This is a genomic window from Massilia jejuensis (assembly GCF_042656795.1).
In the GTDB taxonomy this organism is placed as follows: Bacteria; Pseudomonadota; Gammaproteobacteria; order Burkholderiales; family Burkholderiaceae_D; genus Telluria; species Telluria jejuensis.
This window is the reverse complement of the sequence record NZ_JBHSMS010000003.1, coordinates 1-112,512: the sequence shown is the minus strand read 5'-3', so window position 1 is coordinate 112,512 and position 112,512 is coordinate 1. Positions and strand designations below refer to the sequence as shown.

The window sequence follows — 112,512 nt, the reverse complement described above, 5'->3', positions numbered from 1 at the left end:
CGGTCGACCACCGGCGCCGGCTGGGCCGGGGTGATGGTCTTGACCACGGCTTCCTGGCGCGGCTTGGCTTCTTCCTTCTGGCGCTTGCTGTAGGCCATGTCGGTTTCGGCCGATTCGGCCAGCGTGTAGCTGGCGGCCGCTTCTTCCAGGCGCGGATCGTCGTGCTTGATGCGCTCGAGCTTGTAGTGCGGGGTGTCGAGGTGCTTGTTCGGCACCAGGATCACGGTGATGCGGTGGCGGTTTTCAATCTTGAGGACTTCGCCGCGCTTTTCGTTGAGCAGGAAAGCGGCAACGTCGACCGGCACTTGCACATGGATCGTGGCCGAGTTTTCCTTCATCGCCTCTTCCTGGATGATGCGCAGGACTTGCAGGGCCGACGATTCGGTGTCGCGGATGTGGCCGGTGCCCGAGCAGCGCGGGCAGGTCACGTGCGAGCCTTCGGACAGCGATGGACGCAGGCGCTGGCGCGACAGTTCCATCAGGCCGAAGCGCGAAATCTTGCCCATTTGCACGCGGGCACGGTCATGGTGCAGGGCGTCTTTCAGGCGGGTTTCGACCTCGCGCTGGTTTTTCGCCACTTCCATGTCGATGAAGTCGATGACGATCAGGCCGCCCAGGTCGCGCAGACGCAGCTGGCGCGCCACTTCGTCGGCCGCTTCGCAGTTGGTGTTGAAGGCGGTGGTCTCGATGTCCGAGCCGCGCGTGGCGCGTGCCGAGTTGACGTCGATCGAGACCAGCGCTTCGGTATGGTCGATGACGATCGCGCCGCCCGAGGGCAGCGGCACGGTGCGCGCGTAGGCCGTTTCGATCTGGTGTTCGATCTGGAAGCGCGAGAACAGCGGCACGTCGTCGCTGTAGCGCTTGACGCGGTGCGCCATGTCCGGCATCACGTGGCTCATGAACTGCTGGGCCTGCTCGTAGATGTCGTCGGTGTCGATCAGGACTTCGCCGATGTCGGGCTGGAAATAATCGCGGATGGCGCGGATGACCAGCGACGATTCCTGGTAAATCAGGAAGGCGCCCGACGCCGACTTGCCGGCGCCTTCGATCGCGCGCCAGAGTTGCATCAGGTAATTCAGGTCCCACTGCAGTTCTTCGACGTTGCGGCCGATGCCGGCGGTACGGGCAATCACCGACATGCCTTGCGGCAGGTCCAGCTTGTCCATCGTCTCGCGCAGTTCCTGGCGCTCTTCGCCTTCGACGCGACGCGACACGCCGCCGCCGCGCGGGTTGTTCGGCATCAATACCAGGTAGCGGCCGGCCAGCGAGATGAACGAGGTCAGGGCGGCGCCCTTGTTGCCGCGTTCTTCCTTTTCGACTTGCACCATGATTTCCTGGCCTTCGCGCAGCGCTTCCTTGATGGAGGCATTGCGCACGTCGACGCCGTCACGGAAATAAGTGCGGGCAACTTCCTTGAAGGGGAGGAAGCCGTGGCGGTCTTCGCCATAGCTGACGAAGCAAGCTTCGAGGGAGGGTTCGATGCGGGTGATGACACCCTTGTAGATATTCGACTTGCGCTGTTCGCGTCCGGCCGTTTCGATATCGATGTCGATCAGTTTCTGGCCATCGACGATAGCAACGCGCAATTCTTCCTGCTGCGTTGCGTTAAACAACATACGTTTCATTATTGACTCCGCGGCCCATGGGCCGTTCCAAAGCCGCCTTGCCAGGGCGGCAATACTATAGGGACATACGCGGGAGGGGAGAGCTGGAGGGGGGTATGCCCGGGCGTGCGGCAGAGCGACGCAAGGGGCTCGCTGCCGCAACGGGGCGCAAATGGAATCGATCGTCATGCCGAGGGCACGCCGCACCCGGGGCGCTCATCGAGCGGCACGACAGGGGGGGCGGTGCGCGCAACTACCAGCCTGACCGTTTACAGCGAACACACAAAACTTCGACGACAGGCGAATTAATCAGCCTTGTCTTTCAAGCCTTGAGCAGGAGGCTTGCAACGGGTCGGGCGAAACGACAAGCGTTATCGACACCATCAACCAGCGAGCTTGCCGGGGCAAGCTTGCCGGTACTTATCCTTACAGTTCCAAACAATCCAATCCGGCACTCCTGCACGCGATCCGATTACAACTGCGGTGCAACCCTGATCGACGCAGGAATGTGCGTACACGTTTTTTCCATCGAATTTGCATGCCTGCGGGGCCGATGGAGCGCGCCCCTGTGTAAAATATCGTTTTAATTCTTACACCTGCAGAGGTTTGACCGCCGCCTGTCGATTATATATTCAAAATGAAGGACTTAGAGAGAATTTCTGGGAAGACAGTCCACATGAAGATGCAAAACGGCGTGGTTCCCCCTTCATCACAGGCGTTAGCTGCAACTTTCGTCACGATCACCGAAGAAGAAGCTGGACAGCGCATCGATAACTACCTGCTGCGCGTCTGTAAGGGCGTACCGAAAAGCCACATTTACCGCATCCTGCGTTCCGGCGAAGTGCGCGTCAACAAGGGCCGTATCGACCAGTTGTACCGCCTCGTCGAAGGCGACCTGGTGCGCATTCCGCCGATCCGCCTGGCGGAAAAGACACATGCCGCACCGGTGCCGGGCGCCGAATTTCGCGTCGTCCACGAAGACGCGCATCTACTCGTGATCGACAAGCCGGCCGGCGTGGCCGTGCATGGTGGCTCGGGCGTGTCGTATGGCGTGATCGAACAGCTGCGCGCCGCGCGCCCGGACGCCAAGTTCCTCGAACTGGTGCACCGGCTCGACCGCGAAACCTCGGGATTGCTGCTGCTGGCGAAAAAACGCTCGGCGCTGACCAATTTGCACGAGCAGATGCGCGATGGACTGACCGACAAGCGTTACCTGGCCGCCGTGGCCGGCGACTGGATCAACAAGCGCCAGCACGTGAAACTGCCGCTGCATAAATTTTCGACGCCCGACGGCGAGCGCCGCGTCGTGGTCCAGGCCGGCGGCATGGAATCGCATACGATCTTCAATTTGCTGCGCAAATGGGAAAATGTCGCCTTGCTCGAAGCGGAACTGAAAACCGGGCGCACCCACCAGATTCGCGTGCACCTGGCCTCGTCCGGTTTTCCCATCCTCGGCGACGAGAAATACGGCGACTTCACCTTGAACAAGCAATTCCAAAAGGCCGACGCGCGGCGCGGCGCCTTGCGTCGAATGTTTCTGCACGCCTATAAAATCACGTTCGCGCATCCGGAATCCGGCAAGCCGATGACCTTGCAAGCACCCTTGCCTGCGGAATGTGACCGTTTCTTGTTAAGCTTAGGGCAAGCAATGAATTGAACCGTCGGTTGACGAGGTAAATAAGAGGAGCCGGCATCAGGCCGGAAGAAATGCCAAGAAAGCAATTTGATCTGATCGTCTTCGATTGGGACGGCACGCTGATGGACAGCACGGTCGCCATCGTCAAGTGCATCCAGGCGGCCGCGCGCGACCTCGGCCTGCCGGTGCCCAGCGACGAAGCCGCCTCGCATGTCATCGGCCTGGCCCTGCCCGAGGCGATGCAGGCCGCCGTGCCCGACATGCCGGCGGCGATGTACCCTCGCATGGTCGAGCGCTACCGCTACCATTTCCTGACGAAAGACCACGAACTGGTGTTGTTCAAGGGCGTTCGAGAAATGTTGAACGAACTTTCCCAGCAAGGCTATTTCCTGGCTGTGGCGACGGGCAAGAGCCGTGTCGGCTTGAACCGGGCGCTGAACGCGGCCGGACTGCTGTCGCTGTTCGACGCCACGCGCTGTGCCGACGAAACGTTTTCCAAGCCCCATCCGGCCATGCTGCAGGAGCTGACGCGCGAATTGGGCCAGGACATGCGGCGCACGGTGATGATCGGCGACACCACGCACGATTTATTGATGGCGAAAAACGCCGGCGCCGCCGCCATCGCCGTCGAGTACGGCGCGCATCCGGTCGACCAGCTGCAAGCCTGCCGTCCGCTGTATTCGGCCCGCTCCGCGGTCGAGCTGCACGCCTGGCTGGCCGAGTACGCGTGACGTCGATGTCCCAGGCGATGCCCGAAGTGCCGATCTGCGATTCGCACCTGCTGGTCGACGGCGGGGAGGGCGTGCGCTTTCCGGTGGCCGTCTTCGGCGAGGCGACCACCGGCTTCGTCGTGCGCTTCCGGGGCGCGCCGTATGCCTACCTGAACCGCTGCGCGCATGTGCCGATGGAACTGGACTGGGTGCAAGGCCAGTTTTTCGAGTCGAGCGGTGAATTCCTCATGTGCGCGACACATGGCGCCGTCTACCAGCCCGACACCGGCGCCTGCGCGGGCGGTCCCTGCCGCGGCGGCAAGCTGCGCCCGATCGCGGTGCGCGAGCATGACGGCAAGGTGTACTGGCTGCCGGACGGGCAGGTCGGCCTGGCGGCCGGCACCTGATATCAAGCTGTATTCATTCAACTCACGGGGCCTCGAGAAACCTTAATGAGCGAACATATCAAGAACGACGGCGAGGAGCATTTCACCGCTAACCCGACGGCGGGCAACTGGGAACGCGACACGCTTGAAAAACTCGTGTTCGCCACGATCAAGGAGCGGCGCTCGGCGCGGCGCTGGAGCATTTTCTTCCGGCTCGCCTTCCTCGCCGTCGTCGTGGTCGGCCTCTGGACCTACCTCGACCTGAGCTTCGGCAGCGACGACGAAAACCTGGGCCGCCACACCGCCTTGATCGAAATTAACGGCGAGATCGAAGCGGAAGGCAGCGGCGCGGCCGACAATGTCATCCCTTCGCTGAACAAGGCATTTGCCGACGCCGGCTCGGCGGCCGTGGTGCTGCGCATCGACAGCCCCGGCGGTAGTCCGGTACAGGCCGGCATCATCGTCGACGAGATCCTGCGCTTGAAGCGCGGCTATCCGGACAAGCCGCTGTATGTCGTGGTCGACGAAATTTGCGCCTCGGGCGGCTACTATATTGCCGCCGCGGCCGATCGCATCTACGTCAACAAGGCCAGCATCGTCGGCTCGGTCGGCGTGCTGATGGACAGTTTCGGCTTTACCGGCACGATGGACAAGCTCGGCGTCGAACGGCGCCTGATGACGGCGGGCACGAACAAGGGGTTTCTCGATCCGTTCAGCCCGCAGTCCGACAAGCACCGCGCGCACGCCCAGGAAATGCTCAACGAGATCCACCAGCAATTCATCACGGTGGTGCGCACGGGCCGCGGTACGCGCCTGAAGGAAACCCCGGAAATGTTCTCGGGCCTGTACTGGACTGGCGTGAAAGCGGTCGACATGGGCCTGGCCGACGGTTTCGGCACAGTCGACACGGTCGCGCGCGATATCGTGAAAGCCGAAGACATCGTCGACTATACGGCGCACGAAGGTTTGCCGGAGCGGGTCTTGAAGAAGTTCGGTGCCTCGGTGGGCGAGGGGGCGCTGAAGGCAATGTCGCGCTCGACACTTCCTAAACTTAACTGATTGTGCTCAATGATTGTGCTCAATATATCCTTGAATGTTCCGCAATATGGACTATAGTGAACCTTGTAGTTCTTTCCAGGAGGGCGATCAACAACACGTGCCAACCTGTTCGCAATCGTTTAAATCTGGTGACGCTACTACCCGCATGCGTGCGGTTTCGAGTGAATTCATTTCCTCAGAGTAACAGCCCTTCCCGGGAGCGAAAACGACGGCGCAAGCCGTCGTTTTCATTTGTGCGTCCGCATGTAATCGGCGCGATTTGTCCGCGCCGCACACAATCGGCGGGGAGATCCGGCGCGCACGGGCAGCGCGGCTGAAATTACGGGTGGCGCAGGCCAGCCTGCATGGTTGGCGCGGCGCCGTCTTCGGCTGCCGGCTCTTCATGCTGGACGAACCCGCCCTTTTCGAGCCAGGCCTGGAAATCGCGCTGCGCCCGTGCAAACCAGGCGGCGCGCAGCGGCGGATTGCTATGTCCATGCACATGCGGCGCATTGCCGCCGCTGGTCCAGCGCGCCAGCGCCAGGCGGGTAGGAAAGTTGGCGCACTGAGCGCGCGCCAGCGACAGGCGCGCAGCCCGGACCGAGGCCGAGGCGACGGTGGGGGTGGCGGCATCGTAGGGCACTAGTTTCGCTGCTTGCATGTCGTCCTCTGTGTGTTGAGTAATTAGTCCTAGCGGTTCCTCATCCAATGCGGACGCGCTGTAGGTCGATTCCTAATGGAGTTGAAGTCTATCAACGGATCACCCAATACGATTGATTTATCGCAAACGGGTGCCTAGTTCCAATCTTCATGGAAACAGAAGAGCAGGAAGAGCGCCGCCTTTGCCGCCCCTGGCCCTTCTGTTAAAGTCTCGCCCATGAGTAAATTATCCTTGGACCGTATCTTGCAATCGCAGGGATTCGGCACCCGCAAGTACTGCCGCGCCCTGATCGAGGATGGCGACGTCGCCGTCAATGGCGCGATCGCCGACAACTACAAGGCGGCGGTCGACACGACTGGCCTGGTGCTGACCGTGTTCGACGAAGAATGGGTCTACCGCGAGCGCGTCTACATCGCGCTCTACAAGCCGGCCAGTTTCGAATGCTCGCGCAAGCCGAGCCACCATCCGGGCGTGCTGACGCTGCTGCCGGAACAGTTTTCCTGGCGTGAGGTGCAGCCGGTTGGCCGCCTCGACCACGACACCACCGGCCTGCTGCTGATGTCGGACGACGGCCCCTTCATCCACGCCCAGTCGTCGCCCAAGCGCCATGTGCCGAAGGTCTACCAGGCCACGACGGCCGAGCCGGTGACTCCTGCACTGGTGGCGCAGCTCCTGGCGGGCGTGCAATTGCACGACGAGCCGGCGCCCCTGCGCGCGCTGTCTTGCGTGGCGCGCGGCGAGAACGGCATCGAGATCGTGCTCGAACAGGGCAAATACCACCAGGTCAAGCGCATGCTGGCCGCGGCCGGCAACCATTGCGAGGCGCTGCATCGGTCGGCCATCGGCCAGCTGACGCTGGATGCGTTGGGCCTGAAAGAAGGGGAATGGTGTTACCTGGAGCAGGAGCAACTCGATTTGCTGGTACCTGTCACCTGAGCTTATCTGTGCGACGGGAATAGGCGTTTTCATGCAAAATACGTATTGACCCGCGTCAGCTCGTGTCGATACGCTGCTGCGGTCGGATGCGACGGCGTATTTTCGCAACTGCTTACCGTCCACGATGCCGCTTCCCTACCGTACCCTCCTGATTTCCCTCCCTCTGCTGGCCAGCGCCAACGCCCTTGCGCAAGAAGCGCCGAAACTGCTGTCCGATTGCGCCAATATCGGAGATGGCGCATTGCGCCTGGCCTGTTTCGACAAGCTCGCCGCCGTTCCCGCGCCGCGTACCGAAGCGGCCGTCGTCGTCAATCCAGCCACCACCGACGGTACGGCGCCCGCCACGGCCACCGTTGCGGTCGTGACGGCGCAACCGTCGGCCGAAAGCAGCGCCAGGTTCAGCCAGCTCGATCACTGGGAGCTCGACCAGCCTTACCGCCGCGGCGTCTTCAAGTTCCGCCCGCACCATACCAACTACCTGATCGTGAACCGCTCGTATCGCCAGAACGAGGCGCCCTACCAGGTGTTCCGCGAGCTCAACGGCGATGACATCCGCCTGTCGAAGAGCGAATTGGCTTACCAGCTCAGCTTCAAGCTCAAGATGATGGAAGGCGCATTCGGGAAACCGGTCGACCTGTGGTTCGGCTATACCCAGAACAGTTTCTGGCAGGCCGCCAACAGCAAGGCCTCGAGCCCCTTCCGCGAAACCAATTACCAGCCGGAAGTGATGGCGATCGTGCCGCTGGCGATCGGGCTCGGCGGTGTCAAGCTGACCCACGCGGGCCTGGGCGTGAACCACCAGTCGAATGGCCAGTCAGGCACGCTCTCGCGCAGCTGGAATCGGGTGTATGGCCAGCTCGGCATCGAAAAGGGCGGCTTCTCGGCCACCGGCCGCGTCTGGAAACGCTTGAGCGAAGACGACGACGACAACCCGGACATCGTCGACTACATGGGGCGCGGCGACCTGGCGCTGGCTTACCGCCGCGAGGGCCATGTCTATTCGTCGACGCTGCGCTATAACTTCCATACCGAACGCGGCGCAATCCAGGCCGGCTGGGCCTTTCCGCTGGCCGGCAACCTGAAAGGCTATGCCCAGGCCTTCGCCGGCTATGGCCAGAGCCTGGTCGACTACAACTATTTCCAGCGTTCGCTGGGCATCGGCATGCTCGGCACTTTCTGACCGTACAATGGCGGGCTTGACCCTTCGTCTTCCCGCCAATGAAACTTGCAACGCTCAAGGACGGCAGCCGCGACGGCCAGCTTGCCGTCGTCGCGCGCGACCTGAAAACCGCGCACATGGCCGACGCCATTGCCCCGACGATGCAGGCCGCGCTCGACGACTGGGCCTTCATCGCGCCCCAGCTCGAGCACCTGTATGCCCAGCTGAACCACGGCCAGGCACGGCGCGCCTTCGACTTCGACCCCGCCAACTGCATGGCGCCGCTGCCGCGTGCCTACGGCTGGACCACGGGCGCGGCCTGGACCAACCATCTCCTGCTCCGGCAGCGCGCACGCGGCGACGGCACGCCGGCGCGACCGTCCGACGAACCGCCCATGGTCCAGGGCGCCGCCGAGGCGCTGTTCGGACCCTGCGACGATCTCGTCCTGGCGTTCGAGGCCTGGGGCATCGATTTCGGCGCGGGCCTGGCGGCGATCCTGGACGACGTGCCGACCGCGGCCACGCCGGACGAGGCGCACGGCCGCATCCGGCTGCTGGCGCTGGTCAACGACGTGTCGCTGCGCGCCCTGGCGCCCGACGAGTCCGCGCCGGGCGGCGGCTTCCTGCAGTCGAAGCCGGCCACCGCCTTTTCCCCGGTGGCGGTAACGCCCGACGAGCTGGGCGAGGCCTGGCGCGGCGGCAAGGTCCACTTGCGGCTGCGCACCACCTGGAACGGCCACCTCGTCGGCCAGCCCGATGCCGGCGCCGACATGGCCTTCAATTTCCCGCAACTGGTGGCGCACCTGTGCAAGACGCGACCGGTGCGCGCCGGCAGCATCGTCGGCGCGGGCCCGGTGTCGAACAAGGACGGCGCGCGCAAGGGGGCGGTGGCGCCGGGGTATGCGTGCATTGCCGAGCAGCGTTACCTGGAAACGATCGCGCACGGGGCGCCGAGTACGCCGTTCATGCGCTTCGGCGATACGATCCGGATCGAGATGCTCGAGGAGCAGGGAAGGTCGGTGTTCGGGGCGATCGCGCAGACGCTCGTGAAGCCCTGATGCGGGCTGGATGCCGGCGTGTCAGAATTGCCAGAACCCGCCCGCGACGGGCCCGCCACGCAAGTCCACTTCCACCGGTTCCGCCATCCTGCGCGCCGTGCGCGCCAGCCGCAAGCTCCCGTCCGCCCCGTGCACCCGGTACCACAGCAGCGCGATCGCCGACAGGCGCAGCTTTTGCCCGCTGAACAGCTTGTCCTGGACGATGCTCATTCCCTCCAGGCGCAGGTCGAAGTCGAGCACCGGCGCGCCCTCGGTACGCTGGGCGTAGCCGAGGTAGCGTGCGGCATTCGTGAGCGCACTCCCGTCGCCCGTCTCGCCGGCGCGCAGCGCGTCGGTGAAGGCGTCGACTGCCTTCAGCACCGCCCCTGCGGCCGCGGCCACCGCCGCCATGTCGCGCTTCTCGTCGCCCTTGGCGGCGTCGAGCAGCCGTTGCAGCGTCCCGATCCGGTTCGCGTAGTCGGCGCGGTGCGCGGCGAGCGCGCGCAGCTTGCCGAGCAAGCGCTCGTGCTGGACGGTGTCGAGTTCGCCCAGATAGCCGCCGCCCAGGCCCGCGATCCGCTGCGGACACGCTTCGGCCAGCGCGCTGACGAACAGCGCGCGCGCGCCTTCGCCGTAGGCCATGCCGGACGCCGTGACGTCGCTCTTGAACAGGGCGGCGGTATCGGCCGAGGCGCGCAGCATCGCCGGCACCACCGTCAACGCGACGGCCAGGGTGCCGGAGACCGCCCCGGGGGGCGTGCGGGCCTCGATATAGCGCTGCATTTCCTTGTTGCGGCGTGCCAGCTCGTCAGCCAAACGCACGAGTGCATCGTTAACGCTGCGGGCGGCCAGGATGCCGGCGCTCGTCGCCGAGTCGTAGACCGCGGTGCGCGCATCGTGCGGCAAGGCAGCGCAGACGTCGGCGGCCAGCGCATGGGCCAGGTCGAAGGCGCGCACCAAGCCGGCGGCGCCGAACTGGCGCGTGTCGAGCCGGCCTTCGAGCGGGCGGGTCGCCGCCGGCGGCAGGCGTGCCAGCAGGGCGGTGCGCTCGGCCTGGCGGGCGGCGTGGCGGGTTTCGGCATCGCGCTGGCTTGCCAGCGAATCGGCGTGCGCTTCGAGGATGCGTAATGCGAGCGCGCCCCTGGCGGCATCGAGATCCTGCCCGGTCATTGCCTGCGCACGCGCGGAAACCGATAAGAGCAACAAAATGAATATTATCAGGCAACGATATTGAACGAAAGGAAAGAACTTCATTCGCCACTCCAAGATAAGGTGTAACTGGATGTAAATATTCGCCTGTGAAACGTCGCGGAAATACGTCATAAACTGTAAAAAAATGTCTCAAAATATTATGAAGAACCGTTCCAATATTTATTGCCATTACTCAATTCAGATAAAGATTCGCGAAAACGCCACATATAATCAGCCACTTACCTAATGTGCATCGAAGCGCTGCCGGCTCTGCCTGGAATAGACGCGTTCACACACACCCTTTGGCAGCTTGATGCTTTCTTCAGAGAAATGCGTTAGAATTCGGCGGCTAATCAAGTCTCATTTATGGATCCAACAGAAACCAACATCTTTGTTTTTGAACTCGGCCTGGCGGTGACGCTGGTGTGTTCCCTGTTGCTGGTCGCGACGACGCGCTGGCACGGCAGGTTCACGCTGGACGCCACCGCCGGCGTTCAAAAATTCCATAGCGTGCCCACTCCCCGCATCGGCGGGCTGGCCATCATGCTTGGGCTCATCGCGGCCTGCGCCTTCTCGTCCGAGTCGCAGCAGCGCCTGCTCGCGCCGCTGCTCAGCGCAGCCGCGCCCGCTTTTCTGTTCGGCATCGCCGAAGACTTGACGCGCCGCGTCTCGATCGGCGCGCGCCTGGTCGCGACCATGGCCAGCGGCGTGGCCTGCTGGGCCCTGACTGGCGTGAGCATCGTGCATACCGGCGTCGACCTGCTCGACGCGGTCCTGACCTGGCTGCCGCTGTCGGTCCTGTTTACCGCGTTCGCCGTGGGCGGCATGGCCAATGCAGTCAATATCATCGACGGTTTCAATGGCCTGGCCAGCGGCACGGTCGTGATCGGCCTGGCCGCCGTCGGCCTGATCGCCCTCGACTGCGGCGACGCCGAGCTGGCGCGCACCTGCTTCATCGTCTGCGCCGTCACGATGGGTTTCTTCCTCGTCAATTTCCCGTTCGGTAAGCTGTTCCTGGGCGACGGCGGCGCCTACCTGCTCGGCTTCCTGCTGGCCTGGCTGTCGGTGACGCTGGTGTACCGCAATCCGCAAGTGTCTTCCTGGGCGCCGCTGCTGGCCTGCGCCTACCCGTGCTTCGAAACCGTGTTTACCATCGTGCGCCGCCTGTGGTGCCGGCGCCATCCGGGCCAGCCCGACAGCTGCCACCTGCATAGCCTGGTCAAGATCGCCGTCGCCGGCCGTTATTTCCGCAAGTTCCGCGCCCCGCTGCGCAATGCCTGCGTGTCGCCGTTTTCCTGGGTCCTGGCCGCCGTGCCGGCCTGGTTCGCGGTGCGCTTCCCGCAGGATTCCAACTTGCTGGTGCAGGGCACCCTGGTCAGCTTCGGCCTGTACCTGGCTTTCTACTGGTACTTGGCGTCCGCATCGCGTGCGCGCCGGCGCCGCGCGACGCGGCCGCAGCCGACGCGCGCTTCCATGCCTTCGATGGACTCCGAGCCGGTCTCCGCACAATCCTGATACGGCGCGACACAAGCAACCACAGTCATTCTCGAATGCTGTGGTTTTTGGCGCTGTCACCGTTACGTGTCGACGAGTCCCATTGCCGCTCGCAGGAAGCGCTCCGGTGACGCAATGCGCTCGCCATCGAGCGCCCGGCGCCAGCCCAGGTAATTCGGCAAGTAGCGTGAGGCAACGCCATGGAAGCGTGCTAAGTACTCGACCGGAAATAAATGTGAATTTTGGCAAACAGAACCGGATGCGGTGCAAGGCGGCGAGTGCGCCGCAGCCCGAGCACTGCAAGCACCGCAAGCGGACAGGGCCAACGCAGCAACGCGCCGGTTCTGGCAGTCAAAAGCACATTTATTTTTGGGCGAGTACTTAGCCACTGCCTGAATCCGGTGGTCGAACAGCAGTTCGACCTCGGCAGAGGCCAGCAGTTCAATTTCTACACGCAGCGGTGACAGCGCCTGGTTTTTTGGCATCCGTCTGCCCGATGCGGGAATGGCATCGTCGCGTCGCCTTGCCGGCCGGCCTGTCCCGAACCGGACGAATTGGCGGCGCTTTCGCATCCTGTTTCAAGTATGGACGTAGAGCAACATCAGCGATAATCCCGTCTTGCATGGATGAACGGCGACCGGGGAAGGGCTCATGGCAGGCGACAGCGACGCGGAAAAGACAGAAGACGCATCTCCCAGGAGACTGGAGAAGGCGCGCGAGGACGGCGACGTTCCCCGCTCGCGCGAGCTGGCCACCTTCGCTGTCCTGATGACCGCCGGCGCCGGCCTGTGGATTACCGGCGACAGCCTGGCCGGCCGCCTGTCCGCCGCCCTGGCCTCGGGCCTTACGCTCGACCGCGAACAGGTCTACAACCCGGCCGTCCTGCTCGAGCGCATCGGCAACGACGTCGGCGGCGTGCTGCTGGCCTGCCTGCCGCTGGCGCTGGCGATCATGCTCGTCGCGCTCGCCGCGCCGCTCTTGATCGGCGGCTTCAACTTCAGTTCCAAGGCCTTCATGCCGAACTTCATGAAGCTCAATCCGATCAGCGGCCTGGGCAACATGTTCAGCACCAACGCCCTGATCGAACTGCTCAAGGCCATCGCCAAGACGGTACTGGTCGGCTGCGTCGCCTGGATCGTCGTCATGAGCCAGAAGGACGCCGTGCTGGGTCTGGCCGTCGAGCCGCTCGGCGCCGGCACCGGCCACGTGGCCGACCTGATGGCGCGCGCCTTCCTCTTCATCGTCGGCTCGCTCGGCGTGGTGGCCCTGATCGACGCTCCCTGGCAGGTCTGGCACTACAACAACAAGCTGAAGATGACACGCCAGGAAGTGATCCAGGAATCGAAGGAATCGGACGGCAATCCCCAGATCAAGGGCAAGATTCGCCAGATGCAGCGGCAAATGGCGCGCAACCGCATGATGCAGAATGTACCTGGCGCCGATGTCGTGGTGACCAACCCGACCCACTACGCGGTGGCGCTGAAGTACACCGACGGGCAGGGCGGGGCGCCGCGCGTCGTCGCCAAGGGCGCCGATGAAGTCGCGGCCAAGATCCGCGAACTGGCGCGCGCCAACAATGTCGCGCTGCTCGAAGCGCCGGCGCTGGCCCGCGCCCTGTACAAGCACACCGAGATCGACGACGAGATTCCCGAGAAGCTGTACTCGGCGGTGGCCGAAGTGCTGGCCTATGTCTTCCAGCTGCGTCATTACAGCAAGGTCGGCGGCCATTATCCGGATCGCCCGACGGCATTGCCGGTGCCGCCCGAGATGGACCCGCTGAACCCGGCATCGCGCGCCCAGCCCGATCCCGCACCCGATACGAATAACGGAGCCGCACGATGAATCGTTTGAGAATGCCTGGCTGGATGGCCGGTATCGGCGCCAGGGGCAATGCCCTGGCCGCGCCGATCCTGATCATCCTGCTGCTGGCGATGATGATCCTGCCGCTGCCGGCCTTCGTCCTCGACCTGTTCTTCAGCTTTAATATCGCGCTGTCGGTGATCGTGCTCCTGACCGCGCTCTACACGGTCAAGCCGCTCGACTTCATGGCCTTCCCGGCGATCCTGCTGGTGTCGACCATGCTGCGCCTGTCGCTGAACGTGGCCTCCACCCGCATCGTGCTGACCGAAGGGCATACCGGCGGCGCGGCGGCCGGCAAGGTGATCGAAGCCTTCGGCCACTTCCTGATCGGCGGTAACTACACGGTCGGTATCGTCGTCTTCGTGATTCTCACCATCATCAACTTCACCGTCGTCACCAAGGGCGCGGGCCGTATCGCCGAAGTCGGCGCGCGCTTCGCCCTGGATGCGATGCCGGGCAAGCAGATGGCGATCGACGCCGACCTGAACGCCGGCATGATCACCGAGCCCGAAGCGCGCAAGCGGCGCACGGAAGTGGCGCAGGAAGCCGAGTTCTACGGCGCCATGGACGGCGCCTCGAAATACGTCAAGGGCGATGCCGTGGCCGGCATCATGGTCACGCTGATCAACGTCATCGGCGGCCTGATCGTCGGCGTGGTGCAGCACGACATGGCCGTCGGCGACGCCGCCAAGACCTATACGCTGCTGGCCATCGGCGACGGCCTGGTGGCGCAGATTCCTTCCCTGATCATCTCGATCGCGGCCGGCATGGTCGTCTCGCGCGTGGCCAACGACCAGGACATCGGCGGCCAGATGATCGGCCAGCTGTTCGCCAAGCCCGAAGTGCTGTACATCACCGGCGGCATCATCGCCGGCATGGGCCTGATCCCGGGCATGCCGAACCTGGTCTTCCTGCTGCTGGGCGCGGTGCTGGGCGGCAGCGGCTACCTGCTGGCCAAGCGGGCCCGCAACGCCCCGGAGCGCGAGGCCCAGGCCGCCGCCGGCGAGGCGGCCGCCGGCGCCGAACGCGCGGGCGGCGGCGAGACCGAGGAAGCGAGCTGGCAAGACATCATGCCGGTCGATACGCTGGGCCTGGAAGTGGGCTACCGCCTGATTCCGCTGGTCGACAAGACCCAGGGCGGCGAGCTGCTCAAGCGCATCAAGGGCATCCGCAAGAAATTCGCCCAGGAAGTCGGCTTCCTGGCGCCGCCCGTGCACATCCGCGACAACCTGGAACTGAAGCCGTCGGCCTACCGGATCACCCTGAAAGGGGTGGAAGTGGGCGCCGGCGAGGCGATCAACGGCCAGTTCCTGGCGATCAATCCGGGCATGGCGAGCGGCACGCTGCCGGGCCAGGCGACCACCGATCCGGCCTTCGGCCTGCCGGCCGTGTGGATCGAGTCCGGCATGCGCGACGAAGCGCAGAACCTGGGCTATACCGTGGTCGATGCCGGCACCGTCGTCGCGACCCACCTGAACCACCTGATCACGACGCACGCCTCGGAACTGCTGGGCCGCATGGAAGTCCAGGCCCTGCTCGATCACCTGGGCAAGGAAACGCCGAAGCTGGTCGAAGACCTGGTGCCGAAGGCGGTGTCGCTGGCGACGCTGCAAAAAGTACTGCAGAACCTCCTGGTCGAAGGCGTGCACATCCGCGACATGCGCACCATCATCGAAACCTTGTCCGAGCACGCCGGCGTCCAGGACCCGGGCGAGCTGACGGCGCTGGTGCGCATCGCGCTGGGCCGGGCGATCGTGCAGCAGCTGTTCCCCGGCACCAACGAACTGAACGTGATGACGCTGGACAACCGCCTCGAGCGCCTGCTGATGCAAGCCCTGGGCGCGGGCGGCGACGGCACCGGCATCGAGCCGGGCCTGGCCGACACCATCGCCCAGCAAGCGCACAACGCGGCCCAGCAGCAGGAAGCGATGGGACATACGCCGGTGCTGCTGGTACCGGGTCCGCTGCGCGTGCTGCTGTCGCGCTTCCTGCGCCGCGCGCTGCCGCAACTGAAGGTCTTGTCGCATTCGGAAATTCCGGAGACCAAGACGATCCGCGTGACCAGCCTGGTGGGCGCAGGTTAGCCCTCCTTGGCGCGCGCGCACCGCGCTGCCGTATACTCCGGGTTTTGCGCCGTGCCCGAGATCGAACGACCATGCGACTGACCGTAACGCCGACCGCCATTCCCGAGGTGCTGATCCTGGTGCCGCACGCCTTCGAGGACGCGCGCGGCAGCTTCGTCGAAACCTTCAACGCGCGCGACTTCGCCGCGGCGACCGGCATCGACACCCCGTTCGTGCAGGACAACGAAAGCCTGTCGCTGGGGGGCGTCGTGCGCGGCCTGCATTACCAGATCCGGCACGCGCAGGGCAAACTGGTGCGCGTGACCGAGGGCAGCGTGTTCGACGTCGCCGTCGACCTGCGCCGCTCCGCACCGACCTTCGGCCGCTGGGTGGGCGAAGTCCTGAGCGCCGAGAACCGGCGCCAGATGTGGATCCCGCCCGGCTTCGCGCATGGCTTCGCCGTCCTCGGCGAACGCGCGCAATGCCTGTACAAGACGACCGACTACTGGCATCCCGCATGCGAGCGCACGCTGCGCTGGAACGATCCGGCCATCGGCATCGACTGGCCGATCGCGTTCGCGCCGCATTTGGCGGACAAGGACGCGCACGCGCCGCTGCTGGGCGCGGCCGAGACCTTCGCGTAGGCAATGCGCGTGCCGGGGCGCCGCATGCCCCGCGCGACACCCGTACCGCCGCGGCCTGGCGCCGCCCACGCCTGATTTCCCCCGCTACATCGAATTAGACCGCTTTCCCCATCCTTTTCGCCGGATGCTTGCTCCACGGCATCGTTAATAATCACTGCCATAGACCGGCTGCATGCGTGCCGGTATCAATCGAACGAGCAGTGCGGAGAATAAGATGAATGTGAAGAAATTTACAGCGGCAACATCCCGGGAAGCCTTGCGCAAGGTGCGCGATGCGCTCGGCCCCGATGCCGTCATCCTGTCGAACCGTCCCGTCGACGGCGTCGTCGAAATCCTTGCGCTCGACAACGACGATGTCGCCTCGCTGGCCGCGCCGGCGCCCGGCACCGACATGGCCCAGCCGCAGCCGCGCCTGGACCTGAACGCCTTCGAGCCGGAGCCGCAAGGCTTCGTGAACCGCCGCCGCGCCGCGCCCGCCGCCACGCCGGAACAGATCTATGCAAGCCGCCGCGCCGCCGCGCCGCAGGACACCGACTTCGCTATCGAGCACAGCCACGCCCAGCGCCGCGCGCCCCAGGCCCGGCCGGCCTTCGACATGGACGCGATGAGCTCGATGATGTCGGCCGCGCTCGCCCAGGCAAAGGAAGCGGCCGCCGCCGACATGAGCGGGATGATGAACGAACTGCGCGCCATGCGCGGCATGATGGAGTCCCAGCTGGCCGAACTGTCCTGGGGCGGCACCCAGGCGCGCGAGCCGCAAAAGGCGGTCGTGCTGCGCGAGATGCTGGCCGCCGGCTTTTCGGCCTCGCTGTCGCGCTACCTGATCGACAAGATGCCGGCCAACAAGGACGCCGCCGAGGCGATGCGCTGGATCAAGACCGTGCTGGCGCGCAACCTCACCACGATGGCAGACGAGGATACGCTGCTCGACCAGGGCGGCGTGTTCGCCCTGGTCGGCCCGACCGGCGTCGGCAAGACCACTACCACCGCCAAGCTGGCCGCGCGCTGCGTGATGCGCCACGGTCCGGAAAAGCTGGCCCTGATCACCACCGACGCCTACCGTATCGGCGGCCACGAGCAGCTGCGTATCTACGGCAAGATCCTGGGCGTGATGGTGCATTCGGTGAAGGACGAGGCCGACCTGCGCATCGCCCTGAAAGAGCTGCGCAACAAGCACACGGTGCTGATCGACACCATCGGCATGTCGCAGCGCGACCAGATGGTGACGGAGCAGGTGGCCATGCTCGCCGGCGCCGGCGCGGACGTGAAACGCCTGCTGTGCCTGAACGCCACCTCCACCAACGAAACCCTGGCCGAAGTCGTGCGCGCCTACCAGGGCAGCGGCTTGCATGGCTGCATCATGACCAAGCTCGACGAAGCCGCTTCGATCGGCAACGTGCTCGACGTGGTAATCCGGCAGAAATTGAACCTGCATTACATCTCGAACGGCCAGCGCGTGCCGGAAGACCTGCACCTGGCCGACCGCGCGATGCTGGTCGACCGCGCCTTCCGCAGCCGCCGCGATGCGGCCAACAATGTCGAGGACGCCGACCTGCCGCTGATGATGGCGAACACGGGCAACCTGCACAAGGACGAGAGCCTGCGCGAGGTGCGCGTTGGCTAGTTTCGACTTTGACCAGGCCGAAGGCCTGCGCCGGATGCTGGCCGGCCCCAAGCCGCGCATCGTCACCTTTCTTTCCGCCACGCCTGCCGACGACAAGGGCGCGATGCTGGTCAACCTGGGCGCCTCGCTGGCCCAGGCCGGCAACGAGGTGCTGATCGTCGACGCCTGCCGCCGCGATGACGGCGCTGCCCGCCGCCTCGGGCTGGAGCGCCATGCGGGCCTGCTGCAGGTGGCGCGCCAGGAATGCGCGCTGAGCCAGGTGGTGCAGCTGGCCCCCCAGGGTTTCAACGTGGCGCTGCTGGCGCGCGACGGCCAGGTGCCTGCGGCGGGCAGCGACGAGGCGCGCCGCCTGTCGACCGCCTTCGGCGTGCTGGTGAAGAAGCAGGGCGGCATCGTCATCGTCGATGGCGAACTGGACCGCGATGGCGGCTTCCCCGTGCCGCTGCTGGCCGATTCCGAAATCGTGATCCAGGTCTCGACCAGCGCGACCTCGATCACCAACGCCTACGGGCTGGTCAAGCGCCTGGCGCAGGCGCTCGGACGCCGTCCCTTCGGCATCCTCGTCACGGGCGCTTCCGAGGCCGAGGCGAAGGTGGTTTACGATAATATGTCGGCGGCAGCAAGTCGTTACCTTGCGGTAACATTGACCTCGATGGGTTCGGTGCCGGCGGACGAATACCTGCACCGCGCGGCGCGCCTGGGGCGCTCGGTGGTCGATGCCTTTCCGCTGGCGGGGGCGTCGGTCGCTTTCCGCGCGCTGGCGGGGCGCTTTGCGCTGCCTCCCCTGACCCGGTTGGAGCGCCAGAGCGGCGGCGCGCATTTTGGTTCCTGAGAAAAAAAGCACAAGCATGTATACCGTCAAAGGGAAAGCGGACAAGAACCATATGCTCACCGAGCATGCCGCGCTCGTGAAGCGCCTGGCGCACCAGATGAAGGCCAAGTTGCCTCCCTCGGTCGAGGTGGACGACCTGATCCAGGCCGGCATGATGGGCCTGCTCGATGCCATCAACCGCTATGAAGACAACCACGGCGCCCAGTTCGAGACCTATGCCGTGCTGCGCATCCGCGGCGCCATGGTCGACGAGCTGCGCAGCAACGACTGGCTGCCGCGTAGCACCCGTTCGAGCATGAAGAAGGTCGAGACGGCCATGACCAAGCTGCAGCAGCAGCTGGGCCGTCCGCCGAGCGAGCTCGAGGTGGCCAAGTCGCTCGGCGTCTCGCTCCCGGAGTACCAGGAAATGCTGTTCGAAGGCGGCGGCCACCAGCTCGTCTATTACGAGGATTTCCACGACGAAGACGGCAACGACAGTTTCCTGGACCGCTATGCGGTCGACGACGACGACCCGCTGCGCGCGCTGCTCGACACCGACTTCCGCTCGGCCGTGATCGAGGCCATCGATTCCTTGCCGCCGCGCGAGAAGATCCTGATGGGCCTGTATTACGAAGAAGAATTGAACCTGAAGGAAATCGGCGCGGTGCTCGGGGTGTCCGAGTCGCGCGTCTCGCAACTGCATACGCAAGCGGTGGCCCGCCTGCGCGCCTCGCTCAAGGAAAAGCTGTGGACTTCGCCAGCCTGATCGGCCTGGCGCTGGCCGTGGCCGGCCTGGTCGTCGGGCATACGCTCGACGGCGGGCGCTTCGCGTCGCTGGTCCAGCCGGCGGCGTTCGCGATCGTCGTGGTCGGCACCTTCGGCGCGGTCTTGCTGCAATCGGAAGCGCGCACCTTCGCGCGCGGCATGCACATGCTGCGCTGGGTGTTCTTTCCGCCGAAGAGCCGGCGCCAGCCGCTCTCGCGCGAGATCGCGCTGTGGAGCCATACGGCACGGCGCGACGGCCTGCTGGCGCTGGAGCAGTACATGGGCGCCAAGGATCTGTTCATCCAGAAAGGCTTGCGCCTGATCGTCGACGGCATCGCGCCCGAAAAAATCCGCAACCTGCTGGAAACGGAAGTAACCGCCATCGAATTCGCCGAGCGCCAGGCCGCGCGCGTGTGGGAAGCGGCGGCCGGCTATTCGCCGACGATCGGCATCGTGGGCGCGGTGCTGGGCCTGATCCACGTGATGGAAAACCTGTCCGATCCGGCGCGCCTGGGCTCGGGCATCGCGGTGGCTTTCGTCTCGACCGTGTACGGCGTCGGGCTGGCGAACCTGTTCTTCCTGCCGGTCGGGAACAAGCTCAAGGCGATCGTGTCGGACCAGGTCGCGCAGTACGAAATCCTGATCGACGTGTTCCACGACATCGCCAGCGGCAACCACACGCGCGTGGTCGAGGAGCGCGTGGCCAGCCTGCTGGCGAAGCGCTGACATGGCCAGGAAGCGCTACGACGAGACGAGCGAACACCACGATCGCTGGCTGATTTCCTATGCCGATTTCATCACGCTGCTGTTTGCCTTCTTCGTCGTGATGTACGCCATTTCGGTCGTTAACATCGGCAAGTACAAGGTGCTGTCCGATGCCCTGGGCGATGCCTTCGGCGGCCGGCCCGCGGTGCCGCAGGCCAGCAGCAATATCGAACAGCTTCCCCTGGCGAACCTGATCGCCCGCAAGCATGCCGAAGCCCAGCGGCGCGAGCGCGAACGGCTCACTCGCCTGGCGCGCGCCCTCGATGCGTCGCTGGCGCCCCTGGTCAAGAATGGACAGGTGCGCGTGACCCAGAGCGCGCGCGGGGTGACGGTCGAGATCAATGCCAGGATCCTGTTCGCGGAAGGCCAGGCGGCGCTCGCCGCCGAGGCGCGCGCGACGCTGGGAACGGTCGCCGCGCTGCTGAAGAACGATCCGCATGCGATCCAGGTCGAAGGGCATACCGATCAGCTGCCGATCGCCAATCCGCTGTTTGCCTCGAACTGGGAATTGTCGAGCGTGCGCGCGAGCAGCGTGGTGCGGCTGTTCATCGACAGCGGGGTGGCGGCGCAGCGCCTGACGGCGGTGGGGCACGCGGCAAACCAGCCGGTGGCGTCCAACGGCGACGAAGCGGGCAGGGCGCGCAACCGGCGGGTGGCGGTGACGATCCTGGCGGCCGCGCCGGAAGCTGTGAAATAAAATTTCACTTTAGTTAGTGATTTGAAATAATATTTCACACCGGCGCGCCTCCCTTGGTTTTTTCGCGCCTCGCCCGCACAATGGGCGACACAACCATATGGAGCTGCCAATGCTGCGCAGATCTTTCTTGCTTGCCGTCCTGGGCGCGGCGAGCTGCCTGCCCCTGCCTGCGGGCGCCGCCGGAGAACCGAGCGTGAGCGTCAAACACAGCATCGATATGGAAACGCCGCCCGGCAGGGTGCTGGTGGAACTGAGCTTCATCAACCAGGGCAGGACGACGGTCTGGATCCCGCGCGAACTGGCGGCGGGCGACGCATTAACCGGCGCCCGTTTCGACGTGCGCGATGCCGGCGGCAAACCGGTGCGCTACACCGGCAGGATGGTCAAGCGCGCCGCGCCCACGGGCGCCGACTACCAGCCGCTCGAACCCGGCAAGACGCTGACGAATACGATCGACATCACGAACGCCTACGCCTTCGCCGCCGGCCGCCACAACTACCACCTCGGCTATGCCGGCCCGGTCCTGGCCGACCTCCAGCAGCTCGACAAGCCGCTGGAGTTTCCGGCACGGCCTGTTTCCTTCATCGCCAACCTCCAATAAACCGTCCCGGCAGCAACGACGCATTCCTGCCGGGCTGGCTTGTCGGTTCAGCGCCGGCGTGTTCTCGGCGACGTACCCGTGCGGGTCGGCGTTCTGCACGGCCTTGTCCGGATCACTGATCGCCAGGCTGGCCATTTCCGGTCGATACGGGGTATCGAGGATCGACGATGGCGGTCAGTCCAGCGCTGGCGAATTTTCGCCGAAGTATTCGTGCGAATCGGCGTTGTTGACGGCCCGCTCGGGTGCCGTGCGCGCCATCTCGGCCGCGCCTTGCTGGCCATAGACATGGTCGTCGGTGCCGGCGACGATCTCGAAGTGGCTCAACTCGTGCAGCAGGGTGCCGCCCATCGAGTCGGTGCCGGTCATGGGCGCGCTCCAGAAAGCCTTGCAGACCCAGATCGTGTAAGGCTGCATCGGGTAGACATAGGCGAAGTAATCCTCGTCGCAGCCGCAATCGACCTTGACCGGCTTGGTCTCGAACGCGTCCTTGATGGCCGTGAAATGCTTGTTGACGGTCGCCTGGCGCGCCGCGTCGAGGGCGCCGAACCAGTTGGTGTAGCGCTGCGCCTGCTCCTTGCCGCTCGTCAGGTAAGCCAGGCCGCTGGCGGCCATCGCGCTGCCGGCGGCCATGGCATGGGCGATCGTGTCCTGCTGGGCGTTCGAGCACTGGGCGTAGGCGAGGCCCGGTCCGGCCGGCGCGGCCAGCAGCGGCACGCTGCTGCCGCGCGGCAGGCGGCCCTCGATGAAGATGGCGGCCGTGTTCGATACGATGGCGCCGGCCGCGACGCCCGGGGCCGCCGCCGCGCCGCGGTAGCGTACCGCATAGGCGCCGGTGACGGCCATGTCGTAGGCGGCGGAGAGCTCGACGCGTGCGCTGCGGCGCTCGCCCGGGGCCAGCAGCAGGTAGTCGGCCTCGGTCGGCGTCCTGCGCTTTACCTCGCGGCCGAGGTAGCGCACCGGTTGGCCGTCGCGCGTGATGTCGAACAGGGCGAATTCGGCCGGGCCGAAGGGGGTGCGCGCTGTCAGGATGCGTTCCGGCACGGTGCCGGTATTGGTGAGCGTGACGGTGACCACGACCTCGTCGCGCTTGCCGAGCGTGGCGCGCTCCGGCGTGATGGTCACGAGAATGGCGGCGTGGGCGGGCAGGGCGGCGAGCAGCAGGGTGGCAAGGGCGGTGCGGTGCATGGATTCCTCCGTCAGGTAGTGACAACAGGAATACTTTCCGCTTGTGGAGCAGGGAGGGCTTGCGATGTGGCAATGTTTTGTGGGGTGGGCGCCATGCCAGCCCTGCAAACGGCAACGGCCGCAGCGGCGGCCGTCATGCGCTATGCAGGGAACCCTGGGACTCAGCCAAGCACGAAGCGCCGCGACGGCGCGCTGCCGAAGGTCTGTCCCTTGGCGCCATACAGCGTCGAATCGGCCGCGCCCGCCGTCGGCGTGCGCAAGGCCGTGAGTACCGTCTGGTTATGCGCCATCTGCCGGTTGATCAGCATGCCGTTGACCCGGTTCAATTCTTTCGCCTCCGCCGTGCGCGCCAGCAGCCGGTCCCACTCCCCGCGCGCGGCGTCGTCGCCCTGCGCCGCCAGCCATGGCGCCATGCCGGCTTCCGCGGCAGCGAACCCGGCCCGGCCCAGGGCGGCGTGGCGCTCGCGCGACAATTGTGCCAGCTCCTGCACCAGTACCACCTTGCGCGGGGTGAGTTCGCCCAGGCCGTCCGCATCCGCCGCCACCAGCAACCGCTGCTCCTGCTTCATCAATTCGACCAGTGCGCCGATGCGCTCGTGTTCGGCAGGGAGGGTGGCGCTTGGCTGGGTCATGGGGCGTTATCGGTTGCGTGAGTGGAGCAGGTCGCGCACGGTATCGAGCAGGCCGTCCGCGATCCTTTCGGAATTGACTTGGAACTGCCCATCGGCAATTGCCAGTTTAATACGTTCAACTTTCTTGGCATCGAACACCTGGGCCGAGCCCGCGGTGCCGCTCGCCGCCTGTGCCTGCGACGACAAGCGCACGCTGTCGGTCTGCGCCGGCGTGGCCGTGGCCGCGGCCTTTTCCGCCTGCCTGGCATTGGCTGCGGTCGTATTCGGTTGCTGAAGGCCTTGCGGGCCTTTGAGGTTATCGTTAATTTTCACGGCATCATCCTTCCTTGTTCGGAGCAGGAACTCCGGGATCTGCAGTGTGTAACGGCTGTCTGCCCATAAACTTTAGCGCAGAACGTCAAACAAGGAAGTTTTTTCAAAAAAACAAGTGTGGCGCGGGAAGTACGCCGGCGCCGACCCGCCTGACACGCCGCTGCGGCGTCGCTCCCCCTACAAGGCCACTTCGACAATGCCGCCATGGCGCGCGGTGCCGCTGACGATCGCCCCGCGCGGCGTGCGCACCTGCACTACCTGGCCCTCGCTCGCGTTGCCGATCGCCTTGCCTTCGCCCGAGACCGAGAAATTCTCGCCGCGCGAAATGATCCGCACCGCCTGGTTCTGCTGCACCACCGGCTTGCTCTTGAGCGAATCGCTTCGCAGGGGCGTGCCGGCCGGCAGCGAGACGGTCGGCGTGCGGCCGACCGCCTGTGCCCTGTCGGTGATGATCCCGTTCGGCATGGCCGCGATATCGCCCTGCATGGTCGCCAGCTGGCCGGCCTCGATCGCCTGGCCCTGGGCCAGCGGCACGGCGGCGGTCACGTAGTCGGCCACCACGCTCACCTGCGCCTGCACGAACATCGTCCAGGCCGGCGCCGTGCAGCGCAGGCCGACCGTGGTCTTGCCCCAGGGGCGGGCGCCCGGCTGCTGGAAGGCTTCGGGCGCCGGACAGGCCGCCAGAGACAGGCGCGGATCGACCGCGCCGACCTTGACCGTCACCTTGCCGGGCAGGCCGGCGCTTTGCGCCTGCAAATAGGTTTCGGCCAGCGCGCGCAGCGCGGCGCCGTCCTGGCGCGCGCCGGTCTGCGCCATCGCAGCGGGGACGGCCAGGCATAACAGGGACAACAGCTTCGGATTCTTGAACATGGCAGGAGAGCCCTTCTGTGATGCTGGTCATCTTAGGTGTGTTGATGCCGTAGTGAAACTTTGAATAGCCGGGTCTTGGGGGTGCTTATCCTTCGATGGACTATTGTTGCTCAAACGTATGATTCATGCTGTCCCAACCAGAAATCAGCCCGGAGGCGGCATGATCGGCAAACTCGACAATTATTTACGCTTCAACGAATCGGCGCTGTCCCTGCGGGCCCAGCGCCAGGAACTGATCGCGTCCAACATCGCCAACGCCGACACGCCGCACTTCAAGGCGCGCGACATCGATTTCGCCAGCGCCATGCAGGGCGCCCTGGCGAAAGCCACTCCGGCCGCCGCCACGCCGCTGGCGGCCACCAGCAAGGGTCACCTCCAGCCTGCGCTCGACGGCAAGGCGCTGCCCGGCGGCACCCCGTTGCTCTACCGCGGCGTGGTGCAGGGGGCGGTCGACGGCAATACGGTCGACATGGATGTCGAGCGCAACCAGTTCGCCGACAACGCGCTGCGCTACGAAGCCGGCATCACGATGATCAACCACCAGATCCGCGGCCTGATGGCGGCGATCCAGAACGGTCAATAACAGGGTGAACCAGCATGTCGCTATTTAATATCTTCAACGTCTCCGGCTCGGCCATGAGCGCCCAGGCCCAGCGCCTGAACACCGTCGCCAGCAACCTGGCCAACGTCGACAGCGCCACGTCCTCGACCGGCGAAGCCTACCGCGCCAAGCAGGTCGTCTTCGAAGCCGTGCCGATGGCCACCGGCGGCACCGGCGTCAAGGTCCGGGAAGTCGTCAACGATCCTTCGCCCCTGAAGCAGGTCTACGACCCCAAGCATCCGATGGCCGACGACAAGGGCTATGTCGCGATGCCGAACGTGAACCCGGTGGACGAGATGGTCAACATGCTGTCGGCCTCGCGTTCCTACCAGAACAACGTCGAGACGATGAATGCGGCCAAGAGCATGCTGCTCAAGACCCTGACCCTGGGTCAGTAATGCACCGATAACCGAGCAATCACCGAGCCGAGCCCCGACCCATGCCTACCGTAAATTCCGCCACATCGACCACCTCGATCACCGACCTGATGTCGACCATGAACGCCAAGAAGGCCGACACCGGCGACAGCGTCCAGGCCGACACCGACAAGTTCATGACCCTGCTGGTGACCCAGCTGAAGAACCAGGATCCGCTCAATCCCCTCGATAACGCCCAGGTGACGAGCCAGTTGGCCCAGCTCCAGACGGTGACCGGCGTGAACAAGCTCAACGAGACGCTTGAGACGCTCAAGGCGAGCTACCAGTCGACCGAGGCGATGTCGGCCACCAACCTGATCGGCCATGGCGTGCTGGTCGAGGGCAGCAGCCTGAACCTCAGCGGCGGCAAGTCCGTCTTTGGCGTCGAACTGGCCACCGCCGCCGACAACGTGCAGGTGATCGTCACCGATCCGCGCAGCGGCAAGGACGTGGCCACGATCGACCTCGGCGCGGCCGCGGCCGGCGCCATGCCGCTGGCCTGGGACGGCAGCGGCGACGCCGCCGACGCCGGCCTGCTCGCCGACGGCCGCTATGCCTTCCGCGTCGTCGCCACCCTCGGCGGCCAGCCGCTGACGGACGTCAAAGCACTGACCCTCGACACGGTCGCCAGCGTCAGCACGAATTCGAAGGACGGCGTCAAGCTCAACCTCGCCGGCAAGGGCGCCATCACCCTCGCCGACATCAAACAAGTGCTCTAAAGCCATGAGCGACTGAGAAAAAACCCAGGGCGGCGCTGCGTCGTCTCGCCCTGGGACTTTTCCGAGGCGCTCACAACGAATAATTTGAGGAGAATCATATGTCTTTCCAACAGGGCCTGAGCGGCTTGAACGGCGCAGCCAAATCGCTGGACGTCATCGGTAACAACATCGCCAACGCCAGCACGGTCGGCTTCAAGGGCGCCCAGGCGCAGTTCGCCGACGTCTACGCCAGCTCGCTCAACGGCGCCGGCGGCGTGACGGCCGGTATCGGCACCAAGGTCTCGACGATCGCCCAGCAGTTCACCCAGGGCAACATCGAATCCTCGAACAACTCGCTCGACGTCGCCATCAACGGCCAGGGCTTCTTCCGCACCGTCTCCTCGGGCATTGTCCAGTACAGCCGCAACGGCCAGTTCGCGCTCGACAAGGATGGCTTCATGACGAATGCGCAGGGCGCCAAGCTGACCGGCTACCAGACCGGCCCCAGCGGCGAGATCCTGGCCGGCGCCCCGACGCCGGTGCAGATCAGAACCACCGACCTGAAGCCGGTCGCGACCACCAAGGTCGGCATCGAGATGAACCTCGATTCGCGCGTGGCGGCCCCGGTCGTCAGCCCCTTCGACGCCAGCGATCCGAACAGCTACAACAAGCAGTCGCCGGTGGACGTCTACGACACGCTGGGCAACCCGCACGTGCTCTCGACCTTCTACGTGAAGAACGGTTCCGGCACCTGGGACATCTATGCGGCCAACGACGGCGTCGAAGTGACGAACCTGGCCGTGGCGCAAGCCGCGCAGGGCGACGCGACGGTCAGCGCGGCGCGCGCGGCCTGGGACGCGGCAACCAAGGCGGTGCCGCCGGTGCCCTCGACGATTTCGGCGGCGCTGGCCGACTATGCTTCCGCCGCCGCCAGCGTGGTCGCCGATGCCGCCGCGACGGCCGGCGCCGATGCGGCCGCCCAGGCGGCCATCGTTGCCGCCGGCGACGAAGCGGCGGTTGTCGCCGGCAACACGCCGGACCTGGTCGACAAGGCCATCATGGCCTCCGTGAAAGTGCCTGCCGTGCCGGTCGGCACCCTGCGCTTCGACGAGAACGGCGCCCTGAACGCGGCGACGACCGCCAACGGCGGCAAGTTCACCGTCGACCTGCCGATCTTCCCGCCCACCGGTTCCGAACCGACCCAGTCGATGGAAATCGCCTTCACCGGCACCACGCAGTACGGCACCGCGACCAGCGACAAGAAACTGGTCCAGGACGGGTACACGGCCGGCCACCTGCAGCGCTTCTCGATCGGCAAGGAAGGCATCATCCTCGGCCAGTACAGCAACGGCCAGAGCAAACCGCTGGGCCAGGTGGTGCTGGCGAACTTCGCCAACGCCAATGGCCTCGAACCCCTCGGCAACAATGCCTGGGCCGAATCGGCCAACTCGGGCACGCCGCTGATCGGCACCCCGAATTCCGGCAGTTTCGGCGTCATGCAGTCGTCGGCGGTCGAGACCTCGAACGTCGACCTGACGGCCGAGCTGGTCAACATGATCACCGCGCAGCGCGTGTACCAGGCCAATGCGCAGACGATCAAGACGCAGGATTCGGTACTGCAAACCCTGGTCAATCTCCGTTGATCGATTGATTGATTGATTGATCGAGCCGGCGGCGCCGGTTGCGGGCGCCGCAGCCCAGCATAGCCGGCACCCACACCAAGGAACGAACATGGATCGCCTGATCTACACCGCCGCCTCCGGCGCCAAGCACATCCTCGAGCAGCAGGCCACGGCCTCGAACAACATGGCCAACCTGAACACCACGGGTTTCCGGGCCCAGCTCGACACCTTCCGGGCCGTGCCGGTGCAAAGCGAGGGCTTGCCGACCCGCGCCTTTGTCGTCAACAACACCGTCGGCGCCGATTTTTCGGCCGGCCCGCTGCAACTGACCGGGCGCGACCTCGACGTCGCCGTCAAGGGCCCGGGCTGGATCGCGGTGCAGAATGCCGACGGCAGCGAAGCCTATACCCGCAACGGCGCCCTGCAGATGAGCCCGAACGGCGTGCTGACCACCACGAGCGGCGCGACGATCGCGGGCGAGGGCGGTCCGATCACGATTCCGCCGGACGTCACCGTCACCGTCGGCGGCGACGGCACCATTTCCACGATCTCGACCGCCGAGCGCCCGGCCGCGCCCGTGATCCTGGGCCGCCTCAAGCTGGTCAATCCCGCCGAACGGGACCTGGTGCGCGGCGACGACGGGCTGTTTCGCCTGAAGGACGGCGCCACCGCCCCGCAAGACCCGGCCGTGCGCGTGGCCGGCGGAGCGCTCGAGGGCAGCAACGTCAACGCCGTCGATGCCATGGTGTCCATGATCGGCCTGGCGCGCTCCTTCGAGACGCAAATGAGCCTGATGAAGAACGCCGAGAATAACGCCGCGAAAGCCAGTCAGATCCTTGCTTTGAATTAAGTGTTTCTCCAGCATAATTCTATTGTGCAGTGGCGGCGCCTGAGTTGCCAGCCCTCGCCGCCAATAGGAGAAACCCATGATTCGTTCGCTGTACATTGCCAAGACCGGCCTCGAGGCACAGCAAACCAACCTCGACGTCATCACCAACAATCTCGCCAACGTCAGCACCAACGGCTTCAAGCGTTCGCGTGCGGTATTCGAGGACTTGCTGTACCAGACCGTGCGCCAGCCCGGCGCCCAATCCTCGCAGCAGACCAATCTGCCTTCCGGCCTGCAGCTCGGCACCGGCGTGCGCGCCGTCTCGACCGAACGCATCTTCACCCAGGGTAACCCCCAGCAGACGGGCAACTCGAAGGACGTGATGGTCAACGGCTCGGGTTTCTTCCCCGTCCTCCTGCCCGACGGCACCCAGGCCTATACCCGCGACGGCTCCTTCCAGACCGACGCCAACGGCACCCTCGTCACCTCCAGCGGCTACCCGGTCCAGCCGCCGATCACGATTCCGGCGAACGCCGAGTCGATCACGGTCGGCCGCGACGGCACCGTCTCGATCAAGGTGGCGGGCACGACCGCCACGACCCAGGTCGGCACCTTGCAGCTGATGACCTTCATCAATCCGGCCGGGCTGGAGTCGAAGGGCGAGAACCTGTACCTGGAAACGACCGCCTCGGGCAACCCGAACGCGAACACCCCGGGCACCAACGGCGCCGGCGTCCTGATGCAGGGTTTCGTCGAAACCTCGAATGTCAACGTGGTCGAGGAAATGGTCAACATGATCCAGACCCAGCGCGCCTACGAGATCAACAGCAAGGCGATCACGACCTCAGACCAGATGCTTGCCAAGCTGGCCCAGTTATGAAACCACTGATTGCCACGATCCTGCTGGCGGCCCTGGCCGGCTGCGCTGTTACCCCAAGCACCATCGTGCAGGAAACGCGCAGCGCGCGTCCGGCGCTGGCCGAACTGGCGCCGCCAACGGACGGCGCCATCTACAACGCCCGGAGCTACCGGCCGATGTTCGAGGACCGCCGCGCGCGCCAGATCGGCGACCTCCTGACGATCAACATCGTCGAGAAGACCTCGGCCAACAAGGCCGGCACCAGCTCGGGCAACAAGACGGGCAGCGCCAGCTTCGGGTTGCCGGGCCCGCTGCAATCGAGGCTCGGCGCGAATGTCGCGACCGAAGGCGCGATCAAGTTCGCCGACGGCGACAACCAGAGCGCCAGCAATGCCTTCACCGGCACCATCGGCGTGACCGTCACCGAGGTGCTCTCGAACGGCAACCTGGTCGTGGCCGGCGAGAAGCAGGTCGCGATGAACAAGGGCATCGAATTCATCCGCTTCTCGGGCCTCGTCAGCCCCGACACGATCCAGAACGGCAATGTCGTGTCCTCGACCCTGGTGGCCGATGCGCGCGTCGAATACCGCACCAACAGCCGTGTCGACCGCGCCGAGATGAATTCGATGATGTCGCGTTTCTTCCTGTCGCTGCTGCCGTTCTGATCCGGAGTTGATGATGCATGTGACTTTCCCGCTGCTGGCGCTCGCCGCCATCGTCGCCGCCCTCGCCGCACCGCTCGCCCAGGCCGAGCGCCTGAAGGACATGGCCAGCATCGCCGGCGTGCGCCAGAACCAGTTGTCGGGCTACGGCCTCGTGGTCGGCCTCGACGGCACGGGCGACCAGACCAGCCAGACGCCGTTCACGGTGCAGTCGATCATCGCCATGCTGCAACAGAAGGGCGTGAACCTGCCGCCGGCCGGCCAGTTGCAGCTGAAAAACGTCGCCGCCGTGATGGTCACGGCGGCGCTGCCGGCCTTCGCCCAGCCGGGCCAGAACATCGACATCACGGTGTCCTCGATCGGCAACGCCAAGAGCCTGCGCGGCGGCACCTTGCTGATGACGCCGCTGCACGGCGCCGACGGCCAGGTATATGCCATGGCCCAGGGTAACGTGCTGGTGGGCGGCGTCGGGGCGTCGGCCGGCGGCGCGCAGGTGCAGGTCAACCACCTGGCGGTCGGCAAGATCTCGGACGGCGCCACCGTCGAGAAAGCGGTCGCCTCGACCCTGGGCGAAAACAACCAGATCCGCCTGGAACTGAAACAAACCGATTTCGCCACCGCCAGCCGCGTCGTCACCGCCCTGAACGACCAGTTCGGCGTCGGCACCGCCACCGCCCTGGACGGGCGCGTGATCCGCGTGCGCACCCCGGCGTCGTCGGATGCGCGCGTGAGCTTCATCGGCATGATGGAAAACATCGACGTCAAGCCGGCCGCGGCCGCCGCCAAGGTCATCCTGAATGCCCGCACCGGATCGGTGGTGATGAACCAGGCCGTCACCCTCGATACCTGCGCCATTTCGCACGGCAACCTGTCGGTGACGGTCGGCGCCGACACGCAGGTGAGCCAGCCGGCGCCGGGTTCGCTCGGGCGCACCGCGGTCACCACCACGCCGAGCGTGGAAATCAAGAAGGACCCGGGCAAGGTCTTGCTCGTCAAGGGCGGCGCCTCGCTGGCCGAAGTGGTGAAGGCGATGAACTCGATCGGCGCCTCGCCGCAAGACTTGCTCGCCATCCTGCAGGCTTTGAAGGCCGCCGGTTCGCTGCGCGCCGAACTCGAAATCATCTAAGGACGCGGCAATGATTCCTTCCAAAAGCAACGCGACCGGCGGCTTCGCGCTCGATACCCAGGGTCTCGGCGACCTGAAGCGTTCGGCCAAGGCCGGCTCGTCCGAGGCGACCCGCGGCGCGGCCCAGCAGTTCGAGGCGCTCTTCATCAACCAGATGATGAAGAGCATGCGCGAGGCGACGCCGTCCGAAGGCGTGATGGACAACCAGCAGACCAAGATGTTTACCTCGATGCTCGACCAGCAGCTGAGCCAGAACATGTCCAAGCGCGGCATGGGCCTGGCCGACGTGCTGGTGCGCCAGTTGTCGGCCCAGACCGACGCCAGGGCGCTGGCCATCGGCGGCGCGGACGGCGCGGCCGCGACCGGCAATGCCAGCGGCGCGGCCGGCATGCTCGACATCCCGCTGCTGCCGGCGCAGCCCGGTCCGCTGAAGGGCCTGGAAGCGGCGCCGCAAACGAACGGCCTGAGCGCGAGCGGCCGCACCCAGGCGCCGCACGTGCGCGCCTTCCAGGAAAAGCTCGGCGCCCACGCGGCCCAGGCCGAAGCCGTCACCGGCGTGCCGGCCAAGTTCATGCTCGGCCAGGCGGCGCTGGAGACGGGTTGGGGCAAGCGCATGATCCGCAATGCCGACGGCAGCAACGCCAACAACCTGTTCGGCATCAAGGCCGGGCCCGGCTGGAAGGGCAAGGTCGCCACCGCCGTGACGACCGAATACGTGAATGGCCAGCCGCGCCAGAAGGTGGAAAAGTTCCGCGCCTACGACACCCCGGCCGATTCGTTCAAGGATTACGCGCGCATGCTGGCCAACAACCCGCGCTACGAAAAGGTGCTGGACCATGCCGGCGACGCCTCGGCCTTCGCCCACGGCCTGCAGCGCGCCGGCTATGCGACCGACCCGCAATACGGCGCCAAGCTGTCGAAGATCATCAAGAACTCCTTAGCTTGAGCATAACAGGCAGTCGTCGGCGCTCAAGTTCCCGGGCCTGCTGCCGTAGAAGAATCGTCAACCAGAGAAAAGCACATGGCCGGAAACCTCCTCAGCATCGGTAAAAGCGGATTGTTCGCGGCGCAGGCCGCGCTGACGACGACCGGCCATAACATCACCAACGCCAACGTCGAAGGCTACAGCCGCCAGGGCGTCGTGCAGGCCACCTCGACGACGATGGAGACCGGCGTCGGTTTCGTCGGCACCGGCACCAGGGTCGCCGAGATCAAGCGCTACAGCGACGAATTCCTGAACCAGCAGGTGCGCACCGCCACCGCCTCGACTTCCTCGCTCGACGCCTACTATGCCCAGATCAGCCAGATCGACAACCTGCTGGCCGATACCACCTCCGGCCTGTCGCCGGCGATCCAGAACTTCTTCTCCAGCGTCCAGGACGTGACCGGCAACGGCGCTTCGGTGCCGTCGCGCCAGGCCCTGCTGTCGTCCTCGGAAACGCTGGCCGGCAGCTTCCAGCAGATCGATGCGCGCCTCGAGGAAATCGGCGAGGGCGTCAACAGCCAGATCGACACCAACGTCAACCTGATCAACACCTACGGCAAGCAGATCGCCGAGATCAACGCGAAGATCGGCTCCTACGGCTCGACCGAGCAGCGCCAGCCGAACGACCTGCTCGACCAGCGCGACCAGCTCGTCGTGGAGCTCAACAAGTACGTGAAGGCCACCGTCACCGCCGGCAGCAACAATGCACTGAACATATCGATCGGCAACGGCCAGCCGCTGGTCGTGGGCCAGCAAGCCTTCCAGCTGGCGACGATGAAGACGCCGACCGACCTCACGCGCCTGACGGTCGGCTATGTCACGGGCGACAAGGTCACCCAGCTGCCGGAAAACGCGCTCGCGGGCGGCGAACTGGGCGGCCTGCTCGAATTTCGCACCGGCACCCTCGACCGCGTGCAGAATGCGATCGGACGCCTGGCCATCGGCCTGGCCTTCACCTTCAACGCCCAGCACAAGCTCGGCATCGACGGCGCCGGCCAGCAGGGCAAGGACTTCTTCGTGCAGGCCCCGGCCTATGTCGCCGCGGCGGTCGACAACACGAAAACCAGCACGGCGAAAGTCGGGGCGGTCGTCAGCGACCCGACCCAGCTCACCGACAGCGACTACAAGATCGAGTCCGACGGCGCCAGCTTCTTCATCACGCGCCTGTCCGACAACAAGCGCACCAAGGTCGACCCGTATGACGCGGCCGGCACCACCCGCAGCATCGACGGCGTCGACTTCACCCTATCCGGCACGGCCGCCTCGGGCGACAACTACCTGGTGCGCCCGAGCGCGAACGGCGCCTCGGGCTTCCAGCTGGCGCTGTCCGACGTCGGCCAGATCGCCGCCGGCACGCCGGTGGCCACGAATGCGCCGATCTCCAACAAGGGTAGCGGCCTGATCAGCGCCGGCAGCGTCGGCGCGGCCTATTTCACGGCGCCGCCTGCGCTGCCGGTGACGCTCGCCTTCGACAGCGGCGCCGGCGGCCAGCTGACCGGTTTCCCGGGCGGCGCCACGGTCTCGATGACGTTCAACGGCACGACCAGCACCCATACCGGGGGCAGCGCGCCCTTCAAGGCCGGCGCCAGCTACAGCTTTTCCGGCGTGAACGTGACGATCTCTGGCGCGCCGCAAAACGGCGACACGTTCGGCATCCATGCCAATACCGCGGGCACCGCCGACACGCGCAACATCGCCGCGCTGGGCGCCCTGCAGACCACGAACATCTTCAACGGCGCCAGCGCAACCTACCAGTCCGCTTTTGCCCAGACCGTCAGCGCGGTCGGCAACAAGACGCGCGAAGTGCAGGTCAACGCCAGCGCCGGCGAAGCCCTGCTCAGGCAGGTCACGGGCGCGGCCTCGGATGTATCGGGCGTGAACCTGGACGAGGAAGCGACCAATCTGCTGAAATACCAGCAGGCCTACCAGGCCGCCGGCAAGGTCATGCAGATTGCCAATACCATCTTCGACACGCTGCTGTCGATCGGACGCTAACGCGGGCCAAGCGGAGTACACCACCATGCGCATCAGCACCAAGAGCATCTACGAGAACGCGACGACCCAGCTCAACAAGCTGCAGTCGAACATGGCGCGCACCCAGAACCAGCTGTCCACCAACCGGCGCATGCTGAGCGCGGCCGACGACCCGATCGCCTCGGCGCGCGCGCTCGAAGTGACCCAGTCGAAATCGCTCAACGAGCAGTACGCGACCAACCGCTCGAACGCGAACAGCTCGCTGGCGCTGGTCGAGGGCGCGCTCAACGATGGCGGCAATCTGCTGATGGACGTCCAGACCCTGGTGGTCCAGGCCGGCAACGGCACCTTGTCGAAGGCCGACCGCCTCATGATCGCCACCGAGATCGAAGGGCGCATGCAGGACCTGATCGGGGTAGCCAACACCTCCGACGGCGCGGGCGGTTATCTGTTCTCGGGCTACCGCGGCACCACGATCCCCTTCATCCAGACCGACAGCGGCGCCACCTACCAGGGCGACCAGGGCCAGCGCAAGCTGCAGGTCGGCTCCTCGCGCTCGCTCGCGATCAGCGATTCGGGCAGCGCGATCTTCGAGAACAACCGCACCGGCAATGGCAGCTACCAGACCGTGATGGTCGACGGTAACCAGGGCGGGGCGATCGCGGTCACCGGCTCGGTGTCGGACGCCACCAAACTCACGGGCCACAACTACACGCTCGAATTCAAGGTCGCGGGCAGCCCGGCCGTGACCACCTACAGCGTGCTCGATACCAGCACCTCGCCCGCCAGCAGCGTGCTGGCGGACGAACCGTATGTGAGCGGCAAGCAGATCACCTTCGACGGCACCTCGTTCTCGATCACCGGCCAGCCTGCCGACGGCGACAAGTTCGAAGTCAAGCCGAGCGAAAAGGAATCGATCTTCACCACCATGACCAACCTGGTCAATGCGTTGCGCGACTCCGGCGAAGGCACGAATGCCAACGCCACGCTGTCGAACAAGCTCAACACCGCCAGCGAGGGCCTGAAATCCTCGCTCGACAACCTGCTGACCGTACGCGCCTCGGTCGGCTCGCGCATGAAGGAACTCGACTATCTCGAGAGCTCGGGTTCCGACCTCGGCATCCAGTACGCCGCCACGCTCTCGAAACTGCAGGACCTCGACCTCGCGAAGGCGATCTCGCAGTACGCGACCGAGCAGACGACGCTGGAAGCGGCGCAGAAATCGTTCAAGACGATGTCGTCGCTGTCGCTGTTCAATTACATCGGGTAATCAGCGTCCAGCCCGGCCTGCGGCCGCAATGACGACGCCGGCAAGGCGTCGTTCGGGCGCGCGAGCAGCAGCGCGATCGCATCCGGGCCGGCCGGGCGTCCCAGGAAGGCGCCCTGCGCGGTGTCGCAGCCCATTGCCCGCAGCTCGGCCAGTTGCGCCGCCGTCTCGACCCCTTCGGCGGCCACGCTCAATTGCAGGCGGTGGGCCATGTGGATGACCGATTCGGCCAGGGCCCAGGCAGCCTGGTCCGGCACCGGCTGCCCCAGCCGCGCCACGAAGCTGTGGTCCAGCTTCAGGAGAGCGAGCGGTAGCCGCGCCAGGGCATGCAGGCTGGCGCCGCCGGTGCCGAAACCGGCAAGCGCGATGCGCACGCCGGCGCGCCGCAGGCGGCCCAGCGCTGCCTGGATCAGCAGGTTCTTCTCCGCCAGTGCATCCCCGGCGATTTCCAGCTCCAGGCAGCGCGGCTCGATACCAGTGGCGCCGATGGTGGCCAGCATGCGCTCGACCATGCCGGGGTGGGCCAGTTCGCCGGCCGCCAGCTGCAGCGTGGTCGCGGGCGCGGGCAGGCCGGCCGCGCGCCAGGCGGCGTTCTGCAGGCAGGCAGCGCGCAATGCCCATTCGCCGATCGGCGCGGCCAGGCCGGCTTGCGCGGCCAGCGGCATGAACTGCGCCGCCTCCAGGCGTCCATGGCGCGGATGGGCCCAGCAGACCATGGCCTGGACGCCGGCCAGGCGGCCGCTGGCGAGGTCGATCCGCGGCTGGTAGGCCAGCAGCAGCTCGCCGGCGGCAAGCGCCTGGCGCAGGTCGTTCTGCATGGCCGCTGCCTGGTCCGGCACGGGAGCGGTCGCGGACGCGTATACCTCGACCCCGTTGCCGCCCCGGTTCTTGGCGCGCGCCATGGCGGCGTCGGCGCGCTCGAGCAGCGCGTCCATGTCGCATCCGGGCGCCGGGAAGATAGCGATGCCGATCGCGAGGCTGACGCTGCATTCGCGCTCGCCGACGATCAGGGGCAAAGCCAGGCGGTCGAGGATCTTGTGCGCGGCGGCGCGCGGCGCCTCGGTGCCGGCCAGGTCTTCGAGGATGACGATGAAGCGGTCGCCGTCCAGGCGGACAATCGTGTCCGCTACGTGCAGGCAGGCGCGCAGTTCGCTGGCGATATGCGCGAGGACGGCGTCGCCGCCCGCGATGCCGAAGGCGTCGTTGATGTCCTTGAACTTGTTCACGTCCAGCAGCATCAGCCCGACCTGGCGTTCGTTGCGCAGGGCGCGCGCCATGGCGTGCCCAAGGCGGTCGCGCAGCACGCGCCGGCTCAGGACGCCCGTCAAGGGATCGATCCGGGTGCTGTCGGACAGGGCGGAGGCCGCCGGGGCGTTGCCGGGCAGGCCGGGCACGGGCGCCTGTCCGCGGGCGGCCACGCGCGTGCGCCCGCCCAGGCTGGCCTGGTACAGCGATTCGTCGGCGTGCGCCAGGGTCTGGCCGACCGGCTCGTCGCGGCTGCCTTGCGCGACGCCGACCGAGACCGTCACCGCCAGCCCGGGCGCGACGCCCGGAAAGCGCAGCCGGCGCACGTCCTGGCGCATGCATTCGGCCAGCACGCGCGCCTCTTGCTGCGTGGTGGCCGGCAGCAGCACGAGCAATTGCGCTCCGCCGTAGCGGCCGAACGCGTCGCGTGCGCGCAGGTGGCGCTCGACGCACAGCGCGACCTCGCGCAGCACCAGGTCGCCGGCCTGCGCCCCGTAATCGGCGTTGATGCGCTTGAAATCCCCGATGTCGAGCAGGCACAGGCTGAAGATGGCGTCGGCCCCGGCGGCGCCGGCTCCCGCCTCCCGATTGCGTTCGTCCTCGATCAGGCGGCGCATGTGGCGGCGGTTGTAGCCGCCGGTCAGCGCGTCGCCCACCGCCCGCTCGCGGATGAAGTCGAGCGCGTGCTGGAGCTTGACGAACCCCTGGGTCCTGGTCAGCTCGAACAGCAGCACGAACAGGACGATGACGACGTACAGGCCGATGTCGCACAGCAGGTACAGCAGCGCCATGTCCTCGATCGGATGCGCGGGCAGCGGAATACCGAAGTAGGGCAGGGCGTGGATGAAGACGATGGTGGCGCAGGTCAGGGCGAGCCAGAACATGGCGGTGGCGAAGCCGCCCAGGAACAGGGCGACCATCGGCGGTATCACCATCCAGCCGGCCGTCGGCGCCGAGACGCCGCCCATGGCATAGGTCAGCCAGCTGAAATTGAAGAAGACTGCGCACAGGAAGGCTTCGCGCGCCACCACGATGCTTTTCGTGTAGCGCAGCAGGAAGGGGGCGACGAACATGCCGGCGCAGCAGGTCAGGATCACGCGGGCCGCGGCGCTGTAGCCGAGCGCGTGGTAAGTGAAGGCATAGAAGGGGCCCGAGAGGGCGGCCATGACGACGGCGTTGATCACGTTGCGCGCGCGCGTCAGGGTCGCGGCATCCTCCCTCGCTTCGAGAGGAATGAACCAGCCGATGGCGGCGATATAACGGTCGATCAAGCGGGGGCCGAAATTCATGGAGTCCGTGGTTGCTGCGATGTCGCGCGCTTGGTCCGCGCAGGCGGTGCGGGATCGTAACATGGCGCCCGTCGTTTTTGCAGCCGCGATCGCCACGGCGCAAGGATGGACGGGCGGACGGTTGCCGGCCGCCGGCTGCCAGGGCCGGCGCGAAATGCACATGTATTTTCAGCCAGGCAGCCGCGTATCGCTGCAGACCATCTCTTCGAGCGACTTCTGCGACAGCGCCGGGCTAAAGTAATGACCCTGCATCTGGTCGCAATGGTGGGTGCGCAGGAAGGTCAGTTGTTCCAGCGTTTCCACGCCTTCGGCGATGACCTTCAGTTTCAGGTTGTGGCCGAGCGCGATGATGGCGCGCGTGATGACGGCATGGGCGTCGAGGTTGACCTCGCCCAGGAAAGAGCGGTCGATCTTGATGAAGTCGACGGGGAATTTCTGCAGGTGCGACAGGCTCGAATAGCCGGTGCCGAAGTCGTCGATCGACAGGCGCACGCCCAGCGCCTTGAGTTCGGCCAGCGCTTCCATCGCTTCGTCCGGATGGTCCATCAGCTGGCTTTCCGTCACTTCGAGCTCGAGATTGGCCGGGTTCACCCCCAGGCGCCCGAGCGTGCGCGCGAGCTGCGCGGCAAACTGGCGCTGGCGCAGCTGGCGTGCCGACAGGTTCACCGAGATCACGAAGTCGTGGACGCCGAGCCTGGCGAGCGCCTTCAGGGCGCCGCAGGCTTCGATGATCACCCATTCGCCCAGCGGCACGATGAGACCCGTTTCCTCGGCCACCGGAATGAATTTGTCCGGCAGCACGATGCCGTTTTCCGGATGATTCCAGCGCACCAGCGCTTCGGCGCCGACGACTTTGCCGGTGCGCAGGTCGACCTTCGGCTGGTAGCCGAGCACCATTTCCCGGTTGCCGATGGCCTTCGACAGGCTCGCTTCGAGCATCAGGTGCTCGTGCACGATCTGATTCAGTTCGCTCGAATAGAACTGGGAATTGTTCTTGCCCAGGGCCTTGGCGTGGTACATCGCCGCATCGGCCGCGCGCATCACGCGGTCGACCGTGTCGCCGTCATGCGGAAAGCGCGAGACGCCGATGCTGGTGCCGGGCAGGATGTCGCGTCCGGCCACCGTGATCGGGACGTTCACGCGCTGGCGGATACGTTCGATCAGGTCGGCCAGCTGTTCGTGGCTAGGCTGGTTGTTGATCACGAGGACGAACTCGTCGCCGCCGACGCGCGCCACCGTGTCGTTGTCGCGCACGCTCATCTTGAGGCGATTCGCGATCTCGCGCAGCACCTCGTCACCGGCGTCATGGCCGAAGTTGTCGTTGATGTGCTTGAAGTTGTCGAGGTCGAGGAAGGCCAGCGCCCCCAGCACCTTGTTGCGCACCGCGAAATCGATCGAGAATTTCAATTCGTCCTGCAGCAGCGTGCGGTTGGCCAGGCCCGTGAGCGGGTCGTGGTGGGCCAGGTGGTGCAGGCGGCGCTCGTAATGGCGGGCCTCGGTGATGTCGCTGATCACGCCCACGAAATGGGTCACTTCGCCGTCGACATTGCTGACCGGATCGATGCGCAGGTCGTTCCAGAACACTTCGCCGTTCTTGCGCACGTTGCGCAGGATGGCCTGCACGCTTTCCCTTTTCTTCAGCGCTTCGTGGATGCGCTTGTGTTCGTGCACGTCGCAGCCCTCGATGCGCATGAAGCGCGGGTCGTGGCCCTTGATCTCGGCGAGCGTGTAGCCGGTCATCTGCTCGAACGCCGGGTTCACGTACTCGACCAGGTTCTTGCCGTTCTCGCAGCAGGTGATGACGATCGCGTTCACGCTCGAATAGATGGCGCGCTCGCGCACCCGCAAGCCTTGCTCGGTCTGCTTGCGCGCGCTGATGTCCAGGCCCGTGCCGAAGATGACGGGCAGGTCGCCCAGGCTGGTGCGGGCGCAGTGGAACAGCAGGCTGCTGCGTTTTCCATGCTTGCCCACCAGCTCCGCCTCGTGCGAGGATTGGCCGGTCTCGAAGGCCTCGACGATCTTTGCCACGATATCGGGGCGGTCATTCTCGTCGAAGAAATGCTGCACGTCGCAGGTCGGCAATTCCTCGGCCGTCATCTCGAGCGCGTTCTCGAGCAGGTGGTTCCACAGCAGCAGGCGGCCGCTCTGGTCGATCACGTAGAAGACGCAGGGCAGGCCTTCGATGATGTCGGCGGTGGGCAAGTCCTGGATCAGCGCATAGCGCGGCGGCGCCAGGCCGGCACGCGGGATGACGATCACGCTGTAAGTCCCTGGCTGGTCCGGATCGAAGGATTGCGGGGCAATCGTGACGCGCACGGGCAGGCGGCGGCTATCGGCGCAGCGCAGCTGGCCGGTCGAATCGACGTCGACCCGTGCGGCAATCGGGCGCGCGCACCCGTCGGCGAGGTCGAACTCGATGATTTGTTCAAGCGTTTTGTTGCGGATATCGGCGGCGCTGTAGCCGGTAAGCTTCTCGCATGCCTTGTTCCAGCTGGCGATGGCGCCGCCGGCATCGACGACAAAGACGGCCAGTGGTAACGGTGAAGGATTCAACGCGTTCTCCCGCAGTGGCGTGCCGTGCGTTGCGTGGTGGGCAAATCTGGCATGCACGCCTCATGATAGTCCAGTGAACGCAGGCGAGCGAGCGATTTTCGCTTGGAGATATGGAACTGGAAACCTTGGTTTGCCGCACGCCGCGTGCGTTGCGCCAGGCTGGAATCAGGGTGCGGCGGGTGCGGCGGGCGCGGGCGCGGGCGCGGGCACGGGTAGCTGCGGTGCCAGGGCCGGCGGCACGCGTTCGGCCGCCGCGCGCGGAATCCGGCGTCCGGCCTCGATCCCCTCGTTGAACAGGTTCTGGATCGGCGTGTTCAGGTAGGGCATGGCCACGCTCAGGGTCAGCATGCCGACCCCGAGCGTGATCGGAAACCCGATGCCGAAGATGTTCAGCTGGGGCGCGGCGCGCGTCAGGATGCCGAGCGCGACGTTGGTGATCAGCAGGGCGGCGATGATCGGCAGCGCAATCTGCAGGCCGGCCGAGAAGATGCGGCTGCCCAGGCGCGCCAGCTCGAGCGGCGCCGCCGAGGACAGGGGCGTGGCCGATATCGGCAGGCTGACAAAGCTTTCCGACAGCGCCGCCAGCAGCACCAGGTGGGCGTTGACGGCGAGAAAAGCCATGGTCGCCACCATCGACAGGAACTGGCTGATCGCGGCCGAGCGGCCCTGCGTGGTCGGGTCGAAAAAGGAAGCGAAGGAAAAGCCCATGGTCGAGCTGGCCAGTTCGCCGGCATACTCGATGGCGGCAAACACGAGGCGCATGGCGAAACCCATCGCCAGGCCGACCAGCAGTTCCTGCACCAGGATCAGCAGGCCCGCATACGACATCGGGTCGAGCGCGGGAATGGCCGGCACGGTGGGGGCGATGATCAGGGCCAGCAGCACCCCGAGGATGAGTTTCACCTGGTTCGGCACGCTGGCGTGGCCGAACAGCGGGGCCGAGGCGATCATGCCTAGGATGCGCGTGAGCGGCCACAGGAGGCCCGCGATCCAGGCGTTGATCTCGACCGAGGTGAGCGTCAGCACGGCGCGGACAAACTCAGCTGACCATGCCGGGAATGCCGCTGAACACCTGGCGCATGTAGTCGAGCATGACGGACAGCATCCAGGGCCCGGCGACGACCAGGGCGATGAAGACGCCGACCAGTTTCGGGATGAAGGAGAGGGTCGCCTCGTTGATCTGGGTAGCGGCCTGGAAGATGCTGACCACGAGGCCGATGATGAGGGCGATGAGCAGCAGCGGCGCCGATACCAGCAGCGTGATTTCCATGGCCGTGCGGCCCATCGTCATGACGGTTTCCGGAGTCATCGGGCGTCCCTAGTTGAAACTCTGGGACAGCGAGCCCAGCAGCAGTTGCCAGCCGTCGACCAGCACGAACAGCATCATCTTGAACGGCAGCGAGATCACGGCCGGCGACATCATCATCATCCCCATCGCCATCAGCACCGAGGCGACCACCATGTCGATGATCAGGAACGGTATGAAGATGGCGAAGCCGATCTGGAACGCGGTCTTCAATTCGCTGGTGACGAACGCCGGGATCAGGACGCGCAGCGGAATGTCCGCCGGACCCTGCAGCGCCGGCGTGCGCGAGATCTTGACGAACATGGCGAGGTCGGACTGGCGCGTCTGCCTGACCATGAAGTCCTTCAGCGGCTGGACGCCGCGGCTCATCGCCTCGGTCATCTGGATCCGGTTTTCCTGCAAGGGCAGGTAGGCTTCGGTATAGATCTTGTCGAAGGTCGGGCCCATCACGAACAGGGTCAGGAACAGGGCCAGGCCCACCATCACCTGGTTCGGCGGCGCGGTCTGGGTGCCGATCGCCTGGCGCAGCAGCGAGAGCACGATGATGATGCGGGTAAAACTCGTCATCATCAGCAGCGCGGCCGGCAGGAAGGTGAACGCCGTCATCAGGAGCAGCGTCTGCACCGGCAGAGTATAGGTGGTGCCGCCGCCGGGACTCGGCGCGGTGGTGAAGGCCGGCACGCCGGGCGCGGCCAGCACCGCCAGCGGCGCCAGCGACAGCAAGGTCAGGCCGGCCGCCAGCAGGAGTTTCTTCTTACTTTGCATTGCGTTTGTCGATCGTCTGTTTGAGCCAGTCGGCGAAATTCGAGGCCGAGGGGGTAGGGCCGGCGAGGGCGGCGGACGCCGAAGCATCGCCTTTCGGCATGGTCGCGAGCGCGTTCACGCGGCCCGGGGAGGCACCCACCACGATCCACTGGTCGCCCACTTCGACGACCAGGATGCGTTCGCGCCCGCCGAGGTTCAGGGCGCCCACCATGCGCAGGTGGGCCGAGCTGCCCGTCACGCGCGGGCCGTAGCGCTTGGCGGCCCAGGCCAGCGCCGCCAGCAGGGCCAGCACCAGCACGAGGGCGAAGATGGTCTGCAGCAGGCTGCCGGTGGAAGGGCCGGGCGCCGCCTGCGGCATGGGGACCGGAGGAGCGGGCGCGGCCGAAGGAGCGGGCGGGGCGGGAGGGGCGGAAATCGCGGCCGGGGCCGTGGGCGTGCCCGCGGCCTCCGATGCTGGCGCGGCGGGCGCGCCGGCCGTGGCCGGCGCCGCGCCGGCGGTGGTGGCGCGTTCGGCGACCGCGGTGTCCGCGGCTGTGGCCGGGGCGGCGCCTTGCGCAGCAGCCGTGGTGCCGGCCGGCGGAGCCTGGACAGGCGCCGGCGTGCTTGCCGGGCCGCTTGCAGAAGCGCCCATCGGCAGCAAGAACATCGATGCCAGCAGCGCGCTCGCGGCGTACATCGTTGCTGGAGGGCAGGCGGTAGCGCGCGTCGACATCATTTATTCAGTTTTCTGATCCGTTCCGAAGGCGTGATGATATCAGTCAGGCGGATACCGAACTTGTCGTTCACGACCACGACCTCGCCCTGGGCGATCAGGCAGCCGTTGACCAGGACGTCCATCGGCTCGCCGGCCAGGCCGTCGAGCTCGACGACCGAGCCCTGGGCCAGCTGCAGCAGGTTCTTGATCGCGATCTTGGTACGGCCCAGTTCCACCGTCAGCTGGACCGGGATGTCGAGGATGAAGTCGATGTCGTTCGGGGTGTCCGGACGCACGTTCTTGGTGCCGAAGTCCTGGAACACGGCGGCGCTGGCGGTCTGCTGCTTTTGCAGTGCGGCGGCCTCGGCGGCGGCCTGCTCGGCGATCGCGGCGCCCCAGTCGTCGTCGAGGAATTGGTCGTCTTGGTTGTCGGACATGGTGGTTCTCCTGAATTACTTGAAGCTGTCGCTATTGGCCAGCAATTTCTCGACCTTCAGCGCGTACTGGCCGTTGAAGACGCCATAAGAGCATTCCATCACCGGCACGCCGTCCACCGTCGCCTGGATCGCTTCCGGGACCGTGATCGGAATCACGTCGCCGACTTTCATGTTGAGGATCTCGTCGAAGTTCGCTTTGCCGTGGCCGAGTTCGGCCACGAGTTCCACTTCGGCGACCTGGATCTGCTGCGTCATCAGGCGGATCCAGCGTTTGTCCACTTCCAGCGCCTCGCCCTGCAGGCTGGAGGTCAGCGTATCGCGGATCGGCTCGATCATCGAATACGGCATGCAGAAGTGGATCTGGCCCGATACCGGACCGAGCTCGATCGTGAAGGTGGACGATACCACGACTTCATTCGGCGTCGCGATGTTGGCGAACTGGGTGTTCATTTCGGAACGCACATATTCGAACTCGATCGGATACACCGGTTCCCACGATTTTCCGTAGGCTTCGAAGACGACATCGAGGATGCGCATGATGATGCGCTGCTCGGTCTGGGTAAAGTCGCGGCCCTCGACGCGGGTGTGGAAGCGCCCGTCGCCGCCAAACAGGTTGTCGACCAGCAGGAACACCAGGCCCGGATCGAAGACCATCAGCGCGGTGCCGCGCAAGGGCTTCATGTGGATCAGGTTGAGGTTGGTCGGGACCACCAGGTTGCGGATGAATTCGCTGTACTTGGAGACCCGGACCGAACCGACCGAGACTTCGGCGCTGCGCCGCAGGAAATTGAACAGGCCGATGCGCAGCAAGCGCGCGAAGCGCTCGTTGATGATCTCGAGCGTCGGCATCCGGCCGCGCACGATCCGCTCCTGGGTCGCCAGGTTATAGGTGCGCACTCCCGAGGTGTCTTCAGGCGCGGAAATATCGTCCTGATCGCCGTTGACCCCCTTGAGGAGGGCATCGACTTCTTCCTGTGAGAGGAAATTATCGGCCATGTCGGTTCTTTACTGGATGCTTATTGGATATTCATTACTTACTGGATAATGAACGAGGTGAACAACACGTCCGACACATCCTGCTCGTCGCCATCCTCGTCGAAAGGCACCTGGACCACGGCCTTGATCTCGGCCGCCAGCTGCTGCTTGCCTTCCACCGTATTGATTTCCGATGCCTTCTTGCCAGAGAGCAGGAGCAGCACGCGGCTGCGTATCTTGGCCATGTTGTCCTTGACCAGGGTGACCTGTTCCGGGCCGCCGACCTGCAGCGTGAACTGCACTTGCAGGTACTGGTCGCCGTTCTCGGGCTGCAGGTTCACGGTAAACGCTTCGACAGGCACATACTCGGCCTTCACCGCTTCCTTGTCCTTTTTTTTCTTCTTCTTCGGCGTCTCTTGCGCCTGCGCCGCCTCGGCATCGCCGCCGCCTTGCAGGAAGTACCAGCCCGCACCGGCGCCACCGCCGAGCACGAGCACGCCGGCGATCGCCATGATCATCAGTTTCTTCTTCGAGCCTGATGCCGGTGCTGCCTCTGCCTTCGGGTCCGCCTTCATTTTCGGATTCGCTTTCAAGTTGCCTCTGGTGCCTGATGGGGTTGCATGATGATGTCATTATCGAGAAAAAGTGCGCTGCGGCAAGCTTCGAAAAGAGAGGGGAAGCCGGGTTAGCTCGGCCTATGTGCGGCGGCCGGACCCGGAACACCCGCTGCCGGTTCAAGCGAAGGTATCGACCGCCCCGGCCCCGCCCAGCATGCCCGTGCGCCGGCGCGGCGCGGCGTCGGCCAGGGCGCTGTCGCCGCCATGTCCATTGGCGCCATTGCCACCATTGCCGCGTCCCGGACGTCCCGACGGCTGTCCATCCTGGCCCTGGCGGCTCGCGGCGCCGTCATCCACGGTCGCGTTGCCGAGCGCAATGCCGCTCTCGTTCATCATTTCACGCAGGCGCGGCAGGGCGTTTTCCAGGGCCTGGCGCACCTCCAGCTGCTGCGAGGAGAAAGTCACGCTGGCCAGGTCGTTCGACACGTTGAGCACCACCTGCACGGGGCCGAGGTCGGGCGGATTGAGCTCCAGCGTCGCGCTCTGGTCTTCGCCGCCAACCATCCAGATCACTTTCTGGCCGACCTGGTTGTCCCAGGCCGGGGTGCCGACGCGCGCGCTCAGGCGATCCGTCGGGACGCTGCCGGCCGCTTGCGCGCTCTGCAGGGCGGTGGCCTGGGCAGCGAGGCTGGTCAAGGCTTCGCTGCCGGGCGCCGTTTCCGTCATGCCGGCAGCGCGCGTCGTGCTCTCGTGCAGGGCGGCGGCGAAATCGGCGTCCTGCGCCGGCAGCCTTGCCGCTTCGGCGGCGCTGCCCGTGTCGAGCGCGCGCAGGTCGATGCCCGCTTGCGCCTTGTCCTGCGGCGCCCCGGTGACCGGGGTGACCGAGGCGAGGGTGGCGGCGCCCTCGCCTCGGACGAGCGGCTCGGCGCCCCCGGCGGGCTTGTCCTGCATGCCGGCCAGCAGCGCGTCTGGCTGCACGGCGGGCGCCCGGGCCGCCGGCGCGGCCGGCGCGGCCGGCGCCGCGGCCTGCTGGACCTGGTGGAAGCTGGCCACCAGCGCCAGCATGTCGACCACGGCATCGGCGGCCCTGGCATCGGCCGAGGCGGGCGCGTCCTCGCCGCCGTCGCCGGTCGCGAGCGTCGTCCCGGCGTCGGCCGGCGCGGCCTGGTCGGCCGCGGTTTCTTCCTTGCCGGCGGGACGCCCGGGTTCCCTGGCGGCCTGGCCGGCCATCTCGCGCGGCGCCGCTTTCGCTTCGTTCGCGGGTGCCCTGGCGGCGGCCTGCTTCGGCGCGGGGGTGCTCTGCTGCGCCGTGGCCGCCTGCGGCTGCGGCGCGACCGGCGACTGGCGCTGTTCGAGCTGGCGCTGCTCGACCTGGCGCTGGGCGATCTGTTGCGCGAGCGCCGTGCTGAAGTTCACGCCGTCGGTATTGCCCGGCGCGTTGTTGCGCGCGCCCGGGACCGGGGCGGCGGGGCCGGTCAGCTGGATCGGGAGGGAATTGGTCTGCATCGTCATGGTGGCCTGGGCGGTTGGTCAGCTATTGGTGCGGCGGACGGTACGCGCCGCGTGGTCGTCCATCATCTTCTGGTCGCGCTTGTTCTCGATCTTCAAGGCTTCGGCGGCGGCGCGTTCGTTCAGGGTGCGGTAGGACAGGCGCTTGCGCTCGCTATCCTGCCACGCCGTCTTTTCCAGTTCGCTCTTGTATGTCGCGTGCTTCAGTACTTCTTGCTGGCCATTGATTGCGTTATCGAGCTTGCCGACGAAGGCGACGAAATTGGCGTAGGCGAAGGGCGTGATGCCCGCCATCTGCGCCTGGTCGAGCCGGTTCGCGTAATCGGCGCGGTAGCCCAGCAGCATCTGCAATTTCTGCTGCGCTTCCTCGACCCCCTTCAAGGCCGCGCCGAGCCGCTTGGCGGCGTCGTCGGAATCGCGCTGGGCCAGCTCGATCAGGGTGTCAAGTGCGGATGTATTTGCCATGGGTAATTAAGCTTGGTTGAGTAAAGTATACCCGCGGCAATATTTACCCGATCAGCTGAACAGAGAGGTCAATTGCCCCAAGCTCTGGCCCATATTCGTGTTTTCGTGGATTTCCTGGCACAGGAATTCTTCGATCTGCGTATTCAGGGCAATCGCCTGGTCCAGCACCGGGTCGCTGCCCGGCGCATAGGCGCCCACGCTGATCAGGTCGCGCGAACGCTGGTAGCGCGAATACAGCTGCTTGAGCTTGCGCGCCGAGAGCTGGTGCGCATGCGAGGTAATCCCGTGCATGGCGCGGCTGATCGACTGTTCGATATCGATCGCCGGATAGTGGCCGGCTTCGGCCAGGTGCCGGTTCAGGACGATGTGGCCGTCGAGGATACCGCGTGCGGCGTCGGCAATCGGATCCTGCTGGTCGTCGCCTTCCGACAACACGGTATAGAAGGCGGTGATCGAACCGCCGCCTTCGAGCCCGTTGCCGGCGCGCTCGACCAGCACCGGCAGCTTGGCAAACACCGAGGGCGGGTAGCCCTTGGTCGCCGGCGGCTCGCCGATCGCCAGCGCGATTTCGCGCTGGGCCATCGCGTAACGGGTCAGCGAATCCATGATCAGGAGCACGCTCTTGCCCTGGTCGCGGAAATGCTCGGCGATCGCGGTCGCATAGGCCGCCCCTTGCAGCCGCATCAGGGGCGGGCTGTCGGCCGGCGCGGCCACCACCGCCGAACGCGCCATGCCTTCCGGCCCCAGGATCTGCTCGATGAATTCCTTGACTTCGCGGCCGCGCTCGCCGATCAGGCCGACGACGATCACGTCCGCCGTCGTGTAGCGCGCGATCATCCCGAGCAGGACCGACTTGCCGACGCCGGTGCCGGCGAACAGGCCCAGGCGCTGGCCGCGGCCGACGGTCAGCATGGCGTTAATCGCCCGCACGCCCACGTCCAGCGTGTCCTTGATCGGCGCGCGGTCCAGCGGATTGACAGGGCGCGCGTTGATCGGCGCGACTTCATCGGTGCCGAGCGGCCCCTTGCCGTCGAGCGGACGGCCGGCGCCGTCGACCACGCGGCCCAGCAGGGCCATGCCGACCGGCAGGTGGCGCGCGCGGTCGCTCGGGCGCCGCCGCGGGTGCGTCACCGTGCCCGGACGCGGCACCGGGGTTTCGACCGGATACACGCGCGAGCCGGGCACCACGCCTTCGACGTCCGATTGCGGCATCAGAAACAGGCGCTCGCCCTCGAAGCCGACGACTTCGGCCTCGATCTTCGCGCCGTTCGGCAGCGGAATGGTGCAGGCGCTGCCCACGGCCAGGCGCAGGCCGACGCATTCCATCACCAGGCCGGCCACGCGCGTGACCCGGCCCGACACCTGCATCGGTTCGACGAAGCCGATCAGCGCATCGCAGTCGGCCAGGTAGGACTTCCAGCGCGCCGTGTGGCGGTCGAGGATGGCGTCCGACGGGGAGCGCACTATGCGAGCCACTCGACGTTCTTGCCCAGCGCATGCGCCAGTCGCGTCCAGCGCGCGCTGGCCTGGGCGTCGATCTGGTTGCTGGCGGTATCGACCTTGCAGCCGCCGCGGCCTACTTGCGGATCGGCGACGACGCGCCAGCCGCCCTTGTCGAGTTCTTCGGCCAGGGCGGCGCGCACGATCTCGATATCGTCAGGGTTCAGCGCCAGGGTGGCCGGCTGCTGCAGCACCGGCAGGTAGTCGATGGCTTCGCGCACGATCGGGATGATCAGTTCCGGACGCACCGTGAAGGCCGTGCGCACCATCGAGCGCGCCAGGTGCAAGGCGAGCTCGAGCACATCGGAGGCGATGGTTTCGTCGGCGGCCGCGACGGCGCCGCTGAAGGTGGCGGCCACCGCGCGCAGGGTCGCCATCTCGGCGGCCACTTCCTGGCGGCCCGCTTCCAGGGCTTCGGCGTGGCCGGCCGCGCGGCCTTCCTGCAGGCCTTCGGCATGGCCCTCGGCGCGCGCGTCCTCGCGCAGCGCCTCGAGTTCGGCGGCGGTCGGCAATTGCATCGCGGGCGCGGCCGGGACGGCGCTGGCCTGGGCGGCCGCCGCTGCCGAGGCGGCGATCGCGGCCGCCCGTTCCTCGGCCTGGATGCGCGCGGCCAGCGAGCTGGGGCGCTCGTCGCCGAAGGAGGTCATTTCCCAGCGCTTGAAGGCGCCCTGCGTGTCTTTGCTCATCTCGATCCGAAGTTACCTGTCAGACGAAGGAATCTTCGCCCTTGCCACCCAACACGATCTGCCCTTCGTCCGCCAGGCGGCGCACGATCTGCAGGATCTGCTTTTGCTGCGCTTCCACTTCCGACAGGCGAACCGGACCTTTCGATTCCAGGTCCTCGCGCATCATTTCGCTGGCGCGCTGGCTCATGTTCTTGAAAATCTTCTCGCGCAAGTCCTGCGAAGCGCCTTTCAGGGCGATGATCAGCATGTCGGACTGCACTTCGCGCAGCAGCAGCTGGATGCCGCGGTCGTCGATGTCGATGATGTTGTCGAACACAAACATCTCGTCCATGATCTTCTGCGCCATGTCGTTGTCGTAGTTCTTGATGTTTTCCATCACCGCGCTTTCCTGCTCGCCGGCCATGAAGTTCAGGATCTCGGCCGCGGTGCGCACGCCGCCGAGCGAGGACTTCTTGATGTGCTCGTTACCCGACAAGAGCTTGGTCAGCACGTCGTTCAGTTCGCGCAATGCCGCCGGCTGCACGCCGTCCAGGGTGGCGATGCGCAGCACGACGTCGTTGCGCAAACGGTCGGTGAAGTGGGACAGGATCTCGCAGGCCTGGTCGCGCTCGAGGTGGACCAGGATGGTGGCGATGATCTGCGGATGCTCGTTGCGGATCAGTTCCGACACCGATTGCGAATCCATCCATTTCAGGCTCTCGATGCCGGAGGCGTCCTTGCCGCCCAAGATGCGGTTGAGCAGCACGGCGGCCTTGTCGTCCCCGAGCGCTTTCGTCAGCACTTCGCGGATGTATTCGTCCGAGTCCAGGCCGACGGTGGAGTGGGCGTCGGCTTCATCCCGGAACGATTCGAGCACGCTCACCACCTGTTCATGCTGCACCGACTTCATGGCGGCCATTGCGCCGCCCAGTTTCAGCACTTCGCGCGGGCCGAGGAATTTCATGACCTCGGCCGCCTCCGATTCGCCCAGCGCCAGCATCAGGATCGCTGCCTTGGTAACGCCGTCCTTGTCCTTGTCGCTCATTCCGCGCCCACCCATGCCTTGATTACGTTTGCCACGATGCGCGGATCCTTTTGCGCCATCTCCTTTGCCATCGCCAGGTTGGCGCGATAACTGCGTTCCCGCGGTGCTTCGTCTTCCCCGAGCGGCATGCCGTCCGGTCCCAGTACCGGCTTGCCGTCCGGTCCCAGTACCGGCTTGCCGTCGATGTCGACGATCGCGTCCTCGCCCTCGCGTTCCTGCGGCGCTTCCTCGTCCGGCATCGCGGTCGCTTCGTCGAACTTGCGCACCACCGGGCGCAGCAGCGGACGCAGGATGCGGAAGTAGAGGAAGGCCAGGACGGCGACGATCAGGAGATATTTGCCGGCTTCCATCGCCAGCGGCAGGTTGGCCGGGTCCTTGTACCAGTCCGGGCCGTTTTCGTCCGGGCGGTCGACACCGTCGAAGGGGGCGTTCGCCACGTTCAGCGTGTCGCCCCGGGCCTGTGAATAACCCATGGCCTGCTTGACCAGCTCATTGATCTGGGCCACGTCGGCCGCGGCCAGCGGTTTCACGCTGATCTTGCCGGTGGCCGGGTCGACGGTGCGGCGGTAATTCACCACCACCCCCACCGTCAGGCGCTTGATGCCGCCCATCGGGCGCTGCTCGTAGCGGATGGTCTTGTCGAGCTCGTAATTCGTGGTGGCGGTCTTGGCGCCCGGACCCGTGGTGGCCGGCACGGCGCCGTCCGGAGCGCCGCCTTCGAGCGGCGCGCTGGCCACCCCTGGCGGCTGGTTCGACAGCGCACCCGGAATGCCGTTGGCCGCGCCGGTCGTCGCGCCCGTCTGCTCCGAGGTCTGCTGGCTGCGGATCGCCTGCGGCTCGGGCGGCGAGTTCGGCTTGTACATTTCGGCGGCCGTGTCGACCTGGGCGAAATCGATCTCGGCGGTCGCTTCGGCGCGCACATTGCCCTTGCCGACGATCGGGGTGATCAGGGACTCGACCTGCTTGATGATGTTCTGCTGGACCTGCTCGACATATTTGAGCTGCGTGGCGTCCAGCTGCTTGCCGAGCGCATTGGCCTTCGGCTGCTCGGACAGCAGGTTGCCGTTCTGGTCGACGACGGTGACGTTGCCGGTGGTCAGTTCCGGAATGCTCGAGGCCACCAGGTGCACGATGGCGCTGACCTGGCCTGGATCGAGCGCGCGCCCCGATTGCAGGTTGAGCAGCACCGAAGCGGTGGGCTTTTGCTGGTCGCGCACGAAGACCGACGGTTTCGGCAGCGCCAGGTGGACGCGCGCGCCGGCCACCGAGCCGAGCGACTGGATCGAACGCGCCAGTTCGCCTTCGAGCGAGCGCTGGTAGTTCACCTGTTCGAGAAACTGGGATACGCCCAGCTTCTGGTTTTCCATCAGCTCGAAGCCGACGTTGCCGCCTTTCGGCAAGCCCTGCGCGGCCAGCTTCAGGCGCAGCTCGGGCACTTGCTCGGCCGGCACCAGGATGGCCGTGCCGCCTTCGGAAAACTTGTACTTGACCCCCATCTGGTCGAGCGCGGCCGTCAGTGCGCCGCCGTCCTTGTCGCTGTAATTGGCATACAGGACCCGGTAGTCCGGGGTGCTGCTCCACATCCAGATGGCCAGCATGGCCGCCAGCACGGCCGCCACGCCACCGCCGATCAAGACGTTGCGGCCCATGGCCGTTTGCAGGAACGGTTGTGGAGCAGCAGGAGTGTCGAGCAATTCGTCGGCGGTGACGGCCATGTTATTTTCCAGAGGGAAAGAAGATCAGGGTCAAATTATGAAGCCATGGAGCAACATTCAAACGCGGGAACAGGGGGGGCTTTCCCCTCCTGATCGGCATAGCCGCTTGCATGCACGCAGGTAAGCTGTAAGCCTGAGATCGCTCCCATACCGCCTGGTATGGCGGCGGCATGCAATACCACAGGAGAACCCATGAACGTAGGCGGAATCGACAGCAACCGGATCGAGGCGATGATGGCCCAGCTCAAGGCCGCGGCCACGAAGCCGGCCGCGCCGTCGCTGGCCCCCGGCGGCCCCGGCGCCCTGGGCGGGCCCGGCGGCGCGGGTGCCGTCAGCGAGGGTGCGTCGAAAGTCAGCTTTTCCGACGCCCTCAAGCAGTCGCTCGCACAGGTCAGCGGTGCGCAGAAGCACGCCGAGGAACTGAGCCAGCGCTTCGCCATGGGCGACGACAGCGTCAGCCTGTCGGACACCATGATCGCCATGCAGAAATCGAGCATTTCCTTCCAGGCCACCGTGCAAGTGCGCAACAAGCTGGTGTCGGCCTACCAGGAAATCATGAATATGCAGGTCTAAGGCTGCCAGCGTCCGCGCATCGATCGCGCATCGTCGCACATTGGTCTTGTCGTCTTCAGGCTTGACCAGCCTTCCCACCGGCAACCTGGCGCGTAGCGCCGCCATTCTTCATCACCAGCCACGAAACGTGTCGTTGAAATGACATGCACGTTCTCGCGCGCATCCACGCATCCGATCCGCTTGGTCTGCCCGGCGTCCGTGCCGAACAGGTAGCCGCGCGCGCCTGACGATCATCAAATGCCGAGTTTGCACGGTGGGTACCGTCGAATCTGTCCGTCCCCGTCGCGCCCGACCGCCATTCGAAGCCGTGAGGCATTTTTTGCCGTGGTGTTACGTCGCAGACGATTCCCTGAATTATTCATTTTTTCTGGAGGATCTGATGACAGTGCAAGCATCGAAACGGCGCCGTTTTCTCGGGCATGCGGCCCTCGCGCTCGCCGCGCCGGCCATTCCGACTGGGGCGTGGGCGCAAACCGTGCTGCAAAGGCGCCTCGAGTGGCAGTCCTTCAAGAGCACGCCGCAATACGCCTCCCTGCTGACGGGGATACGCCGCATGAAAGCCAATACCAATCCGGCCGATGCGAGAAGCTGGACGTATTGGACGAATATCCACCTCAATGCCTGCCCGCATAGCATCCCGTACTTCCTGGCCTGGCACCGCGGTTACCTGTATTATTTCGAGCGCCAGCTGCGTGCGGCTTCCGGAGACACGAGGCTGGTCCTGCCCTATTGGGATTATTATTCCTACGCGACCCTGCCCGCCGAATTTACCAATGCGAGCAGCACGAATCCTCTCTACGTGGCAAGGCGCAATACGAACGTGCGCCAGGCACTGACGCTCGCGCCTTTTTCTTCGACACTGATCAATTTCGAACGCGGGCAGGCAAACGCCTTCGAGCCCAGCCTGGAAAGCGCTCCGCATAATCCGGTGCACGACATCATCGGCGGTGTCATGGCCACCATGCAGTCGCCCGTGGACCCGATTTTCTGGCTCCATCATGCCAATGTGGACCGGCTCTGGGTTGCCTGGGTCGGCGCCGGCGGCGGCCGGCGCATGCCCGCCAAAACCAGCCTGTACTGGTCGGGCATCCATACCTACACCGGCGCGCTGGCGATGCAAAGGCGATCAACCTACGACACCCGCACCAACCTGCTCTATTTCTATCAAAACGAGACGATGCCCACGACGGTGCCGCTTGCACGGAAGTCGACCGGCGAGGTATTCCGGGTACAGGCCAGGCCGAACGACACGCCGGCCTCCAGCGCGCCGTTCGGCGCCTTCCGCGGAACCGGGCCGAGGTCGACAGGCGACAGCACATTCTCGATCGGCGGCGCATTGGCGATCGGACTGGACCAGCGTTCCATCAGCGCGCACCTGCCTGTCTCATCGGAACACTGGTCCGCGGTGCAGGAGATCATGCGCGGCAACCCGGCGTCCATTCCCGGCAGTGCGAAGAAATTCAAGTCGGTACAACTGGTACTCGACGAGGTGGAACTGGCGGAAGAGGGCAGGCAAGGCGGCTATTTTTATCGGGTCTATCTGAACTTCCCGTCCCAGGATGGCGCCCCGGGACAGCAGAACTCCCTGCTGCTGGGAACCCTGGGCGCCTTCCAGATCCATGGCGCCTCGCATCATGGCAGCAAGGCGCGACTGCGCTACCCGATACCAGGCGCGCTGCTGCGCAATCCAGCGCTGCGGCTCGGCATGGCGTCGGTCTCCTTCGTGCGCGTGGACGGCGATAACAGTCCCCGTGGCGCAACCCTGGGCATCGGCGAGGCTCGACTCGAACTGTCCACCGAAGACAAGGGGTCCTGACCAAACGCTGCTGGCGGTTCAGCCCAATCCCGCCAGCCTGGCATTGCGTTCACGCTCGAGCCTGGTAATGTAGCGCTGCACCGCCGCCATGTTTCCGCGCGAAATATCGATGAACATGCATCCGATCCGCCGGCTCGTCTTGTTGTTCAACATCGTCACATCCAGCGCATTGCGCACCTGCAGCGAGGTCGTTACCTGGCCGATTTCCGGCAAGTCGATGCGGCAATTGGCAAAGGTCTGGCCGATCGTTGAATTGAGCATCATCCGGTTGTCGAGCAGGGCGACACCGCCGCAGCTGATGTCGGCCAGCGGGAAGGTGGCGTTGCCGCCGCCGAGCTCGAGGGGCATGGGCACCAGGGCCGGCACCGGATTGGTGACCGGCGTCGGCATGCGGTAGAACTCGCGCCGCTGCAGGCGGATGAGCGAGGGGGGCAGGGCGGCGGCGAGGGCGCCGGAGCCGTGGAACTCGGCATCGTAGACGCCGCTGACGCTGAACAGGATGCGGATCTTGTCGAGATAGGTCTCGCAGATCACGCTGTTGGCCTGCACGATGCGCTCGTTCTGTTCGCGGTTGATCGAGCGGTCGAGGACCAGTACGCCCTCGTCGGCGTCGACTTCGAGGATCGAGGTGACGCAGACGTCGGCCTCGCCCTTGATCTTCATCCGGATCAACTGCTTCTTTTCGCCAATCTGGCGCAGCAGCGCCACGATTTCGCGGCGCGATTGAACCTCGTAGTCGTGCCAGTTTTCCAGTTCTGCGTCATGCATTGCTTGCATCTTGTTCCGCCGATAGTGCAGGTGAGTCGATAAGGAGGGCAGTGTCAGGCGGGTCCGAGTGCAGCGCTTGATGCGGCCGGCCGAGTTGTTGTGCTGACTCAATATGATATAGCCATGCTAACAGTTCCGCAATTGCGCGGTACAGCGCCGGCGGAATCTGTCCGTCGAGGTCGATGTCCATGAGCAGCGCGACCAGTTCTTTCGATTCGTGGACGAACACGCCGGCGTCCTGCGCGCGCGCGATGATCTGCTCGGCCACCAGGCCGCGGCCCTTGGCGACCACCGTGGGCGCCTGTGCACCGGCGGCGTAGGCCAGGGCCACCGCGCTTTGCCGGCGCCCGGGTGCCGGCTCGCTCACGCGCCGTCCCGCTCGCGCACGCGCAAAGCCGCCAGCTCGCTGCCGGCCGCGTCCAGCGCTTGCTGCAGGCGCGGAGTGCCGGCGCGCAGCACGCCGGCCGCGCCGGCGTCGGCCAGCAATTCGATGTGCAGGCGCGTGCCGCGCAGGCTGACGCTGGCCTCGACCTCGCCCAGCAGGGCAAAGCGCAGCCGCAGGCCGCTGTGCCAGCCGGGAGCGGCGTCGTCGCGTTCGGGGCCGGTGCCATCCTCGTCCTCGCGGCGCACCTCCCAGCGCAGCGGCTGTTCCGGTCCGAACCGGCCTTGCCAGACCAGCTGGCCGGATTCGTGCGTGGCCAGCTGCTGGTTGATGAGCTGGGCGGTGGCCGGTTCGGTCGGCGGCGTGCCGGGCGCCTTGCGCGCCTGCGGCTCGCCCATCAGCTCGGCCAGCGGACGCTTGCCCTCGGCCCATTCGGCCAGGTGCGATTCGTAGAACAGGCCGCTTTTGGCGACGGCCTGCTGCAACTGCTGCGCCAGCCGCGCCGCGTCGGGCGCGCCTGCGGGCAATAGCGGAGCCGCCGGATGCAGGCTGGCCAGGGGCGGCGCACCGGCCGCGCTCTGCAAGACCTGGCCCAGCAGGCGTGCGGCCGGACTGAGGTCGGCGCCTTGCGCCTGGCCGCTTGCTTGCGGCAAAGGCGTGCTGGCGGCGGTGATGCTGGCGGCCAGCGAGGCCGCGTTCGCGGACAGGGGAAGCGGCGTGCCGTGCAGGGTGGCCTCGCCCAGGCCGAAGGCCGGCTGCGGCGAAGCGGCGAGGACGGTCATCGTCAATTGCGACCCCGGCTGCGTGCCGGGCGGCAGGGCCATGCGCACCGGGGTATCGGCCACGCGCACCATGAAGCTGCCGTCGCCCAGGCGCGCCAGCACCGACACCGGAACCTGGCTGCCGAGCATGGTGGCGAGCGTGCGCTGGAAGGCATCGAGGCGGGGGTCGCCCGCGCGTTCGAGCGGGGCCGCGGGCAGGACCGGCAGCGGGGCGGCGAGGCCGGGACTGGGGATGCGCGCGACCATGCGAGACTAGGTATTCACCCAAAAATAAACGTGTTCGTGGCAGCCGGCAGCCGAGCGTTGCCGCGTTGCTTCGCGCCTGCAGTGCGCGCAATCCGGCGCACCCGCCGCCTTGCGCCGCTTCCCGTTCTGTTTGCCAAGATTCACGTTTATTTTCCGGTACCGGGCGTGTCAGACGCTGCCGTAGGCGCTGGCGAGGCGGCGCTGGGTGCCGGAGTTGTTGATCAGGGCCGACAGCCGGGCCATCCAGGGCATGGTCAGGTCGCGGATCTTGCGGTCGTCGGCCAAAATGCGCCGGATGCAGTCGATTTTCGCCTGGCGCCCCGACGGATCGAGTTCGACCGCCGCTTCCACGCGTTTCAGGGTGGCAACGTGCGCGGTGCACGCCCGCTCCAGCACCACCAGGTGGTCCCAGTCGCCGGCTTCAGCGGCGGCCAGCATCTGGCCGGTCAGGTCGGCGACCGCGGCGTACTCGAGCAGTACTTCCTGGTCCGTCATCATCAGGCGCTCGCCAGCACCGGATAGTGCGCCACCGACGTCGGCTCGGCCGGCTTTTCGCCGATCTGCAGCCAGGCGTCGCGCAGGTCGGCCAGCAGGGTTTGCACTTCGTCCAGCAGCGCGCTCTTGTTCTGCAGGTTGGCCGTCAGCAGGCGTTCGGTCATGTACACGTACAGCGAATCGAGGTTGCTGGCGATTTCGCCGCCCGCTTTCTTGTCGAGGCTGGCGCGTAGGCCGTTGTCGATGATGTCGAGGGCTTTCGAAATCGCGGCGCCTTTTTCGACGATGTTTCCGGCGGCCATGTGCTTGGCCGCGTTCCGGATCGCCGCCAGGGCGCCGTCGTACAGCAAGACGATCAGTTTATGCGGGGAGGCCGAAATCACCGAGGTTTCCATTCCTACTTTGGCGTAAGCGTTGACGCCGCGCTGCATCGATCCGAACATCGTGAACCTCCATTGCTTCATATCGGCAGGGAAAGCGCACGCAGCGGTTTCCCGGAATTCGTGCTGGAGCTGGTCAGGACGGGATCTGGGCCTGCCTGCCATTCTTCAGCGTGGGTAGTTTACTTGCTTAACGGCAGGTTCTAACCGGACTTGAGAGGCAGGATTACCCGGCTTTTTCGGGTTTGTCGTCCCGATAAGGGAGTGAGCGGGCCGGTGCCCGTTGCAAGAGGGGGAAGGAGGCGCGTGTGCGCCGGCCGAGCGGCCGGGGCGGCTTGGGCGCAGTCAGTCGTTGCGTGGGCGCTGGCGGCGCTCGTGGTGGCGCCGCGAATCGGGCGACTGCAGCGCGCGCTGCAGGATCGAGCGCGAGACATTGCACATGTCGAGATAAGTCAGTGCGAACTCGACCCCGCGAATGTCCACCAGGTAGAGAGCATATTCGGCAGTCAGCGCCGTTTGCTCGTCGGTTCTTCGTTGCATCATAACGCTCACCATCAACCGTCGACAGCCGGCCGGACGCAGCATACGTCCCCCGTGTCGCGTTAGCACAATGATATCCACATGCGAGGCGCACACCCATGTTCAATTGTGAGAAATTGTTTCTGTTGTAAGGGCACCTCAGCCGTATCAGCGAACGGAACCCGCTGGCGCGGCCTGCAGCGCCGGGCCGGATGCCCGATAGGCGATGGCAGCGGCGGCGTCGAGCGGGCGCGCATAGAAATACCCCTGCGCCTGGTCGCAGCCGGTTTCGCGCAGGGCCATGGCCTGGGCTGCCGACTCGACCCCCTCGGCCACCACGCGCAACTGCATGTGGTGCGCCATGGCGACGATGGCCTGCACGATGGCGTTCGCGTCCGTACTGTGCACCATGTCGTGGATAAACGATTTATCGATTTTCAGCTTGTCGATCGGCAGGCGCTTGAGGTAGCCGAAGCTCGAGTAGCCGGTGCCGAAGTCGTCGATGCTGAGGGTGACGCCGAGCGCGCGCAGGCGGTGCATGATCGCCAGGCTGCGTTCCGGGTCGGCCATCGACAGGCTTTCGGTCAGCTCCAGTTCCAGCAAGTGCGGCGCCACGTCCGCCTGCGCCAGCAACTCTTCGACCAGCAGCACCACATCGCCTTGCAAGAACTGGCGCGCCGACAAGTTGACGGAGACGGGAATCGAAGGGAGCCCGGCCGCCCGCCAGGCCGCGATCTGCGCCACCGCCGTGCGCGCGATCCAGTCGCCGATCGGCACGATCAGGCCGGTCTCCTCGGCGATCGGCACGAATTCTTCGGGCGCAATGATGCCGTGCTCCGGATGGCGCCAGCGCAGCAGCGCCTCGAAGCCGGCCAGGGTGCCGCTTTGCAAATCGATCTTCGGTTGGTATTGCACGAACAATTCTTCGCGTTCGAGCGCGCGGTGCAGCTGGTGTTCGAGCGCCAGGCGCCGTCCCGGCGCGCTGCGCTGGTCGGGCGCGAAGTGCACGATGCGCGCGCCGCCGGTACTCTTGGCATGGCGCATCGCGCTGACGGCATTGCTGAGCAGGGTATCGGCATCCTCGCCGTCCTGCGGGAAACAGGCGAAACCGATGCTGCAGCCGATGGAAATTTCATTGCCGGCATAGAACACGCTGCGGTTGACCTCTTCCACCAGCTGGCGCAGGCGCAGCGCCGGCGCCACGCTAGCGTCGAGCAGCAGGACGAATTCGTCGCCGCCGGTGCGCGCCAGCATTTCGGACTCGCCCAGTCCCGCCTGCAGGCTGCGGGTAATGGCCACCAGCGCCTCGTCGCCGGCCGCATGGCCGAAAGCATCGTTGATGTGCTTGAAGCGGTCGACGTTCAGGCAGGCGACCACGGCGGCCGTGCCGCGGCGGCGCCAGGCGGCGGCGTTGTCGCGGATCGCGTCCATGAGCGCATGGCGGTTGGACAGCCCGGTGAGCGTGTCGTGGGTCAGCAGGAACTGGACCTGGCCGGCGGCCGCGGCCAGTTGCGAGCCGGACGCATTTTGCTGCAGCTGGGCATGGAGTTGCTGGGCAGCGAGGGCGAGCTGGCGGTGATAGATGAGTTCCTCGACCATGCGCGCCAGGTCGTGCAGTTCGTCGAGCTCGGCGGCATCGAGTTGGCGCGGTTTCTGGTCGAGGATGCACAGGGTGCCCAGCTTGGCGCGCTCGACCGAATACAGCTGGACCCCGGCATAGAAACGGATGTAGGGCGCGCCGGTGACGATCGGGTTGTCGGCAAAGCGCGGGTCGCTGGCCGCGTCCGCGATCACCATGGGCTCGTCGGTGAGGATGGCATGGCCGCAAAAGGAGATCTCGCGCGACGTGTACTGGGCAGGGAAGCCGCAGCGCGACTTGAACCATTGCATTTCGCTGCCGACGAGCGAAATGAGGGCGGTCGGCACCTTCAGCAGCTTGGCCGTCATGCGCGTGATGCGGTCGAACGCCTCCTCGGGGCCGGTACCGAACAGGCTGGTCGCGTGCAGGGCCGCGAGACGCCTGGCTTCATCTGCCGGAATGGGTGGAGTCATCATATGCGGGTGGATCGTAACACGGTCGCCACGATCGGATTGGTGATCCAGCCTTCATTACGCCAGAACGCCCGTGATTTTGCAATTGCTACGCAATTGTGAAATCGGCGGGCGAAGCGGCGCCGATCAGGCGCGCGCCAGGGCCTCGAGTTCGCTGCGCACGGCGTCGATCACGCCGTTCCAGTCGGCCTTCGCCGGCTGGCGGAACAGGCGCGCCGTGGCATACCAGGGCGAGTCGTCGCGCACGGTGAGCCAGCGCCAGTCGGCCACCTGCGGCAACAGCAGCCAGAGCGGCTTGCCCAGCGCCCCGGCCAGGTGGGCGACGCTGGTGTCGACCGCGATGACCAGGTCCATCTGCCGGCACAGGGCGGCGGTGTCGGCGAAATCGTTCAGGTACGTGTCCATCCGCAGTACCGGCGAGGCGTCGAGGAGCGCGCGGTCGGCGTCGCGGTATTCCTTCTGCAGCGAAACGAACTGGCAGTCGAGATCGAACAGGCGCGCCAGCTGCGCGAACGGCAGGCTGCGGTTGTGGTCGTTCGCGTGCTGGGCATTGCCGCTCCAGACCAGGCCGACCCGTGGCCGCACGCGCGCACCGAGGCGCGCTTCCCATTGCGCCAGGCGCGTGTCGTCGGACGCGAGGTAGGCATGCGGCGCGGGAATCGAGTGCAGTTCGGTGCCGAAGGCCAGCGGCAGCGACATCAGCGGACACTGGTAGTCGACGGCGGGCAGCGGTTCGCCCTTGGCCACGACCAGGTCGGCGCCTTCGAGCTTCGCCAGCAGGGCGCGCAGCGGCGCCTGCACTTCGAGCACCACGCGCGCGCCGCGCGCCTTCACCAGAGCGGCGTAGCGGCAGAACTGCAGCGTGTCGCCCAGTCCCTGCTCGGCATACAGGAGGATGGTCTTGCCCTCGAGGGCATCGCGTCCATCCCAGACCGGTTCGGGCGTTGTGCGCTTTTCCGCATAGCAGCTGAGCACCTCGTTATTCCAGCGCCATTCGTAGCCGCGCCAGCCGTCGCGCAGGTTTCCGTGTTGCAGGTTGAGCAAGGCGCGGTTCCAGTGCGGCGGCGCGTAGCCGGGCTGGATGGCGATGGCCTTGTCGAAGCAGGCGAGGGCGTCTTCGTAGCGCAGCATCGCCTCGTACACGTTGCCGCGGTTGTTCCAGGTGGCCGCGCTGTCGCCCGTCTGGGCCAGCACGGCGTCATAGGCGGCCAGCGCCTCCTCGCTGCGGCCGAGGTCCTGCAGCACGTTGGCGCGGTTGAGCAGGCTGTCGGTGAAGTCGGGATCGATGTCGACGGCGCGTTCGAAACAGGCCATCGCTTCGTCCAGCCGGCGCAGGCGCTGCAGGACGATGCCGCGCCCGTTCAGGGCCGAGGGCAGGGCGGCGTCGAGGGCGAGGGCGATATCGAAGCATTTCAGTGCGCCATCGAGCTTGCCCAGCTCGATCAGCAAGTGCCCCAGGCTGACGCGCAGGACCGGCGCCTGCGCGTCGAGCACGACGGCCTGCTGGTAATTCCCGAGCGCCTCGGCCCGGCGCCGCAGGTGGCGCAAGACGTTGGCGCGGCCATGCCAGGCCTCGGCGGCATCGGGCGCCGCTGCCAGGATCGTGTCGTAGGCGGCCAGGGCGTCGTCGAAGCGGCTCAGCATGCGCAGGGCCTTGGCGTGGTTGATGCGCGCTTCGAGATGGCCCGGATGGCGCGTGCGGGCCCGGTCATAGGCGGCCAGCGCTTCCTCATGCCTGCCTTGGGCGACAAGGATATTGCCGAGGTTGACCATGGCTTGCGCATGGGCCGGCGCCAGCGCCAGCGCGCGTTCGCAACTGGCGAGCGCCTCGTCGTGGCGCTCCAGGCGCAGCAGGACGGCGGCGAGGTTGGTCCAGGCGGCGACGTCGCGCGGCGCCAGTTCGAGTGCGCGCCGGTAGCTGGCCAGGGCTTCATCGTAGCGCCTCAAGTGTTCGAGTACATTGCCACGGTTATATAGAGCATCGACATTGCCGGGCGACAGCGCCAGCGCCTGGCCGTAGCTCTGCAGGGCCGAGGCATGCTCGCCGATCGCCTTGAAGATATTGCCGAGGTTGCTGTACACGGACGCGACCCCGGGGTTCACGCTGATCGCCTCGCTGATGAACTGCAGCGCCAGTTCATGGTCGCCGTTCTGGTAGCCGAGGATGCCGATGTGGTGCAGGGTATCGAAGTGGCGCGCATCGCGCTGCAAGGCTGCTTCGTACTGTGCGAAGGCGGCGGCGAGCTGGCCCTTCCGGTGCGCGGCCAGGCCGGCGGCGAACAGGCGATCGGCGGGGGTTTGCTTGTTTTTCATTGTCGGGCGCTGCTTTCGCGAATAGGGCGGGGACGAACGGTTGCCCGCTTGCCAAGATTCCGATGGATTTCCGGTCAAGTAACTAATATAGCTGGATCATTCTCGGAAGCAAGCAACAAACAAAAGGGGAAACAACCGCTAAATATTTCGCTCGCGCTGCCGTTGACCTTGCTGTTGCGGTCGGGGAGGTAGTAATGAACGCGGTCCCGATGCAAAGTTGCTCGAAAACATTTTTTTTAAAAAAGTCCTCAAGCTTTTCGAGAGGCCTCCGTTAAAGAATACAAGCGAGCGGACAACGCGGCGCAAGAAACCAACCGAACCCTGATAGCAGCACAAACCGAACTGCCCACTGGAGAATGACCATGTCGATCATCAATACCAACCTGTCCTCGCTGAACGCACAGCGCAACCTCACCAAGTCGGCGGGCGAACTGTCGACCTCGATGCAGCGCCTCTCCTCCGGCCTGCGCGTCAACAGCGCCAAGGACGACGCGGCCGGCATGTCGATCGCCACCAAGATGGATTCGCAGATCCGCGGCATGAGCCAGGCTTCCCGTAATGCCAACGACGGCATCTCGATGATCCAGACCGCCGACGGCGCGCTGTCGAACATCTCGGACGCACTGCAGCGTATGCGTGAACTGGCAGTCCAGGGCGCCAACGCCACCAACGGCACGTCGGAATGGTCGAACATCGACACCGAGATGAAGGCGCTGAACACGGAAATCGGCCGTATCGCTTCGGACACGAAGTTCAACGGCACCGCGCTGCTGACCGCAACGCCCGTCTCGAAGGACATCCAGGTGGGCGCCGATTCGGGCCAGAAGATCACCGTCAGCTTCGGCGCCAACACCGCCTACGCCGGCCTGGCCGCGAGCGCGGTCGTGGTCTCCGACGTGAGCAGCGCATCGGCCGCGATCACCGCCATCGATGACGCGCTGAAGGCCCTGAACACCGAACGTTCGTCGCTCGGTACCGCGCAGAACCGCATGGGCTACGCCATCAGCAACCTGGCAACCAACATCGAAAACCAGTCGGCAGCAAAGAGCCGCATCACCGACACCGACTACGCTGCTGAAACCAGCAAGCTGAGCCGCTCGCAGATCCTGCAGCAGGCCGGTACCGCGATGCTGGCCCAGGCCAACTCGGCACCGAACAGCGTGATGTCGCTGCTGCGCGGCTAATCGAACGGTATAACGAACGGTATAATCGATCGATTCGATGGATCAAGACACTGTGCGGGGCTGAGCCCCGCACAGTCGTTCCCAGGGAGGTGTTCCGATGTTGCAACCGTTATCCGCTGGAAGCCCCATGGCCGTCGCCGGCAACGGCGCACGGCCCTCTGTCGATGGGGCCGCCAAGCCCGCGGCGTCCGCCCCTGCGGCGACGCCGCTTCCCGCCGCAGTGGCGAAAAAATCCGACCAGGCCGAGTTGAACAACGCCGTCGCCGACCTCAACAAGGTGGCCCAGGCCGCGTCCCAGGGCGTGCGTTTTTCGGTCGACGAAGATACCGGCCGCACCGTCGTCAAGGTGGTGGACACCCAGACCGACAAGGTCCTGCGCCAGATTCCGACGGTCGAGGCGCTCAAGCTGTGGCGCTCGATCGAGCAGATGCAGGGCGTGATGTTGCGCGATACGGCGTGAGGGACGTGCACGTCCCGGATGTCATTTAACTTGATGGGAGAAACCTATGGCGGCCATTAGCGGCGCAGGCATGCTGTCCGGACTGCCGGTGGACGATCTCGTATCGTCCTTGATGAAGATCGAGCAGCAGCCCCTGGCCAACCTGCAATCGAAGCAGGCCAGCTTCAATGCCAAGCTGTCGGCCTTCGGCACCCTGAAAAGCGCGGTGTCCGCCTTCCAGGCCGCAGTCAAGAACGTCTCGGGCGATGCCCTGTCGGCCCTGACCGCCACCTCCAGCAAGACCGACACGATCGGCGTGTCCGTTGCCAAGGGCAGCGGCGCCACGGCCGGCAGCTATGCCATCGAAGTGAGCAAGCTGGCCCAGAGCGACAAGCTGGTATCGGGCGGCGTCGCCGCCAACACCAGCTTTACCGCGGCCGGCAGCACGATGGACATCACGGTCGGCGGCAAGACCACCAGCGTGACCCTGACCGACGGTTCGCTCTCCACCCTGGCCGGCAATATCAACAAGGCCAATGCCGGCGTTACCGCCACCATCCTGAACGACGGCACCAGCGACCGCCTCGTCATCACCGGCAACAACACCGGCAGCGCCAACGGCGTCGGCATCGCCGCCACCGGCAGCGTGGCGATGTTCGCCACCGGCACCGGCAGCACCATGACCCGGTCGCAGACGGCGCAGAACGCCGAGATGACCATCGACGGCGTCGCGGTCTCGAAAGCCTCGAATACCGTGACCGACGCCATCAAGGGCGTGACGCTGAACCTGGCCCAGACCAATGTCGGCAGCCCGGTCAAGATCAGCCTGGCGAAGGACACGGGCGCGATCACCGCCAACATCACCGCTTTCGTGGATGCCTACAACACGCTGGCCACGGCGGTCGGCAAGCAGACCGCCTACAACGCGGCCACCAAGACCTCGGCGGTGCTCAACGGCGACGCCTCGGCGCGCTCGATCCTGACGAATGTGCGTGCCGAACTGGGCAAGGCGGTAAGCGATGCCGGCGGCCTCAAGACGCTGTCGGACATCGGCATTTCCTTCCAGCGCGACGGCACCCTGAAGCTGGAAAAGCCCGACAAGCTGAAATCTGCGCTGGAAACGAATTTCACGGCCGTCTCCAGCCTGTTCGGCTCGGCCGACGGTATCGGCACGCGCCTGGCCAAGGTGACCGATGACATGCTCGGCGCGAAAGGCGTGTTCAAGACCCGCACCGACGGCCTCAATTCCACCATCGATAGCCTGGGAAAAAGCCGCGACCGGATGGAACTGCAACTGGCCCAGACCGAAAAGCGCTACCGCGCCCAGTTCACTTCGCTCGACACGATGATGGTCAACATGCAGAGCATGACCGGTTACCTGAGCCAGCAGCTGGCGGCGCTGGCGGCCAACTCGGGATACTGATCCGGTTTCGCCCGCGCCATGGAAAAAGCCCGCGCTGCGGGCTTTTTCTGTTCGGTCCTGCTGCGATCATTGCGCCACTTCGACCCGGTTCTTGCCGCTTTGCTTGGCCTTGTACATGGCCCGGTCCACGCGCGCCAGCAAGCTGGCCTGGTCTTCGCCCGGCAGCCGCAAGGCGACGCCGGCCGAGAACGTGATCAGCAATTTCTCGTTGTCGTGCATGAAGAAATGCTTGGTCAGCTCGCGCTGCAGGCGCGTCATGGTCAGCTCCGCCGCCGCGATGCCCGTCTCGGGCAGGATGATCAGGAATTCCTCGCCGCCGAACCGGGCGATCACGTCCATCGAACGCAGCGTCGCCTTCACCACCTTGGCCAGGTGGCGCAGGGCGTTGTCGCCGGCCAGGTGGCCGTAGGTATCGTTCAGGCGCTTGAAATTGTCGAGGTCGAGCAGGGCCACGCACAGCGGCGTGTTGCGGCGGTCGGCACGCGCGCTTTCGCGCTCGAACACGTCGTCCAGGCCGCGCCGGTTGAGCGTGCCGGTGAGCTGGTCCTCGCGCACCAGTTCGCTCATGTGCTGGAGCTTGGCTTCCAGTTCCTTGATCTTGCTTTCCGCTTCCTGCACCTCGCGGTGCGCCGACAGCATGCGGTCGCGCGAGGCGAGTGCCTCGGCCTGGGCATGCTTGGTCTCGCGCAGGACTTCATCGAGCACGTCGTTCAGTTCGGTAATGTCGCCGGCGTGGCGGATGCGGTCCGAAAAGCCGCCCAGCTTCTCGTGGAAGTCGCCGGTCGACGCCGCCACGGAACCGAGACGGTCGATGAAGGTCATCATCATGTTCTTGACGGTGGCCTTCACGTCCGACAGGTTGTGCCTGAGCCGGCCCTGCTTGTAGATCACGTCTTTCAGGCTGCGCGTGGCGTCTTCCAGCGCGCGCTGGTCGATCGGGCCGGCGATCAATTCCTGCACCGCCTCGATCTGGCCGCGCATCCAGCTGTCGTCGTCCAGCAATTCGCTGACGTTTTCCAGCAGCAGCTTGAACAGGCGCAGCAGCAATTCCTGCTGTTCGCCCGTGTCGCCGCTGTGCAGTTCGATCTGGAAACACAGTTCCTTCAGGCGCGTCGCGATTTCCTGCAGCGCCGCTTCGCCATGGGCTATTTTCACGGCCGCGCCGAGCGACTCGGCTTCCTGCGCAAGCACTGGACTGGCCGGCAATAGCGAGGCGAGGGCGAAGGCCAGGGTACGGCTGAGCAGTTCGCGCAGCAGTTTGGTGTCGTTGCTTTCCATGCCGTAGGTCACGCCCGGCGGGATGCCGCGCCGCAGGTGCTTTTCGACCAGCTGCGACAGGGCGCGCGCATAGCCGTCCCAGTCGCGTCCCTTGACGGCCCGGTTCAGGCGGCGGCCGTATTCGGCCAGTTCGCCCGGGGTATCGGTCAGTTGCGTCGCGAAGTCGCCCAGCACGGCTTCGGCGGCGGCGCCGGCGGGGGCCGCCGGCGCAGGGACCGGCTTCGGCACGCCGGCGATCTCGTCGTAGATGTCGCGGTAGGCGTCGGGCGTCGGCGCGATGCGGCGTGCGGCCAGGCGCTTGAATGCCTCGCGGGCGATATCGACGGGATGTTGGGCGGGCGGGTTAGACATGTGCAAGGCAATGTATTTACTATGCGGCAATGATAAGCAATTTTCTTTTTCGTCATCGCCCGAACAAAGCCGGGAAAGCGTCTTACTTACTGGCAATGCCTACAACCCTGCCTAGTCGACCAGTTGATTCCTGATCGCGTAATGCGTCAATTCGGCGCTGGTTTTAAGGTTCATCTTAGCGAGCAGGCGCGCCCGGTATTCGCTCACCGTCTTCACCGACAGCGACAGCTCGCGCGCGATCTCGCTCACCGTCTTGCCCGACGCGATCATGGTCAGCGTCTGGAATTCGCGGTCCGACAGGCTATCGTGGGGCGGCGCGTCGTGGTCCAGCCCGACCTGGCTCGCCAGCGCCTGGGCCAGCGTGGCGCTGACGTATTTCTGGCCGCCCGCCACCTGGCGGATGGCGGTGACGAGCTCGCGCGGCGCGCTCTGCTTGGTCAGGTAACCGGCGGCGCCCGCCTTCAGGGCGCGGATCGCGTACTGGTCCTCGCGGTGCATCGACAGCATCAGCACGGCCAGCTCGGGCCGCTCCTGCTTGATCTGTTTCAGCACCTCGATGCCATTGCGATCGGGCATGGAGATATCGAGCAGCATCACGTGGCAGCGCGATTTGCGGAACAGCTTGATTGCATCGAGTCCGTTCTCGGCCTCGCCGGCGACGACGATGTCGCGCTGCTCGGCCAGGATCTGTTTCAGGCCTTCGCGAACGATGGCATGGTCGTCGGCGATGAATACGCGGATGGTGGTTTTGTCGGTCATCGTTCCCTAGGATTCGCTACGCGCAGGCGGCGGCGGGGCCAGCCTGATCTTGATGGTCACCATCGTGCCACCTCCGGGCGCCGCCGACAAGGTCAACGTGCCGCCCAGCGCGCGCGCGCGCTCGCTCATGCCGCGCAGGCCGAAGGAAGCCGGTTTCAGGCGGTCGGCGGGCGTGATGCCGCGCCCATTGTCGCAAATGGCCAGCGTCAGGTGCTGGCGCTGGCGGCGCAGGGTCACCGTCACGCGGGTGGCGCCGGCATGCTTGGCGACATTCGTCAGGGCTTCCTGGAAGATCCGGAACAGCGCCGCCGCATGGTCCGGGGCAAGCGCGCGCTCGAGGTCATGCGCGCGCTCGGCGCTGCGGAAGATGCAGGCCACGCCGGCCTGCTTCTCGAATTCGCGTGCCTGCCACTCCAGCGCGGCGACGATGCCCAGGTCCAGCGTCGAAGGCCGCAGGTCGAGCGAGATGCGGTGCACCGCCTCGATCGTGCGGTCGACCAGGTCGTCGAGATAGGCCGCCTTTTCCAGCAGGCCCGGCTGGTCGGGCGGCAGGCGGCTGCTCAGCATCGACAGCGCCATCTTGATCGCGGTCAGGTTGCCGCCCAGGTCGTCGTGGATCTCGCGCGCGATGCGGGCCCGTTCCTGCTCCTTCACCTGCTCGATGTGCTCGGTCAGTTCGGCCAGGCGGGCGCGCGAACGCAGCACGTCGCGCTGCTCGTTCTTGCTCTCGGTGATGTTGGTCATGATGCCGTCCCACTGTACCGCGCCGGCCGGCCCCGCATGCGGCGTGGCGCGCAGGTTGATCCACTTGACGTCCTTCCAGGCATCGATCCAGATCCGGCCTTCCCAGTTCCAGCTCGACAAGGCGATCTTCGACACCGCCATCGTTTCCAGGTAGCCCTTGCGGTCTTCCGGCAGGATCAGGCGCAGGAACAGGTCGGGGTCGCGCTGCAGCTCGCCGGGCTGCACGCCGAGCAGCGGCGCGCAGCCTTCGCTCAGGTAGGGATAGGCATGGCGCCCGTCGGCATCGAGGGTAAACTGGTAGACCAGGCCCGGCGTGTGGTCGGCGATGGCGTTGAAGCGCGCCTCGGCCTGTGCAAGTGCGCGGGCGAGGGCGTTCGAGGCGGCCTGCTCGGGCGAGAGGTCGTCGCCGATGGCCAGCAGCAGCGCTCGGGCGCCGCGCCGGGTGCGCAGGAAGGTCAGCTTGGCCGGATAGCTGCTGCCGTCGGCGCGGCGCAGCTCGGTGCGCAGGCAACGCTGTTCGCCGATGTCGTCGCCTTCGGTTTCCCCCATGCCGGCCAGCAGGGCGCTGAGGGCCGCGTCGTCCAGGCTGGGCGCGATATCGGCCGCGCGCATCGTGGCCAGGGCCGCGGCGTCGTAGCCGAGGTTGGCGCGCGCGGTGGCGTTGACGTCGACCAGCGCCAACGTGGCGGCATCGATCAGGAAGACCTCGGCCGGCGCCGCGCGCAGCGGCGCGGCCAGCAGCGGGTCGACCGTCTTCATGGTTCCCCGCTCCCCGGTTTGCGGCGCCGGCGCACGAGCGCGACGAAGCGGCGCAGGGCGCGCGCGCTGCGCGTGGCATGGCGGCTGCCGAAGGGTACCGAAGGCCGCAGTTGCAAGCGCAGCCGGCGCAGCGTGCGGCGCACGGCCGACAGCGCGCTGCGCGCGCGGCGGTACGCCAGGCTGGTGCGAAAACGGGCGATGAGCTGATCTTTAACCATAATAAGCAATTGTGCCACCGTGCAAACCGGACGAGCGCCGGCAAGGACGGCAGGGTCGATACATCGATGGACGAGCACCCATCATACGGTATCGGCGCAGCCGAACCTTCGCGCCGCAAGTGCGGCTACAATGAACCCATGAACAAGGCATTTGTAAAAGAGTCCGACAACGACGACGATGACGACGCCGTCGCCCTGGCGCAGGCGATTCCGCCCGGCGCCAAGAACTACATCACCCCTGCGGGCTACAAGGCCATCAAGGATGAACTGCTGCAGCTGATCGACGTCGACCGGCCGGAGGTGGTGCGCATCGTGCACTGGGCGGCCTCGAACGGCGACCGCTCGGAAAACGGCGACTACATCTACGGCAAGCGCCGCCTGCGCGAGATCGACCGCCGCATCCGCTTCCTCACCAGGCGCATGGACACGGCCTTCATCGTCGACCCCAGCGTGCACCACGGGAACGACCAGGTCTTCTTCGGCGCCACTGTCACCTATCTTAACAAGGCCGGCGAAGAGCATACCGTCACCATCGTCGGCATCGACGAACTCGACCCGCTGCGCGGGCGCATCAGCTGGGTCTCGCCGGTGGCCCGCGCGCTGACCAAGGGCCGCGAGGGCGACCTCGTCACGCTGCAGACGCCGCAAGGCGACGAGGAACTGGAAATCGTTTCGGTCGCGTACCCGGAACCGGTCGCCGACTGATTCCGGCCTGCGCTGGTAAGATGGCGAGTTGCCTTCGATAATTGCCGCGTCCTCGTCTTTCCTTTCGTCCCACATGAACCGTTCCCCCGACACCGCCCCCGCGCCCGATGTCCTGGCCGATCTGCGCCAGGCCACCGCCGCCCGCCACGAGCGTCTCGACAGCGCCTTGCCGCTGGCGGGCGCCGACGCCACCCTGGCCGACTACGCCGCGCACCTGCACCTGCTGCGCGACTGGCTGGCGCCGCTGGAGCGCTGGGAGCGCGGCTACGGCGACGGCCCGCAAGGCGCACCGGACTTGCCCGCCGCCCCGCACCTGGCCCTGATCGAAGCCGACCTGGCCGAGCCCCTGCTGGCCGCCTACGCCGGCGCGCCGCAGCCGGACGCGGTTCCCTGGCCGAGCGACGCCAGCCCCGCCTACCGCTGGGGCGTGGCCTACGTGGTGGAAGGGTCGCAACTGGGCGGCGCCGTGCTGTACAAGCGCCTGGCGGCGCAGCTCGGCCCCCATCCGCTGCGCTACCTGCGCGGGGCCGGCGAGGCAGGGCCTGGGCCGCGCTGGCGCGCCTTCACGCTGGCGCTGCGCGCGCAGGTGACGACGGCGCAGCAGAGCGCCGAGGCCTGCGCCGGCGCGTGCGACGCCTTCGACCGCATCCTGGCACTGGCTTTCGGTCCAGGCGCGGCGCGCTGACGGCGCCGGCACTGCGTCAGGCGCGCTCGCGCTCCACCCGATTCACGCCCGCCACCCTTCTCAGGTTGCGGATCAGGTGCGCCAGGTGCACCCGGTCCTTGACCTGGATCGTGAAGCGCAGCTGGGTCATCATGTTCTCGTCGTCCTCGTCCATGCCGACATAGGTGATGTTGCCATCGGACTCGCCGATCTCGGCCGCCACGCGCGCCAGGATGCCTTTTTCGTTGTTGATCAACAGGCGGATGCGGCAGTCGAAGCGGCGGTTCAGTTCCTCGCCCCATTGCACGGCGATCCAGCGGTCCGGTTCTTTCACGCGCAGGCGTTTGGCCGGCAGGCAGTCGCAGGTGTGCACGACCAGGCCCTGGTCGCGCCGCAGCTGGCCGGTGATCTGGTCGCCCGGGATCGGCAGGCAGCAAGGCGCCAGTTGCACCGAGGCGCCTTCGCTGCCGTAGATCGTGACCGGGTCGATGTCGCCGGTCAGCGGCATGTTCGACAGTTCGGCCGCCGACTCGCCTTCGATCAGGCCGAAGATATGGCGCGCCACCAGCGCCGGCATGCGCTTGCCGATGCCGATGTCGGCGTACAGCTCGTCCATCGACTTGGCCGAGGATTCGGCCAGCAGCCGGTCGATCGTGGTCGAGGAGAGCGCCGGCTCGATGTTGCGCGCGACGAGGGCCTGGGCCAGCAAGTCCTGGCCCAGTTCCACCGACTCGTTGACGTTGACGGTGCGCAGGTGGTGGCGGATCGCCGAGCGCGCCTTGCCGGTGCGGACGTAGCCGAGCCAGGTCGGGCTCGGGCGCGATTCGGCGTCGGTGACGATCTCGACGATGTCGCCGTTGTGCAGCTCGGTGCGCAGCGGCTGGGTCTCGTTGTTGATCTTCACCGCCACCGTGTGGTCGCCGATGCCGGTGTGGATCGAGTAGGCGAAGTCGAGCGCCGTGGCGCCGCGCGGCAGGGCGATGATCTTCGATTTCGGTGTGAACACGTAGACCGAGTCGGGGAACAGGTCGACCTTGACGTGTTCGAGGAATTCGGCCGAGTCGCCGGTCTGCTGCTGGATGTCGAGCAGCGACTGCAGCCAGGCGTGGGTCCGCTGCTGCAGGTCCGACATGTTCTGGTCGCCCGTCTTGTAGAGCCAGTGCGCGGCGACGCCGGATTCGGCGGTCCGGTGCATGTCCTGGGTACGGATCTGGAATTCGACCGGGGTGCCGTAGGGGCCGATCAGGGTCGTGTGCAGCGACTGGTAGCCGTTGAGCTTGCGAATCGCGATATAGTCCTTGAACTTGCCCGGCATCGGCTTGTAGAGGCCGTGCAGGGTGCCCAGCGCGACGTAACAGTTCGGCACCGTGTCGACCACGACCCGGAAGCCGTACACGTCGAGCACCTGCGAGAACGACAGGTGCTTGTTGCGCATTTTCTTGTAGATGCCGAACAGGGTCTTCTCGCGCCCGTAGACTTCGGCGTGGATGCCACCCATGGCCAGCGTGTTCTTGACCGCTTCGAGGATCTTCTTGACCACTTCGCGCCGGTTGCCGCGCGCCGCCTTCACCGCTTTCGAGAGCGTCCGGTAGCGCAGCGGGTACAGGTGCGAGAAGGCGAGGTCCTGCAGTTCGCGGTAGATGTTGTTCAGGCCGAGGCGGTGGGCGATCGGCACATACACTTCCATCGTCTCGCCGGCGATGCGGCGCTTTTTCGCCGGCGCCATCACGCCCAGGGTACGCATGTTGTGCAGGCGGTCGGCCAGCTTGATCAGGATGACGCGCACGTCCGAGGCCATGGCCAGCAGCATCTTGCGGAAGTTTTCCGCCTGCGCCTCGACCAGGCTCTGGAATTCGATTTTCTCGAGCTTGGACAGGCCGTCGACCAGGTTTGCCACGGGCGAGCCGAAGCGCTCGATCAGCTCTTCCTTCTTGACGTCCTGGTCCTCGATCACGTCGTGCAGGAGCGCGGCCATGATGGCCTGGGCGTCGAGCTTCCACTCGGCGCAAATTTCGGCGACGGCGATCGGATGGGAGATGTACGGCTCGCCCGACTTGCGCACCTGGCCGAGATGCATCTCGTCGGAGAAGCGGTAGGCTTCCTTGACTTTCTTGAGTTCGGCGGGGGTGAGGTAGTCCGACAGCTTGTCGATCAGGTGGCTGACCGAGGCGACGCCGATGGCGGTAGGCTCAGGGACTTCTGGCGGCTTGCCCGGGCGTTTGGCCCGGGTGGTGGTATTGCCTGATTGAGTCGAGTCCGGGGGAAGCAGGTTCATGTTATGTCGATCAGCCGCAGTGTGATGACAGAATAACAGAATTGGGTGTCGACACACTCAAGCATGCCAGGGAAGCCGGATCCGGGGAATCGGGCTTCCCGGTCGTTGCTTACATCGGCACTTTTTTCAGCATTTCGACGCCGACCTTGCCGGCGGCGATCTCGCGCAGGGCCACCACGGTCGGCTTGTCCTTGGCGTCGACCTTCGGGGTGTGACCTTGCAGCAGCTGGCGCGCGCGGTAGGTCGCAGCCAGGGTCAGCTGGAAGCGGTTAGGGATGTTCTTGAGACAATCTTCAATGGTGATACGGGCCATGGTATAGCTCCTGAATAGGCAATATGACGACGACGCGGCGATGACGCGAAGGATTATGCTGGTTGGTGCGCGTGGATGCCAAGCTGGGCGAACAGCGAAGCGTTGCGGGCTGCCTGTTGGGCAAAGCGGCAGCGTGTCGCCTGGACAATCGCCTGTAGCTGGGCCAAGGCGGCATTGAACTCCTCGTTGATGATAGCATATTCGAACTCGGGCGCGTGAGCGATCTCGCCACCGGCGGCCAGCAAGCGGCGCGTGATGATGTGCGGTTCGTCGGTGCCGCGCTTGTGCAGGCGTTCCTCGAGCGCCGCGATCGACGGCGGCAGGATGAAGATGCCGGCCGCATCCGGGAATTGCTTCTTCACCTGGCGCGCGCCTTGCCAGTCGATCTCCAGCAGGATATCGGTGCCGGACTTCATTTTTTCTTCGACGCTCAAGCGGCTGGTGCCATAGTAATTGCCGTGCACTTCCGCCCATTCGAGGAACTCGCCACGCTCGGCGCGGGCGACGAAATCCTCGGCGCTGGTGAAATGGTATTCGCGGCCATCCTGCTCGCCCGGACGCGGCGGGCGCGTGGTCGTCGAGATCGACAGCTGGATGCCCGGCTCCTGCGCCAGCAGCGCATTGACCAGGGTCGATTTGCCGGCGCCGGACGGAGCGGCGACGACGAACAGGCTGCCGGAGAAGGCGGTGGTGATCATGGGGTGTCCTTTGTTTCTGCGATTGCATCGCGATGGTTCATCATTCAGAACGCGTGGACGGGTCCCCCCGTCCGCGCGTCCAGGCGCCGCCCGACCGGCGCCGCCATTCAAATCGTCGTCACTCCAGGTTCTGCACCTGCTCCCGCATCTGTTCGATCAAGAGCTTCAATTCCATCGACGCGTCCGCCAGTTCCTTCACCGACGCCTTGGCGCCCAGCGTATTGGCTTCGCGATTGAGTTCCTGCATCATGAAGTCGAGCCGCTTGCCGACCTGGCCGCCCTTTTTCAGGATGTGGCGCGTCTCGTTCAGGTGCGCCGACAGGCGCGACAGTTCTTCCGAGACGTCGATGCGGATGCCGTACAGCGTCACTTCCTGGCGGATCCGTTCGAAGACTTCCTGGCGGCTCAGGACCGACGGGGTGCCGTGGCCGGCCAGGCCCAGCGCGTCCTGCATGCGCTCGACCGCTTTCTGCTGGAACTGCGCGATCACCTGCGGGATGAGCGGCGTGATGCGCTTGACGATCACTTCCATCGCATCGATGCGCGACTGGAGCATCTGTTCGAGGGCCGCGCCCTCGCGGCGGCGGCTCTCGACAAAGGCGGCGATGGTCCTGGCGGTGAGGGCGGCGACGTCGGCCTGGAGCGACTCCTGGCCGATATGCGATTCCTCGACCACGCCGGGCCAGCGCAGCAGCTCGGCCACCGACATCGGCTCGGCCTGCGCGAAGTGGCGCGCCACCTCCGCTTGCAGGCGCGCCAGGTCGGACAGCAATTCCTGGTTCAGCGCCTGGGCGCCGCCGGCGACCTTGCGGCCGAAGGACAGGCGCGCTTCGACCTTGCCGCGCGTGATGGCGGCCATGATGGCGGCGCGCAGGTCCGGTTCCAGCGCGCGCAGCTCGTCGTTGATGCGGAACTGAAGATCGAGAAAGCGCGAATTGACGCTCTTGATTTCGATCGTGAGCGTGCCCGCAGCGCCTTCGCTCGTGGCCACTGCATAACCTGTCATGCTTGAAATGCTCAATTCGGTCCCCGGTTTTGAGAGCGCCCGACAAGCACCACATGGCGGCCTTGCATGCGTCGCGCCGTACTCGCGTACCGTCTTCGACGCTGCCCTTGCCCCGCGGCTTTCGCTGGACGCTCTTTATTCTTTACAAAGCCGACATTTATCCACACAATCGCCGTGTTATGCAAGGAACTCTTCAGTATGGCCGCACAAAATAACGCACCCTTGCCGGAAGGGCTGGAGATTGCCGGATATCGCATTGTAAAGAAAATCGCGTCCGGCGGGTTCAGTATTGTCTATCTTGCATATGATGCCGAGGGCAGCGCCGTCGCCATCAAGGAATACCTGCCGAGCGCCCTCGCGCTGCGCCAGCCGGGCGAACTCGCGCCCTCCATCGCCAGGCCGAACCAGCCGCTGTTTCGCATCGGCCTGAAGTGTTTTTTCGAGGAGGGGCGGGCGCTGGCGCGCATCAACCATCCGAACGTGGTGCGCATCGTGAACTTCTTCCGCGCCCATGACACGGTGTACATGGTGATGGCCTACGAATCGGGCCAGTCGCTGCAGGAGCACATCGCGCGCAGTAACGGCAGGAACACCGGCAAAGGCGGCCCCAGGGGCGGCGGCCTGGGCGAGGGCTTCATCCGCAAGACCTTCGACGGCATCTGCCGCGGCCTGCGCGAAACCCATGCCAACAAGCTGCTGCACCTGGACCTGAAGCCGGCCAATATCTACCTGCGCAGCGACGGCTCGCCCATCCTGCTCGACTTCGGCGCGGCGCGCCAGGCCGTCGGGCTGGACGCGCCGCTGCTCGCGCCGATGTACACGCCGGGCTTCGCGCCGCCGGATCTGTACGCCAAGGGCGCGCCGCTCGGCCCCTGGTCCGACATCTACGGCCTTGGCGCGGCCATGTTCGCCTGCATGACGGGCGCGCCGCCGCAGGCGGCCGACGCGCGCAAGCTGGACGACCGGCTCGGCGCGCAGTTCGACGCGCTGGCCGGTCACTACTCGCCCGAGCTGCTCGACATGGTGCGCGCCTGCCTCGCGCTCGACCCGATGGCGCGCCCGCAAAGCGTGTTTGCCGTGCACAAGGTGCTGCAGGCGGCACCGGCTCGGCCGCTCGCCGCCGAGCCCGTGGCGGCGAGCGCGCCGCCCGCGGGCGCACTGCGCGCGCTGCTCGGACGCATCGGCCTGGTCAAGCGCACCCGGCGCGGCGGCCAGTAAGCCATCCACCCAATCACGCCGCAAGGCACAGGAGCCACGATGCAGTTTTCCGTCTACCAGCAAAGCCTGATCGGCGGGCGCAAGGTGAACCAGGACCGGATGGGCTACTGCTTCACGCGCGAGGCGCTGTTGCTGGTGCTGGCCGACGGCATGGGCGGCCACCAGCATGGCGAGATCGCCGCCACCATCGCGACCCAGACCCTGTCGATGATGTTCCAGATGCAGGCCCGGCCGACTATCAAGCGACCCGAGCGCTTCCTGGAAGAAGCGCTGCAGCAGGCGCACCGCGACATCCTGGCCTATACCGCGCGCCACAAGCTGCCCGAAAGCCCGCGCACGACCGTCGTCGCCTGCCTGGTCCAGCACAACTGCGCCGTGTGGGCCCACTGCGGCGACTCGCGCCTGTACTGGGTGCGCGGAAAGGCGGTGCTGGCCCGGACGCGCGACCACTCGCACCTGGAATACCTGATCGCCAAGGGCCTGGCCAGTCCCGCCGAGCGCGCCAGCCATCCCGACCGCAACAAGCTCTATAACTGCATCGGCGCCGGCAGCGCGCCGCGCATCGAACTGTCGCGCCAGTCCAGCCTCGAACCGGGCGACGTGCTGCTGCTGTGTTCCGACGGCCTGTGGTCGATGGTGCCCGACGCCGAGATCGTGCAAAAGCTCGCCAGCCGGACGGTGGTGCAGGCCGTCCCCGACCTGGTGGCGATGGCCGTCAACATCGGCGGCCCGCGCGCCGACAACACGACCGCGCTGGCCATCAGCTGGCAAGGCGCCGACGATGCCGGCGCCGCGGACCCGAGCGTGATCTCGACCGAGCTGCTGCCGGCCGACCAGGTCAGCAGCACGATCAGCAACGCGGCGGCGGCCCCGGACGCCGATCCTTTCGACGAAGACGAAATCGAAAGGGCGATCGCCGAGATCAACCAGGCGATCGAGAAGTCGTCCCAATTACTTAAATAAAAAAGGTTCACCATGACGTTTGACACCCGCCCCAGCGGCCGCGCAGTCGACCAGCTGCGCAGCATGCGCATCACGCGCCAGTACACCAAGCACGCCGAAGGCTCGGTACTGATCGAATCCGGCGATACCAAGGTGATCTGCACCGCCAGCATCGAAGAGAAAGTGCCGGGCTTCCTGAAAGGCAAAGGGCAGGGCTGGCTGACGGCCGAATACGGCATGCTGCCGCGCTCGACCCACACGCGCATGGACAGGGAGGCCGCGCGCGGCAAGCAGTCCGGCCGCACGCAAGAGATCCAGCGCCTGATCGGCCGCTCGCTGCGCGCCGCTTTCGACCTCGAAGCATTCGGCGAGCGCACCCTGCACCTCGATTGCGACGTGATCCAGGCCGACGGCGGCACCCGCACCGCCGCGATTACCGGCGCCATGGTCGCCGCCTACGATGCCTTCGATGCGCTCGTGGCGCGCGGCGTGCTCGCGGCGGTGCCGGTCAGGCATTTCGTGGCCGCGATCTCGGTCGGTGTGTACCAGGGCATGCCGGTGCTCGATCTCGATTATGTCGAGGATTCGGGCTGCGACACCGACATGAACGTGGTGATGACCGAGGCCGGCCATTTCATCGAAGTGCAGGGCACGGCGGAAGGCGCGGCGTTCGACCGCGCGGGCATGAATCGCTTGCTGGACCTGGCGCAGGGCGGAATCGCCGAACTGGTGCGTTTGCAGAAGCACGCGCTCGGCATCGGCGCCTGACGCTGCCCCCTGCGGCAGTGCGCGGCCGACGGGGTAAAATACTTCCTTTGTCCGCACGCATCGCCGCCACCATGACCCAACGCCTCATCCTCGCCTCCAACAACGCCGGCAAGCTCAGGGAATTCCAGCAAATCCTCGGCCCGATCGGCTTCACCCTGCACCCGCAAGGCGAATTCGACGTGCCGGAAGCCGAGGAGCCGCACGCGACCTTCGTGGAAAACGCCCTGGAAAAAGCGCGCCACGCCGCGCGCCTGACCGGCCTCCCGGCCCTGGCCGACGATTCCGGCGTCTGCGTCAACGCCCTGGGCGGCGCCCCCGGCGTCCATTCGGCGCGTTTTGCCGGCGAACCGAAATCGGATGCGCGCAACAACGAGAAACTGGTGGCCGAGCTGGCCGGCCGGGCCGACAAATCGGCCTATTACTACTGCGTGCTGGTCTACGTGCGCCATGCCGACGACCCGCAGCCGGTCATCGCCGACGGCCGCTGGGATGGCGAGATCATCGCCGCGCCGCGCGGCGGGAACGGCTTCGGCTACGATCCGCACTTCCTGATCCGCGCGCTGGGCAAGACCACGGCCGAGCTGAGCCCGGGCGAGAAGAACGCGCTGTCGCACCGCGGCCAGGCCCTGCGCGCACTGGTCGAGAAACTGCGATGATCCCGATCAAAGTGGCGGGCACGCCGCTGGGCGCGCCCCGTTCGCCGGCACAGGCGGCGCTGGAATACCTGCAGCCGGGCGCGCTCAATCTCGCCGCCTTGCCGCCGCTCTCGCTGTACATCCACTTTCCCTGGTGCGTGCGCAAGTGTCCGTACTGCGATTTCAATTCGCACGAAGCCAAGGGCGAATTGCCGGAACGGGAATACCTCGACGCGGTGCGCCTCGACCTCGAGCAGTCGCTGCCCCTGGTCTGGGGCCGCAGGATCCATACCGTCTTCATCGGGGGCGGCACGCCGAGCCTGATGTCGGCGGCCGGCCTGGACCGTCTGCTGTCGGACGTGCGCACCTTGCTGCCGCTGGAAATCGACGCCGAGATCACGATGGAGGCCAATCCCGGCACCTTCGAGATCGAAAAATTCCGCCATTACCGCGACAGCGGCGTGAACCGCCTCTCGATCGGCATCCAGAGTTTCAATGGCGAGCATCTGAAATCGCTCGGCCGCATCCACGACGGGCGCGAAGCCTTGCGCGCGGTCGAGATCGCGAGCGCGACCTTCGGCAATTTCAATCTCGACCTGATGTACGCCTTGCCGATGCAGACGCTGGCCCAGGCCGCGCACGACATCGAAACGGCGCTCTCCTTCGCGCCGCCGCACCTGTCGCTGTATCACCTGACGATGGAGCCGAACACGGTCTTCGCCAAGTATCCGCCGGTCTTGCCCGACGACGAAGCCAGCGCCGACATGCAGGACATGATCGCCGCCACGATGACGGCCGCCGGTTTCGACCACTACGAAGTGTCGGCCTACGCGCGTCCCGGACGCCAGGCGCGCCACAACCTGAACTACTGGCACTTCGGCGACTACCTGGGCATCGGCGCCGGCGCGCATTCGAAGATCTCCTTCCCGCACCGCATCCTGCGCCAGGCCCGCTTCAAGCAGCCCGCTTCCTACATGGAAGCGGCAAGACGCGGCAACCCGGTCCAGGAAGAGCACGAGATCGCGCGCGCCGACATGGGCTTCGAATTCATGCTCAACACGCTGCGCCTGACCGGCGGGTTCGACCCGAACCTGTTCAACGAGCGCACCGGCATGAGCATCACGGCCATCGGCAAGGCCCTGGACGCGGCCGAAGCGAAAGGTTTGCTCTACCGCGACTTCAAGCTGATCCGCCCGACCGAACTCGGGCAGCGCTTCCTGAACGACCTGCAGGAAATGTTCCTGGACGAGCCCAGGTAAGCGCAGCCGGGCATGCGGCCGGCCGCCATGGCGACCGTTCTAAACCGTGGTTTCACACCAACTCCAGCCCTGCGCCCATCGCAAATCGAACTTGCAGATAAGCACGTCTCGTAATAAGATTGGGAATTATTCTCATTCTCATTCTTATCATCATGACCAGCACCTTGAAATTCCTCCAGCCAACCCGCATCGCACTTGCCGTGGCAGGGTCGCTCCTGAGCGGCGCAGCGCTTGCACAAGAGAATCCGGCAAGTCCGATGGCTGTCGTCGAAGTGCAGGGCGCTGCCGCCGATCGCTATGTCGAGAAAGCGTCCGCCACGGTGATGAAGACCGATACGCTGCTGCGCGACACGCCGCAATCGGTGACGGTGATCACCCGCAAGCTGATCGACGACCAGGCCATGCAGAGCATCGCCGATGCGATCCGCTATGTGCCCGGAATCGTCACCGCCCAGGGAGAAGGCAATCGGGACGCGGCCGTGTTCCGCGGCAACAGCTCGACCAGCGATTTCTTTATCGATGGCCTGCGCGACGACGTGCAGTACTATCGCGACTTCTACAATATCGACAGCATCGAGGCCATCAAGGGCGCCAATGCGATGATTTTCGGCCGTGGCGGTTCGGGAGGCGTGATCAATCGCGTCAGCAAGCAAGCGCGCCGGGCGCCGCTGTCCAACGCCACGGTCGGCGTCGGCTCGTATGGCCACAAGCGCGCCACCGTCGACGTGGGCAGGGCGGTCGGTGCGGACCTGGCCCTGCGCCTGAATGCCATGGCGGAACGCTCGGACAGCTACCGCGATGGCGTCATGGTCGAGCGTCATGGCATTAATCCGACGATGACACTGCGTGCCGGCAAGAACACCGAAGTCAGCCTTGGCTACGAGTACTTCCGCGACGATCGCATCGCCGACCGCGGCATGCCGTCCTTCAATGGCCGCCCGTACGATGCCGATGAGTCGACCTTTTTCGGCAACGCCGAACTGAGCCCGACCGGCGTGCGCGTGCATGCCGTCTCGGCCTACCTCGAGCATGACTTCGGCAATGGCTTCATGCTGCGCAATCGGACCCGGCTTGCCGACTACGACAAGTTCTACCAGAACGTCTATGCCAACAGCCCCGTCAATGCAGGCACCGGCCGGCTGGCCGTGGGTGCCTATTATGACGCGACCGAGCGCACCAACCTGTTCAACCAGACCGACCTGAGCTATACAGTCGCGACCGGCAGCGTGACCCACAGGCTTGTCGGCGGCGTCGAGTTCGGCCGCCAGGAAACCGACAACATCCGGCGCGCCGGTGTATTTGCGGCCAACCCGAGCGTTCCCGTCAGCAATCCGACGTATACCGGCGGCGTGAGCTTCCCGACCGCCACTGTCAGTAACTACAGCGCGGCCAACGTGGCGTCCGTGTACGTGCAGGACCAGATCATCTTCTCGCCCCAGTGGCAGGCCGTGGCCGGTTTGCGCTACGACCGCTTCAGCGTGGACTTCAACAACCGCCTGGCTACCACCAATGGAAGCTTCGAGGTCGTCGACACGCCGGTGTCGCCGCGTTTCGGCCTGATCTACAAGCCGGTGGAAGCCGTGTCGCTCTACACCAGCTTCAGCCGCGCCTATGTACCGCGCGCGGGTGATCAGCTCACCTCGCTGACGGCGAGCAACCGCGCTTTCGATCCCGAGAAATTCGACAACGTCGAAGTGGGCGTGAAGTGGGACGTGACCCCGGTGCTGTCGGCCAGCGCGGCGCTGTATCGGCTGGACCGCAGCAATGTCGTCGTGCCGGGCGCGGTCGCCGGTACCAGCATGCTTGTCGACGGCCAGCGCAGCAAGGGCGTCGAACTGGACATCGCGGGCCAGCTGACGCCCGCGCTCAGCATCATGGGCGGCTATGCCTACCAGGACGCCACGTTGACGGCCGACCAGTCACCCACCGCGCGCGCGGGCGCCAGGCTGGCCATGGTGCCGAAGCACACGTTCTCGCTGTGGAACCGCTACAACTTCGGCGACGACCTGGGCGTGGCCCTGGGCGTGGTCTATCGCGACAGCCTGTACACCTCGACGTCGAACGCGGTGACGCTGCCTTCGTTCACCCGCATCGATGGCGCCGTCTACTACCGTCTGAGCAAGCAGTATCGTCTGCAGCTGAACGTGGAAAACCTGTTCGACAAGAAGTACTGGGCTTCCGCCCACAACGACAACAACATCACGCCGGGCGCGCCGCGCAGCGTGAAGCTGTCGCTGTTGGCCAGCTTCTGAGCCCAGGCCCTTGCGCGGACGGCGTGCGCCGGGCCGGCAGGAGGCCGGCGCGTCACCGTCCGCTAGCAGGGGAAGGCGACCACGTGGTCGACGTCCAGGCGGATGCCGATGTGCTCGCCCTGCGCATGGTCGTGGTGGCTCGGCACCAGCGACAGCACTTCCTGTCCGCTGGCGAGCCTGAGCGTATAGAGAAATTCGGCGCCGCGAAACGCCTTGGCCACCACCTCGGCCTTCACCGGGCTGGCGTCATCGTGCACGACGTCGTCCGGGCGCAGCAGGACGGTGACGGAGTCGCCGCTGCGCCATGGCGCCGCGCCGCCGGGGCCGGTATTGCGCAGTTCGCCGAGCTCGATGCCGATGGCGCCCCCGGCCAGCACGCGGCCGGGAACGAAAGCGCCTTGTCCCACGAAGTCGGCCACGAAACGGTTGGCCGGACGGTGGTAAAGGTTATAGGGCGTGTCCCATTGCTGGATCCGGCCCTGGTGCATGACGCCCACCTGGTCGGCCATCGCGAACGCTTCGTGCTGGTCGTGCGTGACCAGCACTGCCGTGGTGCCCTCGGCGCGCAGGATGGCGCCGACTTCGGCCGCGAGCCGTTCGCGCAAGTCCACATCGAGGCTGGAAAACGGTTCGTCGAGAAGCAGCAGGCGCGGCCGCGGTCCCAGGGCGCGCGCCAGCGCGACGCGCTGCTGCTGGCCGCCGGAGAGTTCATGCGGATACTTGTCGGCCTGGCTCGGCAGTCCGACCAGGGCCAGCAATGCCTCCACGCGCGCCTTGCGCGCAGCCGGCGGCATGGCCTGCAGGCCGAAGGCGATATTCGCGGCCGCGCTCAAGTGCGGGAACAGCGAATAATTCTGAAACACCATGCCGATGCGGCGCCGTTCCGCCGGCAGATGGCCCGACGAAGAACTGACCACTTCGCCACCGACCCGGATCACACCGGCATTGGGCCGCTCGAATCCTGCGATGCAGCGCAGTACGGTGGTCTTGCCGCAACCGGAAGGCCCGAGCAGGCAGCCGATCGTTCCCGGCGCCAGCGCGAGCGATAAGCCGTCCACCACGGTGTGCTCGCCGTAGGCATGAGAAAGCTGTTGCAGTTCGAGAAGCGCCATGGTGGTCCGATCGGGCAAAGGACACATTATAATTCTTTATTTCCTTAGGTAATCGTGGCGAAATCGGCGTTCAAACCCTTGCAAGCTGCGGCACTGGTCATCGCGGCGCTGATCGCGGTGCCCCTGCTGACCGTGGCGGCGTCCTTGCTTCCCGGTGCCGCCGGCCCGACGTGGGCACATCTGGCCGACACCGTGCTCGGGTCGTACATCGCCAACACCCTGTACCTGTGCGCAGCCGTGGGCGCCGGCACGATCGTGATCGGCACCGGCACGGCGTGGCTGGTCACCATGCACGATTTCCCGGGGCGGCGGGTGTTCGAATGGGCGCTGGTGCTGCCGCTGGCGGTGCCGACCTATGCGATGGCCTACACCTACACCGACCTGCTCCAGTTCGTCGGGCCGGTACAGTCCTGGCTGCGGGCCACCTTCGCGCTGGCGCCCGGCAGCTACTGGTTTCCCGATATACGCACCCTGGGAGGCGCGGCCCTGATCTTCACGTTCGTGCTCTATCCCTACGTGTACTTGCTGGCGCGTTCGACCTTCCTGGAACGCGCCAGCGGCATGCTCGATGTGGGACGCTCGCTGGGACTGGGGCCATGGCGCCGCTTCACCATGATCGCCCTGCCGCTGGCGCGCCCCGCCATCGCGGCCGGGGCCGCGCTGGCCTTGATGGAAACGCTGGCCGACTACGGCGCCGTTTCCTACTTCGGTGTCCAGACCTTCACCACAGGCATCTACCGCGCATGGTTTTCACTGGGCGACCGCGAGGCGGCGGCGCAGCTGGCGGCGGCATTGCTGGGGTTCGTGACGCTGCTGCTGCTGATCGAGCACCTCAGCCGCGGGCGTGCCCGCTTCGAAACCGGCGGCATCCACCAGGCCATCCACCCCGGCGACCGGCTGACGGGCTTGCGCGCCGCCGGGGCGGTCCTGGCTTGCCTCGTGCCGCTCGGCGCCGGCTTTCTCGTGCCGGCCGCGGTCCTGCTGCACATGGCAATGAGCAGCGGCGACGCACAGTTCGGCGAACGCTTCCTCCAGCTTGCCCGTAACAGCTTCGTGCTGGCCGCCCTGGCGGCGATCCTGGCCGTGGCAATCGCGGTCCTGCTCGCCTATGCGGCGCGCACCGCGCGCGGCAATGTGCACCGCCATGTCAACCGCCTGGCCGGGCTCGGCTATGCGCTTTCCGGCACGGTGATTTCCGTCGGCGTGCTGTTGCCGGTGACGCAGCTCGATACCTGGCTCGCGTCGACGTTCATGAGCCTGACGGGCCGCAATCCCGGCCTGCTGCTGACAGGCAGCATTGCCGCCCTCGTGTATGCCTACCTGGTACGCTTCCTGGCCGTGTCGCTCCACACTGTCGAGGCAGGCCTGGGCAAGATCACCACGTCGATGGACGACGCCGCCCGCTCGCTCGGACACGGCGCCTCGGCAACGCTATGGCGCGTCCATGTACCGATGTTGCGGGGAAGCTTGTTTACCGCCGGCTTGCTGGTATTCGTGGAAGTCATGAAGGAACTGCCGGCCACCCTGGTCATGCGGCCCTTTAATTTCGATACCCTGGCCACCCAGGCCTACATGCTCGCGTCGGACGAACGCCTGACCGAGGCGTCCACGGCGGCGCTGGCGATCGTCGCGGTCGGCGTGCTGCCCTTGATGCTGCTCACCCGCGAGATCGCACGCAGCCGCCACCGGCGCTGAGCGGCGCCGTCCCCGGGACGGGGCCGTGCCGCCCGGCGTCGAGCGGACCGCACGGCACCGGTGTTTCCAGGCGCCGGGGCGGGCGTATCAGCGCCAGCCGGCGCGGTCGTACATCTTCTGGACGTCGGCCTGCCTTGCGGCCAGGGTGCCCACCTTGATGGTATCGGCCTTGAAGCTTCCCATCGCGCCCAGTCCAGGATTGCTGGTCTTCACGCCGGCCACGACCGGCCACTCGTTGTTACCGTCAGCAAAGTACACCTGCGCCTGGTCGGATACCAGGTATTCCAGGAACTTCACCGCGGACTCCTTGTTCGGCGAGGTCTTGAGCATGCCGCCGCCGGAAATGTTGACATGGGCGCCCGTGGTTTTCTGGTTGGGCCAGATGACCGTCACGTTTTCCATGATCTTCTTGTCTTCCGGTTTTTCCGAGCGCAGCAAGCGCGCGACATAGTAGGAATTGGCCAGGGCGACGCCGCATTCGCCGGCCGCCACGGCCTTGATCTGGTCGGTGTCGCCGCCTTTCGGGGCGCGCGCGAAGTTCGCTACCAGGCCCTGGGCCCAGGCCTGCGCCTTTTGCTCGCCGTGGTGCGCCAGCATGGCCGCGCCCAGCGACAGATTGTAGGGATGGGCGCCGGAGCGCACGCATACCTTGCCCTTGAGCTTGGGATTGGCCAGGTCCTCGTAGGTCTGCACGTCGGCCGGGTTCACACTCGTCTTGTTGGCCACGATGACACGCGCGCGCTGCGAGAAGGCGAACCAGGTGTCGGTGCGCAGGTGGGCCGGAATCCGCTCGGTCAGGGTTTTCGATTTCACCGGAGCGAACAGGCCCAGTTCCTCGGCCTTGCCCAGGCGCGCGGCGTCGACGGTCAGGAACACGTCGGCCGGGCTGAAGGCGCCCTCGTTGCGCAGGCGCTCGAGCAGCTCGTTTTCGCCCGCTTCGATGCGGTTGATCTTGATCCCGGTCTGCTTGGTGAAATTCGTGTACAGGGCTTCGTCGGTCTGGTAATGGCGTGCGGAATACAGGTTCAATACTTTATCCTGGCCCATTGCGGGCAGGGCGGCCAGGGTAGCCAGGGCAAGGACTGCGAATTGTTTGGTGCTCACGATGATCCCGGAATGAATTAAAACGGCAGCGTAACAAAACTTGCATGCAGATGCAAATAACTCTCATTCACTTTCATGCGCTGCGCCAGGCGCTCAGCGTGCCGCCTGCGCCGGCGCCGCCGGCTCGCTCCAGCCCCCTCCCAGCACCCGGTACAGCGTGACCTGGTTCTGCAACCTTTGCAGGTTCGCCTGCACCGCCAGCTGCTGCGCCTGGAACAGCGAGCGCTGGGCGTCGAGCAAATCAAGGTAACTGGCCGCGCCGCTCTTGTAGCGCAGGTCCGACAGGTTGAAGCGGTCCTGTTCGGCCAGCGCGACCGCGCGCTGGGCGCGCAATTGCTCGCTGAAGGTGGACTGGCCGGCCAGGGCGTCGGCCACTTCGCGGAACGCGGTCTGGATCGACTGTTCGTACCTGGCCACGGCAATGTCGCGGCCGGCCCTGGCCGAATCGACGCCGGCGCGGATGCGGCCCAGGTCGAACAGCGGCAGCACCGCCTGCGGCGCGAAGTTCCAGCCGTAGGAACCGCTCTTGAACAGGCCGGACAGCTCGGTGCTGGCGCTGCCGACCGAGCCGGTCAGCGAGATGCGCGGGAAGTAATTGGCGCGCGCCGCGCCGATGCTGGCATTGGCCGCGACCAGCTGCTGCTCGGCCGCGCGGATGTCGGGACGGGCGGCCAGCAGGTCGGAGGGCATGCCGGCCGGCAGGTCGGGCAGTTCGGTCGAGGCCAGCGTGGTGCCCGGGGCCAGGGTGGCGGGGAGCGGCTGGCCCACTAGCAGGGTCAGCAGGTTCTCGTCCTGGGCGCGCTGGCGCTGCAACTGGGCGTAGGTCGCGCGCGCCGTTTCCACCAGCGACACCGATTGCTGCACTTCGAGCCGGGAGACGACGCCGTTCTCGAAGCGCAGGCGCGTCAGGCGGTCCGACTCCTCGCGCGTTTTCAGGGTCTGCTCGGTGATGGCCAGCAGTTCTTCGTCGGCCAGCAGCGTCAGGTAGGTGTTGGCGACCGAGGCGATCAGGCTGATCTGCGCCGTCTTGCGCGCTTCCTCGGTGGCGAGAAACTGCGCCAGCGCCGCTTCGCTCAGGTTGCGCACGCGCCCGAACAGGTCGAGCTCGAAGCTTGAAACCCCGAATCCGGCCTGGTAGATGCTCGACACCGGCTGGTCTTCGCCGGTCGTCTGGCGGTTGCCGGACACGATGGCCGACACCGTCGGCGCGCGATCGGCGCGCGTGATGCGGTACTGGGCACGCGCCTGCTCGATGTTCAGGACCGCCACGCGCAGGTCGCGGTTGTTCGCCAGCGACAGTTCGATCAGCTGGCGCAGGCGCGCATCGGGAAAGAAGCGCTGCCACGCCAGGCTGGCGGGCGCTTCGCCGGTGGCCGTCGGCAGCGTGGTGCCGCCGGCCTTGGCCAGTTCGGGAAAGCGCTCGGCAACGGGCGCAGCCGGACGCTCGTAGCGCGGCGCCAGCGACATGCAGCCGCTGAGCGCCAGCGCCAGGACCAGGGGAGTTGCGAGAGTGCGTATTGTCATTGGATTTTTTCCTCGATTACCTTGCTGGTGTCTTCTTCATGGGCGTATTTCTTGCGCTGGCGCTCGCTGCCCTTGAAGAAGGTGCGAATCACGACGAAGAACACCGGCACGAAAATCACGCCCAGCACGGTGGCCGTGATCATGCCGCCCATCACGCCGGTACCGATCGCGCGTTGCGAGGCCGAACCGGCGCCGCCGGCGATCACCAGCGGCAGCACGCCGAGGATGAAGGCCAGCGAGGTCATGATGATCGGGCGGAAGCGCAGGTGCGCCGCTTCGATCGCCGCTTCGACCGGGCTGCGGCCCTGGGCTTGCAGGTCTTTCGCGAACTCGATGATCAGGATCGCGTTCTTCGCCGCCAGGCCGATGATGGTGATCAGGCCGATCTTGAAGTACACGTCGTTCGGATAGCCGCGCAGCATCGCCGCGGCGATCGCGCCGAGCACGCCGACCGGGACCACCAGCAGCACCGCTACCGGAATCGACCAGCTTTCGTACAGGGCGGCCAGCGCCAGGAACACGGCCAGCAGCGCGAACGCCACCAGGATGCCCATGGTCGAGCCGGACAGCTTTTCTTCACGCGACTGGCCGGTCCACTCGAAGGCGAAGCCGGGCGGCAGTTTCGCGGCCAGCGCTTCCATCTCCTCGAGCGCGGCCCCGGTCGAGTAGCCAGGGGCGGCGTCGCCCGAGATGCTCATCGCCGAGTAGCCATTGTAGCGCAGCGTCTGCATCGGACCGGTCACCCACCTCGTGCTCGCGAACGAGGACAGCGGCACCGGCTGGCCTTGTGCGTTCATCGCGTTCAGGCGCAGCAAATCGTCCGGCTGCATGCGGTCCTTCGCGTCGGCCTGCACCACCACGCGCTGCAGGCGCCCGGCGTTCGGGAAGTCGTTCACGTAGCGCGAACCGAGCGAGGTCGAGATCGCGCTATTGATCGCGTCGAAGCTCACGCCCAGCGCTTGCGCCTTGTCGCGGTCGATGTCGAGCATCACCTGGGGCGCGTCTTCCAGCCCTTCCGGACGCACGCCGGCCAGGATCTTGCTTTGCGAGGCCATGCCCAGCAACTGGTTGCGCGCGGCCAGCAGCGCGTCGTGGCCGTTCCCGCCGCGGTCCTGCAGGCGGAACGAGAAGCCCGTGCCGCGCCCCAGTTCCGGGATCGGCGGCGGGCTCAGGGCGAAGATGAAGGCGTCGCGCTGCGAGCCCATCATGGCGCCGGTGATGCGGCCGGCCAGCGAGCTGGCGTCCTGGCCCTGGCCCTTGCGTTCGTCCCAGTCCTTCAGGGGGATGAAGGCCAGCGCCATGTTCTGGCCCTGGCCCGAGAACGAGAAGCCCAGCACGCTGACCATGTTCGCCACTTCCGGCTGCTTCAGGATGAAGGCTTCGGCGTTGCGCATGACGGCGTTGGTGCGTTCCAGCGTGGCGCCCGGCGGCAGCTGGATGTTGGCGATCACGTAGCCCTGGTCTTCGTTGGGCAGGAAGGAATTGGGCATGCGCGTGAGCAACAGCGCCACCACGCCGACGAGCAGGACGAAGACGACCATCGCGCGGCCGGTGCGGCGCAGCAGGCGGGCCACGAAGCCTTCGTAGTTCTTGGCCGTGCTGGAAAACTTGCGGTTGAACCAGCCGAAAAAGCCTTTCTTGACATGGTGATGGCCCGCCTCGACCGGCTTGAGGAAGTGGGCGCACAGGGCCGGGGTCAGGGTCAGGGCCATGAAGGCCGAGAAGGCGATCGCCGACACCATCACCGCCGAGAACTGGCGGTAGATATTGCCGACGGCGCCGCCGAAGAAGGCCAGCGGCACGAACACCGACATCAGCACCACCGTCACGCCGATGATGGCGCCGGAAATCTGGCCCATCGCCTTGCGCGTCGCTTCCAGCGGCGACAGGCCTTCCTCGCTCATGATGCGTTCGACGTTCTCGACGACCACGATCGCATCGTCGACGACGATACCGATGACGAGCACCATGCCGAACATGGTCAGCACGTTGATCGAGAAGCCCAGCGCCAGCAGCGTCGCCAGGGAACCGAGCAGGGCGATCGGCACGACGATGGTCGGGATGATCGTGTAGCGGAAGTTCTGCAGGAAGACATACATCACGACGAACACCAGCAGGATCGCTTCGATCAGGGTATGCACCACTTGCGTGATCGAGATGTCGATGAACTTCGAGCTGTCGAACGGGATCGTGTACTTGACGCCGGCCGGGAAGAACTTCGACAGTTCGGCCATGCGTTCGCGCACCAGGCGCGCCGTTTCGAGCGCGTTGCCCGACGGCGCCAGCTGGACGCCGATGCCGGTCGACGGCCTGCCGTTCAGGCGCGCCGAGGTCTGGTAGGCCTGGCCGCCGATTTCGATGCGGGCCACGTCTTTCAGGCGCACGGTCGAGCCGTCGGGATTGGCGCGCAGGACGATGTTGCCGAACTGCTCGACGGTGCTGAGCTGGCCGGCGACGACGACGGTGGCGGTGATTTCCTGGCCGGCGGCCAGCGGCAGGTCGCCGATGGTGCCCGAGGCCACCTGGGCGTTCTGAGACGCGATGGCGCTGTTGACGTCGGCCGGCGACAGGCGCAAGCCCACCAGCTTGGCCGGGTCGAGCCAGATGCGCATGGCGCGCTCGGTACCGAACAGCTGGGCGGTGCCGACGCCCTTGATGCGCTGGATCTCGGGCAGCACCGTGCGCGAGGCGTAGTCGCCCAGCGCGATCGGGTCCCATTTCGGGTCGTCCGAGGACAGGATGGTAAACAGCAGGAAGTTGGCGCGGACCTTGTCCACGCGCACACCCTGCTGGTTGACGGCCTGCGGTAGGCGCGGCGCGGCGCGCGACAGGCGGTTCTGGACGTCGACCTGGGCCAGCTCCGGATTGGTGCCCGTTTCAAACGTCAGCGTGATCGAACCGGTGCCGTTGGCCTGGCTGCTCGACTCCATGTAGATCAGGCCGGGCGAACCGTTCATCTCGCGTTCGATGACGGAAATGACCGAGTCTTCCAGCGTCTGCGCCGACGCGCCCGGATAGGCGGCGTTGATCACGATCGAGGGCGGCGCCACGTTCGGGTACTGCGCGATCGGCAGCTGGGTGATCGCGACAGCGCCCATCACCATGATGAACAGTGCGATCACCCAGGCGAAAATAGGGCGGTCGATAAAAAAGCGTGCCATGGGAAAGTCCTGTATCTATGCGTTGCGGCTTAGCGGGAGGCCGTGGCCGGCGCGCTGCCGGCCGGGGCCGCGATCTCGCTCTTCGGCGCGGTCCAGGGCACGGGTTTCACCGGGGCGCCTGGCGGCATCATCTGGAGCTTCTGGAAGCCGTCGACCATCACCCGTTCACCGGCTTTCAGGCCGTCGAGCACGACCCAGTTCGCGCCTTGCCGGGAACCGATCTTCACCGGACGCCGGGCGGGCTTGTCGTCCGGGCCGATGACGGTCAGGGTGTCGCCGTTCGCGCCGCCGCGGGTCACCGCCTGCTGCGGCACCAGGATGCCGTTCGGCAGCAAGGCCTGCGACAGGCGCACGCGCACGTACTGGCCCGGCAGCAGGGCGTTGTCGTGGTTCGCCACTTCGGCGCGCAGGTTGACCTGGCCGGTGGCCGGATCGACCGTCACGTCCGAGAACAGCAGGCGGCCCTTGGCCGGCAGTTCGCTGCCGTCGTCGAGCAGGACGGTGACCGGCGTGCTGCCGCTCGGGCCGCCGGACTGCTTGCGCAGGCGCTGCAGTTCGGTGGCGGACTGGGTAATATTCAGGAACATCCTGTCGGTCTGCTGGATGAGGGCGAGCTGGGTGGCTTCCGTGGCCGAAACGAGGGCTCCTTCGGTCACCAGGGCGCGTCCGATGCGCCCGGAGATCGGCGCGTTCACGTTCGCGTAGCCGGCGCTGATCCGGGCAATGCGCACCTGGGCGCGGGCGGAGGCGACGTCGGCCTCGGCCTGCTTCTGGGCGGCGACGGCGTTCGCGTACTCCTGCTTGCTGATGGCACTGGCTTCGACGAGCGGCTTGTAGCGTGCGGCGGTGGCGGACGCCTGGGTCAGGTTCGCCTGCGCGCGCCCGAGCGCGGCCTGGGCGGCGCTGACCTGGGCCTGGTAGGGTTCCGGGTCGATCTGGTACAGCGACTGGCCCTGCTTGACCAGGCTGCCCTCGGTGAAGTTGCGCTTGAGGACGACGCCGTTGACGCGGGCGCGCACCTGGGCCACGCGCACCGGCTCGGCGCGCGCCGGCAATTCGGTCTGCAGGGCGACAGGCTGGGTGGTGGCGGTGATCACGCCGACTTCGGGCGGCGGCATCTTGCCGCCGGCGCCCGGACCGGCCTGGGCGGCGTCTTTCTTGCCGCAGGCCGACAGCAGGGCCACGGCCATCAAGGTGCAGGCGGCGATCCGGCGCGGCGACAAGGAAGGGGGCAGGGGGGAGGAGTGGGCAGGGCGCATGACGTGCTTCCTTCTGATGTTCTGGAAACGGTGCGACCGCACTCAGGTATCCTCTCGGTCCTGAGCACGATTGCACCATTGATATTTGCAAGATTTTTTATATACTATCACGAGTGTATGTTTAACGTGCAGGACTGCCAAAAACCGGAGAAGACATGGCCCGCAGGACAAAAGAAGACGCAGCGGCCACACGCGACAGCATCCTTGATGCTGCAGAGAAGTTGTTTGTCGAGCAAGGGGTGTCGCGAACGACCTTGCAGCATATCGCAAGCGCAGCGGGGGTGACGCGCGGTGCGATCTATTGGCATTTCGACGACAAGGGGGCCTTGTTCAACGCCATGATGGAACGGGTCACGCTGCCCTTCGAGTGCGCGCTGAGCAGTTTGGGCAATGCCAACGCCGATACCGGCCTGGACGATGTACGCCGGTTTTTCGTTGAAATCTTCCGCGTGACGGAAACGAACCCGCAAGCCCGCCGCGTGCTCGAGATCGCGTCGCTGAAGGTCGAGTTCGTCAGCGAGATGGACGCCGTGCGCGTGCGCCGCCGCCAGAGCAAGGCGGACTTGACGGCCCAGGTGGTGGAACGCTTGCGGCTGGCCCAGGAGGGCGGCCAGATCAGGCCGGACGTCGATCCGCAGCTGCTGGCGATCGGCTTGTGGTCGCTGATGGATGGCTTGATCCGCAACTGGATGTTCGAGCCGACCTCGTTCAGCCTGGTCGGGCTGGGGGACAAGATGATGGCGACCATGCTGGAAGGCATTCGGACGCGCTGAGGCCGGCCCCGGCCGCGCCGGCGCCTGCCTGCCGCGCCGCTACACGGACAACGAAGAACAACGCCGGCATCTGCCGGCGTCCTGCTGTCATCCGTAAGAACCGATCAACGCATCTCTTCGATCATCTTCTTCAGCTTTGCCGAATCGGCCACGAACGCGCGAATTCCCTCGGCCAGCTTCTCGGTCGCCATCGCGTCGTCGTTGAGCATGAAGCGGAAGCTCTTCTCGTCGACCGCGATCTTTTCGATCGCCGCGTCGGCGCCGGCGCCGAGCTTGCGCTCGATCGGCGCATCGCTGTCGGCCAGCTTTTGCAGCAAGTCCGGCGAAATGGTCAGCAGGTCGCAACCGGCCAGTTCCAGGATTTGCGAAGTATTGCGGAAGCTCGCGCCCATGACTTCAGTGGTATGGCCGAAGGTGCGGTAGTACTGGTAAATCCGCTTGACCGACTGCACGCCCGGATCGTCCGCACCCTGGTAGTCGAGACCGGTCGATTTCTTGTACCAGTCGTAGATGCGGCCGACGAACGGGGAAATGAGCTGCACGCCCGCTTCGGCGCAGGCGACGGCCTGGCACAGCGAGAACAGCAGGGTCAGGTTGCAATGGATGCCTTCCTGTTCCAGGATCTCGGCGGCGCGGATGCCTTCCCAGGTCGAGGCGATCTTGATCAGCACACGCTCGCGCGGCACGCCGGCCGCTTCGTACAGCGCGATCAGCTCGCGGCCCTTGGCCACCGTTGCCTCGGTATCGAAGGACAGCGCCGCATCGATCTCGGTCGACACGCGGCCCGGCACGAATTTCAGGATCTCGACGCCGAAGGCGATGAGCAGGCGGTCGACGATCTCATCGAGCGAGCCGCCATGCGAATCCGCCACCGCTTTTTGCAGCAGTGGCAGGTATTCCGGCTTCTGCACCGCTTTCAGGATCAGCGAGGGATTGGTCGTCGCATCCTGCGGCGCATACGCCTTGATCGACTGGAAATCGCCGGTATCGGCAACGACGGTGGTGTATTGCTTGAGCTGGTCGAGTTGATTCATATAATTTGCCTAAATTGTAATATTGCCAAATATTATTTGCATCGAAGTTCAGCAATCGGTCGCGTCGATGAACGCTGCCAGCATCGCCTCGAGTCCGGCCCGGTCCGCTTCCGAAAAGCGGTCGCGTTGTGGACTATCGATGTCGAACACCCCCACCAGCTTCCCATCCTTGATCACTGGCAGCACGATCTCCGAGGCGGACGCCGAATCGCAAGCGATATGTCCCGGGAACGCATGCACATCCGGCACCACGATCGTCTTGCGCTGGACGGCGCTCGTGCCGCATACGCCGCGTCCGAACGGAATGCGCGCGCATGCCGGCTTGCCCTGGAAAGGCCCGACCAGCAAATCCTGGCCTTCGCCTTTTTTCGACGGTACGGCGAGGTAGAAACCGGCCCAGTTCAGGTCGGCGAGGGTGTCGTACACGAGTGCCGAAAACTGCGCCGCGTTCGCGGTGAGATTGCGTTCGCCTTCGAGGACGCTGGCGACCTGGCGTACCAGCAGGTCGTAATCGGGACGGGTGCTGCGTTCTGGATTGATGTGCATGGGCGCGGTGGCTGAAGCTGGACGAAAACCCTATTTTACAGCCAGCGCCGCCGCACCTGTGCAACTGCTGGGGTCACAACTGCTGGGGTCACGTCTGACATTTGAACACGACCTCTGCAGTAGCGAAAACCGGCTTGACCACACCGAATGCCAAACCGGCCCCCTGTCTTCAATGCTAAGGTAGCCGTTTCCATCACACGAGGGTGATCATGTTCAAGAAACTGGCGGCGGAAGCACTGGGCATCAGCGATATCGGCGTCATCGTCGGGCCTGCGGATTACAGCAAGGTCGACGCGGACGATTACCTGTTCGGCGAAGACGGCGAACAGATTTTCTTCCTCATCAAGAGCAAGAAGGACGAATACTGCTTCACCAACCTCGCGCTGATCCATGTGGACGGCGACTCGGCCGTGTCGCCGAAGCGCTCGATCAAGCGCTACGACTATGCGTCGCACCAGGTATCCAGCGTCAGCATCGAAACGGCCGGCACGCTCGATATGGACATCGAACTGAAGTTCAAGCTCGACAACACGCCATTCTCGATCGACGTCAGGAAGACCTTCATCGAGCAGGTCAAGGACATCTACAAGGCCCTGATCTCGATCGGCAAGCAGCAGGGGCGCGATACGGTCTGCCGCGACAATGCCCTGCGTACGCTCGACGCCACCGCCTCCGTGCACAAGCTCAATATCGCCCCGGGTGCGGGCAGTCTCGTCAGCCAATACGGTGAACTGCTGGCAGCCTTGAATACCGCCATGCTCGACACCCATACCAAGCGCGATTTCAGCGACGTGTTCGCCAAGTACATTCACAACTGAAGCGTCGATACGCTCGCCGTGGCGCCATTCAACTAACTGGCGTCACGGCGAGCAGTTCGAAATGCAGGGTGACGAATTCGACATCGTCATGCAGATCGAGATGCGGCAGGCAGCCGATATGCACTTCCCTGAATTCCTCCGCGCTCGAGAACATCTCGCCGCGCCAGACGTCTTCCGGAATGGCGCCAAAACGGATCACGCGCACTTCAAGCGCGCGGATCGTGCAGCGCGGGCGCCCCTTCCGGTCGTGGACGTCGATGATGTCGCCGGCGACGTAGCCGCCGTCGCCAAGCTCGCCATACCCCTTGTGATAGTCCTCGACCGTGTCGGCGGTAACGGTCTTGTGCCCGGCGATCACTGCGCGCACGAGGCTATCATCGTTCTCGTCGACGCCGTAAAAGGTCAGCTTTTTATGGCGCTTCATGGGGCAACGCCGGCAGTATCCGAGACAGCCCGTTCCAGGTCGTCCAGCGAAGCCGGCTTGGTCAGATGCAGGTCGAAGCCCGCCGCGTCGGCGCGTTCCACGTCCGCCTTCTGGCCGTAGCCGGTCAGCGCCACCAGCCGCGGCGAGGCGCCGGTGCGCAGGATGGCGGCGGCCAGCGCATAACCATCCATGTCGGGCAGGCCGATGTCGAGGATCGCCACCGACGGCTGGAAGCGCGCGAAGGCCTCGAGCGCGGCCGCGGCGCTGTGGGCGACGCGTACCTCGTGGCCGAAGTGTTCCAGCACCAGTGCCGTCGTCGCGGCAGCGTCGATGTTGTCGTCGACGATCAAGACCCGCTTGCCCGCGCCGTGCAGGGGCGCCGCGGGCAGCGGCAGCGGCGCCTGCGCCGCGGCCAGCGGCAGTTCGACGACGAAGCGGCTGCCGCTGCCATGTCCCGCGCTGTGGGCAGAGACGCGCCCGCCGTGCAGTTCGACGATCTTGCGCACGATGGCCAGGCCCAGGCCCAGGCCGCCCGTGCTGCGCGCCACTTGCTGCGGCGCCTGGTAGAACGGTTCGAACACGCGCGCCAGCAGTTCCGGGTCCATGCCGATGCCGCCGTCGGCGACTTCGAGGCGCGCCGTAGTGGCGTCCGCCGTCAAGCTGACGCGGGTGGCGCCGTCGCCGAAGCGCTCGGCGTTCGAGAGCAGGTTGTTGAGCACCTGGGCCAGGCGGCTTTCGTCGCCCTCCACCCAGACCGCCGCGGGCGCCGTCAGGGCGATCGGCGCGCCGGGACGGCTGGCCGTGGCATGGCGCACTACGTCGGCCAGGTTCAAGGCGCGCAGCTCGAGCTGCATCTTGCCGGAAGTGATGCGCGAGACGTCGAGCAGGTCGTCGACCAGGCGTTTTAGATGATTTACCTGGCGCCGCATGATGGTGCGTTCGCGCAGGCTGGCGCCGTCGGCGCGCAAGTCCATCAGGTCGAGCGAGGCCACGATCGGGCTCAGGGGGTTGCGCAGCTCGTGGCCGAGCACGGCGAGGAATTCGTCCTTCACCAGGCTGGCGTTGCGGCTCGCGGCCAGCGCTTCTTCCAGCGAGGCGAGCAGGCGCGAGCGTTCCTGTTCGTTGGCGGCGTGCTGGCTGGCGGCCGCCGCCAGGGCTCCGCCCATCAGGTCGAGCTCGCGCACGCGCGACGGCGCCACCTGCACCGTGTCGCCCGCGCCGAGCGCAGCCGCCCCGCGCTGCAAATTGGCGAAACTGCGCGCGATGCGGTTCGACAGCAGCGATGCCAGGCCGATGCAGGCCAGCAGCGACGCCCCCAGGCCCCAGGCATATTGCGCGATCCCTTTGAGCGATGCGGCGCCGATCGCCGGTTTCGGCACGCCGACGACCACCGTCCAGCCATAGCGCGAAACGCGCGTGAAGACGCTCACCAGCCGGTCGCCTTCGAGGTTGACGGTGTCGCCCACGCCTTCCGGCACCGGGCCGCGAATGAGCCGGGCCAGCGACGGGCCGGGCGGGCCGGCGACGCGCTCGTCGTGGTTCTTCGAGCGCGCCACGATCGAACCGACGCTGTCGATGATGTTGATGACCGAATCTTCCGGCACCCGCTGGCGCTTGAGGACGGCACGGATGCGGTCGGGCTTGATGACGGCGGTCAGCGCGTACAGGCGCCCGGCCTCGTCGCGGATTGGTACGCGCACCGGAAACGCCACCTTCCCGTGCTGCCCGCGCGCCACGCGGCCGACCAGCGGCCGCTGCACGGCCAGCAGCTGGCGCAGGCTTTCCGGATCGGTGATGTGCCCGGCCGGCGCGTCGAATGGCGAGGAGGTGCGGAACAGGACCTTGCCGGTGGCGTCGGTCAGGACGATCGCCAGCCATTCCGGCTGGGCCGCCACCTGCTCGCGCGCGATGGCGTAGAACGCGCGCAGGTCACCCGCGCCCATTGCCGGCGCACGCGCCAGGCTGGCGAGCGTGGCGATCGCCCCGTCGAGCTCCGCGTCGACGGCGCTCGACAGCGCGCGCGCCTGGTCGAGCATGGCCCGGTCCTGTTCGCGCTGCTGGTACTGGCTCGCCGTATGCAACGACCATAGCCCCAGCAAGGCGAGGGGCAGCAGGCCGATCGCGCTGAGCAGGATGAGCAGTCGACGCAGCGAGAGCGTCAAACCGGTGGACGACCGCATGGGATGGGTTTTTTAACAAAAAGGCATTATATGTTGAAACGACGCGCCGGCCTGCCATATTGGCGAGCCTGTTCTCTTCACCGATCGAGCGCGCGATGGCGAAAACCATCCGCGTTGCCGGCGCAGGCCGGCGACGGCCCTCGACGTGCGCCATCGCCATGCGCCTCCAGGGCGGCGCGCGATGCGTTCGCGATCGGGCTGCCGGAAGAAGTGCAGGTCGGGCGTTGGCAGCTCGACCGGACGAGGCACGGATCGAAGGTCCGGCGAACTGCATGTCGCTGGCATGGTTGGCCGCCTGCCCGTCACGCCGACCTGTCTCCGCCAGCGGTCGTACGAAAGCGCGCGCGAAACGCGTTCGGCGCGGTATCGATATGTTTTTTGAAAGCGACACGCATCGCTTCGGCCGATGCAAAACCGCAGCGCGCGGCCACGCGCTGCAACGGCAGGTCGCTGCCGGTCAGCAGCCGGCGCGCCGCATCGACCCGCAGGCGTTCGACATATTTTCCGGGCGCGATCTGCATTGTTTCGGCAAAGCGCCGCGCAAAATTACGCGGACTCATTGCCATCCGGTCCGCCAGGATCGGCACCGACAGGTCGCCTGCCAGGTTGTCGGCCATCCACCCGGCCAATACGGAGAACCGGTCCGGGTCGGGCGCCGCTGCCTCGGCGGCAAGCTGGGCACTGAACTGGGCCTGGCCGCCCGGGCGCTTCAGGAAGACGACCAGGCCTTGCGCCACTTGCAAGGCCAGCTTGCGGCCCAGGTCCGCCTCGACCAGCGCCAGTGCGTAGTCGATTCCGGCCGAGATGCCGGCCGAGCTGTGGCAGCGCCCGTCGTTGACGAAAAGCGCGTGCCGGTCGAGTTCGACGTTGGGGAAGAGGCCTGCAAACTCGTCGAAGTGGGCCCAGTGCGTGGTGGCCCTGGCTTTGTCGAGCAGACCGGTCGCCGCCAGCGGGAAGGCGCCGGTGCAGATCGAGCCGACCCGGCCCGCGCGGCAGCACAAGGCCGTCAATGCGGCAACCAGGCCGGTATCGCGGATCGCCATCCTGGCGCCGGCGCCGCCGGCCAGCAGCAGCGTGTCAGCACGCAGGTCCGGGTCGTACAGGGAATGGGTAGCGATCAGCGCGACGCCGGACGTGGTCGGCACCGGGCCGGCCTGGGGCCCTGCCAGGACAAGTTCGTAAGGAGCGCAAGTGCCCGCCGCCTGTGCGGCTCCATTGGCCATGCTGAATACGTCGAGCGGACCGCTGACGTCCAGCAGTTGGGCCGGGGGAAAGGCAACGATGACAATGCGATGCATGGATGACGTGGATGGCATGGCTAGAAAACCGCAAACAGGTTCGTCGCATGGGAACTGCGCGTGTTCATTATAGAGGCCGCCTTCGACGCGCCGCCGCGGGCCGGCCCGGCTATTTGGCAGAAAAGCAGCGAAGCTTGTCTGTCCCGCCACGCACGCCTGTCGATAATGGGGACATCAACCACCAGACCTTTGGCCGAACCATGCTCTTATCCTTACGCGCCCGCATACTGCTCATCTCCATGGCCATCGGTCTGTCGTTCGCATCTGCACGGGCCGCCGCCGGCGAGCCCGCGACGCGACCGGCGCTGTCGCGCGAGGAGACCATTGCTGCGTACGAGGCGCGCTTCGGACGCGCCCGGCCGGTCGTTGCGGTCATCGGCGAAAACAGCGGAACGGAACTGACCGACTACGTCATCCCTTACAGCCTGCTGGCGCAATCGGGCAGAGCGGACGTCGTCGCCCTGGCCATTGCGCCCGGCGCCGTCGTCATGCAGCCCACGTCGCTCCGGCTCGTGCCGCAGGCCACGGCCGATCGGTTCGACGCGGACTATCCGCAAGGGGCCGACTACGTGATCGTGCCGGCCGTCGTCAGGAAGGACAATCCCCGCCTGCTCGCGTGGATCAGGGAGCAGCGCGACAAAGGCGCGACGCTGGTCAGCATCTGCGACGGCGCGCTGGTACTGGCCGCTGCAGGCGTGCTCGAAGGCCGCCGCGCCACCGCGCACTGGTTCACCGCCAAGCTGCGCCAGGCGCAATACCCCCGTACCGAGTGGGTCGGGAACACCCGCTATGTCGTCGATGCCGGCATCGTCTCGAGCGCCGGCATCAGCGCGGCGATTCCCACGGCGCTGCGTCTGGTCGAAGCCATCGCCGGGCATGCCGTGGCCAAGGAACTGGGCGCCCGGTATGGCGTGCGCGAATGGGGCACGGCGCATAACAGCGACGCCTTCGTCCCACGCTTTGGCGTCAACCTGATGCCCTATGCCGTCACCAAATACCTCAACCGTTGGTTTTTCAGGACCGAAGCGATCGGCGTGCCGCTGAGTGCCGGGGTGGACGATGTGATGCTGGCGCTTACCATGGACGCCTACACGCGCACGGGACGCAGCAGGGCGTACGCGCTGTCGGACGGTACGGCGCCGGTATCGACGCGCAGTGGATTGGCGTTCCTGCCCGATATCGTGATACCAGGGGGGCAAGCGCCGGCGCGCGTCGTCGCGCCCCTGACGCCAGCGCCCGGCGCGCAGGTATTCGACGGCATTCTGGGCGACATCGCGGCCCTGTATGGAACGAGGACCGCGACCGGAGTGGCTTACGACTTCGAGTACGCATGGAATTGAGTGCGGGGTTGCGAGGGCGAGGCGGCAGGCTACTTCGCCGCGTGCCGCACTGTCCATGTTGACCTGCCCGGCCGCAAGTTCCGTCGCCGATGAAAGCTATGAAGCTATGAAGCTGGGAAGCTGGGGTCAGGTCTGACATCAGAACACGGCCTCTGCCGTTGCGTCTGGCGCTGCGCAGTACCGCGCGGTTAAAACGCGATGCAAAAGCGCGTTTTCCTGGCGGTATAGTTGAGGCCGTGTTCGATTGTCAGACCTGACCCCAGCTCTTGACCCCAGCTCTCCAGCTGTTGGCGTAATCTGCTGTTGCTGCCAAACGAGATAAATAGTTAGGTCGGTTGCGATCAGCCGATGAAGGAGTCGAATTGCATATCGAATTCCTGCAAGGCCTTCTGCGCGTTCTGCATCTTCTTGCGGAATTCCGGCCCGCGCTGCAGCGCCAGGCCCACCGCCAGCACGTCGATCACGACCAGGTAGGCCAGGCGCGCCGAGATCGGCGTGTAGGGGTCGATGTTGAAGACGAGGTCGATCGGGATCAGCACGCTCGCCATGTCGGCCAGCGGGGTGCCGGACGGCGCCAGCACGATCACGTCGGCGCCGCCGCGGCGCGCGAGCTTCGCCGAACGCACCAGTTGCGGATTGTTGCCGCGCTGCGAGATCGCCACCACGGCGTCCCCTTCGCGCAGCAGCGCCGCCGCGATCGAGTGGATGGCCGGGTCGGCGTAGGCCACCGTCGGCACGCCGGAGCGGAAGAACTTGTGCTGGGCGTCGGCGGCGACGATGCCCGACGTGCCCTGGCCGTAGAACTCGATCTTGTTCGCGCGCGAAAGGATGTCGAGCGCCTTCTGCACCGATTCGGCGTTGAGGTTGTTGCGCAGGTCGAGCAGGGTGTTGATCGAGCGGCTGCAAATCTTATTCACCAGGTCCGCTGCGAGATCGTCCTGGGCCGGCTGCTCGTTCGCGCTCGGCAGGGCCAGCGCCAGGCCTTGCGCGAGTTTTAATTTGAACTCGTGCCAGCCGTCGTAGCCGAGCGTGCGGCAAAAACGCACCACGGTCGGCTCCGACACCTGCGCGTTCTTCGCCAGCGCCGTGATGTTCTGGCTGACCGTGGCGCTGGGCGCTTCCAGCACGGCCAGCGCCACCTTGCGCTCGGACTTCGAGAGCGAGTCGAGCTGGGTACGGATCGAGTCGAGCAGCATCGGATCAGTCTTCCGGCAGCGCTTCTTCGCGCCACTGCAAGCCGTCGCGGCCGATCAGGGCCGACGATGCGGCCGGACCCCAGGTGCCGGACGCGTACGGCACCGGCGCGGTGTCGTCCTGCTCCCAGTGGTTCAGGATCGGCTCGACCCATTCCCAGGCCGCTTCCAGTTCGTCGCCGCGCATGAACAGGGTCAGCTGGCCGCGCAGCACATCGAGCAGCAGGCGTTCGTAGGCTTCCATGCGCGGCGTCTTGAACTGCTCGCGGAAGTCGAGTTCGAGTTCGGCCTGCTTCAGGCGCATGGAATCGCCCGGCGTTTTCGCCATCAGGTTCAGCGACAGCCCTTCGTCCGGCTGCAGGCGGATCACCAGGCTGTTGGGCTGGAAGCTCGACGTCGGCTGATTGAAGATCGAATGCGGAATCTGCTTGAAACGCACCACGATCTCGGCCAGGCGGTCGGCCATGCGCTTGCCGGTGCGCAGGTAGAAAGGCACGCCGGCCCAGCGCCAGGTGTCGATCTCGGCCTTCATGGCGACAAAGGTCTCGGTCTTCGACGCTTTCGGCGCGTCCGGCTCCTCGCGGTAGCTCGGCACGGCCTGGCCGTCGACATGGCCGGCGCGGTACTGGCCGCGCACGATGTTCTGCGTGAGCGTGGTCGGCGTGAAGCGCTTCAGCGAACGCAGCACCTGCAGCTTGGCGTCGCGCACGGCGTCCGGCGCGATCGAGGTCGGCGGCTCCATCGCCACGATGCACAGCAGCTGCAGCAGGTGGTTCTGCAGCATGTCGCGCAGCGCGCCCGAGGTGTCGTAGTAGCCGAGGCGGTTGCCCACGCCGATCTTCTCGGCGATCGTGATCTGCACGTCCGAGATCCATTCGCGGCGCCAGAGCGGCTCGAACAGCACGTTCCCGAAGCGCAGCGCCAGCAGGTTCTGCACGGTCTCCTTGCCGAGGTAGTGGTCGATCCGGTAGATCTGCGATTCGGCGAAGACCTTGCCGACCTCCAGGTTGATCTGCTTGGCCGAGGCCAGGTCGCGCCCGAGCGGCTTTTCCAGCACCACGCGCGAGCCGGGGGTGGCCAGTCCGGTGGCCTTCAGGTTGTCGCAGATGCGCGCGAACAGGTGCGGCGGCGTGGCCAGGTAGTAGACGCGCGTAATCGCTTCGTCCTTGCGCAAGACCTCGGCCAGCGGGCCGAAGGTGTTCACGTCGGTCGCGTCGAGCGCGATGTAGGTGATGCGCTCGAGGAAACGCCGCCACTTGCCTTCGTCGACGCTGTCCTGGTCCTTGATGTGCTGCTTAGAGTGCGTGTCGACGAAGTGCAGGAAGTCGTCGTGCGTGCTCTTGTCGCGTCCGACGCAGATGATGCGGGCGCTGGCCGGCAGGTCGGCGCAGACGTCGCGCGCATACATCGCCGGCAGGAGTTTGCGCATCGCGAGGTCGCCGCTACCGCCAAAGAGAACGAGATCGAAATCGGAAAGAGCCATGGTGTCAGTCGTGTCGCGTAAGGGAAAGAATACCGTCCATGTAAATTTACTACATGAATATGTACTTAGCAAGAAATTCTACTACGTAACGGACGAATCGACGGGTGTCGATGATGCCAAGCGCGGGAGGGAGACGGCGCGGGAGGGAGACGGCGTGCGCAGGGCGCCAGCGCAGGGCCCGGAAGTGCCACGCCATGGACCCCGCACCGCTTCGGTCAACGCCTGTATTCGGTCTGCACCCGCCCTGCCACATCCACCCGTATGCACAGCACCATGCCCGTCAGCGGATACTGCGCCAGCTCCGCCGCGGAACGCCCGTGGCTGGCGCTGGTGACATATAGCGTGCGCAGGTCGGCGCCGCCGAAGGTGACCGCGGTCGGACAGCGCAGCGGCAGCGCGACTTCGCGCAGCAGTGCGCCTGTCGGCGAGAGCTGCAGCAGGCGCCCGCCCTCGAACATCGCGATCCAGTAGTTGCCGTCGGCGTCGACCGCCGCGCCGTCGGGACGCCCGCCGTAGCCGGGCGAGGTTTTGTCGCTCGGGAAGGTGACGAGCCTGCGCCCGTTCGACGCGGTGCCCGTCGCGGCATCGAAATCGTAGCAGTCGATGCGGTGGCTGGTGGTGTCGGCGTGGAACATGGTGCGGCCGTCCGGGCTCCAGGCCAGGCCGTTCGAGTTCGTCATGCCGCCCGACCAGGCCAGGCGCAGCACGTCGCGCTCGAGCACGTACATCTCGGCGGCCGGCTTGTCGCGCGGCTCGTACATGGTACCGACCCAGAAGCGGCCCGCCGGGTCGACGCGGCCATCGTTGAAGCGCATGACGGCCGTGTCGTACGGGGCAGGGCAGATGTCGGTGATCTCGCCGCTGGTCGTGTTCAGGCGCACGAAGCCGGTGCGCGTGGCGACGACGAGGTTGTTGTCGCCGTCGACAGCGATCGCCGACGGTTCCGAGCCCATCTTCCAGCTCGAGAACTTGCCGCTGGCCGGGTGCACCCGGTTCACGGTCAAGCCGTCGATGTCGACCCAGTACAGGGCCGATTCCACGTCATGCCAGAGCGGGCATTCGCCCACCTGCATCGGTTGGTCGTGGAGGACGTCGATTTTCCGTTTTTTCATGGGGAGGCCAATCATACGGCGGCCTTCGCGCGCGCGATCAGGCCGTTGGTGGAACTGTCGTGCCGCGCCGGCTGCGCTTCGCCGGCCAGCTCGGCCTCGATCTTCCTGGCCAGGACCTTGCCCAGCTCGACGCCCCACTGGTCGAAGCTGTTCAGGTCCCACAGCACGCCCTGCACGAACGTCTTGTGCTCGTAGAGCGCGATCAGCGCGCCGAGCGTGCTCGGGGTCAGGTATTCCATCAGGATCGTGTTGCTCGGCCGGTTGCCGGGGAAGGTCTTATGCGGCGCCAGGCGTTCGATCTCGGCCAGGGCCAGGCCCTGTTCCTGCAGGTCGAGGCGCACTTCGTCGATCGTCTTGCCCTTCATGAAGGCTTCCGACTGGGCGAAGCAGTTCGCCAGCAGGGCCGTGTGATGGCCGTGCAGCTCGTGCGCCGGGCGCAGCGCGGCGATGAAGTCGATCGGCGTCACGTCGGTGCCCTGGTGCAGCAGCTGGAAGTAGGCATGCTGGCCGTTGGTGCCCGGCTCGCCCCAGATGGCGGGGCAGGTCGGGGTGTCGACCGGCTCGCCGTCGCGCGTGACGCGCTTGCCGTTGCTCTCCATGTCGAGCTGCTGCAGGTAGGCCGGGAAGCGGTTCAGGTCCTGGTGGTAGGGCGCGATCGAGACCGACGTGCAGCCGAGGAACTGGCGGTTCCAGAAACCGACCAGGGCCAGCAGCATCGGCATGTTTTCTTCCACGGGCGCGCCGCGGAAGTGCTGGTCCATGGCGTGGGCGCCGGCCAGGAAGTCGGAAAAATAGCCGAAGCCGACCGCCAGCGCGACCGGCAGGCCGATTGCCGACCACACCGAATAGCGTCCGCCGACCCAGTCCCAGAACGGAAACATGTTCACCGGGTCGATGCCGAAGGCCTCGATCGCCTCCACGTTGGTCGACACGGCGACGAAGTGCCTGGCCAGCGCGGTTTCCTGCGCCTGGGCCAGGAACCAGCGGCGCGCGGTCTGCGCGTTCATCATGGTCTCGGCCGTGGTGAAAGTCTTCGAGGCGATGATGAAGAGCGTGGTTTCCGGGTCCACCTTCTCGAGCACGGCATCCATGTCGTGGCCGTCGACGTTCGAAACGAAGTGCAGGGCCAGGCCCGGGTGGCTGTAGGGCCGCAGGGCCAGGCAGACCATCTTCGGGCCGAGGTCGGAGCCGCCGATGCCGATGTTGACGATGGTGCTGATCGGCTTGCCCGTGTGGCCGCGCCAGTCGCCGCTGCGCACGGCATCGGTGAAGGTTTTGACGCGCGCCAGCACGGCATGCACGTCGGCCGGCACGTCCTGGCCGTCGACGACCAGGGCCGCGTCGCGCGGGGCGCGCAGGGCGGTGTGCAGGACGGCGCGGTTTTCGGTGTTGTTGATCTTTTCGCCGGCGAACATGGCGTCGCGCCGGCTTTCGACGCCGCGCTCGCGCGCCAGGCTGGCCAGCAGTTCAAGCGTGCGCCCGTCAAGGCGGTTTTTTGAATAGTCTAGGAACAGGCCGGCGGCCTCGATCGACATGCGCTCGAAGCGTGCCGGGTCGGCCGCGAACAGCTGCCGCATCCCCCAGTCTTCGGCCTCGACGGCGTGGGTTTCGAGGGCCTGGAAAGCGGTGGTTCTGGTGAGAAACGTGGTCATGAGAGCGTACGCGATGTTGTTTTGAACAAGTTATCGAATCATACAGGAATGGCGCGTAAATTCACTACATGGTCGTTCCGGGCACCGCCTGGCAGGCGCCGGAGGTGCTGCGTTTGATCGGCGCCTCACCCGCGTCGACGCAAGAGTCGGCACCCCTGTTTCCCGGCGCTTGACGTGCGTGGACGAGCATGTCCGCAGCTGGTCCCGGGGTGCTGTGGACGGTGCATCGGACGAAGTTCACGCGCCATCACCGTCCGGGTGCCGCAAAATCTTCGCCGCACACAATTCCATTCCCGTTTTGTAGTAAAATTTCAGAAAACAATTTCGAAGGAACGATCATGGCGCTGCATCCCGTAGTTGAACAGGTAACGAACCGGATCATCGAGCGCAGCCGCGCCTCGCGCGCGGCCTACCTCGCGCACCTGGAAGCGGCCAGGATAGGGGGCGTGCAGCGTAGCGCGCTGTCGTGCACCAACCTGGCCCATGGTTTCGCCGCCTTTCCCGCCAACGACAAGCTGAAGCTGCGCGAAACCAAGAAGCCATCCGTGGCGATCGTCTCGTCCTACAACGACATGCTGTCGGCGCACCAGCCGTTCGAATATTTTCCCGCCCTGATCAAGGAGGCCGTGCGCGACACCGGCGCCGTGGCCCAGTTCGCGGGCGGCGTGCCGGCCATGTGCGACGGCGTCACGCAAGGCCAGCCGGGCATGGAACTGTCCCTGTTCTCGCGCGACACCATCGCCATGTCGACCGCCGTGGCGCTGTCGCACAACATGTTCGACGCCGCCCTGTACCTGGGCATCTGCGACAAGATCGTGCCGGGCCTGCTCATCGGGGCACTGCACTTCGGCCACATCCCGGCCGTGTTCGTGCCCGGCGGCCCGATGACGTCCGGCCTGTCGAACAAGGAAAAGGCGCGCGTGCGCCAGCTCTACGCGCAGGGCAAGGCCACGCGCGAAGAACTGCTCGAGTGCGAATCGGCGTCCTACCACGGCGCCGGCACCTGCACCTTCTATGGCACCGCCAACAGCAACCAGATGCTGATGGAGATGATGGGCCTGCACTTGCCGGGCGCCGCCTTCATCACGCCGGGCACGGCGCTGCGCGATGCGCTCACGCGCGCTTCCTCGCACCAGGCGGTGGCGATTTCCCAGCAGGGCGGCAACTACATGCCGGTCGGGCATATTGTCGACGAGAAGAGCATCGTCAACGCCATCGTCGCGCTGCATGCGACCGGCGGCTCGACCAACCACACGCTGCACCTGGTCGCCATCGCGCGCGCGGCCGGCATCGTCATCGACTGGAACGACTTCGATGCGCTGTCGAAAGTGGTGCCGATGCTGACCCGCATCTACCCGAACGGCGACGCCGACGTGAACCACTTCCAGGCCGCCGGCGGCCCCGGCTTCGTGATCCGCGAACTGCTCGACGCGGGCCTGGCGCACGACGACGTCAACACCATCCTCGGCCACGGCCTGCGCAAGCACTGCAAGGAGCCTTTCCTGGGCGAAGACGGCAAGGTCGTCTTCAAGGACGTGGCGGCGCAGTCGGGCGACGAGTCGGTGCTGCGGTCGGCCTCGAACCCGTTCAGCAGCAACGGCGGCATGGTGCTGGTCAAGGGTAATCTCGGCCGCGCCGTGATGAAGGTCTCGGCCGTCAAGATCGAACACCAGACCGTCGAAGCGCCCGCGCTCACCTTCAATTCGCAGGAAGACTTCATGCACGCGTACAAGGCGGGCCACCTGAACCGCGATTTCGTGGCCGTGATCCGCTTCCAGGGTCCGCGTGCCAACGGCATGCCGGAGCTGCACGCGCTGACCCCTGCGCTGTCGAACCTGCAGGACGCCGGCCACCACGTGGCCATGGTCACCGACGGCCGCATGTCGGGTGCGTCGGGCAAGGTGCCGGCGGCGATCCACGTGTCGCCGGAAATCCTGGCCGGCGGCCCGCTGGGGCGCGTGCGCGACGGCGACATCATCCGCGTCTGCGCCGCTACCGGCACGCTGGAAGCCCTGGTCCCGAGCGAGGTCTGGGAAGCGCGCACGCAGGTGACGGCCGACATCTCGTCGTCCCACATCGGCATGGGGCGCGAGCTGTTCTCCATGTTCCGCAATTCCAGCAGCGCGGCGGAAGAGGGCGCGGCGACGTTCCCGCTGCCGTCGCCGAAGCACACCACCGTGCCCTTGCATGAGGGCGCCGACAGCGGCGACATCATGCCCGGCTCCGATGAAGACTTCCTGTTCAAGACCCCGAAGTGACTACCGAAGTGACCACTACCATGACCATGACCGTACTTGACATCATGCGCTCGGCGAGCGTGATTCCCGTAATCGCCATCGACGATCCCGCCCACGCCGTGCCGCTCGCGAAAGCGCTGGTAGCCGGCGGCATCCGCGTGCTCGAGGTAACCCTGCGCACCGCGTACGGCTTGCAGGCCATCCGCGACATGGCCCAGGTCGAAGGCGCCATCGTCGGCGTCGGCACCCTGACGCAAGGCGATGAATTCGCCGCCGCGCGCGACGCCGGCGCCGTGTTCGGCGTCTCGCCGGGCCTGACCAATGCGCTGATCGAGGCAGCGAAAAAGAGCGGCCTGCCGCTGCTGCCGGGCGTGATGACGCCGTCCGAGGTGATGGCCGCGCGCGAGGCGGGATTCAGGCAACTGAAACTGTTCCCGGCGGTGCCGGCCGGCGGCGTCGGCATGCTCAACGCGATCGCCGGCCCGCTGCCGGACGTGACCTTCTGCCCGACCGGCGGCATCTCGATCGATACCGCGCCCGCCTTCCTGGCCTGCAAGAACGTGGCCTGCGTCGGCGGCTCCTGGCTCACGCCGAAGGACGCGATCATGGCCGGCGACTGGGACCGCATCACCGAGCTGGCGCGCGCCGCCTCGGCGCTGCGCAAGTAAGTCTCGATGAGACGCCGTTGGCGCCCGCCGACGGCGGGCGGGATCGCGCTGGTAGCGCTGCTGGCTTCCTGCGGCCGGCAGCTGGCGCCGCCCGTGCCGGATCAGGGAGCCGATCCGGGCGCGTACCGCGCAAGGGCGGGTTCCGGTGCCGCGGTCTACGCAGTCGATCCGCAAGCCTCGCTGGTCGCCGTCACGGTACGCCGCGCCGGCCTGATGGCGCGGCTCGGGCACGACCACGTCGTGGCCAGCCGCACGCTGTCTGGCTTTGTCGCGCCCGACGCGGGCAGCGCCAACCTTTCTTTTCGTATCGACCAGATGACCGTCGACGAGCCGCAACTGCTGCGCGACGCGGGCATCGGCAAACAACCGTCCGCGCAAGCGGTCGAAGGCACGCGCACGAACATGCTCGGTCTGGTACTCGAGGCGCAACGCTATCCGGTGGTGACGCTGCATGCGCAGCAACAGGCCGACGGCCAGCTACGCGTCGCGGTCACCCTGCACGGCGCGACGCGATCGCTGGCGCTGCCGGCCACGGTGCGGGTCGATGCGGCCCAGGTGACAGCAAGCGGCACGGCGCGCCTGAAGCAGACGGATTTCGGCATCGTGCCGTTTTCAGTCGGGGGCGGACTGCTCTCGGTGCAGGACGAGCTGGAGGTGCGCTACCACATCGTGGCGCGGCGCCGGCGGCCGAGCGTCGATTCCCCGGACGGGTGACAGTACGCTGCACGCTTGCGCCGCACGCCTATCCGCATGTTACGCTCGGCGAATGCTGAATCGTATCTCAAACATGCTGTTGCTCTCTTGCGCCTTGTCGGTCTCGGCCGCCGCCCTGGCCGCGGCGCAGCCCGGCGTGCCCAAGTTCGAACTGGACGTGGAGCGCGTCGATGGCGCAGAAGGCGACAAGGTCTACCAGATCTCGTCGAGCGGCACGGTGAAGGCCGCCCCGGCCGTTGTCTGGCGCATTCTGACCGATTACAACCACCTGGCCGACTACCTGCCGAACCTGACCAGTACGCGCGTGGTGTCCCGTAATGGCGACACGGTAATCGTCGAACAACTGGGCACTGCCCGCTTCCTGTTCTTCAGCCGGACGATCCGCTTGCTGGTACAGGTGAACGAACGGGCGCCGGACCGGATCGACATCGGCCTGGTCGAAGGCGACCTGAAAGTCTACCGGGCCAGCTGGGAGCTCAGTCCTCTGGCCGGCGCCGCGGGCACCAGGGTGGTCTACACATCGACCATCGTACCGAAGTTCGATGTACCGGGAATCGTGGGAACCGGCGTGGTAAAAAAGGATGTTGCCAGGATGATGGCGGCAGCCTTGTTGCGACTGGATCGGCAGGACTAGTAGCAGCCATGCCCTAGACCGCCTGATACGGCTAGGAACGAACTTTTGAACTCCCCTGATCTCTACTGACCAATACGAATGAACAGTACAAAATTTCTACTTGGGGCGTGCGTGCTTGCGTTACTGGTCGTCGCTAACCTTTGGTTGCGCAACGAAGTGCGATTCGACAGTTGCCTGGACCGTGGTGGCAGGTGGGACCGAGAGCGACAGATGTGCGATGGAAGCACGGAGTAGAAGCTCGGGTAAAGTTCGGCCCTGCCGCTGGTGTGTCCGCCAGCCGTTGATAGCGTGTCGGCCCTTGGCTGGTTGACAGCGTACATGACGTTGCTTACTTCGATCCAGTTACGGTGGCGGTCGTCTTCCGATTCTCCGTTGATGCCCTCGATCTTCAGGTATGCGTCGGTCATTCTTTCCTCCGTCATAGCTTGAGCAAGCGGACGATTGTTGCCCAGCTTTACGAGGTCGGCATTGGCAGTTGTCAACGGTAGTCGTCTATAATTCCTGCAACGTCGTCAGATGGGAAATCACTTCAATATGCGTACTAGAGCGCGCCCGCTGACCAAGGGGGAAATTGCGCTGGCGTCCCTGCTGTTCCGCGATGCCATTAACTATTGGCGGGTGCGTATCCATGCGCGGCGCTACATGCCCTTGCAGCCCAAGAACTGCGCGATGACGCCGAACGGCAGCATGTACTTCCACCGTTCCTGCTTCCTTGAAGACTATGCCCAGGCATCCGTCACTAATCAGCACTGGTTCATTCATGAAATGGTGAACTTGTGGCAGTCTGCACACCAGTGCTGAAACTTTTATCCACTCTGACGGCGACCCCGAAGCGTCAACACTAGGGCTGCGAGGACTGCTGAGCCTATGAACGAGAGGCCGATGATGTTATATGCCTTGTCGAAATTCATGCCGGGGTCGAAGAAGATGATTGAAGTCCAGACAAGTGCAGCCATTACCAAGGCGATGCCGAGTGAAGTGAGCGTCTTCTTCATGCGAATGGCTCCGCAGCAGGACAATTGAAATACTGCACGGCTTTACTGCCACCTGCCCGAACAACGTCTTCCGCAAAGGAAGTGCAGTTATGCACCACAGCGCCCCATAGCCACGGCTTTTGCATCAGTTCATGCATCCTGTCGTGCGCTCCCTTAGGGTTGGGCAGCTTGAGAGGCCAGCGGCGAATTTCACGCTTGCCGTTTTCCTTCAAGTACCGCGTATAGTTACTCTCGGGCATCCATTTAGGCAATTTATACGGGCCAGCGATGTGGACATACCAACTCCAACTTTCGCCGACGTGTAGTAGCGTATGGCCGCATGCGTTGATCCCGCTCCCTGTCACAATGACGGCGCAAACGTGCTGGAAGTCGCGTACTTCCAGCGGGCAGAGAATCATTGCCGCACCCGCGTAAGGCTGGGTCATATCGTCTCCGTTAGCACACCTTGTTGGCGCTGCAATCCCAGCTACCCGAAGTATTGCCCTGCGTACCGCCCCGGATGCTCTGCTTGGTATAGGTCCGGCGTCATGCTGGCAATCATGACGTTTTGCAGTTCGATCTTAAAGTAGGGGATCGGCTTCCCGTCACCGTCAGCCCGCATGAACTCGAAAGAGGCTTTGGGAATGGTCTTCCCGGTGGCGCAGGTTTGTAACAAGACGGGGGAGGCTATGTCAGCAAGCTTGGTGAAGTTAATCGGGTACAGGTCGGCTCGCCCGGTGGTATGCCCGCCTGCGGTCGAAACTACGCCGGCTCTTGGCTGGTGGACCGCGTAGAGAACGTTATTCACTTCAATCCAGTTGCGGTGCCGTTCGTCTTCCGACTCGCCATTGATACCTGAATCGCCACGAGTTTACTAGACACTCGCGAGCCGCTGGAAATACTGCTTTTCATATTCGACCG

General features: G+C 65.9%; 105 protein-coding genes and 2 pseudogenes (1 of these 107 only partly in view). 50 read left to right on the top strand and 57 right to left on the bottom strand.

The features are described from left to right. Window positions 1-1,625 carry the 5' portion of an Rne/Rng family ribonuclease gene (locus ACFPOU_RS00615; protein WP_379715595.1) on the bottom strand. Its footprint begins 1,477 nt before the window's first position, so 1,625 of the gene's 3,102 nt are visible here — the first part of the coding sequence; it begins with the start codon at window positions 1,623-1,625; its stop codon lies off the left edge, out of view. Between the two features lie 655 nt (window positions 1,626-2,280). Here ACFPOU_RS00615 and ACFPOU_RS00610 point away from each other — a divergent pair. Genes ACFPOU_RS00610 through ACFPOU_RS00595 form a run of 4 tightly spaced genes read left to right on the top strand, consistent with a single transcriptional unit; the run spans window position 2,281 to window position 5,395 of the window. Continuing rightward, window positions 2,281-3,261 (top strand): RluA family pseudouridine synthase, encoded by a 981-nt coding sequence (locus ACFPOU_RS00610; RefSeq protein ID WP_379715592.1) that lies wholly within the window; start codon window positions 2,281-2,283, stop codon window positions 3,259-3,261. A gap of 50 nt (window positions 3,262-3,311) precedes the next feature. After that, window positions 3,312-3,971 (top strand): HAD-IIIA family hydrolase, encoded by a 660-nt coding sequence (locus tag ACFPOU_RS00605; RefSeq protein ID WP_379715589.1) that lies wholly within the window; start codon window positions 3,312-3,314, stop codon window positions 3,969-3,971. 5 nt (window positions 3,972-3,976) lie between these two features. After that, window positions 3,977-4,357, top strand: coding sequence for a Rieske (2Fe-2S) protein (locus tag ACFPOU_RS00600; RefSeq protein WP_379715782.1), 381 nt, complete (start codon window positions 3,977-3,979; stop codon window positions 4,355-4,357). A gap of 45 nt (window positions 4,358-4,402) precedes the next feature. Continuing rightward, the gene (locus ACFPOU_RS00595; protein WP_379715586.1) at window positions 4,403-5,395 is read left to right on the top strand and encodes a S49 family peptidase; all 993 of its coding nucleotides are present in this window, start codon (window positions 4,403-4,405) and stop codon (window positions 5,393-5,395) included. Between the two features lie 319 nt (window positions 5,396-5,714). Here the strand turns inward: ACFPOU_RS00595 and ACFPOU_RS00590 are convergent, their stop codons facing one another. Beyond that, a complete protein-coding gene (locus ACFPOU_RS00590; protein ID WP_379715583.1) occupies window positions 5,715-6,035 on the bottom strand; it encodes a hypothetical protein in 321 nt (106 codons plus the stop codon). 216 nt (window positions 6,036-6,251) lie between these two features. Between ACFPOU_RS00590 and ACFPOU_RS00585 the strand changes: the two genes are divergently transcribed. The 3 genes from ACFPOU_RS00585 (at window position 6,252) to ACFPOU_RS00575 (ending at window position 9,188) form a co-directional block, all read left to right on the top strand. Then, window positions 6,252-6,971 (top strand): pseudouridine synthase, encoded by a 720-nt coding sequence (locus ACFPOU_RS00585; protein ID WP_379715580.1) that lies wholly within the window; start codon window positions 6,252-6,254, stop codon window positions 6,969-6,971. A 124-nt stretch (window positions 6,972-7,095) separates the two neighbouring features. Continuing rightward, window positions 7,096-8,151, top strand: a complete 1,056-nt coding sequence (locus tag ACFPOU_RS00580; protein ID WP_379715577.1) for a phospholipase A — start codon at window positions 7,096-7,098, stop codon at window positions 8,149-8,151. Between the two features lie 38 nt (window positions 8,152-8,189). Then, a complete protein-coding gene (locus ACFPOU_RS00575) occupies window positions 8,190-9,188 on the top strand; it encodes a fumarylacetoacetate hydrolase family protein (RefSeq protein WP_379715574.1) in 999 nt (332 codons plus the stop codon). A gap of 21 nt (window positions 9,189-9,209) precedes the next feature. Here ACFPOU_RS00575 and ACFPOU_RS00570 read toward each other — a convergent pair whose 3' ends face one another. Then, window positions 9,210-10,337: a hypothetical protein gene (locus tag ACFPOU_RS00570; RefSeq protein WP_379715571.1), complete on the bottom strand. Its 1,128-nt coding sequence runs from the start codon at window positions 10,335-10,337 to the stop codon at window positions 9,210-9,212. A 387-nt stretch (window positions 10,338-10,724) separates the two neighbouring features. Here ACFPOU_RS00570 and ACFPOU_RS00565 point away from each other — a divergent pair, with 387 nt between their 5' ends. After that, window positions 10,725-11,873 carry an MraY family glycosyltransferase gene (locus ACFPOU_RS00565; protein ID WP_379715568.1) on the top strand — a complete coding sequence of 383 codons (1,149 nt, stop codon included), beginning with the start codon at window positions 10,725-10,727 and terminating at the stop codon, window positions 11,871-11,873. Between the two features lie 74 nt (window positions 11,874-11,947). Here the strand turns inward: ACFPOU_RS00565 and ACFPOU_RS00560 are convergent. Further along, window positions 11,948-12,070: pseudogene (locus tag ACFPOU_RS00560) on the bottom strand (IS1595 family transposase); the annotation flags it as partial. 433 nt (window positions 12,071-12,503) lie between these two features. On the opposite strand from ACFPOU_RS00560, the gene flhB reads away from it, so the two are divergent. The 9 genes from flhB (at window position 12,504) to ACFPOU_RS00515 (ending at window position 21,682) form a co-directional block, all read left to right on the top strand. Then, window positions 12,504-13,694: a flagellar biosynthesis protein FlhB gene (gene flhB / locus ACFPOU_RS00555; protein ID WP_379715565.1), complete on the top strand. Its 1,191-nt coding sequence runs from the start codon at window positions 12,504-12,506 to the stop codon at window positions 13,692-13,694. Further along, window positions 13,691-15,796 (top strand): flagellar biosynthesis protein FlhA, encoded by a 2,106-nt coding sequence (flhA, locus tag ACFPOU_RS00550; protein WP_379715562.1) that lies wholly within the window; start codon window positions 13,691-13,693, stop codon window positions 15,794-15,796. Before flhB ends, flhA begins: the two co-directional genes overlap by 4 nt. 71 nt (window positions 15,797-15,867) lie before the next feature. Next, window positions 15,868-16,419, top strand: coding sequence for a dTDP-4-dehydrorhamnose 3,5-epimerase (gene rfbC, locus ACFPOU_RS00545; RefSeq protein WP_379715560.1), 552 nt, complete (start codon window positions 15,868-15,870; stop codon window positions 16,417-16,419). Between the two features lie 214 nt (window positions 16,420-16,633). Further along, complete coding sequence (gene flhF / locus ACFPOU_RS00540; RefSeq protein ID WP_379715557.1) at window positions 16,634-18,043, top strand: flagellar biosynthesis protein FlhF; 1,410 nt, start codon at window positions 16,634-16,636, stop codon at window positions 18,041-18,043. Then, on the top strand, window positions 18,036-18,875 hold the full coding sequence (locus tag ACFPOU_RS00535) for a MinD/ParA family ATP-binding protein (protein WP_379715554.1): 840 nt from the start codon (window positions 18,036-18,038) through the stop codon (window positions 18,873-18,875). Before flhF ends, ACFPOU_RS00535 begins: the two co-directional genes overlap by 8 nt. 16 nt (window positions 18,876-18,891) lie before the next feature. Continuing rightward, a complete protein-coding gene (locus tag ACFPOU_RS00530; protein ID WP_379715551.1) occupies window positions 18,892-19,620 on the top strand; it encodes an RNA polymerase sigma factor FliA in 729 nt (242 codons plus the stop codon). Then, the gene (locus tag ACFPOU_RS00525) at window positions 19,602-20,345 is read left to right on the top strand and encodes a flagellar motor protein (protein ID WP_379715548.1); all 744 of its coding nucleotides are present in this window, start codon (window positions 19,602-19,604) and stop codon (window positions 20,343-20,345) included. Before ACFPOU_RS00530 ends, ACFPOU_RS00525 begins: the two co-directional genes overlap by 19 nt. A 1-nt stretch (window position 20,346) precedes the next feature. Next, the gene (motD, locus tag ACFPOU_RS00520; RefSeq protein WP_379715545.1) at window positions 20,347-21,081 is read left to right on the top strand and encodes a flagellar motor protein MotD; all 735 of its coding nucleotides are present in this window, start codon (window positions 20,347-20,349) and stop codon (window positions 21,079-21,081) included. Between the two features lie 193 nt (window positions 21,082-21,274). Then, on the top strand, window positions 21,275-21,682 hold the full coding sequence (locus ACFPOU_RS00515) for a hypothetical protein (RefSeq protein WP_379715542.1): 408 nt from the start codon (window positions 21,275-21,277) through the stop codon (window positions 21,680-21,682). 174 nt (window positions 21,683-21,856) lie between these two features. Here the strand turns inward: ACFPOU_RS00515 and ACFPOU_RS00510 are convergent, their stop codons facing one another. The 4 genes from ACFPOU_RS00510 to flgA form a co-directional block, all read right to left on the bottom strand. Further along, a complete protein-coding gene (locus ACFPOU_RS00510; protein WP_379715539.1) occupies window positions 21,857-22,867 on the bottom strand; it encodes a M35 family metallo-endopeptidase in 1,011 nt (336 codons plus the stop codon). 161 nt (window positions 22,868-23,028) lie between these two features. Beyond that, window positions 23,029-23,499, bottom strand: coding sequence for a flagella synthesis protein FlgN (locus ACFPOU_RS00505; RefSeq protein ID WP_379715536.1), 471 nt, complete (start codon window positions 23,497-23,499; stop codon window positions 23,029-23,031). Window positions 23,500-23,505: 6 nt separating this feature from the next. After that, complete coding sequence (gene flgM / locus ACFPOU_RS00500; protein WP_379715533.1) at window positions 23,506-23,811, bottom strand: flagellar biosynthesis anti-sigma factor FlgM; 306 nt, start codon at window positions 23,809-23,811, stop codon at window positions 23,506-23,508. A gap of 177 nt (window positions 23,812-23,988) precedes the next feature. Further along, window positions 23,989-24,681, bottom strand: a complete 693-nt coding sequence (gene flgA, locus ACFPOU_RS00495) for a flagellar basal body P-ring formation chaperone FlgA (protein WP_379715530.1) — start codon at window positions 24,679-24,681, stop codon at window positions 23,989-23,991. A 160-nt stretch (window positions 24,682-24,841) separates the two neighbouring features. On the opposite strand from flgA, the gene flgB reads away from it, so the two are divergent. From flgB to flgL, 11 genes are all read left to right on the top strand, one after another. Continuing rightward, window positions 24,842-25,264, top strand: coding sequence for a flagellar basal body rod protein FlgB (gene flgB / locus ACFPOU_RS00490; protein ID WP_379715527.1), 423 nt, complete (start codon window positions 24,842-24,844; stop codon window positions 25,262-25,264). Window positions 25,265-25,278: 14 nt separating this feature from the next. Continuing rightward, window positions 25,279-25,680, top strand: coding sequence for a flagellar basal body rod protein FlgC (gene flgC / locus ACFPOU_RS00485; RefSeq protein WP_379715524.1), 402 nt, complete (start codon window positions 25,279-25,281; stop codon window positions 25,678-25,680). A gap of 41 nt (window positions 25,681-25,721) precedes the next feature. Next, a complete protein-coding gene (locus ACFPOU_RS00480) occupies window positions 25,722-26,417 on the top strand; it encodes a flagellar hook assembly protein FlgD (protein WP_379715521.1) in 696 nt (231 codons plus the stop codon). A gap of 98 nt (window positions 26,418-26,515) precedes the next feature. After that, complete coding sequence (locus tag ACFPOU_RS00475; protein ID WP_379715518.1) at window positions 26,516-28,039, top strand: flagellar hook protein FlgE; 1,524 nt, start codon at window positions 26,516-26,518, stop codon at window positions 28,037-28,039. Window positions 28,040-28,127: 88 nt separating this feature from the next. Then, window positions 28,128-28,868, top strand: a complete 741-nt coding sequence (gene flgF, locus ACFPOU_RS00470; protein WP_379715515.1) for a flagellar basal-body rod protein FlgF — start codon at window positions 28,128-28,130, stop codon at window positions 28,866-28,868. Between the two features lie 76 nt (window positions 28,869-28,944). After that, the gene (flgG, locus tag ACFPOU_RS00465) at window positions 28,945-29,727 is read left to right on the top strand and encodes a flagellar basal-body rod protein FlgG (protein ID WP_379715512.1); all 783 of its coding nucleotides are present in this window, start codon (window positions 28,945-28,947) and stop codon (window positions 29,725-29,727) included. Further along, window positions 29,724-30,371: a flagellar basal body L-ring protein FlgH gene (locus ACFPOU_RS00460; RefSeq protein ID WP_379715509.1), complete on the top strand. Its 648-nt coding sequence runs from the start codon at window positions 29,724-29,726 to the stop codon at window positions 30,369-30,371. Before flgG ends, ACFPOU_RS00460 begins: the two co-directional genes overlap by 4 nt. 13 nt (window positions 30,372-30,384) lie before the next feature. After that, the gene (locus tag ACFPOU_RS00455; RefSeq protein ID WP_379715506.1) at window positions 30,385-31,494 is read left to right on the top strand and encodes a flagellar basal body P-ring protein FlgI; all 1,110 of its coding nucleotides are present in this window, start codon (window positions 30,385-30,387) and stop codon (window positions 31,492-31,494) included. Window positions 31,495-31,504: 10 nt separating this feature from the next. Further along, window positions 31,505-32,440 (top strand): flagellar assembly peptidoglycan hydrolase FlgJ, encoded by a 936-nt coding sequence (gene flgJ, locus ACFPOU_RS00450; protein ID WP_379715503.1) that lies wholly within the window; start codon window positions 31,505-31,507, stop codon window positions 32,438-32,440. A gap of 75 nt (window positions 32,441-32,515) precedes the next feature. Further along, window positions 32,516-34,474 (top strand): flagellar hook-associated protein FlgK, encoded by a 1,959-nt coding sequence (gene flgK, locus ACFPOU_RS00445; RefSeq protein ID WP_379715499.1) that lies wholly within the window; start codon window positions 32,516-32,518, stop codon window positions 34,472-34,474. 25 nt (window positions 34,475-34,499) lie between these two features. Then, window positions 34,500-35,723: a flagellar hook-associated protein FlgL gene (gene flgL, locus ACFPOU_RS00440; RefSeq protein ID WP_379715496.1), complete on the top strand. Its 1,224-nt coding sequence runs from the start codon at window positions 34,500-34,502 to the stop codon at window positions 35,721-35,723. Here flgL and ACFPOU_RS00435 read toward each other — a convergent pair. The 15 genes from ACFPOU_RS00435 to fliF form a co-directional block, all read right to left on the bottom strand. Beyond that, window positions 35,711-38,254: a putative bifunctional diguanylate cyclase/phosphodiesterase gene (locus ACFPOU_RS00435; RefSeq protein WP_379715493.1), complete on the bottom strand. Its 2,544-nt coding sequence runs from the start codon at window positions 38,252-38,254 to the stop codon at window positions 35,711-35,713. The two genes, flgL and ACFPOU_RS00435, sit on opposite strands and share 13 nt — an antisense overlap. 168 nt (window positions 38,255-38,422) lie before the next feature. After that, on the bottom strand, window positions 38,423-40,807 hold the full coding sequence (locus ACFPOU_RS00430; protein ID WP_379715490.1) for a sensor domain-containing protein: 2,385 nt from the start codon (window positions 40,805-40,807) through the stop codon (window positions 38,423-38,425). 165 nt (window positions 40,808-40,972) lie between these two features. Then, complete coding sequence (gene fliR, locus ACFPOU_RS00425; RefSeq protein ID WP_379715487.1) at window positions 40,973-41,833, bottom strand: flagellar biosynthetic protein FliR; 861 nt, start codon at window positions 41,831-41,833, stop codon at window positions 40,973-40,975. A gap of 13 nt (window positions 41,834-41,846) precedes the next feature. Continuing rightward, a complete protein-coding gene (fliQ, locus tag ACFPOU_RS00420) occupies window positions 41,847-42,116 on the bottom strand; it encodes a flagellar biosynthesis protein FliQ (RefSeq protein WP_379715484.1) in 270 nt (89 codons plus the stop codon). 9 nt (window positions 42,117-42,125) lie between these two features. Then, window positions 42,126-42,878: a flagellar type III secretion system pore protein FliP gene (gene fliP, locus ACFPOU_RS00415; RefSeq protein ID WP_379715481.1), complete on the bottom strand. Its 753-nt coding sequence runs from the start codon at window positions 42,876-42,878 to the stop codon at window positions 42,126-42,128. Further along, window positions 42,868-43,593: a flagellar biosynthetic protein FliO gene (gene fliO / locus ACFPOU_RS00410; protein WP_379715478.1), complete on the bottom strand. Its 726-nt coding sequence runs from the start codon at window positions 43,591-43,593 to the stop codon at window positions 42,868-42,870. Before fliO ends, fliP begins: the two co-directional genes overlap by 11 nt. After that, window positions 43,590-44,009, bottom strand: a complete 420-nt coding sequence (gene fliN / locus ACFPOU_RS00405; RefSeq protein ID WP_379715475.1) for a flagellar motor switch protein FliN — start codon at window positions 44,007-44,009, stop codon at window positions 43,590-43,592. The genes fliO and fliN overlap by 4 nt, the downstream gene beginning before the upstream one ends. 15 nt (window positions 44,010-44,024) lie before the next feature. Continuing rightward, window positions 44,025-45,005, bottom strand: a complete 981-nt coding sequence (gene fliM, locus ACFPOU_RS00400; protein ID WP_379715472.1) for a flagellar motor switch protein FliM — start codon at window positions 45,003-45,005, stop codon at window positions 44,025-44,027. 38 nt (window positions 45,006-45,043) lie between these two features. Further along, on the bottom strand, window positions 45,044-45,559 hold the full coding sequence (gene fliL / locus ACFPOU_RS00395) for a flagellar basal body-associated protein FliL (protein ID WP_379715779.1): 516 nt from the start codon (window positions 45,557-45,559) through the stop codon (window positions 45,044-45,046). A gap of 159 nt (window positions 45,560-45,718) precedes the next feature. Beyond that, complete coding sequence (locus tag ACFPOU_RS00390) at window positions 45,719-47,053, bottom strand: flagellar hook-length control protein FliK (RefSeq protein ID WP_379715469.1); 1,335 nt, start codon at window positions 47,051-47,053, stop codon at window positions 45,719-45,721. Window positions 47,054-47,071: 18 nt separating this feature from the next. Further along, entirely contained in the window at window positions 47,072-47,515 is a 444-nt protein-coding gene (gene fliJ / locus ACFPOU_RS00385; protein WP_379715466.1) for a flagellar export protein FliJ, read from the bottom strand. A gap of 51 nt (window positions 47,516-47,566) precedes the next feature. Beyond that, a complete protein-coding gene (fliI, locus tag ACFPOU_RS00380; RefSeq protein ID WP_379715776.1) occupies window positions 47,567-48,883 on the bottom strand; it encodes a flagellar protein export ATPase FliI in 1,317 nt (438 codons plus the stop codon). A gap of 95 nt (window positions 48,884-48,978) precedes the next feature. Then, window positions 48,979-49,701 carry a flagellar assembly protein FliH gene (locus tag ACFPOU_RS00375; protein WP_379715463.1) on the bottom strand — a complete coding sequence of 241 codons (723 nt, stop codon included), beginning with the start codon at window positions 49,699-49,701 and terminating at the stop codon, window positions 48,979-48,981. Window positions 49,702-49,720: 19 nt separating this feature from the next. Further along, complete coding sequence (gene fliG / locus ACFPOU_RS00370; protein ID WP_379715460.1) at window positions 49,721-50,725, bottom strand: flagellar motor switch protein FliG; 1,005 nt, start codon at window positions 50,723-50,725, stop codon at window positions 49,721-49,723. Continuing rightward, window positions 50,722-52,440 carry a flagellar basal-body MS-ring/collar protein FliF gene (gene fliF, locus ACFPOU_RS00365; protein ID WP_379715457.1) on the bottom strand — a complete coding sequence of 573 codons (1,719 nt, stop codon included), beginning with the start codon at window positions 52,438-52,440 and terminating at the stop codon, window positions 50,722-50,724. Before fliF ends, fliG begins: the two co-directional genes overlap by 4 nt. Before the next feature lie 192 nt (window positions 52,441-52,632). Between fliF and fliE the strand changes: the two genes are divergently transcribed. After that, complete coding sequence (fliE, locus tag ACFPOU_RS00360) at window positions 52,633-53,013, top strand: flagellar hook-basal body complex protein FliE (RefSeq protein WP_379715454.1); 381 nt, start codon at window positions 52,633-52,635, stop codon at window positions 53,011-53,013. Between the two features lie 253 nt (window positions 53,014-53,266). Continuing rightward, a complete protein-coding gene (locus ACFPOU_RS00355; RefSeq protein WP_379715451.1) occupies window positions 53,267-54,829 on the top strand; it encodes a tyrosinase family protein in 1,563 nt (520 codons plus the stop codon). An 18-nt stretch (window positions 54,830-54,847) separates the two neighbouring features. Here ACFPOU_RS00355 and ACFPOU_RS00350 read toward each other — a convergent pair whose 3' ends face one another. The 8 genes from ACFPOU_RS00350 to ACFPOU_RS00315 form a co-directional block, all read right to left on the bottom strand. Beyond that, the gene (locus tag ACFPOU_RS00350; protein ID WP_379715447.1) at window positions 54,848-55,597 is read right to left on the bottom strand and encodes a flagellar brake protein; all 750 of its coding nucleotides are present in this window, start codon (window positions 55,595-55,597) and stop codon (window positions 54,848-54,850) included. Next, window positions 55,590-55,964: an EscU/YscU/HrcU family type III secretion system export apparatus switch protein gene (locus tag ACFPOU_RS00345; protein ID WP_379715444.1), complete on the bottom strand. Its 375-nt coding sequence runs from the start codon at window positions 55,962-55,964 to the stop codon at window positions 55,590-55,592. The genes ACFPOU_RS00350 and ACFPOU_RS00345 overlap by 8 nt, the downstream gene beginning before the upstream one ends. Continuing rightward, entirely contained in the window at window positions 55,961-57,007 is a 1,047-nt protein-coding gene (gene fliK / locus ACFPOU_RS00340) for a flagellar hook-length control protein FliK (protein ID WP_379715441.1), read from the bottom strand. The genes ACFPOU_RS00345 and fliK overlap by 4 nt, the downstream gene beginning before the upstream one ends. A 168-nt stretch (window positions 57,008-57,175) precedes the next feature. Further along, a complete protein-coding gene (locus tag ACFPOU_RS00335; RefSeq protein ID WP_379715439.1) occupies window positions 57,176-57,505 on the bottom strand; it encodes a flagellar protein FliT in 330 nt (109 codons plus the stop codon). Continuing rightward, entirely contained in the window at window positions 57,505-57,945 is a 441-nt protein-coding gene (fliS, locus tag ACFPOU_RS00330) for a flagellar export chaperone FliS (protein WP_379715436.1), read from the bottom strand. Before fliS ends, ACFPOU_RS00335 begins: the two co-directional genes overlap by 1 nt. A gap of 282 nt (window positions 57,946-58,227) precedes the next feature. Next, complete coding sequence (locus ACFPOU_RS00325; RefSeq protein WP_379715433.1) at window positions 58,228-58,425, bottom strand: hypothetical protein; 198 nt, start codon at window positions 58,423-58,425, stop codon at window positions 58,228-58,230. A 144-nt stretch (window positions 58,426-58,569) separates the two neighbouring features. Then, window positions 58,570-60,456, bottom strand: coding sequence for a putative bifunctional diguanylate cyclase/phosphodiesterase (locus tag ACFPOU_RS00320; RefSeq protein ID WP_379715430.1), 1,887 nt, complete (start codon window positions 60,454-60,456; stop codon window positions 58,570-58,572). 123 nt (window positions 60,457-60,579) lie between these two features. Then, window positions 60,580-62,766, bottom strand: a complete 2,187-nt coding sequence (locus tag ACFPOU_RS00315; RefSeq protein WP_379715427.1) for a tetratricopeptide repeat protein — start codon at window positions 62,764-62,766, stop codon at window positions 60,580-60,582. Between the two features lie 362 nt (window positions 62,767-63,128). On the opposite strand from ACFPOU_RS00315, the gene ACFPOU_RS00310 reads away from it, so the two are divergent. The 3 genes from ACFPOU_RS00310 to fliD all read left to right on the top strand — a co-directional run bounded on the left by ACFPOU_RS00310 (window position 63,129) and on the right by fliD (window position 65,812). Next, window positions 63,129-63,950, top strand: a complete 822-nt coding sequence (locus ACFPOU_RS00310) for a flagellin N-terminal helical domain-containing protein (RefSeq protein WP_379715424.1) — start codon at window positions 63,129-63,131, stop codon at window positions 63,948-63,950. A 127-nt stretch (window positions 63,951-64,077) separates the two neighbouring features. Then, window positions 64,078-64,410, top strand: coding sequence for a flagellar protein FlaG (locus ACFPOU_RS00305; protein WP_379715421.1), 333 nt, complete (start codon window positions 64,078-64,080; stop codon window positions 64,408-64,410). 46 nt (window positions 64,411-64,456) lie between these two features. Next, window positions 64,457-65,812, top strand: coding sequence for a flagellar filament capping protein FliD (gene fliD / locus ACFPOU_RS00300; protein WP_379715418.1), 1,356 nt, complete (start codon window positions 64,457-64,459; stop codon window positions 65,810-65,812). A 66-nt stretch (window positions 65,813-65,878) separates the two neighbouring features. Here the strand turns inward: fliD and ACFPOU_RS00295 are convergent, their stop codons facing one another. From ACFPOU_RS00295 to ACFPOU_RS00280, 4 genes are all read right to left on the bottom strand, one after another. Further along, complete coding sequence (locus ACFPOU_RS00295) at window positions 65,879-67,441, bottom strand: GGDEF domain-containing protein (RefSeq protein ID WP_379715415.1); 1,563 nt, start codon at window positions 67,439-67,441, stop codon at window positions 65,879-65,881. A 111-nt stretch (window positions 67,442-67,552) separates the two neighbouring features. Then, window positions 67,553-68,200: a response regulator gene (locus tag ACFPOU_RS00290; RefSeq protein WP_379715412.1), complete on the bottom strand. Its 648-nt coding sequence runs from the start codon at window positions 68,198-68,200 to the stop codon at window positions 67,553-67,555. Window positions 68,201-68,206: 6 nt separating this feature from the next. Continuing rightward, on the bottom strand, window positions 68,207-69,703 hold the full coding sequence (locus tag ACFPOU_RS00285) for a sensor histidine kinase (RefSeq protein ID WP_379715409.1): 1,497 nt from the start codon (window positions 69,701-69,703) through the stop codon (window positions 68,207-68,209). Then, window positions 69,700-69,921 (bottom strand): hypothetical protein, encoded by a 222-nt coding sequence (locus tag ACFPOU_RS00280; RefSeq protein ID WP_379715406.1) that lies wholly within the window; start codon window positions 69,919-69,921, stop codon window positions 69,700-69,702. Before ACFPOU_RS00280 ends, ACFPOU_RS00285 begins: the two co-directional genes overlap by 4 nt. Window positions 69,922-70,059: 138 nt before the next feature. Here ACFPOU_RS00280 and greB point away from each other — a divergent pair, with 138 nt between their 5' ends. Both greB and ACFPOU_RS00270 read left to right on the top strand, forming a co-directional pair. Beyond that, the gene (gene greB / locus ACFPOU_RS00275) at window positions 70,060-70,626 is read left to right on the top strand and encodes a transcription elongation factor GreB (protein ID WP_379715403.1); all 567 of its coding nucleotides are present in this window, start codon (window positions 70,060-70,062) and stop codon (window positions 70,624-70,626) included. Window positions 70,627-70,699: 73 nt separating this feature from the next. Beyond that, window positions 70,700-71,311, top strand: coding sequence for a biliverdin-producing heme oxygenase (locus ACFPOU_RS00270; protein ID WP_379715400.1), 612 nt, complete (start codon window positions 70,700-70,702; stop codon window positions 71,309-71,311). Window positions 71,312-71,327: 16 nt separating this feature from the next. On the opposite strand, the gene ACFPOU_RS00265 is transcribed toward ACFPOU_RS00270, so the two are convergent. The 4 genes from ACFPOU_RS00265 to ACFPOU_RS00250 all read right to left on the bottom strand — a co-directional run bounded on the left by ACFPOU_RS00265 (window position 71,328) and on the right by ACFPOU_RS00250 (window position 75,582). Then, window positions 71,328-73,565 (bottom strand): RelA/SpoT family protein, encoded by a 2,238-nt coding sequence (locus ACFPOU_RS00265; protein ID WP_379715397.1) that lies wholly within the window; start codon window positions 73,563-73,565, stop codon window positions 71,328-71,330. Between the two features lie 109 nt (window positions 73,566-73,674). Then, window positions 73,675-73,878, bottom strand: a complete 204-nt coding sequence (rpoZ, locus tag ACFPOU_RS00260) for a DNA-directed RNA polymerase subunit omega (RefSeq protein ID WP_379715394.1) — start codon at window positions 73,876-73,878, stop codon at window positions 73,675-73,677. Window positions 73,879-73,931: 53 nt separating this feature from the next. Next, window positions 73,932-74,576: a guanylate kinase gene (gmk, locus tag ACFPOU_RS00255; protein ID WP_379715390.1), complete on the bottom strand. Its 645-nt coding sequence runs from the start codon at window positions 74,574-74,576 to the stop codon at window positions 73,932-73,934. 118 nt (window positions 74,577-74,694) lie between these two features. Continuing rightward, window positions 74,695-75,582, bottom strand: coding sequence for a YicC/YloC family endoribonuclease (locus tag ACFPOU_RS00250; RefSeq protein ID WP_379715387.1), 888 nt, complete (start codon window positions 75,580-75,582; stop codon window positions 74,695-74,697). Window positions 75,583-75,780: 198 nt separating this feature from the next. On the opposite strand from ACFPOU_RS00250, the gene ACFPOU_RS00245 reads away from it, so the two are divergent. The 6 genes from ACFPOU_RS00245 to ACFPOU_RS00220 all read left to right on the top strand — a co-directional run bounded on the left by ACFPOU_RS00245 (window position 75,781) and on the right by ACFPOU_RS00220 (window position 82,656). Continuing rightward, window positions 75,781-76,800 (top strand): serine/threonine-protein kinase, encoded by a 1,020-nt coding sequence (locus tag ACFPOU_RS00245; RefSeq protein WP_379715384.1) that lies wholly within the window; start codon window positions 75,781-75,783, stop codon window positions 76,798-76,800. A 39-nt stretch (window positions 76,801-76,839) separates the two neighbouring features. Beyond that, a complete protein-coding gene (locus tag ACFPOU_RS00240) occupies window positions 76,840-77,763 on the top strand; it encodes a PP2C family protein-serine/threonine phosphatase (RefSeq protein ID WP_379715381.1) in 924 nt (307 codons plus the stop codon). Between the two features lie 12 nt (window positions 77,764-77,775). Next, window positions 77,776-78,510 carry a ribonuclease PH gene (gene rph / locus ACFPOU_RS00235; protein ID WP_379715378.1) on the top strand — a complete coding sequence of 245 codons (735 nt, stop codon included), beginning with the start codon at window positions 77,776-77,778 and terminating at the stop codon, window positions 78,508-78,510. A gap of 71 nt (window positions 78,511-78,581) precedes the next feature. Beyond that, window positions 78,582-79,166 (top strand): RdgB/HAM1 family non-canonical purine NTP pyrophosphatase, encoded by a 585-nt coding sequence (gene rdgB / locus ACFPOU_RS00230; RefSeq protein ID WP_379715375.1) that lies wholly within the window; start codon window positions 78,582-78,584, stop codon window positions 79,164-79,166. Beyond that, entirely contained in the window at window positions 79,163-80,404 is a 1,242-nt protein-coding gene (hemW, locus tag ACFPOU_RS00225) for a radical SAM family heme chaperone HemW (protein ID WP_379715371.1), read from the top strand. Before rdgB ends, hemW begins: the two co-directional genes overlap by 4 nt. Window positions 80,405-80,661: 257 nt before the next feature. Next, window positions 80,662-82,656 (top strand): TonB-dependent receptor, encoded by a 1,995-nt coding sequence (locus tag ACFPOU_RS00220; RefSeq protein WP_379715368.1) that lies wholly within the window; start codon window positions 80,662-80,664, stop codon window positions 82,654-82,656. A 62-nt stretch (window positions 82,657-82,718) separates the two neighbouring features. On the opposite strand, the gene ACFPOU_RS00215 is transcribed toward ACFPOU_RS00220, so the two are convergent. Next, window positions 82,719-83,768: an ABC transporter ATP-binding protein gene (locus tag ACFPOU_RS00215; protein WP_379715365.1), complete on the bottom strand. Its 1,050-nt coding sequence runs from the start codon at window positions 83,766-83,768 to the stop codon at window positions 82,719-82,721. A gap of 54 nt (window positions 83,769-83,822) precedes the next feature. On the opposite strand from ACFPOU_RS00215, the gene ACFPOU_RS00210 reads away from it, so the two are divergent. Further along, window positions 83,823-85,463, top strand: coding sequence for an ABC transporter permease (locus ACFPOU_RS00210; RefSeq protein ID WP_379715362.1), 1,641 nt, complete (start codon window positions 83,823-83,825; stop codon window positions 85,461-85,463). An 87-nt stretch (window positions 85,464-85,550) separates the two neighbouring features. On the opposite strand, the gene ACFPOU_RS00205 is transcribed toward ACFPOU_RS00210, so the two are convergent. From ACFPOU_RS00205 to ACFPOU_RS00190, 4 genes are all read right to left on the bottom strand, one after another. Continuing rightward, window positions 85,551-86,510 carry a Fe(3+) ABC transporter substrate-binding protein gene (locus ACFPOU_RS00205; RefSeq protein ID WP_379715773.1) on the bottom strand — a complete coding sequence of 320 codons (960 nt, stop codon included), beginning with the start codon at window positions 86,508-86,510 and terminating at the stop codon, window positions 85,551-85,553. Between the two features lie 150 nt (window positions 86,511-86,660). Further along, on the bottom strand, window positions 86,661-88,091 hold the full coding sequence (locus ACFPOU_RS00200; RefSeq protein WP_379715359.1) for an efflux transporter outer membrane subunit: 1,431 nt from the start codon (window positions 88,089-88,091) through the stop codon (window positions 86,661-86,663). Further along, a complete protein-coding gene (locus ACFPOU_RS00195) occupies window positions 88,088-91,252 on the bottom strand; it encodes an efflux RND transporter permease subunit (RefSeq protein ID WP_379715356.1) in 3,165 nt (1,054 codons plus the stop codon). The genes ACFPOU_RS00200 and ACFPOU_RS00195 overlap by 4 nt, the downstream gene beginning before the upstream one ends. 29 nt (window positions 91,253-91,281) lie before the next feature. Beyond that, window positions 91,282-92,511, bottom strand: a complete 1,230-nt coding sequence (locus ACFPOU_RS00190) for an efflux RND transporter periplasmic adaptor subunit (protein WP_379715354.1) — start codon at window positions 92,509-92,511, stop codon at window positions 91,282-91,284. Between the two features lie 155 nt (window positions 92,512-92,666). Here ACFPOU_RS00190 and ACFPOU_RS00185 point away from each other — a divergent pair, with 155 nt between their 5' ends. Then, complete coding sequence (locus ACFPOU_RS00185) at window positions 92,667-93,284, top strand: TetR family transcriptional regulator (RefSeq protein WP_379715351.1); 618 nt, start codon at window positions 92,667-92,669, stop codon at window positions 93,282-93,284. Window positions 93,285-93,388: 104 nt separating this feature from the next. Here the strand turns inward: ACFPOU_RS00185 and tal are convergent, their stop codons facing one another. Together tal and ACFPOU_RS00175 are read right to left on the bottom strand one after the other, a co-directional pair. Beyond that, the gene (gene tal, locus ACFPOU_RS00180) at window positions 93,389-94,318 is read right to left on the bottom strand and encodes a transaldolase (protein WP_379715348.1); all 930 of its coding nucleotides are present in this window, start codon (window positions 94,316-94,318) and stop codon (window positions 93,389-93,391) included. A gap of 48 nt (window positions 94,319-94,366) precedes the next feature. After that, window positions 94,367-94,864: a GAF domain-containing protein gene (locus ACFPOU_RS00175; protein WP_379715345.1), complete on the bottom strand. Its 498-nt coding sequence runs from the start codon at window positions 94,862-94,864 to the stop codon at window positions 94,367-94,369. Window positions 94,865-95,073: 209 nt separating this feature from the next. Here ACFPOU_RS00175 and ACFPOU_RS00170 point away from each other — a divergent pair, with 209 nt between their 5' ends. Continuing rightward, window positions 95,074-95,682, top strand: coding sequence for a PH domain-containing protein (locus tag ACFPOU_RS00170; RefSeq protein WP_379715342.1), 609 nt, complete (start codon window positions 95,074-95,076; stop codon window positions 95,680-95,682). Between the two features lie 28 nt (window positions 95,683-95,710). Here the strand turns inward: ACFPOU_RS00170 and ACFPOU_RS00165 are convergent, their stop codons facing one another. The 3 genes from ACFPOU_RS00165 to ACFPOU_RS00155 all read right to left on the bottom strand — a co-directional run bounded on the left by ACFPOU_RS00165 (window position 95,711) and on the right by ACFPOU_RS00155 (window position 99,584). Then, the gene (locus tag ACFPOU_RS00165; RefSeq protein WP_379715339.1) at window positions 95,711-96,106 is read right to left on the bottom strand and encodes an ASCH domain-containing protein; all 396 of its coding nucleotides are present in this window, start codon (window positions 96,104-96,106) and stop codon (window positions 95,711-95,713) included. Beyond that, window positions 96,103-98,286, bottom strand: a complete 2,184-nt coding sequence (locus ACFPOU_RS00160) for a hybrid sensor histidine kinase/response regulator (RefSeq protein WP_379715336.1) — start codon at window positions 98,284-98,286, stop codon at window positions 96,103-96,105. Before ACFPOU_RS00160 ends, ACFPOU_RS00165 begins: the two co-directional genes overlap by 4 nt. Before the next feature lie 302 nt (window positions 98,287-98,588). Further along, window positions 98,589-99,584, bottom strand: a complete 996-nt coding sequence (locus tag ACFPOU_RS00155) for a GlxA family transcriptional regulator (RefSeq protein WP_379715333.1) — start codon at window positions 99,582-99,584, stop codon at window positions 98,589-98,591. A gap of 239 nt (window positions 99,585-99,823) precedes the next feature. On the opposite strand from ACFPOU_RS00155, the gene ACFPOU_RS00150 reads away from it, so the two are divergent. Continuing rightward, a complete protein-coding gene (locus ACFPOU_RS00150) occupies window positions 99,824-100,924 on the top strand; it encodes a DJ-1/PfpI family protein (RefSeq protein ID WP_379715330.1) in 1,101 nt (366 codons plus the stop codon). Between the two features lie 341 nt (window positions 100,925-101,265). Here the strand turns inward: ACFPOU_RS00150 and ACFPOU_RS00145 are convergent, their stop codons facing one another. From ACFPOU_RS00145 to pgi, 4 genes are all read right to left on the bottom strand, one after another. Continuing rightward, window positions 101,266-102,120 carry an SIS domain-containing protein gene (locus tag ACFPOU_RS00145; RefSeq protein ID WP_379715327.1) on the bottom strand — a complete coding sequence of 285 codons (855 nt, stop codon included), beginning with the start codon at window positions 102,118-102,120 and terminating at the stop codon, window positions 101,266-101,268. Between the two features lie 4 nt (window positions 102,121-102,124). Beyond that, entirely contained in the window at window positions 102,125-103,600 is a 1,476-nt protein-coding gene (gene zwf / locus ACFPOU_RS00140) for a glucose-6-phosphate dehydrogenase (RefSeq protein WP_379715324.1), read from the bottom strand. Window positions 103,601-103,815: 215 nt separating this feature from the next. Further along, window positions 103,816-104,712: an SMP-30/gluconolactonase/LRE family protein gene (locus tag ACFPOU_RS00135; RefSeq protein WP_379715321.1), complete on the bottom strand. Its 897-nt coding sequence runs from the start codon at window positions 104,710-104,712 to the stop codon at window positions 103,816-103,818. An 11-nt stretch (window positions 104,713-104,723) separates the two neighbouring features. Next, window positions 104,724-106,364, bottom strand: a complete 1,641-nt coding sequence (pgi, locus tag ACFPOU_RS00130; RefSeq protein WP_379715318.1) for a glucose-6-phosphate isomerase — start codon at window positions 106,362-106,364, stop codon at window positions 104,724-104,726. A 338-nt stretch (window positions 106,365-106,702) separates the two neighbouring features. On the opposite strand from pgi, the gene edd reads away from it, so the two are divergent. The 4 genes from edd to ACFPOU_RS00110 all read left to right on the top strand — a co-directional run bounded on the left by edd (window position 106,703) and on the right by ACFPOU_RS00110 (window position 110,617). Further along, window positions 106,703-108,622, top strand: a complete 1,920-nt coding sequence (edd, locus tag ACFPOU_RS00125; protein WP_379715315.1) for a phosphogluconate dehydratase — start codon at window positions 106,703-106,705, stop codon at window positions 108,620-108,622. A 20-nt stretch (window positions 108,623-108,642) separates the two neighbouring features. Beyond that, window positions 108,643-109,269 carry a bifunctional 4-hydroxy-2-oxoglutarate aldolase/2-dehydro-3-deoxy-phosphogluconate aldolase gene (gene eda / locus ACFPOU_RS00120; RefSeq protein WP_379715312.1) on the top strand — a complete coding sequence of 209 codons (627 nt, stop codon included), beginning with the start codon at window positions 108,643-108,645 and terminating at the stop codon, window positions 109,267-109,269. A gap of 6 nt (window positions 109,270-109,275) precedes the next feature. Next, a complete protein-coding gene (locus ACFPOU_RS00115; RefSeq protein WP_379715309.1) occupies window positions 109,276-109,983 on the top strand; it encodes a YceI family protein in 708 nt (235 codons plus the stop codon). A gap of 73 nt (window positions 109,984-110,056) precedes the next feature. Then, entirely contained in the window at window positions 110,057-110,617 is a 561-nt protein-coding gene (locus tag ACFPOU_RS00110; RefSeq protein ID WP_379715306.1) for an SRPBCC family protein, read from the top strand. 62 nt (window positions 110,618-110,679) lie between these two features. Here ACFPOU_RS00110 and ACFPOU_RS00105 read toward each other — a convergent pair whose 3' ends face one another. Beyond that, on the bottom strand, window positions 110,680-111,024 hold the full coding sequence (locus ACFPOU_RS00105; RefSeq protein ID WP_379715303.1) for a type VI secretion system tube protein Hcp: 345 nt from the start codon (window positions 111,022-111,024) through the stop codon (window positions 110,680-110,682). A 109-nt stretch (window positions 111,025-111,133) separates the two neighbouring features. Between ACFPOU_RS00105 and ACFPOU_RS00100 the strand changes: the two genes are divergently transcribed. Beyond that, on the top strand, window positions 111,134-111,418 hold the full coding sequence (locus ACFPOU_RS00100; RefSeq protein WP_379715300.1) for a hypothetical protein: 285 nt from the start codon (window positions 111,134-111,136) through the stop codon (window positions 111,416-111,418). 5 nt (window positions 111,419-111,423) lie between these two features. On the opposite strand, the gene ACFPOU_RS00095 is transcribed toward ACFPOU_RS00100, so the two are convergent. The 3 genes and pseudogenes from ACFPOU_RS00095 to ACFPOU_RS00085 all read right to left on the bottom strand — a co-directional run bounded on the left by ACFPOU_RS00095 (window position 111,424) and on the right by ACFPOU_RS00085 (window position 112,444). Continuing rightward, window positions 111,424-111,612 carry a hypothetical protein gene (locus ACFPOU_RS00095; protein WP_379715297.1) on the bottom strand — a complete coding sequence of 63 codons (189 nt, stop codon included), beginning with the start codon at window positions 111,610-111,612 and terminating at the stop codon, window positions 111,424-111,426. Continuing rightward, entirely contained in the window at window positions 111,609-112,037 is a 429-nt protein-coding gene (locus tag ACFPOU_RS00090) for a hypothetical protein (RefSeq protein WP_379715294.1), read from the bottom strand. The genes ACFPOU_RS00095 and ACFPOU_RS00090 overlap by 4 nt, the downstream gene beginning before the upstream one ends. 10 nt (window positions 112,038-112,047) lie before the next feature. After that, window positions 112,048-112,444: pseudogene (locus tag ACFPOU_RS00085) on the bottom strand (Hcp family type VI secretion system effector). Between the last annotated feature and the right edge of the window lie 68 nt (window positions 112,445-112,512).

Bases quoted from the DNA above. Each gene is read 5' to 3' on its own strand.
- ACFPOU_RS00610 (WP_379715592.1), top strand. From the start codon at position 2,281: ATGAAGATGCAAAACGGCGTGGTTCCCCCTTCATCACAGGCGTTAGCT.
- greB (WP_379715403.1), top strand. From the start codon at position 70,060: ATGAACAAGGCATTTGTAAAAGAGTCCGACAACGACGACGATGACGAC.
- ACFPOU_RS00290 (WP_379715412.1), bottom strand. From the start codon at position 68,200: ATGACCGACAAAACCACCATCCGCGTATTCATCGCCGACGACCATGCC.
- flgC (WP_379715524.1), top strand. From the start codon at position 25,279: ATGTCGCTATTTAATATCTTCAACGTCTCCGGCTCGGCCATGAGCGCC.
- flhF (WP_379715557.1), top strand. From the start codon at position 16,634: ATGAATGTGAAGAAATTTACAGCGGCAACATCCCGGGAAGCCTTGCGC.
- fliF (WP_379715457.1), bottom strand. From the start codon at position 52,440: ATGGCCGTCACCGCCGACGAATTGCTCGACACTCCTGCTGCTCCACAA.
- flgA (WP_379715530.1), bottom strand. From the start codon at position 24,681: ATGTTCAAGAATCCGAAGCTGTTGTCCCTGTTATGCCTGGCCGTCCCC.
- rdgB (WP_379715375.1), top strand. From the start codon at position 78,582: ATGACCCAACGCCTCATCCTCGCCTCCAACAACGCCGGCAAGCTCAGG.
- ACFPOU_RS00190 (WP_379715354.1), bottom strand. From the start codon at position 92,511: ATGCGCCCTGCCCACTCCTCCCCCCTGCCCCCTTCCTTGTCGCCGCGC.
- fliD (WP_379715418.1), top strand. From the start codon at position 64,457: ATGGCGGCCATTAGCGGCGCAGGCATGCTGTCCGGACTGCCGGTGGAC.
- ACFPOU_RS00570 (WP_379715571.1), bottom strand. From the start codon at position 10,337: ATGACCGGGCAGGATCTCGATGCCGCCAGGGGCGCGCTCGCATTACGC.
- ACFPOU_RS00390 (WP_379715469.1), bottom strand. From the start codon at position 47,053: ATGACGATGCAGACCAATTCCCTCCCGATCCAGCTGACCGGCCCCGCC.
- edd (WP_379715315.1), top strand. From the start codon at position 106,703: ATGGCGCTGCATCCCGTAGTTGAACAGGTAACGAACCGGATCATCGAG.
- ACFPOU_RS00285 (WP_379715409.1), bottom strand. From the start codon at position 69,703: ATGAAGACGGTCGACCCGCTGCTGGCCGCGCCGCTGCGCGCGGCGCCG.
- ACFPOU_RS00100 (WP_379715300.1), top strand. From the start codon at position 111,134: ATGGGAAATCACTTCAATATGCGTACTAGAGCGCGCCCGCTGACCAAG.
- rph (WP_379715378.1), top strand. From the start codon at position 77,776: ATGACGTTTGACACCCGCCCCAGCGGCCGCGCAGTCGACCAGCTGCGC.
- ACFPOU_RS00310 (WP_379715424.1), top strand. From the start codon at position 63,129: ATGTCGATCATCAATACCAACCTGTCCTCGCTGAACGCACAGCGCAAC.
- motD (WP_379715545.1), top strand. From the start codon at position 20,347: ATGGCCAGGAAGCGCTACGACGAGACGAGCGAACACCACGATCGCTGG.
- ACFPOU_RS00240 (WP_379715381.1), top strand. From the start codon at position 76,840: ATGCAGTTTTCCGTCTACCAGCAAAGCCTGATCGGCGGGCGCAAGGTG.
- ACFPOU_RS00455 (WP_379715506.1), top strand. From the start codon at position 30,385: ATGCATGTGACTTTCCCGCTGCTGGCGCTCGCCGCCATCGTCGCCGCC.
- fliL (WP_379715779.1), bottom strand. From the start codon at position 45,559: ATGAAGGCGGACCCGAAGGCAGAGGCAGCACCGGCATCAGGCTCGAAG.
- flgK (WP_379715499.1), top strand. From the start codon at position 32,516: ATGGCCGGAAACCTCCTCAGCATCGGTAAAAGCGGATTGTTCGCGGCG.
- flhB (WP_379715565.1), top strand. From the start codon at position 12,504: ATGGCAGGCGACAGCGACGCGGAAAAGACAGAAGACGCATCTCCCAGG.
- ACFPOU_RS00090 (WP_379715294.1), bottom strand. From the start codon at position 112,037: ATGACCCAGCCTTACGCGGGTGCGGCAATGATTCTCTGCCCGCTGGAA.
- ACFPOU_RS00575 (WP_379715574.1), top strand. From the start codon at position 8,190: ATGAAACTTGCAACGCTCAAGGACGGCAGCCGCGACGGCCAGCTTGCC.
- ACFPOU_RS00460 (WP_379715509.1), top strand. From the start codon at position 29,724: ATGAAACCACTGATTGCCACGATCCTGCTGGCGGCCCTGGCCGGCTGC.
- flgL (WP_379715496.1), top strand. From the start codon at position 34,500: ATGCGCATCAGCACCAAGAGCATCTACGAGAACGCGACGACCCAGCTC.
- fliM (WP_379715472.1), bottom strand. From the start codon at position 45,005: ATGGCCGATAATTTCCTCTCACAGGAAGAAGTCGATGCCCTCCTCAAG.
- ACFPOU_RS00530 (WP_379715551.1), top strand. From the start codon at position 18,892: ATGTATACCGTCAAAGGGAAAGCGGACAAGAACCATATGCTCACCGAG.
- ACFPOU_RS00280 (WP_379715406.1), bottom strand. From the start codon at position 69,921: ATGGTTAAAGATCAGCTCATCGCCCGTTTTCGCACCAGCCTGGCGTAC.
- ACFPOU_RS00585 (WP_379715580.1), top strand. From the start codon at position 6,252: ATGAGTAAATTATCCTTGGACCGTATCTTGCAATCGCAGGGATTCGGC.
- fliJ (WP_379715466.1), bottom strand. From the start codon at position 47,515: ATGGCAAATACATCCGCACTTGACACCCTGATCGAGCTGGCCCAGCGC.
- ACFPOU_RS00580 (WP_379715577.1), top strand. From the start codon at position 7,096: ATGCCGCTTCCCTACCGTACCCTCCTGATTTCCCTCCCTCTGCTGGCC.
- hemW (WP_379715371.1), top strand. From the start codon at position 79,163: ATGATCCCGATCAAAGTGGCGGGCACGCCGCTGGGCGCGCCCCGTTCG.
- ACFPOU_RS00435 (WP_379715493.1), bottom strand. From the start codon at position 38,254: ATGAATTTCGGCCCCCGCTTGATCGACCGTTATATCGCCGCCATCGGC.
- ACFPOU_RS00510 (WP_379715539.1), bottom strand. From the start codon at position 22,867: ATGCACCGCACCGCCCTTGCCACCCTGCTGCTCGCCGCCCTGCCCGCC.
- zwf (WP_379715324.1), bottom strand. From the start codon at position 103,600: ATGGCTCTTTCCGATTTCGATCTCGTTCTCTTTGGCGGTAGCGGCGAC.
- tal (WP_379715348.1), bottom strand. From the start codon at position 94,318: ATGAATCAACTCGACCAGCTCAAGCAATACACCACCGTCGTTGCCGAT.
- ACFPOU_RS00270 (WP_379715400.1), top strand. From the start codon at position 70,700: ATGAACCGTTCCCCCGACACCGCCCCCGCGCCCGATGTCCTGGCCGAT.
- ACFPOU_RS00095 (WP_379715297.1), bottom strand. From the start codon at position 111,612: ATGAAGAAGACGCTCACTTCACTCGGCATCGCCTTGGTAATGGCTGCA.
- flgB (WP_379715527.1), top strand. From the start codon at position 24,842: ATGATCGGCAAACTCGACAATTATTTACGCTTCAACGAATCGGCGCTG.
- ACFPOU_RS00375 (WP_379715463.1), bottom strand. From the start codon at position 49,701: ATGAGCAAAGACACGCAGGGCGCCTTCAAGCGCTGGGAAATGACCTCC.
- flgF (WP_379715515.1), top strand. From the start codon at position 28,128: ATGGATCGCCTGATCTACACCGCCGCCTCCGGCGCCAAGCACATCCTC.
- flgJ (WP_379715503.1), top strand. From the start codon at position 31,505: ATGATTCCTTCCAAAAGCAACGCGACCGGCGGCTTCGCGCTCGATACC.
- ACFPOU_RS00335 (WP_379715439.1), bottom strand. From the start codon at position 57,505: ATGATGACGGACCAGGAAGTACTGCTCGAGTACGCCGCGGTCGCCGAC.
- ACFPOU_RS00170 (WP_379715342.1), top strand. From the start codon at position 95,074: ATGTTCAAGAAACTGGCGGCGGAAGCACTGGGCATCAGCGATATCGGC.
- ACFPOU_RS00155 (WP_379715333.1), bottom strand. From the start codon at position 99,584: ATGCATCGCATTGTCATCGTTGCCTTTCCCCCGGCCCAACTGCTGGAC.
- rfbC (WP_379715560.1), top strand. From the start codon at position 15,868: ATGCGACTGACCGTAACGCCGACCGCCATTCCCGAGGTGCTGATCCTG.
- flgG (WP_379715512.1), top strand. From the start codon at position 28,945: ATGATTCGTTCGCTGTACATTGCCAAGACCGGCCTCGAGGCACAGCAA.
- ACFPOU_RS00105 (WP_379715303.1), bottom strand. From the start codon at position 111,024: ATGACCGACGCATACCTGAAGATCGAGGGCATCAACGGAGAATCGGAA.
- ACFPOU_RS00325 (WP_379715433.1), bottom strand. From the start codon at position 58,425: ATGATGCAACGAAGAACCGACGAGCAAACGGCGCTGACTGCCGAATAT.
- ACFPOU_RS00590 (WP_379715583.1), bottom strand. From the start codon at position 6,035: ATGCAAGCAGCGAAACTAGTGCCCTACGATGCCGCCACCCCCACCGTC.
- ACFPOU_RS00175 (WP_379715345.1), bottom strand. From the start codon at position 94,864: ATGCACATCAATCCAGAACGCAGCACCCGTCCCGATTACGACCTGCTG.
- ACFPOU_RS00185 (WP_379715351.1), top strand. From the start codon at position 92,667: ATGGCCCGCAGGACAAAAGAAGACGCAGCGGCCACACGCGACAGCATC.
- ACFPOU_RS00160 (WP_379715336.1), bottom strand. From the start codon at position 98,286: ATGCGGTCGTCCACCGGTTTGACGCTCTCGCTGCGTCGACTGCTCATC.
- fliG (WP_379715460.1), bottom strand. From the start codon at position 50,725: ATGAGCGACAAGGACAAGGACGGCGTTACCAAGGCAGCGATCCTGATG.
- ACFPOU_RS00605 (WP_379715589.1), top strand. From the start codon at position 3,312: ATGCCAAGAAAGCAATTTGATCTGATCGTCTTCGATTGGGACGGCACG.
- fliI (WP_379715776.1), bottom strand. From the start codon at position 48,883: ATGCAGGTGTCGGGCCGGGTCACGCGCGTGGCCGGCCTGGTGATGGAA.
- ACFPOU_RS00145 (WP_379715327.1), bottom strand. From the start codon at position 102,120: ATGCTGCTCGACTCGATCCGTACCCAGCTCGACTCGCTCTCGAAGTCC.
- fliN (WP_379715475.1), bottom strand. From the start codon at position 44,009: ATGTCCGACAACCAAGACGACCAATTCCTCGACGACGACTGGGGCGCC.
- ACFPOU_RS00315 (WP_379715427.1), bottom strand. From the start codon at position 62,766: ATGAAAAACAAGCAAACCCCCGCCGATCGCCTGTTCGCCGCCGGCCTG.
- rpoZ (WP_379715394.1), bottom strand. From the start codon at position 73,878: ATGGCCCGTATCACCATTGAAGATTGTCTCAAGAACATCCCTAACCGC.
- ACFPOU_RS00250 (WP_379715387.1), bottom strand. From the start codon at position 75,582: ATGACAGGTTATGCAGTGGCCACGAGCGAAGGCGCTGCGGGCACGCTC.
- ACFPOU_RS00595 (WP_379715586.1), top strand. From the start codon at position 4,403: ATGAGCGAACATATCAAGAACGACGGCGAGGAGCATTTCACCGCTAAC.
- ACFPOU_RS00320 (WP_379715430.1), bottom strand. From the start codon at position 60,456: ATGATGACTCCACCCATTCCGGCAGATGAAGCCAGGCGTCTCGCGGCC.
- ACFPOU_RS00200 (WP_379715359.1), bottom strand. From the start codon at position 88,091: ATGACAATACGCACTCTCGCAACTCCCCTGGTCCTGGCGCTGGCGCTC.
- fliE (WP_379715454.1), top strand. From the start codon at position 52,633: ATGAACGTAGGCGGAATCGACAGCAACCGGATCGAGGCGATGATGGCC.
- ACFPOU_RS00165 (WP_379715339.1), bottom strand. From the start codon at position 96,106: ATGAAGCGCCATAAAAAGCTGACCTTTTACGGCGTCGACGAGAACGAT.
- ACFPOU_RS00135 (WP_379715321.1), bottom strand. From the start codon at position 104,712: ATGAAAAAACGGAAAATCGACGTCCTCCACGACCAACCGATGCAGGTG.
- ACFPOU_RS00350 (WP_379715447.1), bottom strand. From the start codon at position 55,597: ATGCATGACGCAGAACTGGAAAACTGGCACGACTACGAGGTTCAATCG.
- ACFPOU_RS00115 (WP_379715309.1), top strand. From the start codon at position 109,276: ATGAGACGCCGTTGGCGCCCGCCGACGGCGGGCGGGATCGCGCTGGTA.
- ACFPOU_RS00205 (WP_379715773.1), bottom strand. From the start codon at position 86,510: ATGGGCCAGGATAAAGTATTGAACCTGTATTCCGCACGCCATTACCAG.
- ACFPOU_RS00600 (WP_379715782.1), top strand. From the start codon at position 3,977: ATGTCCCAGGCGATGCCCGAAGTGCCGATCTGCGATTCGCACCTGCTG.
- ACFPOU_RS00475 (WP_379715518.1), top strand. From the start codon at position 26,516: ATGTCTTTCCAACAGGGCCTGAGCGGCTTGAACGGCGCAGCCAAATCG.
- ACFPOU_RS00150 (WP_379715330.1), top strand. From the start codon at position 99,824: ATGGCCATCGGTCTGTCGTTCGCATCTGCACGGGCCGCCGCCGGCGAG.
- ACFPOU_RS00245 (WP_379715384.1), top strand. From the start codon at position 75,781: ATGGCCGCACAAAATAACGCACCCTTGCCGGAAGGGCTGGAGATTGCC.
- fliP (WP_379715481.1), bottom strand. From the start codon at position 42,878: ATGCAAAGTAAGAAGAAACTCCTGCTGGCGGCCGGCCTGACCTTGCTG.
- ACFPOU_RS00265 (WP_379715397.1), bottom strand. From the start codon at position 73,565: ATGAACCTGCTTCCCCCGGACTCGACTCAATCAGGCAATACCACCACC.
- fliO (WP_379715478.1), bottom strand. From the start codon at position 43,593: ATGATGTCGACGCGCGCTACCGCCTGCCCTCCAGCAACGATGTACGCC.
- ACFPOU_RS00215 (WP_379715365.1), bottom strand. From the start codon at position 83,768: ATGGCGCTTCTCGAACTGCAACAGCTTTCTCATGCCTACGGCGAGCAC.
- ACFPOU_RS00110 (WP_379715306.1), top strand. From the start codon at position 110,057: ATGCTGTTGCTCTCTTGCGCCTTGTCGGTCTCGGCCGCCGCCCTGGCC.
- ACFPOU_RS00505 (WP_379715536.1), bottom strand. From the start codon at position 23,499: ATGACCCAGCCAAGCGCCACCCTCCCTGCCGAACACGAGCGCATCGGC.
- fliQ (WP_379715484.1), bottom strand. From the start codon at position 42,116: ATGACTCCGGAAACCGTCATGACGATGGGCCGCACGGCCATGGAAATC.
- flhA (WP_379715562.1), top strand. From the start codon at position 13,691: ATGAATCGTTTGAGAATGCCTGGCTGGATGGCCGGTATCGGCGCCAGG.
- ACFPOU_RS00565 (WP_379715568.1), top strand. From the start codon at position 10,725: ATGGATCCAACAGAAACCAACATCTTTGTTTTTGAACTCGGCCTGGCG.
- ACFPOU_RS00295 (WP_379715415.1), bottom strand. From the start codon at position 67,441: ATGTCTAACCCGCCCGCCCAACATCCCGTCGATATCGCCCGCGAGGCA.
- ACFPOU_RS00220 (WP_379715368.1), top strand. From the start codon at position 80,662: ATGGCTGTCGTCGAAGTGCAGGGCGCTGCCGCCGATCGCTATGTCGAG.
- fliK (WP_379715441.1), bottom strand. From the start codon at position 57,007: ATGGTCGCGCGCATCCCCAGTCCCGGCCTCGCCGCCCCGCTGCCGGTC.
- gmk (WP_379715390.1), bottom strand. From the start codon at position 74,576: ATGATCACCACCGCCTTCTCCGGCAGCCTGTTCGTCGTCGCCGCTCCG.
- pgi (WP_379715318.1), bottom strand. From the start codon at position 106,364: ATGACCACGTTTCTCACCAGAACCACCGCTTTCCAGGCCCTCGAAACC.
- fliS (WP_379715436.1), bottom strand. From the start codon at position 57,945: ATGTTCGGATCGATGCAGCGCGGCGTCAACGCTTACGCCAAAGTAGGA.
- eda (WP_379715312.1), top strand. From the start codon at position 108,643: ATGACCATGACCGTACTTGACATCATGCGCTCGGCGAGCGTGATTCCC.
- ACFPOU_RS00195 (WP_379715356.1), bottom strand. From the start codon at position 91,252: ATGGCACGCTTTTTTATCGACCGCCCTATTTTCGCCTGGGTGATCGCA.
- ACFPOU_RS00480 (WP_379715521.1), top strand. From the start codon at position 25,722: ATGCCTACCGTAAATTCCGCCACATCGACCACCTCGATCACCGACCTG.
- ACFPOU_RS00305 (WP_379715421.1), top strand. From the start codon at position 64,078: ATGGCCGTCGCCGGCAACGGCGCACGGCCCTCTGTCGATGGGGCCGCC.